This window comes from Pseudomonas sp. UBA4194 (genome assembly GCF_002379585.1).
GTDB lineage: Bacteria > Pseudomonadota > Gammaproteobacteria > Pseudomonadales > Pseudomonadaceae > Aquipseudomonas.
Window position 1 is genome coordinate 60555 of record NZ_DFUE01000075.1, and the last position, 81146, is coordinate 141700.

At 60.4% G+C, this 81146-nt stretch carries 67 protein-coding genes and 2 pseudogenes (1 of these 69 only partly in view); 39 read left to right on the forward strand and 30 right to left on the reverse strand.

Annotated elements, in window-relative coordinates; all coding sequences use genetic code 11:
• On the reverse strand, window positions 1-723 hold the 5' portion of the coding sequence (locus tag B3397_RS17995; protein ID WP_296252722.1) for a glycosyltransferase. 363 nt of this gene lie to the left of the window's left edge; 723 of the gene's 1086 nt are visible here — the first part of the coding sequence; the start codon lies at window positions 721-723; its stop codon lies beyond the left edge, outside the window.
• 742 nt (window positions 724-1465) lie between these two features.
• Here B3397_RS17995 and B3397_RS18000 point away from each other — a divergent pair.
• Genes B3397_RS18000 through B3397_RS18015 form a run of 4 tightly spaced genes read left to right on the forward strand, consistent with a single transcriptional unit; the run spans window position 1466 to window position 6191 of the window.
• Window positions 1466-3013 (forward strand): MBOAT family O-acyltransferase, encoded by a 1548-nt coding sequence (locus B3397_RS18000; RefSeq protein WP_296252724.1) that lies wholly within the window; start codon window positions 1466-1468, stop codon window positions 3011-3013.
• A gap of 18 nt (window positions 3014-3031) precedes the next feature.
• Window positions 3032-4939 (forward strand): HAD-IIIC family phosphatase, encoded by a 1908-nt coding sequence (locus tag B3397_RS18005; protein WP_296252726.1) that lies wholly within the window; start codon window positions 3032-3034, stop codon window positions 4937-4939.
• The gene (locus tag B3397_RS18010) at window positions 4932-5183 is read left to right on the forward strand and encodes an acyl carrier protein (protein WP_296252729.1); all 252 of its coding nucleotides are present in this window, start codon (window positions 4932-4934) and stop codon (window positions 5181-5183) included. Before B3397_RS18005 ends, B3397_RS18010 begins: the two co-directional genes overlap by 8 nt.
• A 3-nt stretch (window positions 5184-5186) precedes the next feature.
• Window positions 5187-6191, forward strand: coding sequence for a hypothetical protein (locus B3397_RS18015; protein ID WP_296252733.1), 1005 nt, complete (start codon window positions 5187-5189; stop codon window positions 6189-6191).
• A gap of 509 nt (window positions 6192-6700) precedes the next feature.
• On the opposite strand, the gene B3397_RS18020 is transcribed toward B3397_RS18015, so the two are convergent.
• Window positions 6701-7888, reverse strand: a complete 1188-nt coding sequence (locus tag B3397_RS18020; RefSeq protein WP_296252735.1) for an MFS transporter — start codon at window positions 7886-7888, stop codon at window positions 6701-6703.
• Between the two features lie 141 nt (window positions 7889-8029).
• Between B3397_RS18020 and B3397_RS18025 the strand changes: the two genes are divergently transcribed.
• The 3 genes from B3397_RS18025 to B3397_RS18035 all read left to right on the forward strand — a co-directional run bounded on the left by B3397_RS18025 (window position 8030) and on the right by B3397_RS18035 (window position 10110).
• Window positions 8030-8434 carry an antitoxin Xre-like helix-turn-helix domain-containing protein gene (locus tag B3397_RS18025; protein WP_296252738.1) on the forward strand — a complete coding sequence of 135 codons (405 nt, stop codon included), beginning with the start codon at window positions 8030-8032 and terminating at the stop codon, window positions 8432-8434.
• Window positions 8428-9120: an RES family NAD+ phosphorylase gene (locus B3397_RS18030; protein ID WP_296252740.1), complete on the forward strand. Its 693-nt coding sequence runs from the start codon at window positions 8428-8430 to the stop codon at window positions 9118-9120. The genes B3397_RS18025 and B3397_RS18030 overlap by 7 nt, the downstream gene beginning before the upstream one ends.
• Window positions 9121-9201: 81 nt before the next feature.
• Entirely contained in the window at window positions 9202-10110 is a 909-nt protein-coding gene (locus tag B3397_RS18035) for a Ku protein (RefSeq protein ID WP_296252742.1), read from the forward strand.
• Between the two features lie 210 nt (window positions 10111-10320).
• On the opposite strand, the gene B3397_RS18040 is transcribed toward B3397_RS18035, so the two are convergent.
• Both B3397_RS18040 and B3397_RS18045 read right to left on the reverse strand, forming a co-directional pair.
• Window positions 10321-12795 (reverse strand): PAS domain-containing protein, encoded by a 2475-nt coding sequence (locus tag B3397_RS18040; RefSeq protein WP_414704407.1) that lies wholly within the window; start codon window positions 12793-12795, stop codon window positions 10321-10323.
• 110 nt (window positions 12796-12905) lie between these two features.
• The gene (locus tag B3397_RS18045; protein WP_296252746.1) at window positions 12906-13844 is read right to left on the reverse strand and encodes a LysR substrate-binding domain-containing protein; all 939 of its coding nucleotides are present in this window, start codon (window positions 13842-13844) and stop codon (window positions 12906-12908) included.
• A gap of 132 nt (window positions 13845-13976) precedes the next feature.
• On the opposite strand from B3397_RS18045, the gene B3397_RS18050 reads away from it, so the two are divergent.
• Together B3397_RS18050 and B3397_RS18055 are read left to right on the forward strand one after the other, a co-directional pair.
• The gene (locus B3397_RS18050) at window positions 13977-14885 is read left to right on the forward strand and encodes a glycine betaine ABC transporter substrate-binding protein (RefSeq protein ID WP_296252748.1); all 909 of its coding nucleotides are present in this window, start codon (window positions 13977-13979) and stop codon (window positions 14883-14885) included.
• 26 nt (window positions 14886-14911) lie between these two features.
• Entirely contained in the window at window positions 14912-16954 is a 2043-nt protein-coding gene (locus B3397_RS18055; protein ID WP_296252751.1) for an NADH:flavin oxidoreductase, read from the forward strand.
• Window positions 16955-17035: 81 nt separating this feature from the next.
• Here B3397_RS18055 and B3397_RS18060 read toward each other — a convergent pair whose 3' ends face one another.
• A complete protein-coding gene (locus B3397_RS18060; RefSeq protein ID WP_296252753.1) occupies window positions 17036-17170 on the reverse strand; it encodes a hypothetical protein in 135 nt (44 codons plus the stop codon).
• Window positions 17171-17393: 223 nt separating this feature from the next.
• Here B3397_RS18060 and B3397_RS18065 point away from each other — a divergent pair, with 223 nt between their 5' ends.
• Complete coding sequence (locus tag B3397_RS18065) at window positions 17394-17711, forward strand: RcnB family protein (RefSeq protein WP_296252754.1); 318 nt, start codon at window positions 17394-17396, stop codon at window positions 17709-17711.
• Between the two features lie 171 nt (window positions 17712-17882).
• Window positions 17883-18764, forward strand: a complete 882-nt coding sequence (locus B3397_RS18070; RefSeq protein ID WP_296252755.1) for a manganese catalase family protein — start codon at window positions 17883-17885, stop codon at window positions 18762-18764.
• Between the two features lie 18 nt (window positions 18765-18782).
• Here the strand turns inward: B3397_RS18070 and B3397_RS18075 are convergent, their stop codons facing one another.
• Window positions 18783-19121 (reverse strand): DUF7693 family protein, encoded by a 339-nt coding sequence (locus B3397_RS18075; protein WP_296252757.1) that lies wholly within the window; start codon window positions 19119-19121, stop codon window positions 18783-18785.
• A 191-nt stretch (window positions 19122-19312) separates the two neighbouring features.
• On the opposite strand from B3397_RS18075, the gene B3397_RS18080 reads away from it, so the two are divergent.
• The gene (locus B3397_RS18080; RefSeq protein ID WP_296252758.1) at window positions 19313-21178 is read left to right on the forward strand and encodes a pyruvate kinase; all 1866 of its coding nucleotides are present in this window, start codon (window positions 19313-19315) and stop codon (window positions 21176-21178) included.
• Window positions 21179-21223: 45 nt separating this feature from the next.
• On the opposite strand, the gene B3397_RS18085 is transcribed toward B3397_RS18080, so the two are convergent.
• Window positions 21224-21502: a hypothetical protein gene (locus B3397_RS18085; RefSeq protein ID WP_296252760.1), complete on the reverse strand. Its 279-nt coding sequence runs from the start codon at window positions 21500-21502 to the stop codon at window positions 21224-21226.
• Between the two features lie 200 nt (window positions 21503-21702).
• Between B3397_RS18085 and B3397_RS18090 the strand changes: the two genes are divergently transcribed.
• The gene (locus B3397_RS18090; RefSeq protein ID WP_296252762.1) at window positions 21703-23454 is read left to right on the forward strand and encodes a GAF domain-containing protein; all 1752 of its coding nucleotides are present in this window, start codon (window positions 21703-21705) and stop codon (window positions 23452-23454) included.
• A gap of 98 nt (window positions 23455-23552) precedes the next feature.
• The gene (locus B3397_RS18095; RefSeq protein ID WP_296252763.1) at window positions 23553-25103 is read left to right on the forward strand and encodes a sensor histidine kinase; all 1551 of its coding nucleotides are present in this window, start codon (window positions 23553-23555) and stop codon (window positions 25101-25103) included.
• A gap of 13 nt (window positions 25104-25116) precedes the next feature.
• Here the strand turns inward: B3397_RS18095 and B3397_RS18100 are convergent, their stop codons facing one another.
• The 7 genes and pseudogenes from B3397_RS18100 to B3397_RS18125 form a co-directional block, all read right to left on the reverse strand.
• The gene (locus tag B3397_RS18100) at window positions 25117-25914 is read right to left on the reverse strand and encodes an SDR family NAD(P)-dependent oxidoreductase (protein WP_296252764.1); all 798 of its coding nucleotides are present in this window, start codon (window positions 25912-25914) and stop codon (window positions 25117-25119) included.
• A gap of 123 nt (window positions 25915-26037) precedes the next feature.
• The gene (locus B3397_RS22590; protein WP_414704408.1) at window positions 26038-26469 is read right to left on the reverse strand and encodes a methyl-accepting chemotaxis protein; all 432 of its coding nucleotides are present in this window, start codon (window positions 26467-26469) and stop codon (window positions 26038-26040) included.
• Between the two features lie 108 nt (window positions 26470-26577).
• Window positions 26578-27357 (reverse strand): annotated as a pseudogene (locus tag B3397_RS22595) (PAS domain-containing protein); the annotation flags it as partial.
• Between the two features lie 214 nt (window positions 27358-27571).
• Window positions 27572-29704, reverse strand: coding sequence for a glycoside hydrolase family 3 protein (locus B3397_RS18110; protein ID WP_296252767.1), 2133 nt, complete (start codon window positions 29702-29704; stop codon window positions 27572-27574).
• A 137-nt stretch (window positions 29705-29841) separates the two neighbouring features.
• Window positions 29842-30618, reverse strand: coding sequence for an ABC transporter ATP-binding protein (locus tag B3397_RS18115; protein WP_296252769.1), 777 nt, complete (start codon window positions 30616-30618; stop codon window positions 29842-29844).
• Window positions 30615-31706: a FecCD family ABC transporter permease gene (locus B3397_RS18120; RefSeq protein ID WP_296252771.1), complete on the reverse strand. Its 1092-nt coding sequence runs from the start codon at window positions 31704-31706 to the stop codon at window positions 30615-30617. Before B3397_RS18120 ends, B3397_RS18115 begins: the two co-directional genes overlap by 4 nt.
• Window positions 31707-31709: 3 nt before the next feature.
• Window positions 31710-32855 carry an ABC transporter substrate-binding protein gene (locus B3397_RS18125; protein WP_296252773.1) on the reverse strand — a complete coding sequence of 382 codons (1146 nt, stop codon included), beginning with the start codon at window positions 32853-32855 and terminating at the stop codon, window positions 31710-31712.
• A gap of 391 nt (window positions 32856-33246) precedes the next feature.
• Between B3397_RS18125 and B3397_RS18130 the strand changes: the two genes are divergently transcribed.
• From B3397_RS18130 to B3397_RS18140, 3 genes are all read left to right on the forward strand, one after another.
• Complete coding sequence (locus B3397_RS18130) at window positions 33247-35100, forward strand: ABC transporter ATP-binding protein (RefSeq protein ID WP_296252775.1); 1854 nt, start codon at window positions 33247-33249, stop codon at window positions 35098-35100.
• A gap of 930 nt (window positions 35101-36030) precedes the next feature.
• Window positions 36031-36291, forward strand: a complete 261-nt coding sequence (locus B3397_RS18135; protein WP_296252777.1) for a DUF1652 domain-containing protein — start codon at window positions 36031-36033, stop codon at window positions 36289-36291.
• 465 nt (window positions 36292-36756) lie between these two features.
• The gene (locus tag B3397_RS18140; RefSeq protein ID WP_296252779.1) at window positions 36757-37419 is read left to right on the forward strand and encodes a dTMP kinase; all 663 of its coding nucleotides are present in this window, start codon (window positions 36757-36759) and stop codon (window positions 37417-37419) included.
• On the opposite strand, the gene B3397_RS18145 is transcribed toward B3397_RS18140, so the two are convergent.
• The 3 genes from B3397_RS18145 to B3397_RS18155 form a co-directional block, all read right to left on the reverse strand.
• On the reverse strand, window positions 37401-37895 hold the full coding sequence (locus B3397_RS18145; RefSeq protein ID WP_296252781.1) for a DUF1543 domain-containing protein: 495 nt from the start codon (window positions 37893-37895) through the stop codon (window positions 37401-37403). The two genes, B3397_RS18140 and B3397_RS18145, sit on opposite strands and share 19 nt — an antisense overlap.
• 34 nt (window positions 37896-37929) lie before the next feature.
• Window positions 37930-38709, reverse strand: a complete 780-nt coding sequence (locus B3397_RS18150) for an EAL domain-containing protein (RefSeq protein ID WP_296252783.1) — start codon at window positions 38707-38709, stop codon at window positions 37930-37932.
• 110 nt (window positions 38710-38819) lie between these two features.
• Window positions 38820-39155 (reverse strand): hypothetical protein, encoded by a 336-nt coding sequence (locus B3397_RS18155; RefSeq protein ID WP_296252785.1) that lies wholly within the window; start codon window positions 39153-39155, stop codon window positions 38820-38822.
• A 284-nt stretch (window positions 39156-39439) separates the two neighbouring features.
• Between B3397_RS18155 and B3397_RS18160 the strand changes: the two genes are divergently transcribed.
• From B3397_RS18160 to B3397_RS18170, 3 genes are all read left to right on the forward strand, one after another.
• Complete coding sequence (locus B3397_RS18160; protein WP_296252787.1) at window positions 39440-39847, forward strand: DUF3597 domain-containing protein; 408 nt, start codon at window positions 39440-39442, stop codon at window positions 39845-39847.
• Between the two features lie 346 nt (window positions 39848-40193).
• Window positions 40194-41069, forward strand: a complete 876-nt coding sequence (locus B3397_RS18165; protein WP_296252840.1) for a hypothetical protein — start codon at window positions 40194-40196, stop codon at window positions 41067-41069.
• Window positions 41070-41190: 121 nt separating this feature from the next.
• The gene (locus B3397_RS18170; protein WP_296252788.1) at window positions 41191-41802 is read left to right on the forward strand and encodes a DapH/DapD/GlmU-related protein; all 612 of its coding nucleotides are present in this window, start codon (window positions 41191-41193) and stop codon (window positions 41800-41802) included.
• 30 nt (window positions 41803-41832) lie between these two features.
• On the opposite strand, the gene B3397_RS18175 is transcribed toward B3397_RS18170, so the two are convergent.
• A complete protein-coding gene (locus B3397_RS18175) occupies window positions 41833-42507 on the reverse strand; it encodes an HAD family hydrolase (RefSeq protein WP_296252790.1) in 675 nt (224 codons plus the stop codon).
• Window positions 42508-42694: 187 nt separating this feature from the next.
• Between B3397_RS18175 and B3397_RS18180 the strand changes: the two genes are divergently transcribed.
• The 3 genes from B3397_RS18180 to B3397_RS18190 all read left to right on the forward strand — a co-directional run bounded on the left by B3397_RS18180 (window position 42695) and on the right by B3397_RS18190 (window position 46663).
• Window positions 42695-43222: a sigma-70 family RNA polymerase sigma factor gene (locus B3397_RS18180; protein ID WP_296252792.1), complete on the forward strand. Its 528-nt coding sequence runs from the start codon at window positions 42695-42697 to the stop codon at window positions 43220-43222.
• Complete coding sequence (locus B3397_RS18185; RefSeq protein WP_296252795.1) at window positions 43219-44157, forward strand: DUF4880 domain-containing protein; 939 nt, start codon at window positions 43219-43221, stop codon at window positions 44155-44157. The genes B3397_RS18180 and B3397_RS18185 overlap by 4 nt, the downstream gene beginning before the upstream one ends.
• Before the next feature lie 118 nt (window positions 44158-44275).
• On the forward strand, window positions 44276-46663 hold the full coding sequence (locus B3397_RS18190; RefSeq protein WP_296252796.1) for a TonB-dependent siderophore receptor: 2388 nt from the start codon (window positions 44276-44278) through the stop codon (window positions 46661-46663).
• A 48-nt stretch (window positions 46664-46711) separates the two neighbouring features.
• Here B3397_RS18190 and B3397_RS18195 read toward each other — a convergent pair whose 3' ends face one another.
• Complete coding sequence (locus B3397_RS18195; protein ID WP_296252798.1) at window positions 46712-47635, reverse strand: alpha/beta fold hydrolase; 924 nt, start codon at window positions 47633-47635, stop codon at window positions 46712-46714.
• Window positions 47636-47735: 100 nt separating this feature from the next.
• A complete protein-coding gene (locus tag B3397_RS18200; protein ID WP_296252799.1) occupies window positions 47736-48407 on the reverse strand; it encodes a LysE family translocator in 672 nt (223 codons plus the stop codon).
• Window positions 48408-48439: 32 nt separating this feature from the next.
• Between B3397_RS18200 and B3397_RS18205 the strand changes: the two genes are divergently transcribed.
• On the forward strand, window positions 48440-48892 hold the full coding sequence (locus tag B3397_RS18205) for an Lrp/AsnC family transcriptional regulator (RefSeq protein WP_296252801.1): 453 nt from the start codon (window positions 48440-48442) through the stop codon (window positions 48890-48892).
• Here the strand turns inward: B3397_RS18205 and B3397_RS18210 are convergent.
• Complete coding sequence (locus tag B3397_RS18210; protein ID WP_296252842.1) at window positions 48846-49808, reverse strand: AraC family transcriptional regulator; 963 nt, start codon at window positions 49806-49808, stop codon at window positions 48846-48848. The two genes, B3397_RS18205 and B3397_RS18210, sit on opposite strands and share 47 nt — an antisense overlap.
• A 286-nt stretch (window positions 49809-50094) precedes the next feature.
• On the opposite strand from B3397_RS18210, the gene B3397_RS18215 reads away from it, so the two are divergent.
• Window positions 50095-51405 (forward strand): ABC transporter substrate-binding protein, encoded by a 1311-nt coding sequence (locus B3397_RS18215; protein ID WP_296252803.1) that lies wholly within the window; start codon window positions 50095-50097, stop codon window positions 51403-51405.
• 107 nt (window positions 51406-51512) lie between these two features.
• Window positions 51513-52286 (forward strand): L-iditol 2-dehydrogenase, encoded by a 774-nt coding sequence (locus B3397_RS18220; RefSeq protein ID WP_296252805.1) that lies wholly within the window; start codon window positions 51513-51515, stop codon window positions 52284-52286.
• A 48-nt stretch (window positions 52287-52334) separates the two neighbouring features.
• Here the strand turns inward: B3397_RS18220 and B3397_RS18225 are convergent, their stop codons facing one another.
• Window positions 52335-53237 carry a LysR family transcriptional regulator gene (locus B3397_RS18225; protein WP_296252806.1) on the reverse strand — a complete coding sequence of 301 codons (903 nt, stop codon included), beginning with the start codon at window positions 53235-53237 and terminating at the stop codon, window positions 52335-52337.
• 229 nt (window positions 53238-53466) lie between these two features.
• Between B3397_RS18225 and B3397_RS18230 the strand changes: the two genes are divergently transcribed.
• The 10 genes from B3397_RS18230 (at window position 53467) to B3397_RS18275 (ending at window position 65410) form a co-directional block, all read left to right on the forward strand.
• On the forward strand, window positions 53467-54477 hold the full coding sequence (locus tag B3397_RS18230; RefSeq protein ID WP_296252808.1) for a zinc-dependent alcohol dehydrogenase family protein: 1011 nt from the start codon (window positions 53467-53469) through the stop codon (window positions 54475-54477).
• A 132-nt stretch (window positions 54478-54609) separates the two neighbouring features.
• Entirely contained in the window at window positions 54610-54981 is a 372-nt protein-coding gene (locus B3397_RS18235; protein WP_296252810.1) for a MerR family transcriptional regulator, read from the forward strand.
• A 56-nt stretch (window positions 54982-55037) separates the two neighbouring features.
• Window positions 55038-56219, forward strand: a complete 1182-nt coding sequence (locus tag B3397_RS18240) for an isovaleryl-CoA dehydrogenase (protein ID WP_296252812.1) — start codon at window positions 55038-55040, stop codon at window positions 56217-56219.
• Between the two features lie 36 nt (window positions 56220-56255).
• Window positions 56256-57863 (forward strand): carboxyl transferase domain-containing protein, encoded by a 1608-nt coding sequence (locus B3397_RS18245; RefSeq protein WP_296252814.1) that lies wholly within the window; start codon window positions 56256-56258, stop codon window positions 57861-57863.
• A gap of 182 nt (window positions 57864-58045) precedes the next feature.
• The gene (locus tag B3397_RS18250; RefSeq protein WP_296252816.1) at window positions 58046-59971 is read left to right on the forward strand and encodes an acetyl/propionyl/methylcrotonyl-CoA carboxylase subunit alpha; all 1926 of its coding nucleotides are present in this window, start codon (window positions 58046-58048) and stop codon (window positions 59969-59971) included.
• A complete protein-coding gene (locus B3397_RS18255; protein WP_296252817.1) occupies window positions 59958-60854 on the forward strand; it encodes a hydroxymethylglutaryl-CoA lyase in 897 nt (298 codons plus the stop codon). Before B3397_RS18250 ends, B3397_RS18255 begins: the two co-directional genes overlap by 14 nt.
• Before the next feature lie 72 nt (window positions 60855-60926).
• On the forward strand, window positions 60927-62597 hold the full coding sequence (locus B3397_RS18260) for an AMP-binding protein (RefSeq protein ID WP_296252819.1): 1671 nt from the start codon (window positions 60927-60929) through the stop codon (window positions 62595-62597).
• A gap of 349 nt (window positions 62598-62946) precedes the next feature.
• Window positions 62947-63336: a tautomerase family protein gene (locus B3397_RS18265; protein WP_296252820.1), complete on the forward strand. Its 390-nt coding sequence runs from the start codon at window positions 62947-62949 to the stop codon at window positions 63334-63336.
• A gap of 190 nt (window positions 63337-63526) precedes the next feature.
• Window positions 63527-64444: a LysR family transcriptional regulator gene (locus tag B3397_RS18270; protein WP_296252821.1), complete on the forward strand. Its 918-nt coding sequence runs from the start codon at window positions 63527-63529 to the stop codon at window positions 64442-64444.
• A 144-nt stretch (window positions 64445-64588) separates the two neighbouring features.
• A complete protein-coding gene (locus B3397_RS18275; RefSeq protein WP_296252822.1) occupies window positions 64589-65410 on the forward strand; it encodes an NADPH-dependent oxidoreductase in 822 nt (273 codons plus the stop codon).
• 209 nt (window positions 65411-65619) lie between these two features.
• Here B3397_RS18275 and B3397_RS18280 read toward each other — a convergent pair whose 3' ends face one another.
• From B3397_RS18280 to B3397_RS18300, 5 genes and pseudogenes are all read right to left on the reverse strand, one after another.
• Complete coding sequence (locus B3397_RS18280) at window positions 65620-65841, reverse strand: PLDc N-terminal domain-containing protein (protein ID WP_296252824.1); 222 nt, start codon at window positions 65839-65841, stop codon at window positions 65620-65622.
• 98 nt (window positions 65842-65939) lie between these two features.
• Window positions 65940-66713, reverse strand: coding sequence for an OBAP family protein (locus B3397_RS18285; protein ID WP_296252825.1), 774 nt, complete (start codon window positions 66711-66713; stop codon window positions 65940-65942).
• A 78-nt stretch (window positions 66714-66791) separates the two neighbouring features.
• Entirely contained in the window at window positions 66792-67412 is a 621-nt protein-coding gene (locus tag B3397_RS18290) for a LysE family translocator (RefSeq protein WP_296252844.1), read from the reverse strand.
• Between the two features lie 265 nt (window positions 67413-67677).
• Complete coding sequence (locus tag B3397_RS18295) at window positions 67678-68160, reverse strand: OsmC family protein (protein ID WP_296252826.1); 483 nt, start codon at window positions 68158-68160, stop codon at window positions 67678-67680.
• A 60-nt stretch (window positions 68161-68220) separates the two neighbouring features.
• Window positions 68221-68430, reverse strand: a pseudogene (locus B3397_RS18300) (transposase domain-containing protein); the annotation flags it as partial.
• Window positions 68431-68674: 244 nt separating this feature from the next.
• On the opposite strand from B3397_RS18300, the gene B3397_RS18305 reads away from it, so the two are divergent.
• Window positions 68675-75304, forward strand: a complete 6630-nt coding sequence (locus B3397_RS18305; RefSeq protein ID WP_296252827.1) for a DUF3320 domain-containing protein — start codon at window positions 68675-68677, stop codon at window positions 75302-75304.
• A 936-nt stretch (window positions 75305-76240) separates the two neighbouring features.
• Here the strand turns inward: B3397_RS18305 and B3397_RS18310 are convergent.
• Both B3397_RS18310 and B3397_RS18315 read right to left on the reverse strand, forming a co-directional pair.
• Window positions 76241-76597 (reverse strand): hypothetical protein, encoded by a 357-nt coding sequence (locus B3397_RS18310; RefSeq protein ID WP_296252830.1) that lies wholly within the window; start codon window positions 76595-76597, stop codon window positions 76241-76243.
• 894 nt (window positions 76598-77491) lie between these two features.
• Window positions 77492-78385, reverse strand: coding sequence for a LysR family transcriptional regulator (locus tag B3397_RS18315; protein WP_296252831.1), 894 nt, complete (start codon window positions 78383-78385; stop codon window positions 77492-77494).
• Window positions 78386-78485: 100 nt separating this feature from the next.
• Between B3397_RS18315 and B3397_RS18320 the strand changes: the two genes are divergently transcribed.
• A complete protein-coding gene (locus B3397_RS18320) occupies window positions 78486-78902 on the forward strand; it encodes a (R)-mandelonitrile lyase (RefSeq protein WP_296252834.1) in 417 nt (138 codons plus the stop codon).
• A gap of 35 nt (window positions 78903-78937) precedes the next feature.
• Here B3397_RS18320 and B3397_RS18325 read toward each other — a convergent pair whose 3' ends face one another.
• Window positions 78938-79963, reverse strand: coding sequence for a DNA-binding protein (locus B3397_RS18325; RefSeq protein WP_296252835.1), 1026 nt, complete (start codon window positions 79961-79963; stop codon window positions 78938-78940).
• Between the two features lie 117 nt (window positions 79964-80080).
• Between B3397_RS18325 and B3397_RS18330 the strand changes: the two genes are divergently transcribed.
• Window positions 80081-81146: site-specific integrase (locus tag B3397_RS18330; protein WP_296252837.1), on the forward strand; the 1066-nt coding region annotated here is incomplete at its 3' end.

The following is an 81146-nucleotide window of genomic DNA, read 5'->3' on the forward strand; positions in this document are numbered from 1 at the left end:
GGTATCGTCGACATACAGCACCAGCTCGCGGCGGGGCACGCCGATGCTTTCATACAGGCTTCGATGCGCGAGCATTCCGCCATAGGGAGCGAACGGCAGGCTGACCATGGCGGCCGGCTTGCCTGTACGCTTGCCCCATGGACGTCGACGCCAGAGCTTGTAAGGGATTTGGGCGAAGTGAAAACCGAAGTAGCTGGAGGGCAACTGGGTGGCGAAACAGGTCGGTACGCCCTGGGCAATATCCTCTTGCTGGCCAGGACGGAAGCCCAGTACCGCCACCAGGCTGCGGCCGTGCACGCCTTCGAGTGCCTTGAGTTCGGTATGCAGCAGCTGTACGGCGGCTGGCGTTGGCGTGTTGTCGTCGTCCATCATCCAGATGTATTCGGCCCCGCTGGCCAACGCGGCTTCGATCCCCACCGCGTAGCCATTGGCCGATCCGCTGTTCTCGTCGAGCTCTATCAGGCGTACCCGGCCAGGCCAGCGAGCGGCCAACTGATCGATGGGGGCGGTGGCAGCGTTGCTGACAATCAGCACCTCGTCGATCTCGCTGAACCCCAGGGCGTCGGTCACCAGTTGATCGAGGTAGCCCAGGCGATCGCCATAGGTCACCGTGACTATCGTGGTGCCGAGTTTGGGCTGCGCTTGCTCTGTGCCGGCGAACACCTCACGGTAGGAATAGCCATCTACATAGATCGTGGAGTTCGGTTCACGAATATCGACCATGGGAATGCCTTCGCTTGAGGATGATGGGCACAGAGCTGCCAATTGGGATACAACGGTTGTCCACATAAAGGCGCGTCGAGTTTTTGTTCAAGCAGCAGGCAAATGCCATTAATGGCAGCAACTTTCCACTTCGTGAGAAAGAGCGCGCAAGTCGCCAATGCTATAGCTACCGCACAGACCTGCCATGCAACAGGTTCCAGATCCAGCACGTAAGGTCCCACGGGAAAACACAGACTTTTGCACTAAGGCCAAAGTGACTTGACCCGTCCTGGCGCCCTAAATCAAGGGTCTGCGGAGTGCTGAAATGGATTAAAGGCGTCGAGGATGAAGAAGTCAACGCAGCACCGGCCAAATATTGACAAAATGTTTATATTTGTAACAGAGCATTGTTAAGTCATTGATTTATATAGGCGCCATTAATGTGGCGCATCGATTGTCAAGATTTTGAATGACGGTTTTGCTGCGTCAAAAAACAAAAAGTGTGCTACCAAGCTGATTTTTAGCGGGTTTTTTGAACTATTTAAGTGCGTTGTAAGTACAGGCTTGCGCTGGTCATTTAATTGATCCATTCTTTTGCCGTCCGTCAGCACTATGGAACTTGCCCCATCTCTCTGCTTTTGACGGCTCTGCCCTTTGAAGTTGATGCACTTCGATATCGCCTGTCGGCGATGGCTGTGCGGTGAAGGTTGCCGGCACGGCGCTACTTTTTGTCAGTATCTTTACCGGTCACGGGGTATCGCCGATGTTATTCAACTCCATGGTGTTCATCGCAGGTTTCCTGCCTATCGTGCTGTTGGGTTTCTTCCTGTTTGCCGGCAGCGGTCGCAAGCGCTGGGCAGCCCTGTGGCTGACGTTGGCCTCACTGGTGTTCTACGGCTGGTGGAATCCGGCGAACGTGCCTTTGCTGCTGGGCAGCATTGCTTTCAACTACCTCCTGGGCGGCTATCTGTTACGCAGCCGCTCCAAGGTGATGCTGGTGGTGGGCGTGGCCGCCAACCTGGCGCTGCTGGTCTATTACAAGTACACCGGCTTTCTATTCGGCACCCTGGACCAGGCGTTCGACCTGGGGCTGAGCCTTGAGCACATCGCCTTGCCACTGGCGATTTCGTTCTTCACGTTCCAGCAGATCGCCTATCTGGTGGACACCCACGATGGCGCGGTAGTGGAGCACGACTTCCTCAACTATTGCCTGTTCATCACCTTCTTTCCTCACTTGATCGCCGGGCCCATCACCCATCACAAGGAAATGCTCGAGCAGTTTGGCCAGGGCAACGACTTCAAGCCCAGGTTGCTGAACCTGTCCATCGGCTTGACCATCTTTCTGATGGGCCTGTTCAAAAAGGTGATACTGGCCGACCCCATGGGCGAAAAAGCCTCGCCAGTATTCGATCTGGCAGCTTCCGGTACGGTCCCTGCGCTTCCGGATGCCTGGATTGGCGCACTCAGCTACACGCTGCAGATCTATTTCGACTTCTCCGGTTACACCGACATGGCTATAGGCCTGGGCCTGTTGTTCGGGATCAGCCTGCCGGCCAATTTCAACAGTCCGTTCAAGGCGCGCAACGTCATCGACTACTGGTCACGCTGGCACATGACCCTGACGCGCTTTCTCACCAGCTACATCTACAACCCCATCGTGCTGCGCATCAGCCGCCGGCGTATGGCGGCGGGCCTGCCCATGCCCAAGCGCGGCAAGATGAGCCTGGGCACATTCTGCATGCTGGTGGCGTATCCCACCGTGCTGACCATGTTCATCTCCGGCGTGTGGCATGGCGCTGGCTGGCAATTCGTCGCTTTCGGCCTGGTGCATGGCTTCTATCTGGTGGTCGCTCACGGCTGGCGTGCCTGGAAGGCGCGGCGCGGCTGGGCATTGGACAGCGACCGCTGGGTACACCGTATTCCTGCGGTGTTGCTGACCTTCACGTGTGTGATCGTGGCCATGGTGTTCTTCCGCGCGCCGACGTTGAGTGCTGCTCTGGCGGTGCTGGCCGGCATGTGCGGCTTGAGTGAGTTGCCCGCGCACGTGCACATGGCGCACCTGCGCACACTGGTCATGATTGCCGCGCTGTTGGTGTGGGTCTGGAGCTTGCCCAATATCCAGCAATGGATGGGGCATGTGCGTACCGCATTGAATGCCCGAGTGGAAACCCACTGGCTACAGCGCTGGTTGCCGATCACGGGCTGGCAGCCCAGCCCGGCCATTGGGGTGGCTATCGGCGTCTTTGGCTTCTATGCCTTGGCCACGGCGTTCTCCGTGGCCCCTACCGAGTTTCTCTACTTCCAGTTTTGATCCAGCGAGGGGTTTGCGATGGAACAGCTCCAATGGCTTGCACGGCATCCCGACCTCGGCGCCGCCATCACGGCGGCCAAGGCTGAACCGGACCCGCTGGTGCGGTTGCAACAGGCGGCGCAGCTGGCCGGCTATTGTCGCGATTTCACCGCCACCCTGCGCATCGACCGGCTGGCGCAAGCCGGTCTGGCCGCCACCGGAGCACGTGCGCTGGAGGGTTTCACGCCGCTGCGGCTGGCCATATTGTCTTCGCACACCATGGATCATCTATTGCCGGGCATCCGGGTGGGCGGCTTGCTGCGCCAGGTGGCGGTCAGCCTGTATCTGGCACCCTATGGAATGTATCGTCAGGCGCTGCTGGGCCATGACCCGGCCCTGGCGGCGTTTGCCCCGCAAGTCATCTTGTTGGCCCTGGATGCCAAGGATGCGCCGCCCCGGGTACCGCTCGACGCCACTGAACAGGAGGCCGCGGCTGCGGTGCTCGAGCGCGTGAACGAATTGCGTGGCCTGTGGCGGCAGGCCCGCGAGCGGCATGCCGCCCAGGTGATCCAGCAAACCTTTGTGTCGACTGATCCTTCGGTGTTCGGCAGCTTCGACGCCATGGTTCCGGGTTCGCCTCGCGCTGTGCTGGAACGTCTTAACCACAGCATCCGCCAGGCCGCCAAGGACGAGGGTGTGTTGTTGCTGGACCTGGCCTGGAGCGCGGCCCAGGGCGAGTACGCCGACGGCCTGGCCAACCCGGTACGCTGGCATCAGGCCAAACAGCTGGTAAGCCCGGTGTGGGCGCCGCTGTATGGCGATCAGGTGGCGCGGATCGCAGCGGCCGTGGTCGGGCGTTCGCGCAAGTGCCTGGTGCTGGATCTGGACAACACCCTGTGGGGAGGCGTGGTAGGCGATGACGGCGTCGACGGTATCTACCTGGGGCAGGGCAGTGCCACCGGCGAAGCCTTCCTGGCCTTTCAGCAATACGCTGCGCAGTTGGCGCGCCGCGGGGTGATTCTGGCGGTGTGCAGCAAGAACGACATGACGGTCGCCGAAGCTGCGTTCGAGCATCCGGAGATGGCGATCAAACGCGGGGATATCGCCGCCTTCGTTGCCAACTGGGAAGACAAGGCAGGCAATCTGCGGCGTATCGCGAGTCAATTGAACATTGGCCTGGACAGCCTGGTGTTCGTGGATGACAACCCTGCCGAGCGCGATATCGTCCGCCGCGAGCTGCCTCAGGTAGCGGTGCCGGAGCTGCCCGACGACGTTGCCGATTATCCGGCGCGAGTCGCCGCGGCGGGCTATTTCGAAGCCATTGCCTTCACCGCCGATGACGCTGCGCGCACCCGTACCTACGTTGCCAACAATGAACGCCAGGCTGCCCTGGGCCAGGCAACCGATATGGCCGGCTACCTGCAAGGCCTGCAGATGGTGCTGCAGGCCGCGCTGATCGGCCCCGGTGAACTGCCCCGCGCCACGCAACTGATCAACAAGACCAACCAATTCAACCTGACCACCCGGCGTTACAGCGAGGCTCAGGTGCAGCAGCTGGCCGCCACGCCCGGTGCGGTCGCCCTGAGCCTGCGGCTCAAGGACAAGTTCGGGGACAATGGGTTGATCAGCGTGGTGCTGGCCACACCGGGGGCGGAGCCGGGGGAGCTGTTTATCGACACCTGGCTGATGAGCTGCCGCGTGCTGGGCCGTCAGGTCGAGCAGGCGACCCTGCAAGTGCTTGCCCTGCACGCCGAGCAGTTGGGCTACAGCGCCTTGATCGGTGAGTACCGTCCCAGCGAGCGCAATGCCATGGTCGCCGAGCATTATTCGCAGTTGGGTTTCGTCTACGAACCCAGCGTTCTGAATGCGCAATCCAGCACGTTATGGCGCTATGCGCTGCCAGCTACCGAACGACCCACCCACTACATCGAGATCAGCCATGACTGAAACCACCCCTGTAATGAGCGAACTGACCGAGCTTTTTCGTGACCTGTTCGACGAAGAGGCCCTGGTGCTGACCGGCGAAACCACTGCCGATCAGATCGACGGCTGGGACAGCCAGATGCACGTGATGTTGATCGTGGCGGCGGAGCAGCGCTTCGGCGTCAAGTTTCGCACGGCAGAATTGGAGTCCTTGCGTAACGTGGGCCAGTTCGTGCAATTGATCGAAAGCAAACGCTCAGGGAGCTGACCCATGCAGCCGACCACCCAGCCAGAAGTTTGCGACGCCGTCTCGCGCCCCATGCGTGCGAGCTATCTGCTATGCATTTTTGCTGGGCTGTTCGGCAGCCTTGCGGTGTTCGCAGGGCTATTGTTGGGTCTCGAAATCACCGGCCATCTGCCGCCGCCCGCGTTTTCCAACAGCCTGTGTGCGGATGAAAAATTGACCTTCATGCGCGACAACCCGGTGCAGTCGCCCAACCTGCTGGTGGTCGGCTCATCGGTGGCCTGGCGCCATTTCGACGGCGAGACGGTGGCTAACCAACGGCCAGGAACGCGCCCGCTCAATGGCGCCTTCTGTGGATTGCATGCCAACCAGGCGGTGTATGTGGCGAACTGGCTGCTGGATCGCGAGGCGTCGGTGCGCGAGGTGGTGATGATCGTCGATCCGCAGGATTTTGCCGGTTGCGCGGCGGTGCCCGATGCGGTGTTCAACCGTGCGGACGCGGATGCTTACGTGTATGGCCAGGGTTCGGGGTGGCTGCCGTATATGCGTTATTTTTCGCCGGCGTCGTTGCTGCGCAATGCCCGTACGGTCAAGGCCCAGCGTGCCGACCTGATGGAATTCGATCCGTTGGTGTTTGACCGCTACGGCGACGGTCCGCTCAATACGGCCAACTCTCGAGATCTGCTGTATGGCCAGCCGGATCCGCTGGACGAGGCCTGCTTCCGGGCCCTCGATTCGCTGGCTCGACGATTGAAGCAGGAGGGGCGCGCGTTGACCGTGGTCGCGACGCCCATGCACCCGCAATGGAAAGCCGAGCATGACAGCCAGGGGGCGATGATGAAGGCCTTCGACCAGAAACTGCGTACAACCCTGGCCCGCAGCGGTGGTGACTATTGGAACGGCGATGCCGATCACACGATGGCTGCGGCGGCGTTCATCGATGCCATCCACCTGCGCTGGAGCGCAGCGCGCACCTTCTCCGCCCAGATCGCCACCCGCCTCACACCCCCCATAGCCACCCTGACCCCGTAGCAGCGGCGTAAGCCGCGTCCGTCCATCGCCCATGCGCCGCCCATGCCGGCCCCATCGCGGGCAGAGCCCGCTCCCACAGGGGGGGCTGGGTGTGGCACAGATAGTGGGCAGATTCCACAGGGGATTTGGATGGGGCACAGATGGGTGGCAGATTCCACAGGAGATCTGTGTGGGGCACAGATGGGTGGCAGATTCCACAGGAGATCTGGGTGGGGCACAGATGGGTGGCAGATTCCACAGGAGATCTGGGTGTGGCACAGATGGTGGGCAGATTCCACAGGGGATCTGGATGGGGCACAGATGGGTGGCAGATTCCACAAAAGATCTGTGTGGGGCACAGATGGGTGGCAGATTCCACAGGAGATCTGGGTGTGGCACAGATGGTGGGCAGATTCCACAGGGGATTTGGATGAGGCCAAATGGTGGGCCAGACCCAAAACCCCTGTGGGAGCGGGCTCTGCCCGCGATGGGGGCGGCACTGGCGACATGTATTGGGCAGGGGACGCGGCTTACGCCGCTGCTACGGGGTTTTTGACCAGGTGGGCCAGCCATAGGCACAGCGCAAATGCCACCAGCGCCAGGCCTGTCAATACATGCATCATCACCTCGGTGCCCAAGGTGGAAATCACATAGCCACAGGCGATTGGCGCGGCCGCCTGGGCGAGCAGGGCGGGGCCGGCCATGCGCCCGGACACCACGGCATAGTCAGCAGCGCTGACCACCATCAGCGGCAGGGTGCTCTTGACGATTGCGCGCAGGCCGTTGCCGGCGCCAAAACAGATCAATCCCCAGGCTACCCAGCCCGGTGCAAAGTCGACGATCAGCAAGCCCAGCGCGGTAAAGCCGCTGGACAGCAAGGCGGTGAACATCGGCGCCTGACGTTTGAGCAATAAATCGATCACCCGGCAAAGCACCTGTGCCGGGCCGATCATCGCGGCCAGGCCGATGGCGGAGGCCAGGCTGTGGCCACGCGCCTGCAATACGGTCAGCAGCACGATGTACAGGCACGTCATCAGGGCCGCCGCAATGGCAAACAGCGACGTCATCGCCCAGTAGATCGAAGGCGCCAGTGGCCGGCCAGCGACCTGAGCGTCCCGCGTGCTCAGGGTAATCGGGACCTGGGCATCGAGTGCGTAGCGATACAACGGATAGAGCGCTACCAGCGCGACGCTACCCAATGCCGCACATGTCATGCGCCACCCCAGCCAATGCTCCATCAGCGCCAGTGCCGGCCAGATGACCGTGGTGCAGAAGCCCGAGATCAGCGTGATCCCCACGATGATAGGCCGCGCATGCAGCCCATAGGTCGCCCCCAACGACGTGAACAGCGCGTCATACAAGCCGGTGGCCATGGCGGCACCAATGATCACCCAGGCCAGCAGAAACACTGGCAACGACGGCGCCAGCGCCATCATCCATAGCCCGGCGGCCAAGATCAGCCCGTGAGCGCCCAGTACCTTGCGGCCGCCGACTCTGGCGATCAGCCGGCCGCACAGCGGTGACAACAGCGCGGCGACCAGCAAGCCGATGGACGCACCCCCCAAGACCCATTGATGAGGCCACCCGGTATCAGCAGCAATAGGGTCGGCCAGCACCCCCATCAGGTAGAACGAGCCGCCCCACGAGAGGATTTGCAGGAGGCCAAGCAAAGCGATTTTTCCGGTGCCGGGACGGCGAGGCAGGAGAGCGGAGGTCACGGAAGGTCCTTGGGACGGAGGGCGGTGGCTGTCGAGGCGGGTAATGCTAGCAGCGTTTGGCGTCGCTGGGTCACGCTTGAATTGACTCTATGGATGCAAATAGACTATAAATGATTCTATAGATGCATATCAGGAGCCACCATGCCAGCCAGCCTTCCCATCACCGAGTTCACCAAGGACCAATGCGTGGCCGGCCTGCGCGCGGCGTTGCGCATCATCGATAAATGGCAGGCGTCGAGTGAGCAGGCTTGCCGCATTCTGCGTATATCGCGCAGCACCTACACGCGCGCGCGGCAGGCAGACGACGCCTGGTCCATCGGCCTGGATCTGGACCAGATGCACCGCATCAGTTTCGTCCTGAACATTCATGCGGCCCTGCGCACGGTGTTCGACAACCCCGATAACGTCTACGGCTTTCCATCCATGGAGAACCGCAACGCGTTTTTCAACGGTCGCAAACCGCTCGATATCATGGCCCAGGGCGACTTCATCTCGCTGTACGAGACATTTCGGCGCATCGATGCGCTGCGGGGTGCGCAATGGTGACGGCAGAGCAACTGCCGACGCTGAGTGACGCCCGGCAGCAAGGCTATCGACTGGTCAACTCGAAATTTCCGCCCATCGAATTGTTCGACGACGTGGCCGGTGCCGACGAATTCCAGGCCTTGTACCAGATCCAGGCGTTGACCAACCCGCGTCTGCAGAACGAAGTGGGGCGGCTGGAATTGGTGGCGCTGGACCAGATCCCCTTCGGCATCGCGGGCTGCTCTTACGCTACCGCGCCGTTCACCCACGTCAACCCGGAGGGCTCACGGTTCAGCGACGGCTCTTTCGGCGTGTTGTATGTGGCTGATCAGATCGATACCGCCATTGCTGAAGTGCGTTATCACCAGAACCACTATTGGTCCCAGGTCGTGAAACTCAACTATGACCGGTTCGTGTTCCGTGGACTGAACTGCCATTTCAGCGAAGCGGGGCTGGTCGACGCCACCCGCGTCTCGCCCAACGATGGCATTTATGCGTCCGAGGACTACAGCCAATCCCGTCAGCTGGGCCAGCACCTGAAAAACCAGGGCAGCCCAGGCCTTCGCTATCACTCGGTGCGCTCGCCCGGCAATGTGTGCTGGGGACTGCTGACGCCCCGATTGGTCACTTCGGTCATTCAGGGCGCCCATTTCGAAATGATCTGGAACGGTCAGATCACCAGCGTCAACCGGGTCAGCAACGCCTGACTCAGGGTCACGCATCCTCACACCGAAACTTTCCCCGTCGCGCTCGTGTCAGCCGTAGACACACGTTGCAGGGACACGATGATGGCAAGGGCAATCTGGAAGGGCGCTATAAGCTTCGGGCTGGTACATATCCCTGTGCAGCTGGTGTCGGCCACCTCGCAGCAGGGCGTGGACTTCGACTGGCTGGACAAGCGCAGCATGGACCCGGTGGGCTACAAGCGCATCAACAAGGTCACCGGCAAGGAAATCACCAAGGAAAACATCGTCAAGGGTGTGCAGTACGAGAAAGGCCGTTACGTGGTCATCAGCGAGGAAGAGATCCGTTCCGCTCATCCCCGGTCCACCCAGACCATCGACATCTTCGCCTTTATCGACAGTGCCAAGATTCCGCTGCAGCATATCGACACCCCGTATTACCTGGCGCCGGATCGCCGCGGCGAGAAGGTCTATGCGTTGTTGCGCCAGGCCTTGCTCGACAGCGGCAAGGTGGCTATCGCCAATGTGGTTATCCGCACCAGCCAGCACCTGGCGGCAGTAATGCCGCTGGATGAGGCCATTGTCATGGTGCTGCTGCGCTGGCCGTCCGAGGTGCGCAGCCTGGACACCCTGGAACTGACCAAGGACGTTACCCAGGCCAAGCTCAACAAGAGTGAGCTGGACATGGCCAAACGCTTGATCGAAGACATGTCTGCCGACTGGGAGCCTGATGAGTATCGGGACACCTTCCAGGACCAGATCATGGCGCTGGTCGAGACCAAGGCGCGCGAGGGCAAGATCGAGGACGTCGAGACCGGTGCCGAGGAGGCGGATCGCAAGACCGCGGATGTGATCGATTTGACCGAACTGCTCAAGCGCAGTCTGGGCGGCAAGGGCAAAGCCGCTGCACCGGCCAAGGGCAAGGCGACGAAGGCCAAGGCTGACAGCGCGGATGCCGAGGAGAAACCGAAACGGCGGGCTACGCCGCGCAAGAAGACTACCAAGGCTTCTTGATGGGAGCGGGTGGGGGTCTGGGGGATCTGGGTTGAATGGTCCCCTCACCCCAGCCCTCTCCCTGGGGGAGAGGGAGCCGATCACTGCCAGCCGACCCACCGCGATCCGCCTTTAGCTCCCTCTCCCCCAGGGAGAGGGCTGGGGTGAGGGGACCATCCACCGCAAACATTCCAGACATTCCAGACAACCCAAACAACCAGACCCCAACCCTCAAGGCCCCATCAACTCCCGCACCCGCGCCGCCAGTGCATCCATCGAAAAAGGCTTGGTCAGAATCTGCATGTCAGGCCCCAGCACATCATTCCCCACCGCCGCATTCTCCGCATACCCGGTAATGAACAACGTCTTCAACCGTGGGCGTACTTCGCGCCCGGCGTCGGCCATCTGCCGGCCGTTCATGCCACCGGGCAGGCCGACGTCGGTGATGAGCAGGTCGATATGCACATCCGAGCGCAAAACCTTCAGTCCCGAGACGCTGTCGCTGGCCTCGATCAGGCTGTAGCCCAGATCACCCAGCACGTCCATCAGCAACATCCGCACCGTGGGTTCGTCGTCCACGATCAGAATGGTTTCCCCACCAACGGCAGGCACGACCGTTACCGGGTCATCTTCGCGGGTATCCTGCGGCGAATCGCCAAAGTAACGCGGCAGGTAAATGCTGATGCGCGTGCCCTGACCCACTTGGGAATGGATTCGCACCTGCCCGCCCGATTGCTTGGCGAAACCATAGATCATCGACAGCCCCAGGCCCGTGCCTTGGCCAATGGGTTTGGTGGTGAAGAACGGATCGAATGCCTTGGCCACGACTTCTGGGGCCATGCCGGTGCCGGTGTCCGTCACGCTCAACGAGAGGTACTGGCCCTCCGGCAGGTCGAATGCCTTGGCCGCCTCCCGGTTCAGCCAATGGTTGGCGGTGGCGACAGTGATGCAGCCGCCGTGGGGCATCGCGTCACGCGCATTGATGCACAGGTTGAGCAAGGCGTTCTCAAGCTGGCTGGCGTCCACCAGCGTCGGCCATAGCCCTATGGCCGGTTGCGTCTGCACGCTGACGCTGGGGCCCACGGTGCGTTGAATCAGTTCGTCCAGGCCTTCCATCAGTACGTTGACATCGGTAGGGCGGGGATCGAGGGTTTGCCGCCGCGAGAAAGCCAGCAGTCGGTGGGTCAACGAGGCGGCTCGTCGGGCGGCGCCCTGGGCGGTGGCGATGTACTTGCTCACGTCCTGCCAGCGGCCATGGGCGATACGGCTGTCCATCAGCTCCAAGGCGCCGGAGATACCCGCCAGCAAGTTGTTGAAGTCGTGGGCGATACCGCCGGTGAGCTGTCCCACCGCCTCCATTTTCTGCGACTGACGCAGCTTTTCCTCGGCCTGCATCAACTCGACCGTGCGTTCGGCCACCCGCAATTCGAGGGTGTCGTTCAGTGCACGCAAGGCCGCGGTGGCGCGATCCCGCTCGGCTTCGACCGAGCGTCGCTCCTCGACGTCGATCACCACGCCGGGCAGGCTGATCGGTGTGCCGTCGGCTGCAAGATCCACCCGTCCGTTCGCCTCGATCCAGTAGTACTTGCCATCGGCGCGCCGCACCCGGTATTGATGCGCGTAGGCTCCGCCCCTGCCGATGGCGGTATTGATCGCCTGGGTCAGCCCGTCCTTGTCCTCGGGATGCACCGTTTCGATGACCTGTTCGAGGGTCAGGCCTTCGTGCCCCAACGCCGGGTCCAGGCCGAACGCGCGGGCGAAGGCTTCGTCGACGGTAAAACTGTCGGTCTGCAACTCCCAGTGCCAGGTGCCGATGATTGCCCCGGCGGCCAGGGCGAGTTGCACCCGTTCGATGTTCTGACGGGCGAGGGCTTCGCTGGCACGCAGGCGCTCCTGGGCAGTACGCCGCTCGGTCACATCGCTGAAGATGATCGCGATCTGGCGATCCGCCCGGTCGCCGACACTGACAGCGCGCACGTCGAACCAGCGCTTGAAGGCTTCGGCATAGTTTTCGAAGGTGGCCGGTTCGCCGGTCTTGGCCACGTGGCCATAGGTGTCGAACCAGAACTGTTCCAGGTTCGGCGCAAACTCGGTGACCCATTTGCCCCGCAGGTTGACCCCGGCCTGGTGCTCGAACGCGGGGTTGGCCTCCACGAAGCGGTAATCGATGGGCTTGTCGTCGGCGTCGAATTTCACCTGCACGATGGCAAACGCCGATTCCACGGTTTCCAGGATCGTGCGGAAACGCTCCTCGCTCTGACGCAGCGCAGTTTCGGCGCTGCGCATGCGACTGGTGTCGAGCATCGCGCCAATCATGCGGATGGCCTGGCCGTTGGCATTGCGGATCACATGGCCACGGTCCAGTACCTCGGCGTAGGTGCCGTCGACCCGACGAAAGCGGTACTCGTCGGTCCAGGCCGACGCCGTGCCATCGATCACCGCGTGAATCGAGGCGTCGATGCGCGCGCGGTCGTCAGGATGAATCTGGGCAATCCACCAGTCGCCGGTGGTCTCGATGCTGCTCAGCGAGTGGCCGTAAGCCTCTTCCAAGGCTTCGTTCCACAGCACATGGTTGGCTTGCAGGTCCCAATCCCAGATGGCGTCGTTGGTCGCCTTGGCGGCGAGGCGATAGCGTTCATGAGTCTCATCGACCTGGGGTTGCGGGTCGATGCCGGCTTTCTCCAGGGCATTGCGCAGGCGGGCGATCTCGGCCAAGAGCACTTCACGAGTCTGGTAGTCCAAAGCTTTTACTCACCCACGCCTGTAGTTGGTCCAGGGCCCGATTCTCGAGGCACCTTTCATGGACCGCAATCAGATCAGAAATGCTCGGATTTTGCACTGCCAGATGCATCTGCCAGAAGCCAGGCTTGCAACTGGGCAACGGCGTTGGGCCGCGCCGAGTGTTCGTTGACGGCCAGAAAGTAGCCACGGCGGGTGGCATAGCGGTAGGGCAGCGCCTCGACCAGCCGCCGATCGCGGATCAGGTCCGCCAGCATCTGCGGGCTGCCTAACGCGATGCCACGGCCTTCCAGCGTGGCCTGGATCTGTTGGGCGTGGTTGTTGAACGCCATGCGCGCCGGGGGCAGAGGGGCGCGCACGTTCATCTGATCGAACCAGGCGGCCCAGTCCGCCACGGCCCAGTGAAACCCGCGCCAATGTTCACGATCAAGGTTGAGCAGGCGCTCGCCGAGCAGTTCCTGGGGCTCGTTCAGGCTGCGTCCCTGAAGGTAGGAAGGGCTGCACAACGGCACCAACTCCTCATCCATCAAATGGGTCATTCGCACGCCATGGCGCTGGCCGTCGTTGCCGCACGTCACGGCGATGTCCACGTTCTCGGCGCGCAGGTCGATTTCCCGGTCGAAAGCGAACATGCGCAGCGCGATATGCGGGAACTCCTGCTGAAAGGCGTCCAGGCGTGGCATCAGCCAGTAGGTGGACATGCACACGGTCGCAGCGATAGTCACGGCATCGCTGGCATCACCGCGAATTTCGGTGCTGGCCTGCGCGATGGTTTCCAGACTCTGGTCCACGGCCTCGAACAGTCGCTCACCGGCAGTGGTGAGCGTGACGTTGCGGTGGTTGCGGATGAACAACGGGTTGCCCAGATGCTCCTCCAGCTGACGAATCTGCCGACTCACCGCCGCCTGGGTGATGCACATTTCCTGTCCTGCCAGGGTGAAGCTCTGCAAGCGCGCGGCGGCTTCGAACACCACCAGAGCGGTCAAGGGCGGCAGGCGCCGGCGAAGCCTTTCCATAACCTTTCCTTATCTCAACCGGCAGTTTTAATCGATTGCGCGGGGCACTGGGCTTTGGTGTCATCAGTGCCAAACAAGAGTGCTGCCTTCGACTGCCAAGAAAAACATAACCCAACGTTGAGGATCGAGCCCATGAACGCCTACCCCCTGTATAGACCAAAAGCTTATGCCTGGCTCTGTGGCCTGGCGCTGATTGCCAGCAGTGCACTGGCGCAGTCGGCCGAGAAGCCCCCGGTGCGGATTGGCTGGGTCAACTGGTCGGATACCGAAATCACCGCGAAGTTGGCAAAAACCGCTCTGGAAGATCACCTCAAACGACCCGTCAAAATGGTCCAGGCCGACATCGGCATTCAGTTCCAGGCCATGGCCAACGGCAATATCGATCTGATCCCGATGGTCTGGCTGCCCAATACGCACAAGGGCTTCTGGGACAAGTACCAGGATCAACTGGAAGATCTGGGTGTGCTGTACGAAGGACGCATAGGCTGGGCGGTGCCCGAGACCGTGCCCATCAGCGAGGTCGCCAGCGTGGAAGACCTGAACAAACCCGCGGTACGGGAGAAACTGGCTGGGCGGATCTTGACGTCCGAAGCGGGCAACGGCCAATACAAGCTATCGCTCAAGGCCATCGATGAATACAAGCTGACCGGCTACAAGCTGGTGGCGTCGTCGGAGACCGGCATGTTGACCGAGATGGACCGCGGTCTCAAACGTGGCCAATGGGCCGTCATCAACGCCTGGAACCCCCATTGGATGTTTTCCAAGTACAAGCTGCGCTATCTGGACGAACCCAAGGGCCTGTTCGGCGGTGCCGAACAGATCCATGCCGTGGCGCGCAAGGGTTTCAGCCAGGAAAACCCTGATGTGGCCTATTTCTTCGCGCACTACTCGCTGCCGCTGCCAGAACTGCAGGCGCTGATGATGAAGGCCAAGGAAAGCAGTGTGGATGCGGTGGTGGCGCAGTATTACGCCGACAACAAGCCACGATTCACCGCCATGTTCGAACAAGCGGCACAGACCGCCAGTACTACCCAGCCCTGAACCGCCGACGCCGATGAGGATAATCCATGTCCAGCGCCAATGACCCGCTGTTGCAGCCTTTCGCCCTGAAACATCTGCACCTGCGTAATCGCGTGGTGAGCACCTCCCACGAGCCAGCCTATTCCGAAGGCGGCATGCCCCGGGAACGCTACCGCCTTTATCACGAGGAGAAGGCCCGGGGCGGGGTGGCCCTGACCATGATCGGCGGTTCGGCCATCGTCGCCCCGGACAGTCCGCCGGCCTTCGGCAACCTGCACCTTTATAAAGACGAGGCGGTGCCGTGGCTGGCCGAACTGGCCGACGCTGTGCACCAGCACGGCTGCGCCGTGATGTGTCAGCTGTCCCATCTGGGCTGGCGGGCGAGCAATTTCACCGACGACTGGTTGCCGTTGATGTGGCCGCAGCGGGGCCGGGAACATACCCATCGCAGCTTTACCAAGCAGATGGAGGACTTCGATATCGAACGTATCGTGCGCCAGTACGCCGACGCCGCCGCGCGCTGCCAGGCCGGCGGCCTGGATGGCGTCGAAATCGAGGCCTATGGGCATTTGTTCGATGCGTTCTGGAGCCCTTCGAATGTGCGCGACGACGGTTATGGCGGGGGCCTGGAAGACCGTTTGCGCTTTCCCCTGCAGGTGCTGTCGGCCATGCGCAAGGCGGTGGGCGAGCAATTCATCATCGGCGTGCGCATGGCGGTTGACGAGGACATGCGCGGCGGCTTGGGACAGGAGGAAGGGCTGACAATCGCACGCACGCTGGCTGACCACGGCATCGATTTCATCAGCGTGATCAAGGGTCGCATCGACACCAGCGAAGCATTGGCACAGGTGATTCCCGGTATGGGTACGCCGGCCGGACCCCATCTGCAATTGGCCGGCGCAGTGCGCCGTGCCGTGCCGGTGCCGGTGATGCACGCGGCGCGGATCAGCGATGTCGCCACGGCCCGCCATGCACTGCGCGAGGGCCTGGTGGACCTGGTAGGCCTGACCCGCCCACAGATGGCGGACCCCCACTTGCTGGCCAAGGTCGCCGCTGGCCAGGAGGAGCGCATTCGCCCCTGCGTCGGTGCCAGTTACTGCATCGACCGCATCTATATCTCCGGCGAGGCCCACTGCATTCATAACCCGGCCACCGGCAGGGAAAGCACCATCCCCCATATGACCCCGGCCAGTGCCGGACCCGCCCGCCACGTGGTGATCATCGGCGCGGGCCCCGCCGGCCTGGAGGCCGCGCGGGTATGCGCCGAGCGCGGGCACCGGGTCAGCGTACTGGAAGCGGCAGACAAGGTCGGCGGGCAGGTGCGCGTGGCCGCCATGCCGATGCGCCGGCGGGAGCTGATTGGCCTCATCGATTGGCGGCTGAGCGAGTGCGAACGTCTGGGCGTGGACATCCGTTACAACTGTTATGCCGAAGCCGATGACGTATTGGCGCTGATGCCGGAGGTGGTGATCGTCGCCACCGGTGGGATTCCCGATTGCGATTTCCTGGAGGAGGGCAACGACCTGGTGCGCAGCACCTGGGAAGTGCTGACCGGCGACTTCAAGCCGCAGGGCAGGGTACTGGTATTCGATGGTCACGGCGGGCACCAGGCCATGAGCTGCACCGAGGTTCTGGCACAGACGCCAGGCGTGAAGGTGCAGCTGGTGACCGGCGAGGCGATGCTGGGCCCTGACGTGGGCGGGCTGAACATGCCGCCCTATCTGAAGGTGTTTGTGGAACGAGGGGTCGAGCAGATTTTCCATCACCGGCTGGTGGGCGTACGTCGCCAAGGCGCCGAACGGGTGGCCAGACTCTGGTGTGAAGCCACTCGCCAACACTACGAACGCACGGTAGATCATGTGATCGTCGAGCACGGTACGCTGCCACTGGATGAGTTGTACTTCGCTCTCAAAGAGCATTCGAGCAATCGCGGTGAACTCGATCACCAGGCTTTTATCGATATCCGCCAGCAGACTTTGGTCACGCAGCCTGAGAATGCATTCCAACTGTTTCGCATCGGTGATGCGGTAGCCAGCAGGGACATTCATGCCGCCATTTATGATGGACTCAGGCTGTCCCTGGCGATCTGAATAGTGAGTGCGTTAAATAGCAGGGCGACGGCATTGCGGGAGCCAGTGTACGTCCCGCAATAGTTGCGCGTCATGAACACTTCATTCAACTACGCAGATCCATCGGTGGTCGTGGCGGTAAGGCGCGCGGGTGAAGTGACAGTCACGCATTAGTTGCAGGCCGCGGTTGCGCAAGGCTTCGGTAAGTTGGATCAATGTATCGGCTTCGATAGTCATGGGTTTATCTCCGTACTGTTTCAGTCTCTAATAATCCTGACCCTGCACAGTTTTGGAAGATTCCAAAAAGTTGTTACACCGCTTGTCGGCGGCCGACCAGCGGCATTCTGCCCGGCGAAGGGGGCATGGAATGGAAACATTTGCCCCGCGCAGGGTCCATAGTCAGGCAAGCCTTACCAAAACAATGCTCGATGCCGGGCTTATGGATAGAAGGACATACAACATGACCCACAACAACTGCCTGCCTCGCCTACTCCTCGCCGCCTTGTTTGCCCTGCCGATAGCGGCCCACGCAGCGGAAGAGCCTGCCGTCAATCTTGATCGACCCGGTGCGGGAATGGTGGAAATCAAGGAAGGCGATAAAGTACCTGACGAATACAAACGCGAAACATTGGCGCTCAAGGATTGGCAAAAGCGTCACCTGACGGCACCTGGGGAAAATGAACAGTGGGTGGAAATCCAGGACAAGTATGTGTTGGTGAACATCCCCAATGGCACGGCTAAAGAGATGATCGAAAAGTCTGCCGTACACAAGAAATAATTCCGACCAGATACGCTGAACGTTCTCCACATGACCTCTCGTCCCTTAAGTTGAAACAGAAGGGACGATTGCCGAAGGCTATACCTCCTATTACTTGCAGGCGCCGCGCATTTCCTCAGTCTCCTTGAGCGATACGGCGTCACTCATAATAGAAAGCCTGAGGAAGTGATCATGTTCTTACACAACAAGCGTCTCCAGTACACCGTGCGCGTGGCCGCACCCAATCCGGGCCTGGCCAATTTGCTTCTCGAACAGTTCGGCGGTTCCCAGGGCGAACTAGCGGCCGCAGCCCGTTATTTCACCCAGGCTCTTGCCGAAGACGATCCAGGCCGCAAGGACCTGCTGATGGATATCGCCACCGAAGAACTCAGCCACCTGGAGATCGTCGGTTCCATCATCGTCATGCTCAACAAAGGCGCCAAGGGCCAACTGGCTGAGGGTGTAGAAGAGGAGGGCGAGCTGTACCGGGCGATCAATGGCGCCGGCAACGACTCTCACATCACCAGCCTGCTGTACGGGGCCGGTGCTCCCCTGGTGAACTCTGCGGGTGTGCCCTGGACTTCAGCCTACATCGACACCATCGGCGAGCCCACTGCGGACATGCGTTCCAACATCGCGGCGGAGTCACGTGCCAAGATCGTTTACGAGCGCCTAATGAACGTCACCGATGATCCCGGCGTGAAAGAGGCCCTGGGCTTTTTGATGACCCGTGAAATCGCCCACCAATTGTCCTTCGAGAAAGCGCTGCACTCCATTCAGCCCAACTTTCCGCAAGGCAAGCTGCCAGGCATGCCGAAGTTCACCAACAAGTACTTCAACATGTCGGGCGAGCCCAATGTGCGCGGTCCGTGGAACGAAGGCGAGGAGTGGGAATACGTCGAGTTCCCGGAACCGGCAGTGGACGGCGGCGACGGCCTGGCTTCGGTGACCTTGTCCGAGGCGGACAACGAGGTGCTCGAGCAGTTGAAGGTCCGTACTGCATCGGACCCGACCAGCAATCCGGTCACTGGGGCGGACCTGGGTTCAGGGATGGCCGACAAGGCACTTCTGTAAGCGCCGCACCACTGGGCGCTACAGCTCGCCGAGCATTTTCTCGAGCTGGTTATGCTCCCAGATACTGAGCAGACTCACCGGATCGGTGCCGTACCTTTGCCAACTGGCAAAGTCCCCGCGGCGCCCATCCGGTGACTGACAGGACTGTACATAGTCCAACTCCCCGCCATGGCTGTACAACACCAGCGTCCACCCTTCCACCTCCAGGGTCATCGGCCCCGTGCGGATCTGCGCCCAGCGCTGCCGGGTGATACGCCGCATGCGGCGGGTACCCAGCGCAATATCCTTCAATACCTGATACACCTCCCGCGCGGTGAGCGGCTGCAACGAATCGGTATCCGGGCTGTGTTCAGTCATATCGATCCCCTGTCGCGCCGATTGGAATGTGCTGTGGATCACGGTAGGCCTTTGCCGGCTCGCTGACCATGGGGGACAGCAGGCTTTTGTTGTGGATGGCGGCAGCTTCGATACGCGCTGTTACAGAACTCAGGGCGTCATAAGATCCTGGCATTGTCATACCGTTTACTCAACCACTCCGGGAAAACGTTATGACTGTCATTGCCGAGCCTGCAGCCGCCGTTCTGAATGCCGACTCGATCAAGTCCGCCTACCGTGAAGCGGCGACCCTGCGTAACAAGGTACAGCAGGCCCAGCAAGGCGTAGAGGGGTTCACGGTTCATCCTTCCTATGCGCAAAGCGCTGCCAACCTGCTGGGCTACCTGGCATTGCGTCGTAACGATATTCGCGCTCTGCAACGGCAACTGGCCAATCTCGGCGTGTCGTCCCTGGGGCGCTGCGAGGCCAATGTCATGGCGTCGGTTGAACGGGTCACCGAAGTGCTTCGCCAGCTCACACCGGGGCGGCGTCCACAGCGCAGCGGCTCAATGGTGTCGGCAGGCGACGGCGAAGCGCTGCTGCACGCGCATACCGCTGCGCTGTTCGGCAGTGACACCCCGGAGCGCGGGGTGCGCATCATGGTCACGATGCCCAGCGAAGCGGCAACGAGTTATGCCCTGGTCGAGTCGCTGGTGAAGGCTGGCATGGATTGCCAGCGCATCAACTGCGCCCACGACTCGCCCGCCGCCTGGCTGAAGATGATCAAGCATGCGCGGCGGGCGGCCCGTGCCCAGGGACGGCCGTGCAGCGTCATGATGGACCTGGCCGGGCCCAAGTTGCGTACTGGGCAGATCGACCAGAAGCCTGAGGTGATTCGACTCAAGCCGCAACGCGACGATCTGGGGCGCGTCGTTGCCCCTGCCAAGGTCTGGCTGTACGCCCAGGCGCGGGCAGCCAGCAAGGCCGAACAGGGCATTCGCGTCGCCGGGCCGTGGCTGGGGGCATTGAAGGTCGGCGACGAGGTTCGTCTTCGGGATGCCCGCGGTTCGAAAAGACGCCTGGTGATTACGGCCGTGGGCAAGACCGGCTGCTGGGCCGAGGTGCACAAGACCACCTACGTGACCCAGGGGCAGCGCTTGAAGTTGAAGCGGGCAAAAGGGCGTTCCGCCAATACGCCCGTGCTGAGCGTGGTCGGTGCCAAGGAAAAGAGCATCAAGCTGCATGAGGGCGACATGCTGGTATTGACCCAGGATATCGAGACAGGTCGTCCGGCAACCCTCGACACTCGGGGCAATGTAAAGACGCCGGCCACGGTGGGGTGCACATTGGGGCCGGCATTTCAGGACATTCGCGCCGGTGAGCCGATCTGGTTCGACGACGGCAAGATTGGCGGCGTTATCGAGGTGGTGGAAGCCGATGCCCTGCATATTCGCATTTGCCATGCTCCCGCCGGGGCCAAGTTGAAGAGCGACAAGGGCATCAACCTGCCCGATACCGAGCTCAAGCTCGATGCGCTGTCCCCCGAAGACCTGCAGGCCCTGCAGTTCGCCTGCAAGCATGCGGACGTGGTGCAGATGTCGTTCGTGAACACGGCGGCCGATATCAATGACCTCATCCGTCATCTGCAACGCCTGGATGCGCAGGATATTGGCGTGGTGCTGAAGATAGAAACGCGCCGTGGCTTCGAAAACCTGGCCCAGTTGCTGCTGGCCGGGATGCAACTGCCTCGGTTGGGCGTGATGATTGCCCGAGGCGACCTGGCTATCGAGAACGGCTTCGAGCGCACGGCGGAGTTGCAGGAGCAGATTCTGCATCTGTGTGAGGCCGCCCATGTGCCAGTGATCTGGGCGACCCAGGTACTCGAAACCCTGGCCAAGACCGGCAGCCCTTCGCGGGCCGAGATCACCGATGCCGCCACCGGGGGGCGCGCCGAATGCGTGATGTTGAACAAGGGGCCGCATATTCTGAAGGCCATCGGCACGCTGGACGATGTGATCGGGCGGATGCAGGGGCATCGAAGCAAGAAGGTGGACCTGATGCGCAAGTTGCGACTGGCCGAGATAGGTGAATGGTCCTAGGCGAAACGGCTGGGCGCAGGGATCATCCCGCACCCAGCCCTCATCTCAGCTCTCTTGCCAATTCAACCCCTCTGGCGGATCGATAGCCGGAAGCACCTCCAGCGGCACATGCGAACCCATGCCCCGCAACTGGTTCACGGCATAGAGCAACACCACCTGGAAGGTGACGCTGTTCTCCAGCTCATGCTTGGCGAAGCTGCGCTCCACCGTCGCCGTCGGCACCGTAGGGTCGCTAAGGCTCAGATGAAAGGAGCGGTCCCGCATCTCGCATTCGTGCTTGAGCGGAGGATCCAAAGCACTCAGTACCTCTTCAATCGATGCCATCGAACCTCTCCAGATCAAGTGCCAGCCAACAAGGCTTCAGGTTAGACATTACTTTGCGCGTCCGTCGAACTGTACAGCAGTTGTGCAAAATCTAGTGGTAAGCGCAGTTTTGCGTGAGATAATGCAGCCCGCTGCTCGATGATGCCTAAATTGCGCTGCCGCTGCTTGGATTGTTCCCCGTGCCCCTTGGAGTGCACCGATTGCCTGACGATAGTTTCAGTCTGCCGAATGTCCAGCCGTCGCTGGGCGAGCGTTATTCTCCACTCGCATTGATCGAGCGGGAACGGCATGTCTTGAAGGAAATCGCCGCCGGCGTACCTATCGAGCAGGTGCTCGAGGGCCTGCTCAGAGCTGTCGAAGCCCACGGTGGCAACGACATGAAGACGTCCGTGCTGTTTCTCAGCGACGACGACCGGTACATGCTTCACGGCGCCGCGCCCAGCCTGCCCAAGGCGTACAACGACGCGATTCATGGTATCGCCATTGGCGAAGGCATTGGCTCCTGCGGGACCGCCGCCGCCCGTGGCACGCCGGTATACGCGCACGATATCGCTACCGATCCGCTCTGGGAAGGATACGCCGAACTGGCGGTGGGCCACGGGCTGCGTGCCTGCTGGTCCATGCCTATCAAGGCGGCGCAGGGTCGGGTGCTCGGCACCTTCGCGGTCTATTACAGTGAACCCCGCGCACCTACCGAGGCCGACATCGAGGCGATCGCTCTGGTTACCCAAACCGCAGCGCTGGCCATCGAACGCCACCAATCGGACCGCGAGTTGCGCCGCAGCCAGCATGAACTGAGGGTTTTGAACGCTGAGCTGGAGAAGCAGGTGCTGGAGCGGGCGGCCAAATTGGACGCGCGCACGCGCGAACGTGATCGCGCCTGGGGGCTCTCCCAGGAACTGCTGGTGATCAACCTTCCGGACGGCACATTCGAGTCAGTCAACGCGCGTTGGGAAGAGCACCTGGGTTGGACCGAGGCCGAGTTGCTCGGAACCCGTTTTACCGACTACACCCATCCCGACGACCTTGAGGCGACGCTGGCGGCCTTTCACGGGGTATTCGATGCGCCGCTCACGGTCCCACACGAGTACCGTCTGCGGCACAAGGACGGTTCTTATCGCTGGTTCAGTTGGACCGGAAGCTGTGAAGGCGGCAAGGTGTATGCGGCCGGCCGCCATGTGACCGCCGAGAAAGCTCAGGGAGAAGCCCTGCGCCAGGCGCAGAAGATGGAGGCGGTGGGTCAGCTCACCGGCGGCGTGGCACATGATTTCAACAATCTGCTCACGGTGATCCGCTCTTCAACCGACATGTTGAAGCGCCCGGATGTGACCGAAGAGCGGCGCGCTCGATACGTCGCGGCGATCTCCCAGACCATCGACCGTGCCGCCAAGCTCACCGCCCAGTTGCTCGCTTTCGCCCGGCGCCAGACGCTGCAGCCGGTGGTGTTCGCGGTGTGTGACAGCGTACGCGGGGTCGATGAAATGATGGGGACATTGACAGGTTCGCGGATTCAGATCGTCACCAATCTGCCTTCCCTGCGTTGCTTCGTGAACGCCGATCCCAGTCAGTTCGACACGGCACTGGTCAACATGGCACTCAATGCCCGGGACGCCATGAGCGGCGAAGGGCAACTGATCATCACGGTCAAATCGGTTGACTCGCTGCCGGCGATCCGCAGCCACGTGCCCATTCGCGGGGCGTATGTCGCGGTCTCTGTCGCCGACACCGGGGTCGGCATTCCTGCCTCCAGTCTGGAGCAGGTGTTCGAGCCGTTCTATACCACCAAGGGGGTGGGGCAAGGGACCGGCCTGGGTCTGAGCCAGGTGTTCGGCTTTGCCAAACAGTCCGGCGGGGAAGTCGATGTGATCAGCGAGGTCGGCAGGGGTACCACCTTCACGTTGTACCTGCCCAGGGTCGACGAGCCGGCGCCGCTGGTTGCATCCGCCACCTAGCGAGCTTCGGGCGGAGTTCCAAACATCGACACAGCCTGTGCGCACCGTTTCCGTTGCGCACTGTCATAGTGGTTCCAGTTCACCTACCGGATGAAGAAATGCAACAGATGTCGCCCGACGAGACGGTTCGCACCGCCCTGCAGATTTCCCAGAGCCGGCTACGTGCCCAGCATGAGCTGGTGGTGGAATTCGGGGTGAAGTCACTCAAGGCGGACGACATCGACGACTTGCTGCAGCATGCATGCGCCATTGTCGCCAAGGGCATGAGTACCGCCTATGCCAAGATTCTCCGATACCGGGCCGAGTTGACCGATTTCCTGCTGGCCTACGGTGTAGGGTGGGACGCTACGGACATCGGCTCCGCCACGGTAGGTGCAGACGAAGCCAGCCCCGCCGGTTATGCGTACGCCACCGATCGTCCGGTGATTTCCAACCATCTGGGCAGGGAGCACCGCTTCAGAACGCCGTCATTGCTCAGAAAGTACGGCATCGAGCGGGCGATCAACGTTCCGATTCGTGGCGCATCCACGCCCTATGGCGTGCTCGAGGCGGACAGCAGCGATGGCGACGACTTCATCGAGACCGATCTGGTGTTCATGGAGGGGATCGCCAACATCGTCTCCATGGCGCTTGAGCGCATTGCCCTGCACGATACTCCGCGGGGCCAGCACCTGTATTCCGAGACCATCCTCAACGCCAGCCCGGACTGCGTGAAGATCATGTCGCCCCAGGGCGAGCTGGAGTTCTTCAACGCCCCCGGCCTGTGCCAGATGGAGATCGACTTCACCGACCAGGTCTACGGCAAACCCTGGCCGCAGCTGTGGCCCGACGAGTCGCGTTCGGCGGTGGTCGACGCCTTGCAGCGGGTTACACAAGGGGAATCGGTGAGGTTCGAGTCCTATTGCCCCACCGCCAAAGGCGAGCCGCGCTGGTGGGACGTCACCGCTGCGCCGATCTATGGCGAAGGCAACAAGATCGAAAAGATCATCGCGGTATCCCGCGACATCACCGAACGACACATTCATGAGCGCCAGTTGGCATCGCTCATCGAAGTGCAAAACAACCAGCTGAGCCAGACCGACCTGCAACTGGAAGAAATTCACCATCGGGTCAAGAACAGCCTGCATCTGGTCAATACACTGCTGTTGTTACAGGCCAACATGGCCGTGGAGGAGGCGGTGCGCATTCAACTGCAGACGGCTGCCGCCCGAGTGCTGACCATCGCTGCCGTGCATGAGCGTCTCTACCAGAACGGCGATACCCAATCCGCCGGCGCGCGGGATTATCTGGAGGCCTTGCTGATGGATATCAGCAAAGCCTTCGGCGACAGGGAGATCGAGCTGAATGTGGAGCCCTTCGCCCTGCCGCCTGAAAGGATGGCGCCGCTGGGCTTGATCATCTCCGAGCTGATCACCAACGCCCTCAAGTACGGCAAGGGCACCATAACGGTAGACGTGCGCAGTGTCGCAGACGATGCGCTGATTACCGTGTGCGATGAGGGTGACGGGTTTCCCGAAACCTATCCCAAACCCAGCGGAACCGGGCTTGGGATGCGTTTGGTCAGCAGCTATTCAGGCTATGGCAAGGACGCGGTGCGCGTGGATCGTTCGGCCAGCAACAGCACCATCGAGGTGCGGTTCAAGCTTTGATTCCCTGTTTGGCTCAGTTCTGTATGGCCTTGACCGAGCCACCGTCGACGCGCACGTTGCTGCCATTGATGAACGAGGCCCGCCCTGAGACCAGCAGGGCGATAGCGGCGGCGACCTCTTCAGGTTGGCCGCGGCGTTTCTGCACGATGCCCGGCCGTTCTTCCTCCAGAAAGCTTTCCACGGCCTCTTCGAACGAAACCCCCATCTGCTGCGCGCGCTGCTCCATCATCGAGTCGGTCATGCCGGTTTCGATGAAGGCGGGGGCCACGGTATTGCACAGCACGCCAAAACCCGCTTCCTTGTAGGACAGGTTCTTGATGAACGCCGCCAGGCCGGCCTTGGCCACGTTATAGACGGCTTCTTCCCAGTAGGGCTGCACAGCGTTCTCGGACGTGATGCAGACGAATCGGCCCCAGCTGCGCTCGCGCATCGAGGGAATGGTGGCCCGAGCGATGCGCACGGCGGAAAAGAAGTCGGTGTCCCAGGCTTCCTGGTAGTCGGCGTCGGACAGCTCCAGTGGCTCGCCTTTGGCACCCGTGACGCCGGCGGTATGGACCACAATGTCGACCGCACCGAATTTCGCCTCGGCCTGCTTGACCAGATCGTCCACGGCGCTTTGATCGGTTATGTCGGCGGTCAGGAGCAGGGCGTCCCCACCGATGCCGGCGCAAGACGCTTGCAGCTTGTCCGCGTCCTTGTCACTGAGCACCAGGCGTACGCCTTCCTCGCTCAACAGCTTGGCCGTGGCCAGGCCGATGCCACCTGCTGCGCCGGTGATGAGGGCTACACGCCCCTTGATTTGCAGATCCATGAAAACCTCATTCTCGCCGGTTGATAGAGTGCCGGACTTGCCGGCTCTGAATTTCTGACTGGCGAGAGAGGGGACGGACTCAAATTATTTGCCAGGCGGGGCAGGGCAGCTCAACGCTTCGGCTCAAGCGCCTGCCTGGCTGGCGAACATGCTCACGGCATCCACCGCCGAGGTGGTGCCCTGGTTGATCTTGACGATTACCCGCCCCGCTTCGTCGGCCAGTTCGACACTGTTGCGGGCTCGATCGCGGGTGTTGTTCATGCTCGACACGGCCTGGCGAGTTTCATCCTGAATGGTGTCGATCATTGCCGAGATCTCCGACGTGGACGCACTGGTGCGGGCGGCCAGTTGGCGAACCTCGTCGGCCACCACGGCGAAGCCGCGACCCATGTCGCCGGCCCGAGCGGCTTCGATGGCGGCGTTGAGGGCCAGCAGATTGGTTTGCTCGGCAATGCTGCGGATGGTCTTGACGATTGCCGTGATCTGTTCGGACCGCTCGCCGAGCTTGGTCATCATCACTGACGACAGATCGACGTCCGCAGCGATGCTGCGCATCTCATCGGCGGCCTGATGGATCACGGCCGTACCTTGCTCGGCGACTTGCCGGGTGCCTACCGAAATCTTCCACGCCTCGGCAGCACTTTGGCTGTTGCGCGCCTGGCTCTGGATACGCGCGGTGATGTCACTGGCGAACTTCACCACCTTGCACAGTTGCCCGGCAGCGTCGTAGACCGGGTTATAGCTGGCCTCCAGCCACAGCTGCTGACCCTGCTTGCCCACTCGTTCGAACTGGCCACTGGAGAACTGCCCGGCATTGAGCCGCTGCCAGAGTTGCGCATATTCAGGGCTGCTGACCACATGGGCGGGGCAGAATTGACGGTGGTGCTTGCCCAGCACCTCGGCGTGGCTATAACCCATGAGCTGCAGGAAGTTGTCGTTGGCCTGAATGACCGTGCCATCGAGGTTGAACTCGATCACCGCCATGGCCCGATCGATGGCCTTGAGCATGGCCTGGGCCTGCTGCTCCTGCTGGATGCGCTGGGTGACATCGGTGGCGTACTTGATGATGCGGACGGTTTGACCCTGGGCATTGCGGATGGGGTTGTAACTGGCCTCCAGCCAGATGGCCTTGCCGGCGCTGTCGCGACGCTCGAACACACCAGACACGAACTCGCCGCCGCGTAGCCGACGCCACAGGTCCTGGTATTCGGGGGAACGGGCGTAGCGCTGTTCGCAGAACAGCCGATGGTGCTGGCCGATCACGTCTTCACGGCGGTAGTTCAGGGTGGTGAGGAAGTTGTCGTTGGCCTGCAACACATGGCCATCAAGGTCGAATTCGATGCTGGCCATGGACCGATCGATAGCGTGCAGCCGGCTTTCCAGCTGAGCCAGTTGCTGTTCGCGCAGCGCCTGGTCTTTCTTTGTACGGGACGAGAACAACATCTGACGACTCTCATGTGGCCAAGTGAAGGGAGCTCGGCCTTGAGCTGCAGATAGAGAAACATGGATCCAATATCAAAGTGCTTCCATGCGGGGAACATATACACATCGGAGGTTTTGTACAATATATTGCCCAGCCGTTCATGCCATTTAATCTGCCGCTCGGCTAGCGACAGACAAAGGCTTTCGCGGTTGGGCAACTGTACCGAGCTGTAGATCAGTGACCTGCCAGGGTCACGTCAGCCGACAACTGTTCGTCTTCGGCATGGTCAGCGGCATGAAACCGGTAGTCGCCTGGTGCGACCACGAAACCGTCAGGCTGGTAGCTGGCCAGGATGCGCGGTTCGATGTCCACCTGCACCGAGGTTTTCTGCCCTGGGTTCAGGAACACTTTCCTGAAACCGGCCAGGCGCTTGGCGAATCCCTGCGGGCCCAAGCGCGTGACGTAGATCTGCACCGTGGTGGCGCCCGGGTATTTTCCGGTATTGCTGATGGTCACCGTGGCCTGGTGCGCGTCGCCTGCCGTCACTTGCAGTTCGCTGAATTGGAATTGGCTGTACGAAAGCCCGAAGCCGAAAGGCAGCAGCGGTTTCAGTTGTTCGCGCGCGAACCAGCGGTAGCCTACGTCCGAACCTTCGATGTCATGATCCACGGCAATGATCGTCCCCTTGCGCGGCATGCCGGGGTTGGATGTGGTGGTTTCCGGGTCCAGCTGCTCGGGCCGCGGCAGTTGCGCCTCGCTGGCCGGGAACGTCACGGGTAGACGTCCCGATGGATTGACCCTGCCGGACAGCACCCCGGCAATCGCCGGTCCGCCCCCAGAGCCTGGATACCAGGCAGCCAGTACCGCGTCGACTTGGTCGAGCCAGGGCATCAGTACCGGGCCACCGGTCTGCAATACCACGACTGTCTTGTGGCTGGCACCGGCCAGTCTGGAAATCAACTCATCCTGGTCCGCGCCAAGGCCCAGACCTGACGCATCCAATGCCTCGGAGCGCCACTCTTGGGCGAATACGATTACCGCGTCAGCGAGGCCGGCCTGGGCAACGGCCAGCTCCACGTCGGTTCCATCCAGAAAGTCGACCTGCTGCGCCCCGCATTCTTCGCGGATGGCTTGCAGGGGCGAAGAGGGTTGGTACACCTTCGCTACGGGCATGCCCATGATGTCGATGCCCGGCAGCGACAGGCTGCCGATCGGCGTGACCGAAGACGACCCACCGCCACACAGCACACCATGATCGACGTGGGCGCCCACCACCAGCAGGCGCTTGAGACGCTGCGCCAGGGGCAGCGCTTGCGCACCGTTCTTGAGCAGCACGATGCCTTCCTCGGCCTGGCGCTGGGCGATCAGCTTGTGGGCGCTGAAGTCGATCGGTTGGGGAGGGGTGGGCGGTGCGTCCAGGGCACCCACTTCGATCAGGCTGCGCAGAATGCGAGTGACCATATCGTCGATGCGCTCCTGCGGCACCTCACCGTTGTTCACGGCCTGACGCAGCGCATCACCGAAGTAATGCGCATCGTCCAGATTGGCCCCGGACTGCACGTCGAGCCCGGCCAAGGCTGCCTTTACCGTGGAGTGCGTCGCGCCCCAGTCGGACATGACCCAGCCCGGATATGCCCACTGCTGCTTGAGCACGGTGTTGAGCAGAAACGCCTGTTCGGAAGCGTATTCGCCGTTGATCAGGTTGTAGCCTGGCATCACGGCGCCGGGTTTGCCGATCTCGATGGCCAACTGAAAAGCCAGCAGGTCCGATTCCCTCAGGGCCGCCTCGCTCAGGTTCGAGCTGACCATGACCCGGCCGGTTTCCTGGGAATTGGCGACGAAGTGCTTGACCGTGGACACCACCCGTTCCGATTGGATGCCTGCGACCGAATTGCCGGCAATGATCCCGGTGAGCAGAGGATCTTCGGAGACGTACTCGAAATTGCGCCCGCCACGCGGCTCGCGAATGAGGTTGGCGCCGCCTGCCAATTGCACGTTGAAGCCCTTGTGCCGTGCTTCGCGTCCGACCATGGCCCCCGATTCGTAAGCCAGGGCGGGATTGAAGCTGGCGCCCAGGGCGAGCGAGCTGGGCAGCGCGGTGCAATGATCGCCAGGGCGAACGTTGCCCAGGTTGCCGACACCCAGACTGGCGTCTGCCTGCTGCATGGCTGGAATGCCCAGTCGGTCGATACCGGGGTAGAAGCCGGCCGAGCCCAACGCACCTTCAGGTTTGGCTTGATCGCCCAGCGGGATCGCCATGGGGCCGGACAGCCAGGCGAACTTCTCGTCCTCGGTCATCCGGGCCACCAGTGCACGGGCGCGGTCGTCGGTTGAAGGGGCTGGGCGGGAGGAGTCTGCAGCGCTCATCGAGGGTCACCAAAACAGGAATGTAAACGTCCGATTCCTGTCTGGCGCGCGGGTTCCAAGGGATTGCTGCGACATATCGGCCATGGCCTGCACCCTGCCGGGGTGGCGTTAGGCAGGGCCGCTCGCCGAGGGATCGTTCAGAGCACCGACACCGGGTAGACGGCGGTGAACCTGCCATCGTCCACGCTCAAGGCGCGGCAATCCACGCCGTATACATGGGCAAGGTTTGCCGGAGTCAGGGTCTCTGGGGTGCTGCCGCTGCAGAACACCTTGCCGCGATGCAGCATCAAGGTGTCGTCGGCGTAGCGGCTGGCCAGGTTCATGTCGTGAAAGATCGCCAGGGTGACGATGTTGTGCTCGCGGGTGTACGCGCTCACCGCGTCGAGAATCTGCAGCTGGTTGGCCAGATCCAGGGCTGAAGTGGGCTCGTCGAGCAACAACAGGCGGGGGCTGCGAATCAACGCCAGCGCCAGCGAGATCATCTGCCGCTCACCGCCGGACAGCTCGCCTGGCTGGCTTTCGGCGAAGCGTTGCAGGCCCAGCAGTTCGAGCATGTCGCTGGCATTGCGCTGGGCCTGTTGGCCCGTTGCCCAGCGTCGGCTGGCGCCTTGCTGGGCCAACAGCAGAAGCTCGTAGGTGGACAACCGCACATCCAGGTGGGCCATGTCCTGAGCGACATAGCCGATCAATTGGGCGCGGGTGGTGGGGGAGGCGGTGAGCAGGTCCGTGCCGTCGATGCTGGCTGCGCCCCGGGCCGCCACCAGCCCGCACAGGCCTTTCATGAACGTCGACTTGCCCGCACCGTTGGCGCCGAGGATGGCCAGGGTACGACCCGGGGCAGCGTTGACCGCGAGGTTGTCGAGAATGGTCCTGCCGCGCAGGGTGACTTGGTAATCCGTGGTGCTGAAGCTCATCGCGCGGTCAGTCTCCGGTCTCGCAGAACAAGGATGATGAAGAACGGCAAGCCGATCAGCGAGGTGACCATGCCGATGGGCAGCACCGCACCTGGGACGATGATCTTGCTGGCCAGTGAGGCGAGGGTCACGAAGATGATGCCGCAGGCGATGGTGACGCCGATGGTGAAACGCTGGTCTTCACCCACCAGCAATCGGGCCACATGGGGGGCGACCAGACCGACGAAGCCGATGATGCCCACCACCGACGTCACTGCACCGGCCAGCAGGGCGGCCAGCACCAGCATCAGGGTGCGCAGCCGCCGCACCGGGATGCCGAACACCACTGCCTGCTCGCCGAAGCTGCGCAGGGCGGTCAGGGCCCAGGCCTGGACCAGCACTACCGGAATCGCAACCACAGCGATGACGCCGCACAGCGCGACCTTGTTCCAGGTCGCGTGCAGCAGCGAGCCCATCAACCAGAACACGATGCTCTGCAGTTGGTCGACATTCGCCACGTACTGCACCAGCCCCAGCAACGAGCTGAACACGAAGTGCACGGCAATGCCGAGCAGCGTGATCGCTTGCAGGCCGATGTGGCCGCGGGTCAGCAGCAGGATCATGCCGACGGTGAGCAGCGAAAACAGAAAGGCATTGGCGGTGACCAGCAGGTCTGCACCCAGACCCGGCAGCGCCTGGCCCAGAGACACGTTGAAGGCCAGCGCCAGGGAGGCGCCGAAGCCCGCTGCCGAGGAAATGCCGAGGGTGAAGGGCTCCGCCAGGGGGTTGTCGAGCACGGTTTGCATCACCAGCCCGGCCAGCGCCAGGCAGGTGCCGGCCAGCACGGCCATGAGCGTCATGGGCATGCGCAGCTCCCAGAGAATGACGCGGGTACTGGCATCGACACTGTCAGGTTGCAACAGACCGCGCAGGGCTTCGCCGAAGGTGAGGGTGCCGGAGCCGACGATCAGGTCGGCGACGAAGGCCATGCAGGCAATCAGCAACAGACTGGCCAGCAACAGGCTGCGTCGCCAAACGGCGCGGCTGTAGTTGGCCTGGTAGCCGGGCACCTCGGTGCCCGCGGTGGATGTGCAGGTAGGGGTGCTCACAGGTTACTTACCACTGGCCTGGGCCGGCGCGAACAGGATGGCCGGAACGGGTTTGATGCCGGTCAGCGCAAACAGGCCGTTGAGGGTGTCAGCGGGCTTGAGTTGCGCAGCGCTGTCCGGATAGAACGCCTGGTTGAGGTTTTCCACGGCCACAATGTTCCAGCTGCTGGCGTAGAACTGGTGATAGATGCCGTACACCCGGTTCTGTTGGCTGGCCTTGAGCTGGGCAAAGCCTGGTCGCTTCTGCAGCAGCGCCAGCGAACGCTGGATGGCGGCGGCATCGACGCCTTCACCGAAGCCGAAGGGCGGGGCCACCGAAGTGTTGCCGGAGAAGCGCGAGCCGGTCATCACATAGACGTCCGGCTGCTTGCCCAGCACGGTTTCCAGGGTCACGTCGCCGGTGGCGCCGGGTACCAGGCTGGAGCCCAGGTTGGTACCGCCGGCGGCCTGAACCAGCTTGCCCCAGTAGACGTCGCCGTGGGTGAAGCAACAGGCGCTGGCGCCGCCCTGGCCGGCCTTGGCTTCGACGAAGACCAGCGGCTTTTGCGCGTGCTGGGCAGTGATTTTCTCGATCGCGCTCAGATGCTGCTGGTAGAAGTCGACGTAGGCCTTGGCCTCTTCTTCGCGGTTCAGCACCTGGCCAAGCAACTGCACGGTCTTCACGCTGTTGACCACAGGGTCCAGGTCGCTGTCGACGAACACCACGGGGATCTTCAGGTCCGCCAGCTTCTTGGCCACGCCGGCGTTTTCCAGGGAAGTCTTGGCACGGGTCTGGAACACCAGCAGGTCCGGACGGGAAGCCACCACGGCCTCCAGGTTCAGGTCGCCGTTGTCACCGAACTGCATGTCGGTGGCGCGGTTCGCGGTCTGCGGCCATTGTTTTTCGAAGACCTGCCAGGTGTTGGGGTCCGAACGCTTGACCACGTTGTTCCACGCCACGATGCGCTCGAAGGGGTCTTTGCGGTCCAGCAGCGCCAGGGTGAACAGGTCTCGGCCATCCTGCAGCACGATGTGCTTGGGCTCGCTCGGAATCTCGACCTGACGGTTGGCCAGGTCGGTCACGGTAACGGGATAGGTGGTGGCTTGCGCGAAGGTGTGGCTTCCCAGCAGGAGGCCCACGCCCAGGAGAGTCTGTTTGAACAGGTGCATTGGTAATCCATTTCGTCGAGGGGTGGTTTGATGTGCAACACGACCTCGGGCCGCAGAAGACCGCGACAGGTTATAGGAAACATTCGCATCCGTCAGGTTTGATGTGGGGTGAGGGCTCTGGCTGGGGGCTTGGAGAGGGAGTGGGGCGGGGGTTTGGTGGTGGATGGTCCCCTCACCCCAGCCCTCTCCCTTGGGGAGAGGGAGCCGTACGCGGTATGCCTTTAGCTCCCTCTCCCTCAGGGCGATACGGCGGCCCGGGAGGGCTGGGGTGAGGGGACGATCCCCCCCAAATCCCCCCACCCACAATCAAGATCGAACAGCTCACCCAGCCCGCACTCAAACCCCTGTTAACATGGTCAGCTTTTCCACCCCCCCGCTTCCGGAGACCCTTATGCTCCGTTCTTTCGAACGCCGCCTCGACCCTTTTCCGCCCGACGAGGCGCCACCGCCGCCGCAGGGCCTGGCACGCTTCCTGTGGGCCTGCACCCGCGGGGCGCGGGGGCACATCCTGGCCCTGGCGGTGCTCAGCGCCGCGGTGTCCATCTACGAAGCCTGGTTGTTCTCCTTCCTCGGCCAGGTGGTCGACCTGCTCGCGACCTGGCAGAAAGACGGATCGATAGGCCGCCCCGAGAGCAGTGTGCTGTGGGGCATCGCCGCGGTGCTGCTGATCAGCATCGTGCTGGTGGCGTTGCGCACGATGGTGCAGCACCAGGTATTGGCCATCAATCTACCGCTGCGACTGCGCTGGGATTTTCACCGGCTGATGTTGCGCCAGAGCCTTTCGTTCTTTTCCGACGAGTTCTCCGGGCGCGTGACCACCAAGGTCATGCAGACCGCCTTGTCGGTGCGCGAGGTGCTGTTCACCCTCATCGAGATCGCGCCGGGTATCGGCGTGTATTTCATCGCGATCATCGCCTTGGCCGGCGGGTTCGATCTGCGCCTGATGCTGCCCTTCGTGGGCTGGGTGGTGCTGTTCGGCCTGGCCATGTGGTATTTCGTGCCGCGCCTGGGCAAAGTAGGCCAGGAACAGGCCCACGCCCGGTCATCCATGACCGGCAGGATCTCCGACGCCTACACCAACATCACCACGGTGAAGCTGTTCTCGCACACCAACCGCGAAGCGCACTTCGCCCGTGCGGCCATGGAAGACTTCAAGGACACCGGCTTCCGTCAGATGCGCCTGGTGAGTCAGTTCGAGATCGTCAATCAGGCGCTGGTAGTGGGGCTGATTCTGGCGGCGGGCGGCTATGCCCTGTGGCTGTGGCACGCCGGTGAAGTGGGGACCGGCGCGGTGGCGGCAATTACCGCCATGGCGTTGCGGATCAACGGCATGTCCCACTGGATCATGTGGCAGATGACTTCGCTGTTCGAGAATATCGGCAATGTCCAGGACGGTATCTCGACCCTGACCCGTGGCCCCAAGGTAAAGGATGACCCCGACGCCGCAGTGCTGCAGACCACCGGGGGCGCCATCGCCTTCAACAACGTCAGCTTCAACTACAACGGCGAACGCCAGGTGCTCGATGGCCTGAACCTGAACATCCGTCCGGGCGAGAAAATCGGCCTGGTGGGCCGTTCCGGGGCCGGCAAGTCGACCCTGATCAACCTGCTGTTGCGCTTCTACGATGTGGACAGCGGTGCGATCACCGTCGACGGGCAAAACATTGCTCACGTCACCCAGGACAGCTTGCGCAGCGCCATGGGCATGGTGACCCAGGATACCTCGCTGCTGCACCGCTCCATCCGTGACAACATTGCCTACGCACGGCCCGACACTACCGATGAGGACGTGCGCGAGGCAGCGATCAAGGCCCAGGCCGATGCTTTCATCCAGCAGTTGAGCGACAAGCAGGGGCGCAGCGGGTATGACACGCTGGTGGGTGAGCGGGGCATCAAGCTATCCGGCGGTCAGCGTCAACGCATCGCGATTGCGCGGGTGATGCTCAAGAATGCGCCGATCCTGCTTCTGGACGAAGCGACCAGCGCGCTGGATTCGGAAGTGGAAGTGGCCATTCAGGAAAGCCTCGACGAGATGATGCAGGGCAAGACCGTTATCGCCATCGCCCACCGGCTTTCCACCATTGCCGCCATGGACCGGCTGATCGTCATGGACCAAGGCCGCATCATAGAGGAGGGCACCCACGGCGAGCTGCTGGCCCGCAATGGCGTATACGCGCGGCTTTGGCAGCACCAGAGTGGGGGGTTTCTCGGCGAAGACCAAGGCATAGCGGAAGCCCTCGAATAATCCCCCTTGCCCCCACTGTAGGAGCGGCGCCCTAGCCGCGAAGACGCCCGCCCGTGCGCCGCCCGATCTGGATATTGCACAAAAGCCACCGGCCCCTTCGCGGCTATGACGCCGCTCCTACAAAACCACCGCGAAGGCGCCCGCTCGTGCACCGCTGGATCTGGATATTGCATAGAAGCTACCGGCCTCTTCGCGGCTATAACGCCGCTCCTACAGAAGTACCGCGATTCCGCTGTAGGAGCGGCGTGCTAGCCGCGAAGGCGTCAGCATGGCCGCCGCCAGATCCGGATATTGCACAAAAGCCACCGGCCCCTTCGCGGCTATCACGCCGCTCCTACAAAGCCACCGCGATCCTCCCCCTGTAGGAGCGGCGTCATAGCCGCGAAGGAGTCAGCATGGGCGCCGCTGGATCTGGATATTGCATAGAAGCTACCGGCCTCTTCGCGGCTATGACGCCGCTCCTACAAAGCCACCGCGATCCTGCCTCTGTAGGAGCGGCGTGACAGCCGCGAAGGCGTCAGCATGGGCACCGCTGGATCTGAATATTGCATAGAGGCTGCCGGCCCCTTCGCGGCTATGACGCCGCTCCTACAAAACCACCGCGATCCTCCCCCTGTAGGAGCGGCGTGATAGCCGCGAAGGCGTCAGCATGGGCGCCGCTGGATCTGGATATTGCATAGAAGCTACTGGCCTCTTCGCGGCTATCACGCCGCTCCTACAGAAGTACTGCGGTCGTCCCCTGTAGGAGCGGCGTGATAGCCGCGAAGGCGTCCGCATGGGCGCCGCTGGATCTGGACTGGGCGCAGCTATCACACCGCTTCTGCGGTTGACACATGTGGATGCAGATTACGGATATCCCGTCCTGCGGCGCGGTCTACTTTTAGTGCAAAGCAGAACAATAAAAAATCCAGCCACCCTTGTGAGGCAACGATGCTCTCTCATCTTGAGTTGCGCCACGTATTCGAGTCCGCGTTCCTGCCTACCGAGTGCAAATGCACGATCGGTTCGGGCAGGACCATGACCATCCAGCTCATCAATCCTCGGACCAAAAAAGCCGAGCTCACGCGAAGCGCGATCCCGATCGGCAGTTTGACCTCGAGCAGGGCCATAGCGGAGCTGGTCACCGAGCTGAAGGAGGAGCTGCGGCTCTGGCCGATGGCGCATCAGGATCGCCGCAAGCATCGGCGCTAGCCCCACCTGTCAGCGGATGCTCAGCCCTTGGACTCAACCCCTCGCGACCGTGCGACCCAGTCTCGGGCGGAGCAGCCATGACCCAGGGATTCTGGCAGCGCCGCCTGCACCACACCGAGCCGGGTCCAGACAGCGCCAGGGCGCGGGCCACGACATGAGTACACAGCTGCCCGTACTCGTTCATCTGGTGCAGCGGCATCCCTATCAATTCGGCGGCGACAGCGCGCGACGTCGCTGCCACCACCCATTCAGATTCTTCCCAGCGACACTGATAAACCCTAAGCGTCCGGCGCATGGTTACAACTCCCTATTTCATACGCTATACGCTTATGTAGCGCGCCCTTGCGACCCTGTCCAGCACCCGCAGTAATCGCCCATTGCCATCACTCCGATTTGCGACCTGAATCGTTGGAGCACCTCTAAAACGGTAGAATGCATATCCACCACCGCTCAGTCATGTGAAATATGAACCCTGCGTTGTTTGTTTCCGTCGATGGCCCCAAGGGAACCGGCAAGACCACCCTGTTGGAGGCGGTCACCCACACCCTGCGGGCAGACGGTAGAAAAGTGGTCCGACTCTGCGAAAGAAAGAGCGACCCGTTCAGGGCCGACACCATGGCCTTGGTCAACAGGCTTGCCCGCGATCCCAGCCGCGACCTGGAATGGGAAGTGTGCCAACGCCTGGCAGACAGCCGGCACTGGATTACCCAGCACGTGCTGCCCAGGCAACCTGCGGGCAGCATCATTCTGATGGATCGGTGGTACCCGTCCGACGCCGCGTTTCGCCGCACGATCCCCTTCGCGGACATCCTGCGGCTGAACATGGAGCGCCAAGTACGGGTCCCGGACCTTCTGGTCGGGGTGATCACCGACCCGCACGTTTCATGGGCCAGGGCCGCGGCACGGACGCGAGGTCTGGGCAGCACCGTCATGCACCAGCTCAACGAGCATGTCGCCTGCACAGAAGCCTTCGAAACGGCCATAGCGGATCAGGGGTGGACTCTGTGTCGAAACCAGGGAACCATCGAGCAGGCAACCGCGCAGGTGGTTGCCGACATCAACAGCGCGCTGGATCGCTCCATTCAAACCGAACGCCGTGAAGCAGCCGCTCAGGGAAGGACGATGTAGTCGTTGCGCTGAACCACGCCCCGATGTGCCGCGTCTACCAGATGCACGTAGCGGCCACCGACTGAGTCGATAGGCAGGCAGTCGTCTACATCCAGCACCGCGTCGGTATGTGGCTGTGTCCAGTGCGTCAGCATCTGGCGCTTTCCTTTGGCCATAGCCTCTTTACGGTTTGCGGCAGCTACCAGCAGATAGTGATGGGCCTCGCCAAACACCTGCCGTTCGTAGCCGCCCAGGTTGATGAAGTACAGTCGAACGGAGTCCGGCGACGGTGCCAGGGGGCTGAGTTCCACTTTCCAGTGTTCGATGCCGTCTACCATCATCCACGAGTCGATATGCACGCCCTTGGCGCTGCCGAACCAGGCTTCGCGCAGCTGTGGATAGGTGGCTTCCAGGCTATCGGCCACCACGAACACCACATCGTGTACTTCGATCTTCGCTTTGGGATGTTTCCCGCCCAACATCACGACATACAGCATGGGTTCGCCCTAGGTAATCGAATCACTGGGGGAATCAGTCAAACCGGCCAGGCGACAGTTCGCCTATCACTGGCCGGGCGAACAGATAGCCTTGCATCAACTCGATACCCAGTTCCAGGATCGCAGCACTCTCTTCACGGGTTTCGACACCCTCGGCGATGACGACGATGTTCAACCGGTTCGCCACCAGTACGATGCCTTCCACAATGGCTTGCTTGGTGGGGTTCTTGTCGATGTCCCGCGTCAGCGCCATGTCGATTTTCAGAACACCGGGCTGGAACATGGCCAAAAGGTTCAGACCCGAATAGCCCGAGCCAAAGTCATCGATAGCCGTGGTAAAGCCCTGGCGTTGGTATTCGGCGAAGATCGACTTGAGATGATCGGGATCGACCACTTGCTCACCCTCGGTCACCTCGAACATCAGTCTGTCCAACGGGAACTCGAATTGCCGCGCGGCTTCCAGCGTGGCACGAATGCAGGTTTCGGCCCGATAAACCGCGTTAGGCAGGAAATTGATACTGAGCAGGCAGCCAGGAATCGCCGGGAGGCCCAGCCGGGCCGCTTCTTCGATCGCCTTGACGCGGCAGGCCTGATCGAACCGGTAGCGATTGGTTTCGGTGACCTTGCTCAGAATCGAGAAAGCCGACTCCCCATTCAGACCGCGCACCAGCGCCTCGTAAGCGAACGGCTGGCGTGTACGCACATTGAAGATCGGCTGGAAAGCCATGGTGAAATCGAAGCCCAGGGCTTCGTGGTTTCTGCACTCGGCGCAGCCCAGGGCTCGAAAGGGGAGAACGGCAGGTTGGTCAGGCATATTCGGGTACCGAGACGGTGAAATTTGCAACGCCGCAGCGTCAAGCTACGGTTCAATGCCATGCTATCGGCAGACGGCACTAAAACTGAAGGGTGCCACGGTGCCGTTTATCATTTACCGGGTTCAGTATCACCCGCGTCCAATGCGCGAAACCAGTCCGCGTAGGGTGTATTGGCCACCTGATAGCGGTTCCAATCCGCACTGCCGTCGTTCCACCACACTGGACCGCGTTCGCCCAGTGCCACTTTTGCGGTTTGAACGACAGCCCTTGCTGCCTTCATTTGAGCAGCATCACCCGATGCCTTGGCCGCTTTTACCGCTCGGCGACCGTTCATGAGGTCCTTTACCAGGCGCGCCCGATCTTCTTCTCCAAGTGACGGATTGCTACAGCGCCACAGTTGGCCTTTGATCACAAAATAGCGGCCATCAGGGGTGGTGGGATTCATATGGCTGGACCGACGCCGCACAGCCTATGCGTACAGCTTGCTTGAATGGTTCTCAATGGATGGTGCTCCTGGCGCTTGTGCGCATGGGACAACAGCGACGCCCCAGGATTTCAGACGGTCCCGAGGGAAGGTGACATTACCCACGCAGATCGTCCGGGCCACTTGAATCGAACCCTAAAATCGAACAGGGACACATCCGTTCAAACTTTTACCGGCTTGCACCAGTCCGTTCTTAAGTCACCTGCGGGCCATCGGCTGCGGGCCTTTCATTACGGAGATATCCAATGAGTTTCTTCAGCACGATTCTAGAAAAACTGGGATTGAACAAACACGAACAAGCACCCCCAGCCCCTGAACCTACTGGGACACCGGCGCCGACCGACGCCACCACCAGCGTTTCTTCCGGCGCCACACCTGCGGCCACCGCGATCAGCGAGGTCGACGTCGCCCAGAAACTCGAGACGTTGGCTGGCCAGAGTTCGGCAGAACTCAACTGGCGCACCTCGATCGTCGATCTGCTCAAGCTCCTGGATATGGACAGCAGCCTGACGGCTCGCAAAGAGCTGGCTGAGGAATTGCACTACACCGGTTCCACTGACGACTCGGCCGCCATGAACATCTGGTTGCATTCGGCGGTGATGAAGAAGCTGGCCGAGAACGGCGGTAAAGTGCCGGCCGATCTGCTGGACTGAGCAACCGGTATCTCGTTACCTATAGCGAATGTCTTACAAATCTTTGCGACCGCAGCCATAGGCTCACGCAAAGGCTTTGGATTTAATAGAGCCATCAACTGAGAGGCCGGACGCTCTCGGAGGTCACGGACGATCAACCATTGCCTGGAGGCTACCGACAGGATGTTGGAATGGTTTTGATAACAGAAAAGAACCCGCTTCGGCGGGTTTTTTATCGCCTGCAGGAAAGTGCTTCGGCCCGCGCCAGCTTTCGACTACCCAGGCGTTGGATTTGCGCTTGAACCATGACGGCTGCGCTCCGCTCATATCCAGTACTCAAGTTGATGTACTCGGAAAGGAACGGCGGATGATCGAAATCAATAGCTACACCACAGTAAAGCGCCGGGAACGTGTGCCTCACGATGTCTTCGCCACCTACTGGCGCGATGTGCATGGCCCCCTCTGTGCGAGGCTCCCCGGGCTAGGCCTGTACATTCAGCATCATTTCTCCCGTGAACAGGATGCTCACCTATGGCCACTGGCGCCAGGCATCACCCAGATTCCGGATTACGAACTAGACGGTGGGGTAGAGATTGGCTTCATGGCGGCCACCGAGCAGGAGCGCTTCAAACAGGCAAGTTCCATTCTGTTCAGCGATGAACAGAACATGTTCGACGAAACGCTCGCCTACGATCTGCCGACTGGATCGCTGACGCTGAGCAATCATCTGCATGACGAAGCCGTGAATGGACGCGACCAAGCAGACCGCATCCACCTCCATCTGGGCCCCCGTGGCAGCCTCGAAGACCTCCATACCTATCTGCGCGAGGATTTGGGGCCCAAGCTTGCCGAGGATGAGACCGTCGAGAAGGTTCGTCTTCACCTGTGCTCGCCATTTGTGAACGACGGCGAGCATCCACCGTCGCCAGATGTTGCCCATACGGCCACACCGATACGCGCAGAGTTGGCAATCATCGAGATAGCCTTCGAAAACCCCTTGGCTCGAAGACGATTCTTCGCCAGCGACGCGTATCAAAACACCTTGCAGGCCCAGGCCGCCCACATCGCGCAGCTGAAGGCCTTCGCGGTGTCAGGTGTCTACACCTACGTTTTCGAAGGGGTGATCACCACGGCGGGGTTGCGAGGCAGTCGCGCGGCAGAACTGATCGAGTACCTGGGCGCGGTGAATCAGGTGACCACCGAGGTGGAGTCGCTGTTCCTGCGCGACGCACCCCTTGGCTGACGCCTCCAGAGCGGGGAACCGTCGGTAGTCGAGTCATCGCGGGCAGCGCACGGCGCACTTGATCAAGTCGGACGATGCTCTGGGTGTACACTCAGGTCTCACTTGAGATCAGAGATGCAAAATGGACTTGCCCGAGATTCCCACGTTCATCCCAGGCTGGCCGGCGTTGGGCCTTGCGCCCGACGCGGCCTGGCTGATTACCCAAGATTGCGAAAGTCATGTATTGGCGTTGCTGTCCAGGCTGGGCCCGGGTTATCGCCGCGACGGCGATCAAGCTGTCCACGAAACGGCTATCGTCGAGCAGGGCGCCGTATTGAAGGGTGCCATCATCATCGGTCCAGGCTGCTTCGTTGCTGCAGGTGCATACCTGCGGGGCGGGGTCTACCTGGGCAGCGACTGCATCGTAGGGCCCAGTTGCGAGCTCAAAAGCAGTTTCATGCTGGCCGGCAGCAAACTGGCCCATTTCAACTTCGTGGGTGACTCGATCATTGGGGAGCGGGTGAATATCGAAGCCGGCGCGATCATCGCCAACTACCGTAACGAACTGGATGGAGCGCCTATCAGGATTCGTTTCGAAGGCGCTGTCATCGAGCTGGGTGTCCGCAAGTTCGGCGCCTTGGTGGGCGACGACTGCAAGATCGGCGCGAATGCCGTCGTCGCCCCCGGCGCGTTACTGCGCCCGGGCACGCGAATTCCCCGCCTTGGGTTGGTGGATCAGTTTGCCTATGACTGACGGGTTGATCACCCTCTACGGCGTTCCTGGCTATTCAAACGTCGTCACTTCGTCCAGGTGATTCAGCAGGTCCAGAGGGTCGGCATACACCCTCAGGGCCCCGGCCCGTTCCAACTCGCTGATATCGTAGCCACCGGACAGCAGGCCGATGCCCAGCGCCTTGGCCCGCCGCGCGGCAAGCATGTCCCAGATGGCGTCGCCCACCACCAGGCATTCGTCAATCGGCACGCCCAGCTTGTCGGCGGCGGCAATGAACAACGCTGGGTCAGGTTTGCCCTGCTTGACGTCGTCGCGAGTTACCAGGTTGATCTCATGACTCTTGAGGCCCAATGCCTTCAAGTTGATGTCAGCCGTGGCCACCTCTCCACTGGTGGCGATGCACCAGGAGAGGTTTTCACTGTCGAGTTTATCCAGCAGCTCGACCGCGCCAGGCAGCGCAATGATCTGGCCTTGCAGTCTTTCGTAGGCCTGGGCGTGCAATTCGCCCAGTCGCTGCGCCTGTTGCTCGCTCAGATCCAGGCCGGTCTCTCGGCTCAGGTTTTTCAGCATCAAACCGCCGCTCATGCCGATCTTGCGGTGAATTCGCCACATGGCCAATGGGATGCCCTCGGCGTCCAGCGCTTCCTTCCAGGCGGCGACGTTCTGGTAAACGCTGTCGGTCAAGGTGCCGTCGAGGTCGAAGATGAAAGAAGTCTTGTCGCGCATGATCTGAATCCAATAGGGAGGCGGGCGTGTTCATGAGAGAAATAGCCTATCCAGATGGTTCAAGTGCATCGCAAAGCCAGCGAACGGGCGGAGGAGGGAATCGAGAGGTTGTCAGGAAGCAAGTTGCATTGCGGGATTGGACTGGATTTGTCAGAATCGATAACCATTCCCATTAGTGACTCTCGCCATGGCAGCCCATCCCAGCGTCGCCTGCGTCAACCAGACGGCCCGGCAAAGCCTGCTCCACCAACTGTTCGGCGATCATCACGGCTGGCTGTTCGACCGCTTGCGAGCCCGATTGGGCTGCCCCAGTGATGCAGCGGACATGGCCTCGGAAACCTTCGTCCATGTGGTGGCACTGGACGACCCCCATGCGATTCGCGAGCCACGGGCGCTGTTGACCACCATTGCCAAGCGATTGATGTACGCCAGTTGGCGCCGGCGTGATCTGGAGCGGGCCTATCTGGATGCTCTGGCCTGCGAGCCTGAGCAGTTCGTGCCTTCCCCGGAGCAGCAGGCGCTGGCCATCGAAGCCCTGGTCGAAATCGATCGTGTGCTGGAAGGGCTGTCGTCGCGCGCCCGTGCGGCGTTTCTGTACAGCCAGCTCGATGGACGAACCTACGCCGACATAGGCCGCGAACTCGGCGTATCCGCGCCTCGGGTCCACCAGTACGTGGTCCAGGGACTGCGCGCCTGTTTCCAGGCGCGCGCATGAACGCGGCCCTACCCAATGCCGTGCAAGAGGCCATCGACTGGATGGCCTGCCAGCGCTCCGGGTATTTCGATGCCCAGCAGCAGCGCACCTTCGAACAGTGGTTGGCTGCGGACCCACAGCATCAGCACGCCTGGCAGCAACTGCAGCAGCGGCTGCAGGCCACGTTCGCCGGTGTCGACGGGCTGTCTGGACGAACCTTGGCCAAGGACCGGCCTGTCCGTCGTCGGGCCTTGCTCCGGGGGGCGCTGGGATTGGGTGGGCTCGCGGCCGGTAGCTACTGCCTGACGCCTGGCTGGCAACTGGCAAGGCTGCGTGCCGACCTGAGCACCGGCACTGCCCAGCGCGAGCGCATCCCTCTGCCGGGCGGTTCGTCGTTACTGCTCAATGCCCAAAGCGCGGTCAACCTGCATTTCGAAGGGCGCAGGCGCGATGTTGAATTGCTGGAGGGCGGGGTGATCGCCGAGGTGCTGGCCAGCCAGCGGGATGACCTGCGCCTGTGTTCCCGGCAGGGGATTGCGAGCATGGCCGAGGGACGCTGCATGATGATGCTCGATGCTGATCAGAGTCGGGTCTGGGCGTTGCGTCACAGCCTGCGGGTAACCCACCGCAATGGCTCGCAGATGATGTTGACGCAAGGGCAGGGGGCTCGCCTGACCGCCTCGGGCATCGAGATCATCAGCACGCCTGCCGAGCGCGCCGACGCCTGGTCTCAGGGCCGCCTGGAAGCCCGCAACCATGCCCTCGCAACGGTGATCGACGCCCTGCGGCCTTATCACCGAGGCGTACTGACCCTCAGCCCCGAAGCTGCCCGGCTGAAGATCTCCGGCGTGTTCAGCCTCGATCACAGTGAACAGGCACTGGCAGCCATGGCCGATGTCTTGCCGCTGCGCGTCGAGCGGGTGTTTGGCTTCTGGACTCGCGTAACCCTGGCCTGATACACGCCAGCCACTTTTTTTCAGCCCGGCCCTTAATAATTTCGAGACTCATCGCACAAGCAAGACAGTGCTGTGCCGTTTGCAGCTGTTCCGTCCTGTCACCGAGGGTCATCCATCCATGCGTCCCCAGCTCCTTTGCCCGATGTTCGTTGCTGTCAGCATCGTTGCCGTGCCTGTAAACCACACCTTCGCCGCAGAGCCAGTCAGTGCCGCCGTGCGGCAGTCGTACGCCTTGCCGGCAGGCCCCCTGGAGGCAACCCTGTTGGCGATCGGACAACGCAGCGGCCGTCAGGTGGTGTTCGTGCCTGACGACGTCGCCGGGCGGCGGGCCCATGCCGTTGCTGGCCAATTCACGGCCGAACAGGCCGTTGAGCAGGCGTTGCAAGGCACCGGGCTCTCGCTGCTGATCAGCGCCAGCGGCGCACTGAGCGTGCAGCCCGAGACCGGCGCCCTGACCCTCGGGGTATCGAACATCGATGCCACCTCCGACCGCGAATCGGCCTACGGTCCGGTCTACGGCTATGTGGCCAAGCGCGCGTCCAGTGCGACCAAGACCGATACGCCCCTGATCGAAACACCGCAGTCGGTTTCCGTGGTCACCCGCGCTGAAATGGACGACCGCAAGAGTGACACCCTGGCCGATGCCCTGGGCTACACCCCTGGATTCGTCAGCCAGCCCAACGGCTTCAGCCGGGTGGCGGACGACTACACCCTGCGCGGCTTCAACGTCGGCTCCGGCACCGGCGGCATGTTGCTCGACGGCATGAAATTGCAGTCCAGCGTTTACGATGGTGGCATCGAGCCGTTCGGTCTGGAGCGGGCCGAGGTGCTCAAGGGCGCATCGTCGGTGCTGTACGGGCAGTTGTCGCCGGGAGGCGTGATCAACGCAGTCAGCAAGCGTCCCACGCAAACCCCGGTACACCGTGTGAGCGCCGAGTACGGCAGCCACGATCGCCAGCAATACACCTTCGATCTGGGTGGCCCGGTGGACGAGCAGGGTGAGTTTTCCTATCGCCTCAACGGCCTGTGGCGCGACGCCGACACCCAGGTGGACCACATCCGCGACGACAAGCGCTACATCGCCCCTTCGTTCACCTGGACCCCGAACGAGGACACCTCGCTCACCGTGCTCGCGGCCCATACCGAAGCGCTGACCGGCCTGACGCCACCGCTGACCTACGCCATGACCACCTACAGCCCAGGGCCGGGGCGCAAGATTGGCCGTGACGATTTCGTCGGCGAGCCCGGTTACGATCATTTCAACAGCCGTATCGACACCTTGGGCTATCTCTTCGAACATCGCCTGAGTGACAGCCTCAAGGTCCGCCACGCCCTGCGTTACTACCAGTCCAACGTGTCGTGGAACTACCTGCTGCCGTTCAGTATTGCAGGCGACACCCTGCGCCGGCGCTACAGCGAGCGCGAAGAGCGCTCCACCGGCTGGACCAGCGACAACAACGTGGAATGGAAGATCGACGCTGGCCGCTGGCGTCATACCCTGTTGGCGGGGATGGACTACTACCACAAGACCTACGACACCCACCGCCACATCAGTGTCACTGTGCCGCAGTTGGCACCCAGCCTCGATCTGTCGACTTTCGCCTACACCGGCGTAGGCGCCAACACGGCGCCGGAGTCGGGCTGGGACATTCACAGCCGCCAGGTAGGCGTCTACCTGCAAGACCAGATCACCTTCGATGAGCACTGGGTGTTCCTGCTGGGTGGCCGTCAGGACTGGGCAGAAAGTCGCAACTACTCCTTCGTCAACGGCGCCCGCACCCCGCGTAGCGACCGCAAACCGACGGCTCGCGTCGCGCTGCTCTATCTGTTCGATAACGGTGTCGCGCCGTATGTGAGTTACAGCCAGTCGTTCCAGCCGGCCGACGTTGCCAACCCGGGTGTCACGGCGACGTTCGATCCGATCGAAGGGGAGCAGTACGAGGTGGGCGTACGTTATCAGCCACCGGGCAGCAACACCTTGCTCAGCGCGGCGGTCTATCACCTGACCCAGACCAACGCGATCACCTACGACGCTCTGGCCGGCCAGTACGAGCAGTACGGCAAGAGCCGCTCCAAGGGGCTGGAGCTGGAAGCCAAGACCGACCTGGGCGACAACCTCAGCATGACGGCGGCCTACACCTATACCGATGCCCATGTGCTGGAGGACAACGTTGTGAGCAACGTCGGTAAACGCCTGGAGGGCGTGCCGTACCACAACGCGTCGCTTTGGGCGGACTATCGTCTGGCGGCCTTCGGCCTACCGCAAGTCAAGGTCGGCGCGGGCGCCCTGTACATCGGCACTACCCGCACCACGCCCACCGTCACGGACCGCAAGATCCCGGCCTACACCCGCTTCGACGCACGAGTGAGCTACGACGTGGACGAGCACTGGCAGCTCGCGGCGAAGGCACAGAACCTGGCCAACGAAACGTATCTGTCGTGTACCACCGCCTGCCGGTATGGCGATGGGCGCAGTGTTGTCGGTTCGGTGAGTTATCAGTGGTGAGGGCCGGGGCTGGTCCGAGGCTGAGAGGCTGCAGACTGAATGCCAGCCTTAGTCGTCTCTTGGCCCCGATCCCGCCCGATCTCCAGCAGGTCGAAGCAAGCTCATGACCGCCTGCGCGAAATCAACCGGTGCCTCCTGAGGAACATTGTGCCCCACACCCTTAAGCATCACTCGGCGCGCGGGGCCAGAGAATTTGCGTAGCGCTTGTTCCTCGTCCTGAGGCGGTGTGACCCCGTCGTCGGCGCCCGCCAATATCACCGTGGGTACGGCGATGCGAGGCTGCTCGGCGAGCTTCTCCTGAATGGCCGCGTACTGCGGATCGCCGTCGACCAGGCCAAAGCGGTGTCTGTACGAATGGGTCACGACATCCACAAAGTCTGGGTTGTGGAAGGATTGCACAGACTGTGAAAACGCCTGATCGCTGAAGTCCCAGGTAGGCGACCACTGTTTCCACAACAGCTTGCAGAAAGCCTCCCGATTAGCCTCAAGCCCTGCGTAACCTCGGGCACTGTGCAGGTAATACTGATACCACAGACGATGCTCCGCTTCAGGTGCGACAGGACTGCCGGCATTTGCAATGTCCTGGATGTTGTAGCCGGGTTCACAGCTGACCAAGCCAATCACTCGCGCGGGCCACAGGGCAGACACCACACACGCGGCACGGCCACCCCAGTCGTAGCCCGCGAGCACCGCTTGCTCGATGTTCAGTGCGTCCATGAGTGCAAGCAGGTCAGCGCCCAAGGCTGCCTGCTCACCTGAGCGAGGGGTACTGGCGGACACGAAGCGAGTGCCGCCGTAACCACGCAGAAAGGGAATCACGCATCTGCAGCCTGCCGCAACAAGACTGCTGGCGACCTCGTCATAGGCATGGACGTCGTATGGAAAGCCATGAAGGAGCAGGACTGTCGGCCCATCGGTGGGGCCGACGTCTAGATACGCTACGTTGAGTGCGCCTGCTTGGATTTCGTTCATGGTGGCTGTCTCCCGGTGTGTCACCTTGTGACAGCGCCGATGGGCGGGCGTCTCCAAGGAAAGCTGATGCAGAGGGTCGGGCACCGTCGAGGCCGGCTTATTAGATGGCCAGTCGTAGAATCGCGGGCATGGTGGTGAGTATCAAGATAATGGACATGGAAACGTTGAACGCCAGTGCATAATTGGGCCGTGTGAGTACCTGCCGCAGCGCGACCCCGCCAACCGCCCAGACACCGACGCACACGGTCGATAGAATCGCCAGCATTGCACCGGCCAGGCAAAGATTCAGGACGTGGTTTTCGGCAGGAATGTAGGTCGCGGACGCACTGATTGAAAGCGCCCACGCTTTCGGGTTGATCCATTGGAAAGCCGCGCCTGCGAACAGCCCCATCGGCGGGCGGTTCTCTTCGCCGATTTCAAGGGGGCCGCTGGTGGCGATCTTCCAGGACAGCCAGAGAATATAAGCGGCACCGACCACTCCCAGGATGGTGTGAAGCAGGGGCACCGCGTCGAACATCGCTCCCAGGCCCAGCCCCAGCAACACGAATTGCAAGCTGACGCCCAAGGCGATACCCATCACCAGTGGCATGGTCCGCGTTACACCTACTTTCGCGCCTGAGATGAGTACCATGGCGTTGTTGGGGCCGGGAGTACCCGTCATTACGATTGCGAAAATCAGAAAGGGAATGAGCAAGGCAAGGTCAGTCATGATGCATAACGCCTGAGGAAAGTAGATCAATTTTATGGCGTTGCAGCCGGTGATTGGTTGCATAATGGTTTCTTTTGAAAGTGGCTACGCAACAAATGGCTGATATTGATCAGATAGACCGAAGGATATTGCAGGAGCTGACGCGGGACGGGCGGCAGACCAACTTGAAGCTGGCCGAACGGGTCGGTTTATCGGCCTCCGCCTGCTTGAGAAGGGTGCAGGAGCTGGAACGGTCCGGCGTCATCACCGGCTATCGCGCAGTGATTGATCGGTCCCGGCTTGGGGCAGGGTTCGTGGCCTACGTAACGGTAGGGCTTTCCCATCACACCAAAGACAGCCTTCGCGCCTTCGAGCGCGCAATCAGCGCGTGTCCGGATGTAGTGGAGTTTCACACTGTCACAGGGACCATTGAGTACCTGCTGCGGGTGGAGCTGGCCGATATGAAGGCTTACAAGACGTTCCACAATGATGTGCTGGGTACACTGCCGCATGTCTCCTCGATCACGAGTTATATCGTGATGGACACGCCGAAGAATGAGCGGGCTTGAGCCCCTCGCGATTGAACAGTGCCACCGCCGTCGTGCGCCGATAGTCACTGGGCGTCTGATTCATCTCATGCCGGAAGTGCCGGTTGAAGTTGGATACGTTCTCGTAGCCGACCTCAAAACAGATCTCGGCGACCGAGAGCCTGGTTTGGACAAGAAGCCGGCAGGCGCGCTGAATGCGCAACTTGCGCATCAGATCGATGAACCCATGGCCCGTGATTCGTTTGAAGAATCGCGAGAAGCCAGCCTCACTCATTCCGACGCGCTGGGCTATCACCGACAGGCGAAGATCGGACGTGAGTTCATTGATCAGATAGTCGAAAGCCTGGTTGATGCGCTCGGAACTGCGCGCATCCAACGACGGCGAGTAGTACGCGCTCGCCAATACCCGGATATCACTTTTGGGGGCTTTGGCGAGTGTATCCAGCAACTGCAGAAAGCCTATCAGCCGCTGCAAGCCCTGAGCCTCGCCAATGCGTTCAAGCAGCAGGGCCGCTTCTCTGGCCGTGGCGCCGGTGAACTCGATCCCGCGCTGTGCCGCCTCCAATAGCGTTTTCAGCTGCGATAGCTCAGGCAACGACCCTCGAAGGTTGAGCAGGCTGGCACCATCGAACTGCAGAACCACATCACGACCCGCAATAAGCTCGCCTGGCGCTACGTCCCCCATCCAGTCATGAGGCAGGCCAGGGCCGATCAGCGCGACATGGCCGGCGCAGAAGGGGCCGATGTAGTCGCCCGCCAACAGTTTGCCGCTACCTTGCCGGATCAGGTGGATTTCATACTCGGGATGATGATTCCAGCGCGCAAGATCATACGGGTAGTCGTGTTCATACCATCGAAAGCTCTGGTCAGGCCCTGGGAGAATGACCTCGAGATCGGCGGGACGATGCTCGAACAGAGCGGCTCGGTTATCAGGCATCTGATCGCCTTTTTTGTTTTCTGGATCGAGTGCACTCACGATACGCCGGTCTCGCGCTCATCGGATAGCCCCTGCAATCCCATCCGGTCGATACTTTTTTGATCGATACCTGCCCATGGCCTGGCGATCAAAAAAGTATCGATTCGACGTCCGCCATTCGTTTGAGGGGCCATTTTGAAGCTGATCTAATCGGCTCGTACAGCGCTGGTGCCGAGGCAGTAGCTGGCAGCAGAGGTCACAACAACAATAACGGCTCCGGTCGAACCGGCCTGGAGCGGAGAGCCCCATGAAGATTACGAATGCGCTCGTCCTTTCTGCTGGTCTGTCATTCGCCCTTGCCAGCCACGCCGCCGAGACCTTGACGATCGCGACGGTCAACAACGGCGACATGATCCGAATGCAGCGGCTGTCCAAAGTCTTCGAGCAGCAGCACCCCGACATCAAACTCAACTGGGTCGTACTCGAAGAGAACGTACTGCGCCAACGCCTGACGACCGACATCGCAACCCAGGGCGGCCAGTTCGACGTGTTGACCATCGGCACCTATGAGACGCCGCTGTGGGGCGCGAAAAACTGGCTGGAGCCTATGAACGATCTCCCGGCCGGTTACGACGTCGATGACCTCTTCCCGGCAGTTCGCCAGGGTCTTTCCGTCAACAACACCCTGTACGCATTGCCTTTCTACGGGGAAAGCACCGTTACCTACTACCGCAAGGATCTGTTCAAGGCCGCCGGCTTGGCCATGCCTGAAAAACCTACCTGGTCACAGTTGGGTGAGTTCGCCGCCAAGCTCAACGATCCGTCCAGGGATCAGTACGGCATGTGCCTGCGCGGCAAGGCCGGCTGGGGTGAAAACATGGCGCTGCTGAGCACCATGGCCAATGCCTTCGGTGCGCGCTGGTTCAATGAAAAATGGCAACCCGAACTCGATAGCCCGGAATGGAAGGCAGCCGCCACGTTCTATGTGGATACGCTGAAAAAATACGGTCCTCCTGGCGTGTCCAGCAATGGCTTCAACGAGACCTTGGCCCTGTTCAACAGCGGAAAATGCGCGATCTGGGTGGATGCCAGCGTAGCTGGCTCTTTTACCACGGATAAGGAACAGAGCAGGGTGGTCGACAGCGTGGGCTTCGCGCCTGCACCGACTGAAGTCACCGACAAGGGCTCGTCCTGGCTGTACGCCTGGTCATTGGCGATCCCTGCAACATCCAAGCACAAGGACGCCGCCAAATCCTTCGTCACCTGGGCCACCTCCAAGGAATACATTCAGCTGGTCACCGACAAGGATGGCATCACCAACGTCCCACCCGGTACGCGTCTCTCGACCTACAGCGATGCCTACCTCAAGGCAGCGCCGTTTGCTCAAGTCACATTGCAGATGATGAAGCACGCCGATCCTTCCCAACCCTCGGCCAAGCCGGTGCCGTACGTGGGCATCCAGTACGTCGTGATACCGGAGTTCCAGTCGATCGGTACCTCTGTAGGCAAGCTGTTCTCCGCGGCGTTGACCGGCCAGATGTCCGTGGATCAGGCCTTGGCGTCGGCTCAGTCCACCACCGAGCGTGAGATGAAGCGAGCCGGCTACCCCAAGAAGTAGCTGGCCCAAGACACTCGCCGGCCTGATGCCGGCGGGTGTCGCGCGCAGCTCGATTCCAATCCGGCGGGCTTGCCGACAAGGCCGCCCCGCAATCAGAGGTAAATCCCATGAAACGTCTTGAAGGAAAAAGTGCGCTGATCACCGGCTCCGCGCGCGGTATCGGTCGATCTTTTGCCCAGGCCTACATTCGCGAGGGCGCAACCGTGGCAATCGCCGACATCAACCTGGAGCGCGCCCAGGCGACGGCGACCGAGCTGGGTGAGCAGGCTTATGCAGTGGAGATGGACGTGACCCAGCAGGCATCCATTGACGCGGCGATTGGCGCTGTCGTCGCCCATGCCGGCAAACTCGACATCCTGGTGAACAATGCCGCGTTGTTCGATCTTGCGCCGATCACCGAGATCACTCGGGAGAGCTATGACAAGCTGTTTGCGATCAACGTCAGCGGCACGCTGTTTACCCTTCAGGCCGCAGCCAAGCAAATGATCGCGCAAGGTCAGGGCGGAAAGATCATTAACATGGCCAGCCAGGCCGGTCGCCGCGGCGAAGCCCTGGTTGGTGTCTACTGTGCCACCAAGGCCGCGGTCATCAGCCTCACGCAATCGGCTGGTCTGAACCTGATCAAGGACAAGATCAATGTGAACGCGATCGCTCCCGGGGTCGTGGATGGGGAGCATTGGGACGGCGTCGATGCGTTGTTCGCCAAGCACGAAAACCGCCCACTGGGTGAGAAAAAGAGGCTGGTCGGGCTCGAAGTGCCGTTCGGACGCATGGGCACCGCCGAAGATCTGGTGGGGATGGCAATTTTCCTGGCCGGCTCGGAGAGCGATTACATCGTCGCGCAAACCTACAACGTCGATGGGGGTAACTGGATGAGCTAGTGATAGCGGCCAGCGTGCGCGGTGCGGTGGTTATAGCGCTGCGCGGGCTTATCCCGTCATGCCCTGCTCATCGAAGATAGCGACTAGCCAGTCCATGAAGGCGCGCACTTTCGGTGAACGATATTTACGGTCGGTGAACAGTAGCGATACGGGTTTGGGAAGGGTCTGCAGGTGAGGCAAAATCTCGATCAGCTCACCGGAATCGATATGTGCCTGAAGGGAAGGGCGCAGTCCCTGGAGCAGTCCCAACCCCGCCAGCCCACAGCAAAGAAAGGCCTCGGAGTCATCCACTACGATGCCGCTTCGCAACGTTATCGAGACGGGCTCTGCACCGCCCTGGAATTTCCACGGCATGATTTGTCGGCGGTGATCTATCAGAAAGTTGACTGCCAAGTGATCAGCCAGATCATCGAGGGTTGACGGCGTGCCGTACTGCGACAGATAGGCGGGCGCAGCGCAGGTGACCATGGAAACCGCTCCGATTCGCTTGGCCACCAGGCTCGAAGAGTCCAGCTCCCCCAACCTGACAGCGCAGTCCACGCCTTCGGCGATCAAATCGACCTGGTGATCCGTGGAGCCCAGTATCAACTCTATCTCGGGATACGCCACGCGAAACGCTGGAAGAGACGGAATGATGAACGCTTTCGCGAGCGTGATCGGCACATCGACACGAAGCTGGCCGCGGGGAGGGCGATCAGGGGAGAACCAGGCAACGGTGTCCGAGAGGTCCGCCAGCAGCTGCTTGCACCGGTCGTAGAATTCCTCTCCTTCAGGAGTTACGTGAATCCTGCGTGTCGTGCGATGAAGCAGCTGCACGTTCAGCTCCCGTTCGAGGTTCTGAATGGCTTTGGAGAGCGCGGGTCGGTGCAGCCTCAGGGACTCGGCAGCGCGGGTATAACTGCCGCGCTCAACAACGGCCACATAGATCTCCATCGCCTCGATCATGTTCATAGTCAGGGCCTTCGCCTACCAATTATCGGGCTGAGTGCTTGATCCGCACGGTTGCATTACTGCAACAATACACTGCGCCGCGGTGCGCTCAGGTCCCTATTGTAATTTTCCGAATAACAATCTTGTATTCCCATCGATATTTATCCTGATCCGTGCAGCGTGAACAATGCTCCCCAGCTCGGGCACGGCCGAATGACTCGGCACGCCCTACATCGCTCGGAGTAAAACCATGAAAGCGTGGTTGCTGCACGATTTTGGTTTGGATCACCTGAAACAGAGTGAAGCTCAAACGCCTACCCCGAAAGCCGGCGAGCTGCTGGTCAAGGTCGGTGCCGTGTCCTTGAATTTCCGCGACAAGGCAATCGTCGATGGTATCTACGAGCCGCACACGGTACCCAAGCCTCTGATTCCGGTCAGCGACGCTGCGGGTACCGTCGTAGCCGTGGGCGAGGGCGTAAGCCGTTTCGTCGTGGGTGATCGCGTCAACTCGCACCTCTACTCACATTGGCTCGATGGCATGCCGGCTCACGACGAACCCGACTATTGCTTCGGCTCTCCGCTGCCCGGCGGCCTGGCAGAATTCATGATCATCCATGAAGACAGCGCAGTTCGTGCCCCAGATGACATGAGCGACGAGGAAGCTTCGACTCTCCCGATTGCGGCGCTGACCGCCTGGTACTCGCTGGTGGATTTCGGGCAAATCGAAGCTGGCCAAACCGTCCTAGTGCAAGGCACGGGCGGTGTCTCGATTTTCGCCGCGCAGATTGCAATGGCACTGGGCGCCAAAGTCATCATCACATCCAGCCGTGACGAAAACCTCGACTCGGTGATCAAGCTGGGCGCAGTGGCCGGGGTCAACTACCGTAAAACTCCAGACTGGGCGGCGGAGGTATTGAAGCTCACCGACGGCAAAGGTGTGGATCTGCTCCTGGACGTTGCTGGCGGCGACGGCATCAACGAATCCGTCCAGGCAACCAGAGTGGGCGGCAAGATTGCCCAGATCGGCTTTCTCACAGGGCAGACCACGAGCCTGAACCTGATGCCGTTGATCTTCCGCCAAACCACCATTCGCGGGATCGCCGTGGCGCCGAGATCGTCTTTCGATCGGATGAACGAGTTCCTGAACACCCACCACATCCGTCCGGTGATCGACCACGTGTACCCGTTCGAACAAGCACGCGAGGCTTACGAACATTTGGCACGCGGGCCATTCGGCAAGGTTGTGATCAAGGTTGGCTGAAACGGTGGATGCCGAGCTGCGATCGTTCGCCGAAACGTTACGCCATAGGGCACGGGGGCAGCATCATCGAGTGGTTGACAGCCACTCGGATGAACGTTTACGTTAACGTCAACCCAGTCAGGAAGCTTCACTGTGAGCACCACCTATAGCATTTCGGATCTATCCCGGTTGTTGGACGTGACCCCCAGGACGATCAGGTTCTACGAAGAGCAGGGCATGGTTGCGCCCACCCGCCGCGGCCAGGAGCGTATCTACTCCGGGCGCGACATGGTGGCCATGAAGCTGATCCTGCGCGGCAAGCGCATCGGTTTCTCCCTGGCAGAGTGCAAGGAGCTGATCGACATGTACGACCCGACCGGCAACAAGAAGCAGCTCGACCGGTTCCTCGAAAAAATCACGCAACGCCGTGAGCAACTGCAACAGCAGATGCTCGACATCGAACAGATGCAGGTGGAGCTGGACACCGCCGAGGAGCGCTGTCGCACGGCGCTCGAGGCGTTCTGAAGGCTCTACCGTTATCTACTCCCGCACCAATAACGACAAGTATGTGAGTGGTGGATATGACATTGGTACCTGGACTCAACTTCTTCCTTGGCGAAGACATCAACATGCTGCGCGATTCGGTCGCCGCCTTCGTGGCTGCCGAGATCACCCCGCGCGCGGAACAGGCTGACCGCACCGATCAATTCCCCAACGACCTCTGGCGTAAATTCGGCGACATGGGCCTGCTCGGCCTCACGGTTTCCGAGGAATACGGCGGCGCCGGCATGGGCTACCTGGCGCACATGGTCGCCATGGAGGAAATCTCCCGCGGCGCGGGCGGTATCGGTCTGTCCTACGGTGCCCACTCCAACCTGTGCGTGAACCAGATCAACCGCAACGGCAGCGAGGCGCAGAAGCGCAAATACCTGCCCAAGCTGATTTCCGGCGAGCATATCGGCGCCCTGGCGATGAGCGAGGCCAATGCCGGCTCGGACGTGGTTTCCATGCGCCTGCGCGCTGACCTCAAGGGTGATCACTACGTGCTCAACGGCACCAAGATGTGGATCACCAACGGGCCTGATTGCGATGTGCTGGTGGTCTACGCCAAGACCGACACCAGCGCGGGTTCGAAGGGCATCACGGCGTTCATTCTGGAAAAGGGCACCCGTGGTTTCTCGGTGGCGCAGAAGCTCGACAAGCTCGGCATGCGTGGCTCCCACACCGGCGAGCTGGTGTTCGATAACGTCGAGATACCGGTCGAGAACGTCCTCGGCAGCGTAGGGCAGGGCACCAAGGTGCTGATGAGCGGCCTGGACTATGAGCGCGCGGTGCTGTCCGGTGGCCCGCTGGGCTTGATGCAGGCGGCGATGGACGTGGTAGTGCCCTACATTCACGACCGCAAGCAATTTGGCCAGAGCATTGGCGAGTTTCAGCTGATCCAGGGCAAGGTGGCGGACATGTACACCACGCTACAGGCCTGCCGCGCCTACCTCTATTCGGTGGGCAAACATCTGGACGCGCTGGGTTCGGATCACGTGCGCCAGGTGCGCAAGGATTGCGCCGGGGTCATCCTCTATGCCGCCGAGAAGGCCACCTGGCTGGCCGGCGAGGCGATTCAGATCCTGGGCGGCAATGGCTACATCAATGAGTTTCCGGTGGGGCGAATCTGGCGCGACGCCAAGCTGTACGAGATCGGCGCCGGCACCAGCGAGGTGCGACGCATGCTGATCGGCCGCGAGCTGTTCGACGAAACGCGCTGAGCCCGTTTCCGCCTTCCCTCACAGCAGGAACCTTTCATGGCCATTCTGAACAGTCAGGTCAATGCTCGCTCGGCGTCCTTTGAATCCAACCGCGAGGCGATGCTGAACCAACTCGACACCCTCAAAAGCCTGGCGGCGGACATCTACGAAGGCGGAGGCAAAACCGCCCAGGATCGTCACCTGGCGCGCGGCAAGCTGCTACCCCGCCAGCGCATCGATTTACTGCTGGATCCCGGCTCGCCGTTTCTGGAAATCGGCCTGCTCGCCGCCCATGACGTGTATGGCGAGAAGGTAGCCGCCGCCGGCCTGATCGCCGGAATCGGCAGAGTCAGCGGTGTCGAATGCATGATCATCGCCAACGATGCCACCGTCAAAGGCGGCAGCTACTACCCCCTGACCGTCAAGAAACACTTGCGCGCCCAGGAGATCGCCCGGCAGAACCGCTTGCCCTGCTTGTACCTGGTGGATTCCGGCGGCGCCAACTTGCCGCGCCAGGACGAGGTGTTTCCCGACCGGGAGCACTTTGGCCGGATCTTCTTCAACCAGGCCAACATGAGCGCCGTGGGCATCGCCCAGATCGCCGTGGTGCTGGGCTCCTGCACCGCCGGCGGCGCTTATGTGCCGGCGATGAGCGATGAAACCATCATGGTGCGTAACCAGGCGACCATCTTTCTGGCCGGCCCGCCCTTGGTCAAGGCGGCCACGGGCGAGGTGGTCACTGCCGAAGACCTGGGTGGCGCCGACGTGCACTGCAAGCTTTCCGGGGTCGCCGACCACTATGCGGAGAATGATGAGCACGCGTTGGCCATTGCCCGCCGCTGCGTGGCGAACCTCAACTGGCGCAAAGAAGCCGTGCTTTGTCGCGCCGCACCGGTCGAGCCGCGCTATCCGGTCGACGAGATCTACGGGCTGGTGCCGGCCGATCCCAAGCAGCCGTTCGACATTCGCGAGATCATCGCGCGGCTGGTCGACGATTCCAGTTTCGATGAATTCAAGGCGCTGTTCGGCGCCACCCTCGTCTGCGGTTTCGCCCACCTTGACGGCTACCCCGTGGCCATCCTGGCCAACAATGGCGTGCTGTTCGCCGAAGCGGCGCAGAAGGGTGCGCACTTCATCGAGCTCGCCTGCCAACGCAAGATCCCCTTGGTATTCCTGCAGAACATCACCGGTTTCATGGTCGGGCAGAAGTACGAGGCCGGCGGTATCGCCAAGCACGGCGCCAAGCTGGTGACCGCCGTGGCCTGCGCCCAGGTGCCGAAGTTCACGGTGATCATCGGCGGCAGTTTTGGCGCCGGCAATTACGGCATGTGCGGCCGCGCCTACGACCCGAGATTCCTGTGGATGTGGCCGAACGCCAAGATCGGCGTGATGGGCGCCCAGCAGGCTGCGGGCGTGCTGGTGCAGGTCAAGCAGGAGCAGGCGCAGCGCGCCGGTGCGGCGTTCACCGAGCAGCAGGCGGATGAACTGCGCCGTCCCCTGGTGGAACAGTACGAGCAACAGGCACACGCCTTTTACTCTTCCGCGCGGCTCTGGGATGACGGCGTGATCGACCCCGCCCAGACCCGTACCGTCCTCGCGCTGGCCCTGTCGGCCGCGCTGAATGCGCCATTGGCCGATAGCCGCTTCGGCGTCTTTCGCATGTAGGCCACGGTCAATTCTGGGGTTCGCGAACATGCACGCTTTCTCGACCATCGAAGGGGAATTTCCAGAGCAAGGTGTGGCCACGCTCTGGCTCAACCGGCCCGAGTGCGTACCGGCGCCGAAGGGGAGGAAGAGATGAAGGCATTCCTGGGAAAACGCAGCCGGTCCTGGCTAGGAGCATCGACATGAGCAAGCCCATCACCACCTTGCTGATCGCCAACCGCGGCGAAATCGCCTGCCGGATAATCCGCACCGCCAAGGCCCTTGGCATCGTCACCGTCGCGGTCTACAGCGATGCCGACGCCCAGGCGCGCCACACCCGGGAAGCCGATATCGCGGTTGCGCTGGGGGGCACCAAACCCGCCGACAGCTACCTGCAGGTCGAAAAAATCATTGCTGCGGCGAGGTCGACCGGCGCCGACGCGGTGCACCCAGGGTACGGTTTTCTCTCCGAAAACGCCGGCTTCGCTCGTCGCTTGGAGGAAGAGGGGATCACGTTCGTTGGCCCTCCGCCTGCCGCGATTGACGCGATGGGCAGCAAATCTGCCGCCAAAAGCCTGATGGAAAGCGCCGGCGTCCCATTGGTGCCTGGCTACCACGGCCAGGCGCAGGATCTGGACACCTTCAGGAGCGCCGCCGAACGCATCGGTTATCCGGTGCTGCTCAAAGCTGCGGCCGGTGGCGGCGGCAAAGGGATGAAGGTCGCCGAGCGCGCGGAAGATCTGGCCGATGCGCTGGATTCGGCCAAGCGTGAGGCGCTGTCGGCTTTTGCGGACCAGCAGATGCTGGTGGAAAAGTACCTGCTGGCGCCCCGTCATGTGGAGATCCAGGTGTTCGCCGATCAGCACGGCAACTGCCTGTACCTGCATGAGCGCGACTGCTCCATCCAACGGCGCCATCAGAAGGTGGTCGAGGAGGCCCCGGCCCCCGGCTTGTCTGCGCAGTTGCGCAAGGAAATGGGTGAAGCGGCCGTGCGTGCGGCCCAAGCCATTGGCTATGTCGGCGCCGGCACCGTGGAATTTCTGCTCGACGCCAGGGGCGAGTTTTTCTTCATGGAGATGAACACTCGTCTGCAGGTCGAGCATCCGGTCACCGAGGCAATCACGGGCCTCGATCTGGTGGACTGGCAGTTGCGCGTGGCGGCAGGTGAGCCGCTGCCGCTGCAACAGGACGACGTACCGCTGTTGGGGCATGCCATCGAAGTGCGGCTCTACGCGGAAGACCCCGAGGGTGGCTTCCTGCCCGCTAGCGGGCAACTGTCGCTGTACCGTGAAGCCGCTGCGGGCCCTGGGCGCCGGGTGGACAGCGGGGTAGAGCAAGGGAACACGATCTCGCCGTTCTACGACCCGATGATCGCCAAGGTCATTGCCTGGGGTGAGACCCGGGAAGAAGCTCGGCTGAGGCTGCTGGCCATGCTCAAGGAGACGGCAGTGGGTGGCGTGAAGACCAACCTGGCGTTTCTGCGGCGCATCCTCTCAACCCCGGCGTTCGCCAACGCGGAGCTCGATACCGGGTTTATCGACCGCCACGCCCAGGCGCTGCTGCCGGATCGTCCAGCACTGACCGACGCGTTTTGGGCGCACGCTGCCCAGACCTATCTCGACACTTCGACCAGGCTTGATCGCTCCGACGATCCGGCTTCCCCGTGGAGCCAAACAACCGGCTGGCGGATGCTGGCGGCGCCTCAGGCCCTGCTGCATCTGCGCTGTGGAGCTGAAGACCGGCTGTGCGTCATCGCTGCGCCTCCATCAACGCCACATCACGGAGTCAAGATGCTGGCCCGCCGTGGGGAGGTGCTGTACCTCGAATGGCAGGGCGACTGCTACGAGGTGACCAAGGTCGATCCCTTGGCCGAAGCCGCTGGCACACAGGCCGGCGACGGTGGCCTGGCGGCGCCCATGAACGGCAGTATCGTCCGCGTGCTGGTGGCTCCAGGGCAGCCCGTGCAAGCCGGCGATGCGCTGATCGTGGTCGAGGCCATGAAGATGGAGCACAGCATCCGCGCACCCTACGCCGGCCGGGTCTCGGTGGTGTTCTGCAGCGAAGGCGAAATGGTTGCCGAGGGACTCGTGCTGGTCGAACTGGAGGAGGTGAGTGATGACGCTGCCTGAGCGGGTTCGTATCGTGGAGGTCGGCCCCCGTGATGGGCTGCAGAACGAGAAGGCGACCGTCAGCGCGCAGGACAAGATCGCCCTGGTCAACGGCCTGGTAGAAGCAGGCCTTGGGTACGTTGAAGTCGGCAGCTTCGTGTCACCCAAATGGGTGCCGCAAATGGCCGACTCCGGTCAGGTCTTCGCCGGCATCGCGCGCCAACCCGGCGTGGTCTATGCAGCCCTGACCCCCAATCTGCAAGGCTTCGAGGCCGCGGTAGCGGCGGGCGCCTCGGAGGTCGCGGTGTTCGCCGCGGCGTCCGAAGCTTTCTCGCAAAAGAACATCAACTGCTCGATTGCCGACAGCTTGCGACGCTTCGAGCCGCTGATGGAGAAAGCCAATCAGCAGGGTATTCGCGTTCGCGGCTACGTCTCCTGTGTGCTCGGCTGCCCGTACGAAGGGGCAGTGGCTCCCGACAAGGTGCGCGAAGTGAGTACGGCGATGTGGCAGATGGGCTGCTACGAGATTTCCCTGGGCGACACCATCGGGGTCGGCACGCCAGAGCAGGCGCGGCGCCTGATCGACAACGTCAGCCGCGACGTTGCCCGCGAGCACCTCGCCGGGCATTTCCACGACACCTATGGCCAGGCCATCGCCAATATCTACGCCTGCCTGCTCGAAGGCGTCGCGGTGTTCGACAGCTCCATCGGCGGGCTGGGCGGCTGCCCCTATGCCATGGGCGCCAGCGGCAATGTGGCGACGGAAGATGTGCTTTACCTGCTCAATGGCCTGGGGATAGAGACGGGCATCGATCTCAACCGACTGCTTCAGGTCAGCCGGCGCATCATGGACGTGCTGGGCAAGGGGGCTGGATCACGGGTGGCCCGCGCGCGAGCGATCTGACGTTCAGGTGCCATGATTCGATAAGGCAACCCACCACTTGGCTGTACAACAAGCATAAGAAAGGTTTAACCCATGAACCCGCTGAGTTACTCGCAAGGCTCCAAACACCCCCCGCTGATCGCGCAGACGATCGGGGAGGCGTTCGACGCGACTGTATCCAGGTTCGGCCCGCGGTCGGCATTGGTGATTCACGATCAAAGCATCCGTTGGTCGTGGTCCGATCTGAAAGCCAATGTCGATCAACACGCGCGCGCGCTCATGGCTATCGGCATCCAGGCAGGAGATCGGATTGGGATATGGGCGCCTAACCGAGCCGAATGGTGCCTGACCCAGTTTGCGTCGGCAAAAATAGGGGCCATTCTGGTCAACATCAATCCTGCCTACCGCACCAGCGAGTTCGAGTACGTCGTTGCTCAATCCCAATGCAGCTGGATCATCAGCGATGAGACCTTCAAGGGCTCGGATTACCACGCGATGGTCAACGAGGTCATTCCTGAGCTGGCATCAAGCGAGCCGGGCGAACTGACAATCGATCGGCTGCCGAGCCTGCGAGGCGTCATCAGTCTGTCGGATTCACCGCCATCAGGTTTCCTGAGTTGGGCGCGGCTACAAAGCCTGGCCGACCGCGTATCCCCCGAGCACCTGGCTACTCGCCAAGCATCACTACAGTTCGATGACCCCATCAACATCCAGTACACGTCTGGTACGACTGGGTTCCCCAAAGGGGCGACGCTCAGCCACTACAACATTTTGAACAATGGTTTTCTGGTGGCCGAGAGCCTTGGTTTGACGGAGCAAGACAGCGTCGTCATTCCGGTGCCGCTTTATCACTGTTTTGGCATGGTCATGGGCAATCTGGGGTGCCTGACCCACGGTAGCGCCATGATCTATCCCAGCGCGGCTTTCGATCCACTCAAAGTACTGCAAGCGGTATCGCAGGAACGCGCCACTGCGCTATTCGGTGTGCCGACGATGTTCATCGCCGAGCTGGAGCATCCGCAGCGCGAAGCGTTCGATCTGTCCAGCTTGCGCACGGGCATCATGGCAGGCGCATCTTGCCCAATCGATGTCATGAAGCGCGTCATGACCGAGATGCATATGTCGCAAATACAGATCGCTTACGGTATGACCGAAACCAGCCCCGTGTCCTTGCAGACCGGCCCAGACGACGCGGTCGAGCAAAGGGTTTCGACTGTGGGGCGCACGCAACCGCACCTGGAGAACAAGATCATCGACGCGGATGGCAGAATCGTTCCCCGAGGCCAGGTCGGTGAGCTCTGTACCCGTGGCTACAGCGTGATGCTGGGCTACTGGAATAATGCACAGGGAACATCGGAAGTCATCGATGCCAGCCGCTGGATGCACACGGGGGACCTCGCGACCATGGACGAAGCCGGGTTTGTCACCGTGGTGGGGCGGATCAAAGACATGATCATTCGGGGTGGGGAGAACATCTACCCCTGTGAGGTCGAGGAATTCTACAGAGCTCATCCCGCGGTCGCGGACATCTACATCATCGGTATTCCCCACCCAAAATACGGCGAAGAGTTGGTCGCATGGGCGAGAATTCATGTAGACGAGACCGTGACCGATGAAGAACTCAGGTTGTGGGCCAAAGACAGGATCGCCCATTACAAGGTTCCCAAGCACTTCAAGTTTGTGGATACCTTCCCGATGACGGTAACCGGGAAGATCCAGAAATTCAGGATGCGGGAGATGAGTATCCAGGAAGTGGGGGAGTGAAGGGATTGCCAAGGCTAAAGGTCACACGCCATGGTCCAGCATGCAGCGGAGATGACATGCAGGATCCCCCAAGTCTTGATCTCCCAGGTCAGTAGTGACCTCGTTAGTGCAGCTACTGCTGGGGCTGGCCATGCGTGTGACACTTCGTATACGACTGTTCGATTTCACGGAGGCATGCCTTCCAAACTATCGAATTTTAATCGTTCGCTGCCACGGCTAGCCTCGAGTCACTCAGGCACCAGCCTCAAATTCCTTTGACGGCGGCACCTGTTGTATCGAGCCAGGTCAAGTCGGCCAGGCAATCTCCGCTACTGACCCATACTGCGTCCATAAACTGAGGAACAGCATCATGCCCTTCGTTCAGATATCGCTTCGTAAAGGTAGAACCTCCACTGAGCTTCGCGCGATAGCAGACGGGGTTCACGAGGCGCTCGTGGAAACCTACAAAGTACCTGTTGACGACCGATTCCAGGTCATTAACCAATACGATGAGGATACATTGATTTTCGACAGTGGATACCTGGGTATCCAGCGCTCGGACAATGTCGTGATCATTCATATTCTGGCAAGCAACTGGCGCGATACTGCCGCAAAGCAGGCTCTATACAGCGCCGTTGCCGATAAGCTATCCGCCACCGCTGGCGTACGCCCTGAGGACGTCCAAGTTTTTATCTCCAACAACAGCAAGGAGGACTGGTCGTTCGGTAAAGGCATCGCCTCGTATGTTCCCGCAGCATGACATCGCGGCCCGTGATTGGTGGTCACTGGAGGTTGTGGTGGTTGTGAGGCCGGGCGCGTAGAACGCTGGCAATCGCCACTTGCTGACACATCCCCGCGCTATAGGAATGAGCGCTGTATCTCCAAGTAATTTACTCGCAATAATGGCTGTGAAATCAAATCTCGCCGCGATCCTTTGGGGGCATGGAGCTATGGCTGGTCGTATCAATCTGGACATGGACGTTTTGCGTACCTTTGTCACCGGCTTCGAACTCGGCAGCTTTGCACGGGCAGCCGACCAACTGGGGCGCTCCCAGTCGGCCATCAGCACTCAGTTGCGCAAGCTTGAAGATCAGATGGGAGTCCCCCTGGTGCAGAAGTCGGGGAGGGGGCTCGCGCTCACTACAGCCGGTGAGGGGCTGTTGAGCTATGCAAGGCGGATGCTGGAGCTTAATGACGAAGCGGTTCAGACCATCCGCGCATCAGATCTCGACGGCTGGGTAAGGCTAGGGCTTCCTCAGGATTTCGCCGATACATTCTTGCCTTTGGTCCTTGAAAGCTTTGCCCTCGCGCATCCCAAGGTACGCGTAGAAGTGCAGGTCGATCGCAGTGCGCCGCTAATTGATAAGACGCTCAAGGGAGAGCTGGACGTCTCGCTTGTTTGGGGCGATGGCGGCTCAGCGCCCAATGCCGAGCGGATAGCGGACTTTGCAGTTTCGTGGATAGGCCGAAAAGATTGGCAGGATCAGCTGAGACTGAGGGAAGAGCCGGTACCCCTGATTGCGTTCGAGCCGCCCTGCCTGTTCCGCGCGGCTGGGATCGCGGCGCTGGATGAAGCTCATATCCCATGGAAACTCGTCTTCACCAGCCCCAGCCTTTCCGGGCTGTGGGCCGCCGCAGGAGCAGGGCTTGGTGTAACTCTGCGAACGACCGTCGCGATGCCGGCAACACTGTCTGCTCTGGAGTGCAGCTCAAATGGCCTGCCGACCCTGCCAACGATCCCGCTTGCTCTGCACCGTGCGCAAGCCGAACCTCGTCCCGAGGTTCAGCGATTGACCGAGATTGTGGTGCAAACGATCCAGAGAGAAATCCAGGTGTCTGCTCGGAGGCTGCGTGTAGGGGCGTTCTGACCGCCTACTCATCGATGGGTGCTCGCTCAATGCGCCCGTTGTTAGCTAGGGGTGTGTCGAGTGCAGGGTATATGAAACTTCACCCTGCAAGCGTGCTGGCCCGGCGGCGATTTGGTAGTCTCGATCCCTATTTGGAGAGCTCGAATGACCGCCAACGCCCAATCGAAACTGGCTGCCCGCTACGGCGCGGCAGATATCTCACCTCTCAAGCCCTGGAACGAGACGATCGACCTGCTTCTCGACCATCGGAGCGTTCGCGCCTTTACTGATCAGCCACTACCCGACGGCACCATCGAGACCTTGGTCGCCGCAGCGCAATCAGCCTCCACCTCATCGAATCTGCAGGTCTGGAGCGTTGTCGCTGTCCAGGATGATGATCGGAAGGCACGTCTGTCAGCATTGGCAGGAAACCAAGCCTATATCCGCCAGGCGCCGCTGTTCTTTGTCTGGCTTGCCGACCTGTCCAGAGTAGCTCGAGTGGGTGAGCAACAAGAGGTGGCTCTGGAAGCAGTGCCGTACCTTGAAAGCTTGCTGCTCGGGACCATCGACGCAGCGCTCGCCGCGCAAAACGCAGTCGTGGCTCTGGAGTCGCTCGGGCTCGGTAGCGTCTATATTGGCGCCATACGCAACGACATCGAAGGGGTGGCCAAGGAGCTAGGTTTGCCTCCCCAGGTCTATCCTGTGTTCGGCCTTTGTGTCGGTTATCCATCTACTGAGCGGCCCGCACATGTGAAGCCGAGATTGCCGCAAGGGGCAGTGCTTCACCATGAGACCTATTCGGCGACTGCAGATGTGGAAGCGGTGGCTGAATACGATGAGCGCTTGGGGGCTTTCTACCAGCGTGAGGGAATGAAAGCTTCCGGGTGGTCGGAGCAGGTGGTCAATAGACTTCGCAGTGTTTCGAGCCTTCATGGGCGGGAAGAGCTTGTGGAAGAGTTGAAGCGGATGGGGTTTGGGCTGCGCTGAGCAATGTGCGTGGTGCTTTCAGACTGCACCGGGCGTCGTTGAGAGTAGGGGGGCTACCGATTCCGTACTATGGCAGCTTGCCATGCGGAGATGTGAGCCCCCACCTTCTGCAGGTAATGACTAACTTGAAGGGAAGGCGATGGCCAACTAAGCGTTGTCCACCGCGTAATCTCCAATGAACGCTTTTTACTGGTTCGAGGTGACTGGCTTCAGCCTTTGCTATGGCTATCAGATGTCGGCGGGATCGCAACACCCCTTGGGCCAGCAATACCCCAAATAGCAAGGCCAACAAGCGGCAGTATAACGATCAACGCTGTCCATCCCAGTTTCGTGCCGGAGCTTTTGGTGCTCCGCCAGACGCTCACCAATACCCAAACGTCCAGCAACAGAACGATCACGGCGCATGCCGTCCAGAAAATCGAGGTTTCCATGGTTCATCACTCCTAAGGGATCACCTACGGGAGAGGGATAGTTTTCCCACCAAGTTCCCGCCCGCTTCCCAAAGGCGCCCAATCTTTCGCTTTACAAGCTAGTGGGTATGGGCGCTGGTGGGGTCTTTTACCTGGAAGGTATTCCCGTTCATCCATGCATCGGCGCCCGGATCGATTGGAGGAGTCGGAATATCTGCTCGAGCTTTCTTTTCTTCCGAGCTCTGTACGCCAAATCGCGCATCACGCTTCTGAACGAGGGAGGGGTCGATCTGGCCGTCGGCCGTGAACCCCATCATGAGCTGAGGCACGCCCAGGGGCAGGTCTTTATTCAGATCGGTATGCCAGGTGTGCCACGTCTTGCCATAGGTGCCCACCAGCTTCTGCATCAGCGCATGCTCCGCCGGGGCCGGAATACCAGGCGCAATGAGCTGGCCTGACTTCACTTCGTGGACATGGCTGTGCCAGAGCGCTTTTTCACTGGCAGGCAACTTGGCGAACAGTTTCGCGCTGATGATGTACTCGACGCCCATCAGCTTCGCGTCTTTGACATTGCCGTCGTAGATCACGCACTGGATCACTTCGTCGTTCAAGATCGAACAATAGTGATGGGCTTCCATCTGCGACTTCATCTGACCGTTATAGAAGTGAAAGCCGTCCAGATAGGCGTTGAGCGCATCGATTGGCGGGCGAGACTGCACAAGGCCGGCTCCCGCATCCAGAACTTGCGTGGTTGCGGAGATAGGCTCGCCGGGCGCACTGACATTCGACGGAGTATTGCTGCCTGCGCAGGCGCTGAGAACTAGAGGGATGGCCAAGGCTAATAGAGCCTTCGGTCGGCTTTTACGGGGTAACGAGAGGTGCTTTGTGTCCATTCCAGAATCCTTGTGGTGATCGCGCGAGGGGTGCTAGCTATCGTTATCAGTTCCTTACCATCATCTGCTTATTGCGCATCAAGCTCGACGTGTCATCAATAGCAACGAGGCGGCAGCCGACAACAAACCAGCGCAGCAACGGTTGAAAATTTGCTTACCACGAGGCAGAGCGAACCAACGTCGCATATGCAATCCGATGTACGCATAGATGCCAATCGCAATCCACTCCAATACCAAAAACAGAACACCGAGCAACGTAAACTGAGAGCCAATGTCTGCCGTTGGGTCGACGAATTGAGGCAAGAACGCGGTAAAAATCAGGATGGCTTTGGGGTTGCCTGCGGCAATGAGGAATTCCTGCCTTGCCAGCGCCCATAGACCTATCGGGGCGTTTTTTGACTCAGCATCCGCTTGCGGTGCAGCTCTCCACAACTGGTATGCCAAGTAAAATAGATAGGCCGCGCCAACTATTTTGAGCCCATAGAAGATTAGCTCTGAAGTTTGTAACACTACGGCCAAGCCTGCCGAAGCCAGCGCAATCATCACCGCGAACGCTAGCAAGCGACCAACACCTGCCATGCATGACGTGCGGTATCCGTAGCGTGTTGCATTGCTGATAGACAGCAGGTTGTTAGGTCCAGGCGCCATATTCAGCGCAAAGCAGGCGGGCAGGAATAACGCTAGCGTCGCAAGGTTCATATGGATATCCATAACCATTTTCCGTCAACTCTACAATTGAACTGCCGCATGTGCCACCGCGCTTGGGGTCATACGCGGAGCACGTGCAGTCAGGACGCCGGCGCAATCAGAAAGGTGTATCCCCCGGACGCTTACGGTTAACTCGCGTGCATAGCGTCCCGGCTGCAGCCGCCAGGTAACGGAGCGTAAGCGTCCGGCATGTCATCCAGACAGTTACGTACACTGTGAGAGGGTGCCCGGCTATGCGGACGCCCTCTATGGATAACTAGGCGTCTGGGCTTACCGATATTTCGGGTACGTGACTGACTGGAAAGTTTACCGAGCGAGCAATGAAGCATTTTTCGTGAGCTATTTTGTGCAGCGTCTGAGCTTTTACCATCTCCGAACCCGATGCCAGTATCACTTTCGGCCGCAAAATAACTGAGGTGAATTGACCTGCGCCATCGCTCTCCTCGACCATCGTTCCTTGAGCGTTGTCCTCATAGTCCACCACAACGATTCCGGCCTCAGCGCAGAGCCCCAGGTACCAAAGCTTGTGGCATGCAGATAAGGATGCCAAGAGCAATTCCTCAGGATTCCAGCGGGTGGGGTCTCCCCGAAAACTAGGATCTGACGACCCCTCAATTGGTGTTTTGCCGTTAGCTGCGATGATGTGTGCCCGGCTGTAGCCTCGATAAGATGACGTTCCAGTCCCATTGTTGCCGGCCCAGGTCACTCGAACTTCGTACTCGTGCGTTTTATCTACCATTGATCCCTCCTGGGGAAGTTTTCGAAAAGTCTGAAAATAATGGACTCATTGAGCAAGCATTCATTGATTAGGTAGAAGGTCCATAACTTCATTAGCCCGCTGCGTAGGCAGGCGAGTGAGGACGTCCTTTGAATAAGCATACGGATCATGCCCGTTGAGCCGCGCAGAGTGCATCGAACACGTGATCGCCGCCGGCCGTTTTCCGCTGGGCGGCGCCCCTGCAAAGAGCCGGTTCCTACGTTCAAGAGCCCATGGCTGGATTAGATTCTCGGCAGCCGTGTCGCAATATCTTACGATTCTACGAGTTCGACTGGTGCCTTCCATGCCCTTGTGACGCCGAATGTCCAAGGGTGAGGGGCGCTTGCATGAAGCATTAGGAAAGTGATCACCAAACGACTAATGGCCCATTACTGTAGCTCTCAGAAACGCTATCATCGGGCCATCAGCTCAAGCGGGGCCTTTTGGCCGGCCAACTCCGGCACTCCCTTGGGTACCTCGACAAGGATGTTTGCGCATGGACCACACAGTTCAGTCCCTCACGCCTGAAGAAATTGTCCCTCCGAAAGAAGTCAAAATCCTCGCAACCCTGGTGACAAAGCTCAATCTGGCGGACTTCCAGAACGCTGTTCCCGTTATCCGTGAGCTTCGGGTTTCCAACGAAACCAGCGACCGATTCGTCAATGTGACACTTACCCTGACATCTGCTCCCGAAGTGCTCAAGGTCAAGACCTGGCGAATCGATGAAATCGCGGCTGATAGTTTTCGGACCATCCCGGACCTCGATCTTGTACTGGATGGGCCGTTGCTGAGCCGGTTGACAGAGTCGGAGATGTCGACTTTTACGTTTGTCTTGGAAGCTGATGACAAAGCGGCTGAGGGTGGTCGCAAAGAGATTGCCCGTCTTGAGCAGGTCGTAGATCTGCTTCCTCGTAACCAATGGGGTGGGCTGCGACATATCCCTGATATGACCGCAGCATTCGTTCAACCTAACGATCCAGCGGTTGAGCGCTTACTCAAGCAGGCCGCTGAGCTTCTTCGTCAAAGCGAACTATCGTCGGCGCTCGACGGGTATGAGGGTGGCTCCAAACGAGCCTGGCAGTTGGCCTCTGCAGTATGGAGTGCTGTTGCCCGGATGAAGCTTGACTATGCATTGCCACCGGCAAGTTTTGAGCAGTCGGGTCAAAAAGTGCGCAGTCCAAGTCAGATCACAGATACCGGTCTGGCAACCTGTTTCGATCTAACGTTGCTTTTCTGTGCGGCACTTGAGCAAGCGGGTCTGAACCCTGTGATCGTATTTACCCATGGACATGCGTTTGCTGGGCTTTGGCTGAGGCCGGAAGAGTTCACAACTGCGCTGGTCGACGATGTCACTGCGGTGCGCAAGCGAGTCAAGCTTCAGGAGCTTGTGCTCTTTGAAACTACGCTAGTCACACAAAACCCAGTTCCAGCTTTCTCCTATGCAGTTGAACGAGGAGCCAAGCAGGTTGAGGAATATGCAGAAAGTCGTTTTGAGATGCTTCTGGACATCCGCCGGGCGCGCCTGCAGCGAATCAAACCGCTTGCAAGCGCTGAGTCCCAGATCGCGCGCGTAGCCATGGAGGAATCGTCGGATGTACCACCTCCGTTGCTGGTGGAGGAAGGGCTTGGTCTCGCGGAGGATGATGTTGAGGTTCAGGTCGATGATCTGTCCAAGTTAAATCCCTCCGATCGTCTGGGCCGCTGGCAACGCAAGCTGCTGGATCTGTCTCTTCGAAACAACCTGCTCAACTTCAAAACAGGCAAGCGTTCGCTGAAACTTGAGTCTCCAGACCCGGGAGCACTCGAGGACATCTTGGCGAGTGGCCAGTCACTAAAGCTTCTCACTCGGCCAGATCTAATGGACGGTGCTGATCCACGTGAACGAGCGCTTTATGAGCACCGCGAGCGGGAGGACGTGCGACGTCGACATGCCGAGGATGCGCTCAAGCGCAGAGAAGTTTTTGCTGCACTGAATTCCAGTGAGATGGATGTACGACTCACCGAACTTTATCGAGGGGCGCGTACCGCCCTGCAGGAAGGTGGCTCCAACACGCTTTTTCTGGCGATTGGTTTTCTTAGTTGGACGCGAGACGACAGAGCAGGGCAGAAGTACAAAGCACCGCTTGTACTGATCCCGGTCACGTTGGAGCGTAAGAGTGCACGATCGGGGTTCACCATGGTACTGCACGATGATGAGCCGCGCTTCAACCCCACGCTGATCGAGATGCTCCGGCAGGACTTTGAACTGGGATTAGGTTCGCTGGAAAACGAGTTGCCTCGTGATGATTCGGGCCTTGATATCGCAGGAATCTGGAAAAAAGTTGGGCATGCCATCAAGGATATTCCTGGTTGGGAGCTAAATGAGGATGTGGTGCTGTCCATGTTCTCATTCGCCAAATACCTCATGTGGAAAGATTTGGTCGAGAACGCCGAGCACCTGCGGCAGAGCCCGGCAGTCCAGCACCTGCTAGATACTCCTCGGGACTCGTTTGTCTCCGATACGCTGTTCCCCGAAGCTGAGTCGTTAGATCGTGACTTTGGCCCGACTGATGTCTTCTGCCCGCTACCATCTGATTCATCCCAACTCGCGGCGGTGATGGCGGCTGCGAAAGGTAAGGACTTCGTGCTGATCGGCCCGCCCGGTACCGGCAAGAGCCAGACTATCTCGAACATGATTGCGCAGTCGATCGCGCAAGGCCGTCGAGTGCTTTTTGTCTCTGAGAAGATCGCTGCGCTGGACGTGGTTTATCGACGCCTTCGTGAAATCGGTTTGGGTGAGTTTTGCCTTGAGCTCCATTCAAGCAAGGCGCGGAAGACTGATGTGCTTGCGCAACTGCAATCAGCATGGGAAGCGAAAGGGTATGTCGATTCGGAAGCATGGAAAGTCGAGGCCCAGCGTCTGGCGACATTACGGGACAGTCTCAACATCTACGTTGAACGGCTTCATCGCCGTCATCGCAATGGCTATACAATCTATGACGCCATTGGCACTGTCACATCAGGAGATGACGAAGCTGTAGCGTCCATTGGCTGGGCGTCCCCTGATGTCCATGACCAGAAGGCGATGCTTGCACTCCGTGAACTGGGCGATCGGCTTGAGCTTAACGCGCAGGCTGTTGGCTTTGATCAACTTGCTGGCAATGCCTTGTCTACGGTTGGTCAAGCCGAGTGGTCACCCAACTGGCAACAGCAATTTGTGCAAGCGGCGAGGGACGTCTTGCCTAGTGTATTGGAAGTGCAAAAAGCTGCAGATCGCTTCATTGAGTTGACTGGGCTTCCTGCTACTGAATACAAACCCACAACGCTGGACGGTCTGTCGACTCTTTCACGGTTACTACCACAGGCCGCAGGGCACGACTGGCGCTTTGCTCTGAGGCCCGATGCCCGCTCCATCTCTCAACGTCTGAGCGATGGCTGTACATGGGTTGAACAGCACCGCGAAATCAATTCGAAGCTTTCGACGCCATGGTCGCCTCATGTCATTGCAGATGCTAAACAAGGCATCGATCTGCTGCAGCAACGCCGCGCGACTTTCACCGATCTCGGGCCTGCCTGGCCACCAAGCGTTACTGATGTACTGGAGCAAGCGGTCGTGTTGTTTGGCCAAGTGCAAGACCTCCAAGCACAACTGCGAGCGACTTACAGTGATGGGATCGAGACGATTGATGTCGAACTCCTCCATCGTGAGTGGACTGAAGCCGAGGAAGCTTTCTGGCCTAAATCCTGGTTCGGCAAGCGTCGAATCACAGGGCTCTTGGCTCCAGTGCAGACGTTCGAAGGCGAGATCAACAACGCCAAAGAGCTGTCAACTTGGGTCGAAATTCGAACTGTGCGCCGTGCCATTGATGACCTCTCACCTGGGCAGGAATGTGGCGCGTTGTGGCAGGGCGCTATGTCCGATGCCGACTGGATCGTTGCAGCCATCAAGCTTCAGGCGGCAGTGCGACTCCAGAAGGAAAATTCGTCCTGGGATGACGATGGGCTGTTGTTGGTAGAACAAGGCCATTTGGGTGATGAGCTAAAAGACGAACTTCATCGACTGCGCACTGTGGTTCGCTTTGATGCCGAGATGGAAAAATTGGCCGACCTCGGCGCAGGAACTCACTCCCTGTGGAGCGGGCTTTCTACAGACGTTGATGGGCTCACTGCTGCAATTCGGTTTCAGGTTGAGCGGCGTGATATCGAGGAGCGTGGACGGCTTGTCGACGATCATCCTTTCGTAGAAAAGGGCCGTTGCGGTGATACGCTGAACAATGATTTTGAGTTGCTCAAGCGCAGGGCTGCTGTCGAGCGAGAGTTAGCCGATCTAGCAGATCTCCGCGAAACGGTGCCTGCCTGGAATGACCTGAAAACCAAGCTTGAGGTAGTTCGCAATGCAGTGGTCTTCCAAGGAGAGCTGACGACGGCGATCGCGAAGTTGGCGCTTAATCCTGAGCAGATTGGTGCTTACAAGGCACCCCTCCAGACGCTGCTTGGCGATGGCAATGCATTGCTGGAGCCTGATGGTGCTATCCCTCTGGCAGGCGGTACTTTGCGCGAGAAGCTCGGATTGCTCCAGGTGCGTACCTCGCATCTGACAGCGGTTGGTCACTTCACCGATTCGGGTATCGACGAAACTGCTCACTTGGCATTAAGCGATCTCAAGAAAAACTGTGAAACGGTTGTTTCCTCCGAACCGCGTTTGAAGGCCTGGTGCTCTTGGCGCAAGGTTCGGGATGAAGCCTTTGCGATGGGACTAGCCCCCATAGTCAACGCGATGGAGATAGGCGCGATTACGTCTGGAAAAGTCCGTCGAGTACTGGAAGTAAACTATGCCCGCTGGTGGTTGAATACCACGGTGGACAACGAGGAGGTTATCCGGACGTTCGTCAGCGTCGAGCATGAACAACGTATTCGCGATTTCCGCACGCTGGATGATAAGTTCACGGCGCTAACCAAAGACTGGCTTCGTGCGCGGCTGTGCGCAGACCTGCCAAGCCAGGACAGTGTCAGTCGTTCCTCGGATTGGGGTTTGCTGCGCCATGAGATGGGCAAGAAGACTAAACACATTCCGTTGCGTGAGCTAATGACTCGTGCACCCGATGCCTTGACCAAGCTGACCCCTTGCTTGCTGATGAGCCCGCTTTCCATCGCGCAATATCTGCCGCCGGCATCTACGCCATTCGACTTGGTCATCTTCGACGAAGCTTCTCAGATACCTGTTTGGGACGCCATCGGTGCCATGGCCCGGGGCAAACAAGTCGTGATGGTAGGCGACCCTAAACAGCTCCCGCCCACGTCCTTTTTTGATCGAGCCGAATCGACCGCTGACGATGAGGACGTCGAAGCCGATCTTGAAAGCATCCTAGACGAGTGCATCAGCGCAAACCTGCCGATGCGTAATCTGAACTGGCACTACCGCAGCCGTCATGAAAGCTTGATCGCGTTCTCGAACCAGCGGTACTACCAGTCGAAGCTGGTGACTTTCCCATCGCCATTCACCGCAGACAAGGCCGTAAGGTTGTGCCCTGTCGCAGGTATCTACGACAAGGGTGGCTCACGCACGAACCTGATTGAGGCGAGGGCATTGGTGGCAGACCTCGTTGCCCGGCTTCAATCTCAAGCGTTCCGGGAAAGCCGGAGAACAGTCGGGGTTGTCACGTTTAACGGTGAGCAACAGAAACTCATCATGGACATGCTGGATGAGGCATGCCGAAAAGATCCGTCGTTGGAACCGTACTTCGCTGAGTCCGAACTGGAGCCGGTGTTCGTGAAGAACCTGGAGAGCGTTCAGGGTGATGAACGAGACATCATCTACTTCTCCACAACCTACGGTAAAGACGCTGCCGGCGTACTGACTATGAACTTTGGGCCGATGAACCGCCCCGGCGGCGAGCGTCGGCTCAACGTCGCAATCACCCGTGCCCGTCAGGAGCTTGTTCTGTTCTCCACGCTCCGGCCGGAGCACATCGATCTGGCTCGGACTCAAGCCATCGGAGTCAGAGACCTCAAGCATTTCCTGGAATTTGCAGAGCGCGGGCCCCGAGCTTTGGCTGAGGCTAATTTGGGCAGCGTAGGCGGGTTCGATAGTCCATTTGAGGAAGCGGTTGCCGCGGCCTTAGCCAAGAAGGGTTGGTACATCCAGACACAGATCGGTGTTTCCTCGTTCCGGATCGATCTGGGGGTCGTCCATCCTGATGCACCCGGGCGATTCCTTGCTGGTATTGAATGTGATGGTGCGACCTACCATCGCAGCGCCACTGCCCGAGACCGGGACAAGCTTCGTGAGTCTGTACTACGTGGCCTAGGCTGGGAAATCGTGAGGATATGGTCAACGGACTGGTGGATCGACGCGCTTGGCACCGCGGAGAAGGTGCACCAACGTCTGAACGAACTCCTTGCAGAATCCCGCGCCAAGCAGGCAGTTATCGATACAGCGCAGGAGGCAGAACGCTTGAAAGTCGATGCCGCTATGGCAGAGGTAGTCGAGGTAGTGGAGAAAGTCGCTGTGGTAGCTGCTGCGACTGATGCCGCTGAAGCAAATGATTCTTCAGGAGCCTTGCCAGAGCTTCAATACGCTAGGTCGGCAACTGTCGCCCAGGTTCAGGACGACACGGTTTACTCGGCCCCATCTCAGCAATTGATCTATGTTGAAGCTGATCCTAGTAGCGCCGTTGACGCCGTTGATCCTGATCGATTCTTTGAATCCAGCTACACCGAAAACTTAGAGAAGATGATTGCCCATGTGGTTGAACATGAAGGCCCAATCCTTGATGTAATTCTGGCTCGTCGTATTGCACGCGCGCACGGCTGGATGCGCACTGGCGCGAAAATCCGAGATCGTGTAGATCAACTGGCCAAGCTGCGTTTCCGTTTCCACGATGAAGGTCAGGTTGGGATTTTTTACTGGCCAACAGGCCTCAAGGACAATCAACAGGTAGTGTTCCGCCGATCTGCCGACGACGATTCTCTTCGAAGCCTAATGGAGATCTGCCTCGCTGAGATTGCCAGTATCGCCGCTAAGTTTTCTGAACGGGCGCTCGATGACGAATCAATGATTTACAGCATCGCAAAAGAAGCTGGAGTTCAGAAGCTAACTGCTTCTGTTAGGGCTCGTATCGTCAAAGCGATCCAGATAACTAACTGATCGTAAATGCGTCGACGCCCTGCGATCATTGTGAACGCATTGATTGCGGGGCGTTCTAGCTTTTGTTCATTATTGAGGGAGTCGCCAAGGGCCTGGTCCTCCAGCACAGGTGTATCCGGTATTTGGACTTTGCGTCGGTCATCCCTCCACTGAACGCCCAACGCAAGTGAAGCCAAGACTGCCGCAAGGCGCAATGCTTCACCACGAGACCTACTTGGCGACCGCAGATGTGGAAGCGGTGGTTGAATACGACGAACGCCTAGGGGCATTTTACCAGCGAGAGGGGATGAAAGCTTCCAGGTGGTCGGAGCAGGTGGGGGGTCGGATTGCGCTGATCGGCCTAGATAGTGCTCTCGGACGTGCATGGCTCGCTGTTGAGAATGTGATTACTGCAAGTGCTTGAGGGTGTAAGAAGAAGGCCGGCGCAGCCCGTTTGCGAGAGGCGGCTCTTGAAAAAAACTTTCCTACGGTCTGTGACACCAGACCATGAGAGTTTCAATACTCCACCGACCGGGCGAATGTCTGTTTATATGGGGCGGCTCAAATAGCACTTATCAGGGAGCCTATAGCTCCGTTCCTTAACAGCAATACGGTCGGACGCCTAAGGCAAATCCCATCCCCGGTCGCTGTGGTGCTTCTGTACACAGAGACTCAAGTGTGGGGCAGGGGACTTGTAGAGAGCAGCCGTCGTAGTGCGCGGGATGCGATGACCGCAAGGCAAGGCAAGTCTAAGCAAGCAGAGCGCGCACGCGTGAGGATGGAAGCCCACAGGGCCAAGACGAACGCCTAGCGGGAGGCTTGATTCCCGACAGCCGAGTTCGTAGAGCCACGCATTAAAGCCCTGTGCAGCCGAGTTCGTCCATCCTGCGTGAACCCCCGCAAGCAAACTAACGCTGCCCAATGAACGCGCCTACGATAACAGTGAAACTCGTGAATCTACGAATCGTTGTGAACAACATGTCTTTGGCTACCATCGTTGGTAGGGAACGTAGGCACCGATGGCAGCGGCTCGTTGGGGTCAATGGCGTACCATTTGAGGTAACGCTCCGAGTGGGCGGAGACCCCTTGAGTAAGCTCTGTCATTGATGTGGGCACCAAACCATTGTCGAAAACCCAGACACCATCGGGGTTCTTTTGAAACTGGCTCAATGACTGGACGTGGGAGATTTTTATGGCGGAGAACCGGGCAATCACCATGTAGAACAGGAGCTGGTCCGGCCGTAATACCGGGACAGCACCGTCAGCGATCTGTTGAAGTGCCCAATCCAGCTCGTGAGGCTCAAGGGTGATCAAAGGCCGGCTCCAGCGGGGGTCGTGGAATCCAGTGCGTAGGTTACTGGGAACAGACAAGACAACACGTCGAAAGGCAGGAATACACTTAATTTAACATAATATACATTATGCGTAACGTCTTGTTACGCATTCACGGTGATGGGGCTGCAGATTTGAAACACCGTATGTACCTTGGAGCCCATCCCCGGGCCCACCCATCCCATCCCTTCACCAGGCCTATCGCAAGCAGTCATCCTAACGACCATCACCCATCCCCTATACGTTCACCTCAACCGCTTGCACAGAATCACTCGAGTCCTCGTGCTACAACCACCGAACATTCACCCAGCCAAATCATGCGGCTGCAATCCGAACACTACCGACAGCACGAAACCACTGCCTTCGGCGTATAAGCATCTCACGGGACCACTTACAGCCCAGCTGGATTCCAGGACATTCGCCAGGCTGTGCCTCAGCCTCTAAGCAACAGCCTCAACACAGCATCATGCGGACGCTGATAACACCGGCGGCTTGAACTGCATCTGGCAACGTTCGCTCCAACGGCACTGGCTCAATCCATGCCAACAGAGCTATCAGCACCATATCGCTAACGGCGAGTGCCATTACCTACAGCGAACCACGATATGAATCCCACACGGCAATGAGGCAACGCTTTGACCTGCTGAGTCGAGACGGACACGATCCCCGCCAGTCGATCGCCCGATTCGTTGCCTCGGTAAGCAAAGCGGCAGATGCCGTCGATACCGAGTAAGGGGCTCAAATCACTACGTCAAAAATACGCTATATTCTCCTAAAACCAGCTAAAATCATTTAACTACATTAAATGTCTCTTTAGTAGAGTTATCTGCATAGGCCCTGGAAATCAAGACCTAGTCCCTGCTCCACCGTTAACCTTTAACCCCTGTATCGCAACGCATCCACCATCAGCGCAAATGCCGGCAGCGACTGGCGTCGACTCGGATAATACAGGTGATACCCAGGCACTACGGGGTACCAGTCCTTCAGTACCTTGATCAGCCTTCCGCTCTCCACGTCTTCCTGCACAACATCTGCCGGCGCATAGGCCAGCGCATAGCCCTCCCGAGCCGCTGTGACCACTTGGGATGAGGTGTTGAATATCATCTGCCCCGTCACTTGCACCTGAAGCGCTTGCCCTGCTTTTTCGAACTCCCAGGCATACAGGCCGCCGTGGGTGGGAAGTCGCAGGTTGGCACAGTTATGCTGGGTCAGATCCTGCGGAATCACCGGGATAGGTCTCTGCGCAAAATAGGCGGGAGAACCCACCACCACCATTTCGAAGTCTGGCGAGATGCGCACGGCAATCATGTCTTTGGCGATCTGGTCCCCGGCTCTCACGCCGGCATCGTAGCGCTCCGCGACGATATCGATCAGGCCGTAGCCGACATTGATCTCCAATGTCACGTCCGGGTATTCCGGCAATAGCTTGGATAGTTTTGGCCACAAGATCGTGGTGGCGGCGTGGTCGTGGGTGCTGATTCGGATCGTGCCTGCCGGTTTTTCTCGTAGTGCCCCAAGCGAGGCAACTTCGGCCTCGATGCCTTGATAGTAAGGAGTGAGCTTGTGCAGCAGTCTTTCGCCCGCTTCCGTGGGGGATGCGCCACGGGTTGTCCGATTCAGCAGGCGCACACCCAGCCGCTCCTCAAGTCCGCGAATGCTGTGACTGATGGCGGACTGCGAAACGCCGAAATGGGCGGCCGCCCGGGTAAAACTCCTTTCTCTGGCCACGGCAATGAAAACCGCGAGACCGTTATAGTCATGCATGCTCATGAATTCAGCTCATGTCGGTAATCGGAGTATGACACTTCCTGCATGGGTAAGCGGTTCTTTAAGGTGGCGCTGCCACTATCAACTGACTCAAGGAAAACCCATGAAGATCTTCCGCCCCGGCTCCTCACCGTCACAGCGGGGTCCCGCTGAGTACTTCACTGGAACGGTACGCATCGATAGTCCTTTCCAGGGCCAAGAGCCCTCGCGTGTAGCGGGTGCGCTGGTCACCTTCGAGCCGGGTGCTCGCACGAACTGGCATACGCACCCGGCGGGCCAAACCCTTATCGTGACGCAGGGTAAAGGCTGGACTCAGTGCGAAGGCGGCTCAAAGGTGGAGATCCATGCCGGCGATGTGATCTGGTGTCCTTGCCAGCGACGTCATTGGCACGGCGCTACAGCAACGACGGCCATGTCCCACATAGCGATCGCCGAGTTCGTCGATGGCAAGAACGTCAACTGGCTGGAGCCTGTTTCAGATACTGACTACGAAGCGCCGATCGGAAGTGCCGAACAGTAATGCCCTGCCCCGCTCCCTCAGGATTTCAGCCGGGTTCATTCCTGAGGTTGTGCCTTGTCGGTGGCGGGCTTTGGTGGTCGTCGGGTCCGCGGCGTGGACGATTTGCCGCTCAGCAGCGTCAGCTGTTGTGCCAATGTCTGCGCGCGGGCCGTGGCCGCGGCGGCGTGCTCGCGGGCCGCGGCCAGTTCCGTCCCATTCAGCGCCAGGCGCTGCTGCAGTTCTTCTTTAATAGCGAGCAGGTTTGTCTCGGCCTGTTGGAATCGTGCGGCCTGCTCCTGCAGCGCCAGTAGCTGCAGGCGGGCATGGGCCCCCTCCTCCTGGGCTTTGCCCAGCGCCGCTTGAGCGTCCCGCACTGCCTTGTTGGCGTGCTGCAACCGCTCTGCGCCATCCTTCAATTGTACGGCCAATGATTTGCTTTCCTCTCGGGCACGATCGATCTCGCGGAAGGCCCTGTCTTCTACGTCCCTGGTGTAGCGTTCCTGGTCGATTCGGGCCTGCTCCGCCTGACTGCGTACTGCGTGTAACTGCTCCCGCAGCCCGGCCGTTTCGGTTCGTGCTTCGTCTCGTTGGCTGCTGAGCTCGTCACGTTGGCGGCGCAGGTCGTCAATCTGAGTCATTCGCTGTTCAAGCAACGTCGCCAGGTCCGCCAGACGGGTTTCTGCTGCCTGTCTGGCGGCCGCCGCTTCGGCGCCTTGCTGGCGAATGCGAGCGGCTTCCTGCCTGCCCTGCTCTTCCCTTTCGGCGAGAAGCTCACGTTCTTCCATCAACACCTGCCGCTGCGCGGTCACCGATAGCTCGACCACCGCTTGCGCTTGCACCGTTGCCTGCTGCCAGACAGCGGTGAACGCCTGTGCCACTTCTGCCGGCAAGCCAGGCATCCGGGTTTCGCCGCGCAGGCGACTGGCAAGTTGCTCCCACCACTGATCCAGAAGCGCCCCGACTCTTGCTGGGCTGCCCCGGCCTAACTCAAGGCGCACTCGCTCGACGGTTGGGCGCTCACCGCGTGCCAACACTGCGTCCGCCGCCTCGAATACAGCTGTTTCCGGTACGCCTACAGCCATAACCCCTCCGAGCGAAACATTAGGTATGATAATGAAAGATTATCCGACCTATAGATACATAACTGGATATATAATACGTTGAACGTAACAAATAATACAGTAACGATAAATACGGGTATGGAGCCCTCGCTGGACCCCAATACCGTGGCTCGCGAGGCCCAGGATGCGGTCGCAGCGTTCGTCATCGCCGGTACGGCCGAAAATACGGTGCGCAGTTATCGCACTGCCCTTGCGTACTGGGCTGCCTGGCTGCAGTTGCGCTACGGTCAAGTGCTGGGGGATGGTCCGGTGTCGGTGCCCGTGACGTTGCAGTTCGTCGTTGATCACCTGTCACGGCCCCTACCAGACGGCGGCTGGACGCATCTATTGCCGCCGCTCGTCGATGCCGCGCTGGTCAACGCCAAGGTCAAGGCGAAACCCGGTCCGCTCGCCTTCAGCACGGTCAGCCACAGGCTGGCGGTGCTCGGTAAGTGGCATCGCCTGAAAGACTGGGATAGCCCAACCGAAACGTCAGCCCTCAAGACCTTGCTGCGTGATGCCGGCAAAGCCCAGGTCAGGCGCGGCATCGCGGTGCGCAAGAAAACGGCTGTGGTCGTCGAGCCGCTTCAGGCGATGCTGGCGACTTGCGACGATGGGGTGCGGGGGATACGTGATCGTGCTTTGCTGTTGCTTGCCTGGAGCGGCGGTGGTCGGCGACGTTCCGAGGTGGTGGGCTTGCGCGTCGGTGATGTGCGCCGGCTCGACGAAGACACCTGGCTCTACGCGCTGGGCGCGACTAAAACCGACCTGGGCGGCATGCGTCGCGAGAAGCCGTTACGAGGCCCCGCGGCTCACGCGTTGGCCGCCTGGCTCGATGTGGCCCCGGCCAGTGCCGGTCCGCTTTTTCGGCGACTGTATAAGGGCGGCAAGGTCGGGACCACAGGCTTGTCCGGCGATCAAGTGGCGCGCATCGTCCAGCGTCGGGCCAAGCTCGCCGGGCTGGATGGAGATTGGGCCGCTCACAGCCTGCGCTCGGGGTTCGTGACCGAAGCCGGGCGCCAAGGGGTGCCACTGGGCGAGGTGATGGCCATGACCGAGCATCGCAGCGTGGCCACCGTGATGGGCTACTTTCAGGCGGGGTCGTTGCTGGGCAGCAAGGCTACGCAGTTGCTGCCTTCTTCCCGTGTGAGCGATGTGCTGGAGG

Coding starts and splice junctions, on each gene's coding strand:
- B3397_RS18270 (WP_296252821.1), top strand. CDS start 63,527: ATGGCTGGTCGTATCAATCTGGACATGGACGTTTTGCGTACCTTTGTC.
- B3397_RS18150 (WP_296252783.1), bottom strand. CDS start 38,709: ATGCCTGACCAACCTGCCGTTCTCCCCTTTCGAGCCCTGGGCTGCGCC.
- B3397_RS18015 (WP_296252733.1), top strand. CDS start 5,187: ATGCAGCCGACCACCCAGCCAGAAGTTTGCGACGCCGTCTCGCGCCCC.
- B3397_RS18110 (WP_296252767.1), bottom strand. CDS start 29,704: ATGAGCGCTGCAGACTCCTCCCGCCCAGCCCCTTCAACCGACGACCGC.
- B3397_RS18295 (WP_296252826.1), bottom strand. CDS start 68,160: ATGGTAGATAAAACGCACGAGTACGAAGTTCGAGTGACCTGGGCCGGC.
- B3397_RS18275 (WP_296252822.1), top strand. CDS start 64,589: ATGACCGCCAACGCCCAATCGAAACTGGCTGCCCGCTACGGCGCGGCA.
- B3397_RS18205 (WP_296252801.1), top strand. CDS start 48,440: ATGGCTGATATTGATCAGATAGACCGAAGGATATTGCAGGAGCTGACG.
- B3397_RS18290 (WP_296252844.1), bottom strand. CDS start 67,412: ATGAACCTTGCGACGCTAGCGTTATTCCTGCCCGCCTGCTTTGCGCTG.
- B3397_RS18325 (WP_296252835.1), bottom strand. CDS start 79,963: ATGGCTGTAGGCGTACCGGAAACAGCTGTATTCGAGGCGGCGGACGCA.
- B3397_RS22590 (WP_414704408.1), bottom strand. CDS start 26,469: ATGCGCAGCATCGCTGCGGACGTCGATCTGTCGTCAGTGATGATGACC.
- B3397_RS18220 (WP_296252805.1), top strand. CDS start 51,513: ATGAAACGTCTTGAAGGAAAAAGTGCGCTGATCACCGGCTCCGCGCGC.
- B3397_RS18130 (WP_296252775.1), top strand. CDS start 33,247: ATGCTCCGTTCTTTCGAACGCCGCCTCGACCCTTTTCCGCCCGACGAG.
- B3397_RS18085 (WP_296252760.1), bottom strand. CDS start 21,502: ATGGCATCGATTGAAGAGGTACTGAGTGCTTTGGATCCTCCGCTCAAG.
- B3397_RS18285 (WP_296252825.1), bottom strand. CDS start 66,713: ATGGACACAAAGCACCTCTCGTTACCCCGTAAAAGCCGACCGAAGGCT.
- B3397_RS18180 (WP_296252792.1), top strand. CDS start 42,695: ATGGCAGCCCATCCCAGCGTCGCCTGCGTCAACCAGACGGCCCGGCAA.
- B3397_RS18050 (WP_296252748.1), top strand. CDS start 13,977: ATGAACGCCTACCCCCTGTATAGACCAAAAGCTTATGCCTGGCTCTGT.
- B3397_RS18320 (WP_296252834.1), top strand. CDS start 78,486: ATGAAGATCTTCCGCCCCGGCTCCTCACCGTCACAGCGGGGTCCCGCT.
- B3397_RS18175 (WP_296252790.1), bottom strand. CDS start 42,507: ATGCGCGACAAGACTTCTTTCATCTTCGACCTCGACGGCACCTTGACC.
- B3397_RS18215 (WP_296252803.1), top strand. CDS start 50,095: ATGAAGATTACGAATGCGCTCGTCCTTTCTGCTGGTCTGTCATTCGCC.
- B3397_RS18025 (WP_296252738.1), top strand. CDS start 8,030: ATGCCAGCCAGCCTTCCCATCACCGAGTTCACCAAGGACCAATGCGTG.
- B3397_RS18265 (WP_296252820.1), top strand. CDS start 62,947: ATGCCCTTCGTTCAGATATCGCTTCGTAAAGGTAGAACCTCCACTGAG.
- B3397_RS18055 (WP_296252751.1), top strand. CDS start 14,912: ATGTCCAGCGCCAATGACCCGCTGTTGCAGCCTTTCGCCCTGAAACAT.
- B3397_RS18210 (WP_296252842.1), bottom strand. CDS start 49,808: ATGCCTGATAACCGAGCCGCTCTGTTCGAGCATCGTCCCGCCGATCTC.
- B3397_RS18260 (WP_296252819.1), top strand. CDS start 60,927: ATGAACCCGCTGAGTTACTCGCAAGGCTCCAAACACCCCCCGCTGATC.
- B3397_RS18140 (WP_296252779.1), top strand. CDS start 36,757: ATGAACCCTGCGTTGTTTGTTTCCGTCGATGGCCCCAAGGGAACCGGC.
- B3397_RS18185 (WP_296252795.1), top strand. CDS start 43,219: ATGAACGCGGCCCTACCCAATGCCGTGCAAGAGGCCATCGACTGGATG.
- B3397_RS18250 (WP_296252816.1), top strand. CDS start 58,046: ATGAGCAAGCCCATCACCACCTTGCTGATCGCCAACCGCGGCGAAATC.
- B3397_RS18230 (WP_296252808.1), top strand. CDS start 53,467: ATGAAAGCGTGGTTGCTGCACGATTTTGGTTTGGATCACCTGAAACAG.
- B3397_RS18045 (WP_296252746.1), bottom strand. CDS start 13,844: ATGGAAAGGCTTCGCCGGCGCCTGCCGCCCTTGACCGCTCTGGTGGTG.
- B3397_RS18195 (WP_296252798.1), bottom strand. CDS start 47,635: ATGAACGAAATCCAAGCAGGCGCACTCAACGTAGCGTATCTAGACGTC.
- B3397_RS18170 (WP_296252788.1), top strand. CDS start 41,191: ATGGACTTGCCCGAGATTCCCACGTTCATCCCAGGCTGGCCGGCGTTG.
- B3397_RS18155 (WP_296252785.1), bottom strand. CDS start 39,155: ATGAATCCCACCACCCCTGATGGCCGCTATTTTGTGATCAAAGGCCAA.
- B3397_RS18240 (WP_296252812.1), top strand. CDS start 55,038: ATGACATTGGTACCTGGACTCAACTTCTTCCTTGGCGAAGACATCAAC.
- B3397_RS18145 (WP_296252781.1), bottom strand. CDS start 37,895: ATGCTGTATGTCGTGATGTTGGGCGGGAAACATCCCAAAGCGAAGATC.
- B3397_RS18305 (WP_296252827.1), top strand. CDS start 68,675: ATGGACCACACAGTTCAGTCCCTCACGCCTGAAGAAATTGTCCCTCCG.
- B3397_RS18010 (WP_296252729.1), top strand. CDS start 4,932: ATGACTGAAACCACCCCTGTAATGAGCGAACTGACCGAGCTTTTTCGT.
- B3397_RS18160 (WP_296252787.1), top strand. CDS start 39,440: ATGAGTTTCTTCAGCACGATTCTAGAAAAACTGGGATTGAACAAACAC.
- B3397_RS18135 (WP_296252777.1), top strand. CDS start 36,031: ATGCTCTCTCATCTTGAGTTGCGCCACGTATTCGAGTCCGCGTTCCTG.
- B3397_RS18115 (WP_296252769.1), bottom strand. CDS start 30,618: ATGAGCTTCAGCACCACGGATTACCAAGTCACCCTGCGCGGCAGGACC.
- B3397_RS18075 (WP_296252757.1), bottom strand. CDS start 19,121: ATGACTGAACACAGCCCGGATACCGATTCGTTGCAGCCGCTCACCGCG.
- B3397_RS18070 (WP_296252755.1), top strand. CDS start 17,883: ATGTTCTTACACAACAAGCGTCTCCAGTACACCGTGCGCGTGGCCGCA.
- B3397_RS18005 (WP_296252726.1), top strand. CDS start 3,032: ATGGAACAGCTCCAATGGCTTGCACGGCATCCCGACCTCGGCGCCGCC.
- B3397_RS18035 (WP_296252742.1), top strand. CDS start 9,202: ATGGCAAGGGCAATCTGGAAGGGCGCTATAAGCTTCGGGCTGGTACAT.
- B3397_RS18095 (WP_296252763.1), top strand. CDS start 23,553: ATGCAACAGATGTCGCCCGACGAGACGGTTCGCACCGCCCTGCAGATT.
- B3397_RS18225 (WP_296252806.1), bottom strand. CDS start 53,237: ATGAACATGATCGAGGCGATGGAGATCTATGTGGCCGTTGTTGAGCGC.
- B3397_RS18100 (WP_296252764.1), bottom strand. CDS start 25,914: ATGGATCTGCAAATCAAGGGGCGTGTAGCCCTCATCACCGGCGCAGCA.
- B3397_RS18000 (WP_296252724.1), top strand. CDS start 1,466: ATGTTATTCAACTCCATGGTGTTCATCGCAGGTTTCCTGCCTATCGTG.
- B3397_RS18080 (WP_296252758.1), top strand. CDS start 19,313: ATGACTGTCATTGCCGAGCCTGCAGCCGCCGTTCTGAATGCCGACTCG.
- B3397_RS18125 (WP_296252773.1), bottom strand. CDS start 32,855: ATGCACCTGTTCAAACAGACTCTCCTGGGCGTGGGCCTCCTGCTGGGA.
- B3397_RS18245 (WP_296252814.1), top strand. CDS start 56,256: ATGGCCATTCTGAACAGTCAGGTCAATGCTCGCTCGGCGTCCTTTGAA.
- B3397_RS18200 (WP_296252799.1), bottom strand. CDS start 48,407: ATGCAACCAATCACCGGCTGCAACGCCATAAAATTGATCTACTTTCCT.
- B3397_RS18165 (WP_296252840.1), top strand. CDS start 40,194: ATGATCGAAATCAATAGCTACACCACAGTAAAGCGCCGGGAACGTGTG.
- B3397_RS18060 (WP_296252753.1), bottom strand. CDS start 17,170: ATGACTATCGAAGCCGATACATTGATCCAACTTACCGAAGCCTTGCGC.
- B3397_RS18280 (WP_296252824.1), bottom strand. CDS start 65,841: ATGGAAACCTCGATTTTCTGGACGGCATGCGCCGTGATCGTTCTGTTG.
- B3397_RS18030 (WP_296252740.1), top strand. CDS start 8,428: ATGGTGACGGCAGAGCAACTGCCGACGCTGAGTGACGCCCGGCAGCAA.
- B3397_RS18065 (WP_296252754.1), top strand. CDS start 17,394: ATGACCCACAACAACTGCCTGCCTCGCCTACTCCTCGCCGCCTTGTTT.
- B3397_RS18255 (WP_296252817.1), top strand. CDS start 59,958: ATGACGCTGCCTGAGCGGGTTCGTATCGTGGAGGTCGGCCCCCGTGAT.
- B3397_RS18190 (WP_296252796.1), top strand. CDS start 44,276: ATGCGTCCCCAGCTCCTTTGCCCGATGTTCGTTGCTGTCAGCATCGTT.
- B3397_RS18315 (WP_296252831.1), bottom strand. CDS start 78,385: ATGAGCATGCATGACTATAACGGTCTCGCGGTTTTCATTGCCGTGGCC.